Annotated in this window: 100 protein-coding genes, 7 tRNA genes, 1 other RNA gene and 1 pseudogene (2 of these 109 cut by a window edge); 76 read left to right on the top strand and 33 right to left on the bottom strand. The window is 71.5% G+C overall.

Annotated features, from left to right (window positions below):
• Positions 1 to 661 carry the 5' portion of an isochorismate synthase MenF gene (locus DEU32_RS05755; protein WP_114849872.1) on the bottom strand. 599 nt of this gene lie to the left of the window's left edge, so only the first 661 of its 1,260 coding nucleotides appear in the window; it begins with the start codon at positions 659 to 661; its stop codon lies beyond the left edge, outside the window.
• An 84-nt stretch (positions 662 to 745) separates the two neighbouring features.
• Between DEU32_RS05755 and DEU32_RS05750 the strand changes: the two genes are divergently transcribed.
• The 4 genes from DEU32_RS05750 to DEU32_RS05735 all read left to right on the top strand — a co-directional run bounded on the left by DEU32_RS05750 (position 746) and on the right by DEU32_RS05735 (position 5,251).
• Positions 746 to 1,558, top strand: coding sequence for a demethylmenaquinone methyltransferase (locus DEU32_RS05750; RefSeq protein ID WP_114849713.1), 813 nt, complete (start codon positions 746 to 748; stop codon positions 1,556 to 1,558).
• A gap of 30 nt (positions 1,559 to 1,588) precedes the next feature.
• Positions 1,589 to 2,665 carry a polyprenyl synthetase family protein gene (locus tag DEU32_RS05745; RefSeq protein WP_114849712.1) on the top strand — a complete coding sequence of 359 codons (1,077 nt, stop codon included), beginning with the start codon at positions 1,589 to 1,591 and terminating at the stop codon, positions 2,663 to 2,665.
• 62 nt (positions 2,666 to 2,727) lie between these two features.
• Positions 2,728 to 4,098: an FAD-dependent oxidoreductase gene (locus tag DEU32_RS05740; RefSeq protein ID WP_114849711.1), complete on the top strand. Its 1,371-nt coding sequence runs from the start codon at positions 2,728 to 2,730 to the stop codon at positions 4,096 to 4,098.
• A 34-nt stretch (positions 4,099 to 4,132) separates the two neighbouring features.
• On the top strand, positions 4,133 to 5,251 hold the full coding sequence (locus tag DEU32_RS05735; protein WP_114849710.1) for a heparan-alpha-glucosaminide N-acetyltransferase domain-containing protein: 1,119 nt from the start codon (positions 4,133 to 4,135) through the stop codon (positions 5,249 to 5,251).
• 75 nt (positions 5,252 to 5,326) lie between these two features.
• On the opposite strand, the gene cls is transcribed toward DEU32_RS05735, so the two are convergent.
• Entirely contained in the window at positions 5,327 to 6,787 is a 1,461-nt protein-coding gene (cls, locus tag DEU32_RS05730; RefSeq protein WP_114849709.1) for a cardiolipin synthase, read from the bottom strand.
• A gap of 11 nt (positions 6,788 to 6,798) precedes the next feature.
• A complete protein-coding gene (locus DEU32_RS05725) occupies positions 6,799 to 7,287 on the bottom strand; it encodes a YajQ family cyclic di-GMP-binding protein (RefSeq protein ID WP_114849708.1) in 489 nt (162 codons plus the stop codon).
• Between the two features lie 144 nt (positions 7,288 to 7,431).
• On the opposite strand from DEU32_RS05725, the gene DEU32_RS05720 reads away from it, so the two are divergent.
• The 5 genes from DEU32_RS05720 (at position 7,432) to DEU32_RS05700 (ending at position 9,953) form a co-directional block, all read left to right on the top strand.
• A tRNA-Tyr gene (locus tag DEU32_RS05720) sits at positions 7,432 to 7,513 on the top strand.
• 78 nt (positions 7,514 to 7,591) lie between these two features.
• Positions 7,592 to 8,413 (top strand): inositol monophosphatase family protein, encoded by an 822-nt coding sequence (locus tag DEU32_RS05715; protein ID WP_114849707.1) that lies wholly within the window; start codon positions 7,592 to 7,594, stop codon positions 8,411 to 8,413.
• Between the two features lie 183 nt (positions 8,414 to 8,596).
• On the top strand, positions 8,597 to 9,682 hold the full coding sequence (locus tag DEU32_RS05710) for a M23 family metallopeptidase (protein ID WP_181819205.1): 1,086 nt from the start codon (positions 8,597 to 8,599) through the stop codon (positions 9,680 to 9,682).
• A 92-nt stretch (positions 9,683 to 9,774) separates the two neighbouring features.
• Positions 9,775 to 9,846: transfer RNA gene (locus DEU32_RS05705), tRNA-Thr, on the top strand.
• Positions 9,847 to 9,876: 30 nt separating this feature from the next.
• Positions 9,877 to 9,953: transfer RNA gene (locus DEU32_RS05700), tRNA-Met, on the top strand.
• Positions 9,954 to 10,320: 367 nt separating this feature from the next.
• On the opposite strand, the gene DEU32_RS05695 is transcribed toward DEU32_RS05700, so the two are convergent.
• Positions 10,321 to 10,698 carry a hypothetical protein gene (locus DEU32_RS05695; protein WP_058741949.1) on the bottom strand — a complete coding sequence of 126 codons (378 nt, stop codon included), beginning with the start codon at positions 10,696 to 10,698 and terminating at the stop codon, positions 10,321 to 10,323.
• A gap of 127 nt (positions 10,699 to 10,825) precedes the next feature.
• Between DEU32_RS05695 and DEU32_RS05690 the strand changes: the two genes are divergently transcribed.
• From DEU32_RS05690 to DEU32_RS05680, 3 genes are read left to right on the top strand one after another with little or no spacing between them, the layout of a single operon-like run.
• The gene (locus tag DEU32_RS05690) at positions 10,826 to 11,275 is read left to right on the top strand and encodes a MaoC family dehydratase N-terminal domain-containing protein (RefSeq protein ID WP_114849705.1); all 450 of its coding nucleotides are present in this window, start codon (positions 10,826 to 10,828) and stop codon (positions 11,273 to 11,275) included.
• Entirely contained in the window at positions 11,272 to 11,697 is a 426-nt protein-coding gene (locus tag DEU32_RS05685) for a MaoC/PaaZ C-terminal domain-containing protein (RefSeq protein WP_114849704.1), read from the top strand. Before DEU32_RS05690 ends, DEU32_RS05685 begins: the two co-directional genes overlap by 4 nt.
• On the top strand, positions 11,694 to 12,725 hold the full coding sequence (locus tag DEU32_RS05680) for a UDP-N-acetylmuramate dehydrogenase (protein WP_114849871.1): 1,032 nt from the start codon (positions 11,694 to 11,696) through the stop codon (positions 12,723 to 12,725). Before DEU32_RS05685 ends, DEU32_RS05680 begins: the two co-directional genes overlap by 4 nt.
• A 109-nt stretch (positions 12,726 to 12,834) precedes the next feature.
• Here the strand turns inward: DEU32_RS05680 and DEU32_RS05675 are convergent, their stop codons facing one another.
• A complete protein-coding gene (locus DEU32_RS05675; RefSeq protein WP_395858322.1) occupies positions 12,835 to 14,097 on the bottom strand; it encodes a pyridoxal phosphate-dependent aminotransferase in 1,263 nt (420 codons plus the stop codon).
• A gap of 118 nt (positions 14,098 to 14,215) precedes the next feature.
• On the opposite strand from DEU32_RS05675, the gene DEU32_RS05670 reads away from it, so the two are divergent.
• From DEU32_RS05670 to DEU32_RS05645, 6 genes are all read left to right on the top strand, one after another.
• Positions 14,216 to 14,288: transfer RNA gene (locus tag DEU32_RS05670), tRNA-Trp, on the top strand.
• Positions 14,289 to 14,308: 20 nt separating this feature from the next.
• A complete protein-coding gene (gene secE / locus DEU32_RS05665) occupies positions 14,309 to 14,587 on the top strand; it encodes a preprotein translocase subunit SecE (RefSeq protein WP_058741959.1) in 279 nt (92 codons plus the stop codon).
• Positions 14,588 to 14,719: 132 nt separating this feature from the next.
• Positions 14,720 to 15,760, top strand: coding sequence for a transcription termination/antitermination protein NusG (gene nusG, locus DEU32_RS05660; protein ID WP_114849702.1), 1,041 nt, complete (start codon positions 14,720 to 14,722; stop codon positions 15,758 to 15,760).
• Positions 15,761 to 15,902: 142 nt separating this feature from the next.
• Positions 15,903 to 16,334, top strand: coding sequence for a 50S ribosomal protein L11 (gene rplK, locus DEU32_RS05655; RefSeq protein ID WP_017888638.1), 432 nt, complete (start codon positions 15,903 to 15,905; stop codon positions 16,332 to 16,334).
• Positions 16,335 to 16,416: 82 nt separating this feature from the next.
• On the top strand, positions 16,417 to 17,106 hold the full coding sequence (gene rplA / locus DEU32_RS05650; RefSeq protein ID WP_058741945.1) for a 50S ribosomal protein L1: 690 nt from the start codon (positions 16,417 to 16,419) through the stop codon (positions 17,104 to 17,106).
• Positions 17,107 to 17,297: 191 nt separating this feature from the next.
• A complete protein-coding gene (locus DEU32_RS05645; RefSeq protein ID WP_114849701.1) occupies positions 17,298 to 17,906 on the top strand; it encodes a Pr6Pr family membrane protein in 609 nt (202 codons plus the stop codon).
• 6 nt (positions 17,907 to 17,912) lie between these two features.
• Here the strand turns inward: DEU32_RS05645 and DEU32_RS05640 are convergent, their stop codons facing one another.
• Entirely contained in the window at positions 17,913 to 18,608 is a 696-nt protein-coding gene (locus DEU32_RS05640) for a YqaJ viral recombinase family protein (RefSeq protein WP_114849700.1), read from the bottom strand.
• 91 nt (positions 18,609 to 18,699) lie between these two features.
• A complete protein-coding gene (locus DEU32_RS05635; RefSeq protein WP_058741942.1) occupies positions 18,700 to 19,911 on the bottom strand; it encodes an ROK family transcriptional regulator in 1,212 nt (403 codons plus the stop codon).
• Between the two features lie 143 nt (positions 19,912 to 20,054).
• Here DEU32_RS05635 and DEU32_RS05630 point away from each other — a divergent pair, with 143 nt between their 5' ends.
• From DEU32_RS05630 to DEU32_RS05605, 6 genes are all read left to right on the top strand, one after another.
• The gene (locus DEU32_RS05630; RefSeq protein WP_114849699.1) at positions 20,055 to 20,801 is read left to right on the top strand and encodes a sugar phosphate isomerase/epimerase; all 747 of its coding nucleotides are present in this window, start codon (positions 20,055 to 20,057) and stop codon (positions 20,799 to 20,801) included.
• Positions 20,798 to 21,949 (top strand): Gfo/Idh/MocA family protein, encoded by a 1,152-nt coding sequence (locus tag DEU32_RS05625; protein ID WP_114849698.1) that lies wholly within the window; start codon positions 20,798 to 20,800, stop codon positions 21,947 to 21,949. Before DEU32_RS05630 ends, DEU32_RS05625 begins: the two co-directional genes overlap by 4 nt.
• A 118-nt stretch (positions 21,950 to 22,067) precedes the next feature.
• Entirely contained in the window at positions 22,068 to 23,369 is a 1,302-nt protein-coding gene (locus tag DEU32_RS05620) for an ABC transporter substrate-binding protein (RefSeq protein WP_114849697.1), read from the top strand.
• 189 nt (positions 23,370 to 23,558) lie between these two features.
• On the top strand, positions 23,559 to 24,551 hold the full coding sequence (locus tag DEU32_RS05615) for a carbohydrate ABC transporter permease (protein WP_174777935.1): 993 nt from the start codon (positions 23,559 to 23,561) through the stop codon (positions 24,549 to 24,551).
• Positions 24,544 to 25,383, top strand: coding sequence for a carbohydrate ABC transporter permease (locus DEU32_RS05610; RefSeq protein WP_114849696.1), 840 nt, complete (start codon positions 24,544 to 24,546; stop codon positions 25,381 to 25,383). The genes DEU32_RS05615 and DEU32_RS05610 overlap by 8 nt, the downstream gene beginning before the upstream one ends.
• Positions 25,384 to 25,497: 114 nt before the next feature.
• Complete coding sequence (locus tag DEU32_RS05605) at positions 25,498 to 26,442, top strand: biopolymer transporter Tol (protein ID WP_114849695.1); 945 nt, start codon at positions 25,498 to 25,500, stop codon at positions 26,440 to 26,442.
• Between the two features lie 19 nt (positions 26,443 to 26,461).
• Here DEU32_RS05605 and DEU32_RS05600 read toward each other — a convergent pair whose 3' ends face one another.
• The 3 genes from DEU32_RS05600 to DEU32_RS17090 are packed head-to-tail and all read right to left on the bottom strand — an operon-like array spanning position 26,462 to position 29,612.
• On the bottom strand, positions 26,462 to 27,196 hold the full coding sequence (locus DEU32_RS05600) for a glycosyltransferase family 2 protein (protein WP_181819204.1): 735 nt from the start codon (positions 27,194 to 27,196) through the stop codon (positions 26,462 to 26,464).
• Positions 27,193 to 28,590 (bottom strand): bifunctional PIG-L family deacetylase/class I SAM-dependent methyltransferase, encoded by a 1,398-nt coding sequence (locus DEU32_RS05595; RefSeq protein ID WP_258554790.1) that lies wholly within the window; start codon positions 28,588 to 28,590, stop codon positions 27,193 to 27,195. The genes DEU32_RS05600 and DEU32_RS05595 overlap by 4 nt, the downstream gene beginning before the upstream one ends.
• Positions 28,587 to 29,612, bottom strand: coding sequence for an acyl-CoA dehydrogenase (locus DEU32_RS17090; protein ID WP_181819203.1), 1,026 nt, complete (start codon positions 29,610 to 29,612; stop codon positions 28,587 to 28,589). The genes DEU32_RS05595 and DEU32_RS17090 overlap by 4 nt, the downstream gene beginning before the upstream one ends.
• A 106-nt stretch (positions 29,613 to 29,718) precedes the next feature.
• On the opposite strand from DEU32_RS17090, the gene DEU32_RS05585 reads away from it, so the two are divergent.
• The 4 genes from DEU32_RS05585 to rplL all read left to right on the top strand — a co-directional run bounded on the left by DEU32_RS05585 (position 29,719) and on the right by rplL (position 33,123).
• Positions 29,719 to 30,459 (top strand): response regulator transcription factor, encoded by a 741-nt coding sequence (locus tag DEU32_RS05585; protein ID WP_114849692.1) that lies wholly within the window; start codon positions 29,719 to 29,721, stop codon positions 30,457 to 30,459.
• A complete protein-coding gene (locus tag DEU32_RS05580; RefSeq protein WP_114849691.1) occupies positions 30,456 to 31,904 on the top strand; it encodes a cell wall metabolism sensor histidine kinase WalK in 1,449 nt (482 codons plus the stop codon). Before DEU32_RS05585 ends, DEU32_RS05580 begins: the two co-directional genes overlap by 4 nt.
• A 268-nt stretch (positions 31,905 to 32,172) precedes the next feature.
• Positions 32,173 to 32,688 carry a 50S ribosomal protein L10 gene (gene rplJ / locus DEU32_RS05575; protein WP_058741931.1) on the top strand — a complete coding sequence of 172 codons (516 nt, stop codon included), beginning with the start codon at positions 32,173 to 32,175 and terminating at the stop codon, positions 32,686 to 32,688.
• Between the two features lie 51 nt (positions 32,689 to 32,739).
• Positions 32,740 to 33,123, top strand: coding sequence for a 50S ribosomal protein L7/L12 (gene rplL / locus DEU32_RS05570; RefSeq protein ID WP_114849690.1), 384 nt, complete (start codon positions 32,740 to 32,742; stop codon positions 33,121 to 33,123).
• A gap of 171 nt (positions 33,124 to 33,294) precedes the next feature.
• Here rplL and DEU32_RS05565 read toward each other — a convergent pair whose 3' ends face one another.
• On the bottom strand, positions 33,295 to 34,221 hold the full coding sequence (locus DEU32_RS05565) for a hypothetical protein (protein ID WP_114849689.1): 927 nt from the start codon (positions 34,219 to 34,221) through the stop codon (positions 33,295 to 33,297).
• A 184-nt stretch (positions 34,222 to 34,405) separates the two neighbouring features.
• The gene (locus DEU32_RS05560; protein ID WP_114849688.1) at positions 34,406 to 35,830 is read right to left on the bottom strand and encodes an APC family permease; all 1,425 of its coding nucleotides are present in this window, start codon (positions 35,828 to 35,830) and stop codon (positions 34,406 to 34,408) included.
• A gap of 110 nt (positions 35,831 to 35,940) precedes the next feature.
• Here DEU32_RS05560 and DEU32_RS05555 point away from each other — a divergent pair, with 110 nt between their 5' ends.
• From DEU32_RS05555 to DEU32_RS05525, 7 genes are all read left to right on the top strand, one after another.
• Positions 35,941 to 37,827 carry an ABC transporter ATP-binding protein gene (locus tag DEU32_RS05555; RefSeq protein ID WP_258554789.1) on the top strand — a complete coding sequence of 629 codons (1,887 nt, stop codon included), beginning with the start codon at positions 35,941 to 35,943 and terminating at the stop codon, positions 37,825 to 37,827.
• A 365-nt stretch (positions 37,828 to 38,192) separates the two neighbouring features.
• Positions 38,193 to 40,412 (top strand): adenylate/guanylate cyclase domain-containing protein, encoded by a 2,220-nt coding sequence (locus tag DEU32_RS05550; protein WP_181819202.1) that lies wholly within the window; start codon positions 38,193 to 38,195, stop codon positions 40,410 to 40,412.
• Entirely contained in the window at positions 40,409 to 41,866 is a 1,458-nt protein-coding gene (locus DEU32_RS05545) for a mechanosensitive ion channel domain-containing protein (protein WP_114849686.1), read from the top strand. The genes DEU32_RS05550 and DEU32_RS05545 overlap by 4 nt, the downstream gene beginning before the upstream one ends.
• 10 nt (positions 41,867 to 41,876) lie before the next feature.
• Complete coding sequence (locus DEU32_RS05540; protein ID WP_114849685.1) at positions 41,877 to 43,241, top strand: cystathionine beta-synthase; 1,365 nt, start codon at positions 41,877 to 41,879, stop codon at positions 43,239 to 43,241.
• A gap of 61 nt (positions 43,242 to 43,302) precedes the next feature.
• Positions 43,303 to 44,448, top strand: a complete 1,146-nt coding sequence (locus DEU32_RS05535) for a cystathionine gamma-synthase (RefSeq protein ID WP_114849684.1) — start codon at positions 43,303 to 43,305, stop codon at positions 44,446 to 44,448.
• Between the two features lie 100 nt (positions 44,449 to 44,548).
• On the top strand, positions 44,549 to 45,937 hold the full coding sequence (locus tag DEU32_RS05530) for an MFS transporter (RefSeq protein ID WP_181819201.1): 1,389 nt from the start codon (positions 44,549 to 44,551) through the stop codon (positions 45,935 to 45,937).
• A gap of 11 nt (positions 45,938 to 45,948) precedes the next feature.
• Complete coding sequence (locus tag DEU32_RS05525) at positions 45,949 to 46,497, top strand: substrate-binding domain-containing protein (protein WP_258554803.1); 549 nt, start codon at positions 45,949 to 45,951, stop codon at positions 46,495 to 46,497.
• Between the two features lie 86 nt (positions 46,498 to 46,583).
• Here the strand turns inward: DEU32_RS05525 and DEU32_RS05520 are convergent, their stop codons facing one another.
• On the bottom strand, positions 46,584 to 47,162 hold the full coding sequence (locus tag DEU32_RS05520) for a TetR/AcrR family transcriptional regulator (protein WP_114849681.1): 579 nt from the start codon (positions 47,160 to 47,162) through the stop codon (positions 46,584 to 46,586).
• Between the two features lie 299 nt (positions 47,163 to 47,461).
• On the opposite strand from DEU32_RS05520, the gene DEU32_RS05515 reads away from it, so the two are divergent.
• Both DEU32_RS05515 and DEU32_RS05510 read left to right on the top strand, forming a co-directional pair.
• Positions 47,462 to 48,718 carry a multidrug effflux MFS transporter gene (locus DEU32_RS05515; protein ID WP_114849680.1) on the top strand — a complete coding sequence of 419 codons (1,257 nt, stop codon included), beginning with the start codon at positions 47,462 to 47,464 and terminating at the stop codon, positions 48,716 to 48,718.
• Between the two features lie 58 nt (positions 48,719 to 48,776).
• Positions 48,777 to 50,795: a helicase HerA-like domain-containing protein gene (locus DEU32_RS05510; RefSeq protein WP_114849679.1), complete on the top strand. Its 2,019-nt coding sequence runs from the start codon at positions 48,777 to 48,779 to the stop codon at positions 50,793 to 50,795.
• Between the two features lie 95 nt (positions 50,796 to 50,890).
• Here DEU32_RS05510 and DEU32_RS05505 read toward each other — a convergent pair whose 3' ends face one another.
• Both DEU32_RS05505 and DEU32_RS05500 read right to left on the bottom strand, forming a co-directional pair.
• Positions 50,891 to 51,535, bottom strand: coding sequence for a hypothetical protein (locus DEU32_RS05505; protein WP_147281414.1), 645 nt, complete (start codon positions 51,533 to 51,535; stop codon positions 50,891 to 50,893).
• A 332-nt stretch (positions 51,536 to 51,867) separates the two neighbouring features.
• A tRNA-Ser gene (locus tag DEU32_RS05500) sits at positions 51,868 to 51,955 on the bottom strand.
• A 122-nt stretch (positions 51,956 to 52,077) separates the two neighbouring features.
• On the opposite strand from DEU32_RS05500, the gene pta reads away from it, so the two are divergent.
• Positions 52,078 to 54,186 (top strand): phosphate acetyltransferase, encoded by a 2,109-nt coding sequence (gene pta / locus DEU32_RS05495; protein WP_114849677.1) that lies wholly within the window; start codon positions 52,078 to 52,080, stop codon positions 54,184 to 54,186.
• Between the two features lie 52 nt (positions 54,187 to 54,238).
• Positions 54,239 to 55,435: an acetate/propionate family kinase gene (locus DEU32_RS05490; RefSeq protein WP_114849676.1), complete on the top strand. Its 1,197-nt coding sequence runs from the start codon at positions 54,239 to 54,241 to the stop codon at positions 55,433 to 55,435.
• Between the two features lie 120 nt (positions 55,436 to 55,555).
• Here DEU32_RS05490 and DEU32_RS05485 read toward each other — a convergent pair whose 3' ends face one another.
• Positions 55,556 to 56,230 (bottom strand): NAD(P)H-binding protein, encoded by a 675-nt coding sequence (locus tag DEU32_RS05485; protein WP_058743336.1) that lies wholly within the window; start codon positions 56,228 to 56,230, stop codon positions 55,556 to 55,558.
• A 36-nt stretch (positions 56,231 to 56,266) separates the two neighbouring features.
• Between DEU32_RS05485 and ffs the strand changes: the two genes are divergently transcribed.
• The 12 genes from ffs to DEU32_RS05425 all read left to right on the top strand — a co-directional run bounded on the left by ffs (position 56,267) and on the right by DEU32_RS05425 (position 70,144).
• Positions 56,267 to 56,363: signal recognition particle sRNA small type (gene ffs / locus DEU32_RS05480), an RNA gene on the top strand.
• 85 nt (positions 56,364 to 56,448) lie between these two features.
• A complete protein-coding gene (locus DEU32_RS05475; RefSeq protein WP_114849675.1) occupies positions 56,449 to 59,205 on the top strand; it encodes a DNA polymerase III subunit gamma and tau in 2,757 nt (918 codons plus the stop codon).
• Positions 59,205 to 59,804, top strand: coding sequence for a recombination mediator RecR (gene recR, locus DEU32_RS05470; RefSeq protein WP_058743291.1), 600 nt, complete (start codon positions 59,205 to 59,207; stop codon positions 59,802 to 59,804). Before DEU32_RS05475 ends, recR begins: the two co-directional genes overlap by 1 nt.
• 166 nt (positions 59,805 to 59,970) lie before the next feature.
• Positions 59,971 to 61,236: an aspartate kinase gene (locus tag DEU32_RS05465; RefSeq protein WP_058743290.1), complete on the top strand. Its 1,266-nt coding sequence runs from the start codon at positions 59,971 to 59,973 to the stop codon at positions 61,234 to 61,236.
• A gap of 31 nt (positions 61,237 to 61,267) precedes the next feature.
• Positions 61,268 to 62,317, top strand: coding sequence for an aspartate-semialdehyde dehydrogenase (locus tag DEU32_RS05460; protein ID WP_114849674.1), 1,050 nt, complete (start codon positions 61,268 to 61,270; stop codon positions 62,315 to 62,317).
• Positions 62,318 to 62,430: 113 nt separating this feature from the next.
• The gene (locus DEU32_RS05455) at positions 62,431 to 63,918 is read left to right on the top strand and encodes a malate:quinone oxidoreductase (RefSeq protein WP_083520149.1); all 1,488 of its coding nucleotides are present in this window, start codon (positions 62,431 to 62,433) and stop codon (positions 63,916 to 63,918) included.
• A 51-nt stretch (positions 63,919 to 63,969) separates the two neighbouring features.
• Positions 63,970 to 65,118, top strand: coding sequence for an Rv2578c family radical SAM protein (locus DEU32_RS05450; protein ID WP_058743294.1), 1,149 nt, complete (start codon positions 63,970 to 63,972; stop codon positions 65,116 to 65,118).
• A 106-nt stretch (positions 65,119 to 65,224) separates the two neighbouring features.
• Positions 65,225 to 66,499, top strand: a complete 1,275-nt coding sequence (locus DEU32_RS05445; protein ID WP_114849673.1) for a sensor histidine kinase — start codon at positions 65,225 to 65,227, stop codon at positions 66,497 to 66,499.
• A complete protein-coding gene (locus tag DEU32_RS05440) occupies positions 66,496 to 67,695 on the top strand; it encodes a hypothetical protein (protein ID WP_144804316.1) in 1,200 nt (399 codons plus the stop codon). Before DEU32_RS05445 ends, DEU32_RS05440 begins: the two co-directional genes overlap by 4 nt.
• On the top strand, positions 67,682 to 68,383 hold the full coding sequence (locus DEU32_RS05435) for a response regulator transcription factor (RefSeq protein WP_229666641.1): 702 nt from the start codon (positions 67,682 to 67,684) through the stop codon (positions 68,381 to 68,383). The genes DEU32_RS05440 and DEU32_RS05435 overlap by 14 nt, the downstream gene beginning before the upstream one ends.
• Complete coding sequence (locus DEU32_RS05430; protein ID WP_114849671.1) at positions 68,383 to 69,009, top strand: thymidine kinase; 627 nt, start codon at positions 68,383 to 68,385, stop codon at positions 69,007 to 69,009. Before DEU32_RS05435 ends, DEU32_RS05430 begins: the two co-directional genes overlap by 1 nt.
• 91 nt (positions 69,010 to 69,100) lie before the next feature.
• On the top strand, positions 69,101 to 70,144 hold the full coding sequence (locus tag DEU32_RS05425; RefSeq protein WP_114849670.1) for an LLM class flavin-dependent oxidoreductase: 1,044 nt from the start codon (positions 69,101 to 69,103) through the stop codon (positions 70,142 to 70,144).
• Positions 70,145 to 70,215: 71 nt separating this feature from the next.
• On the opposite strand, the gene DEU32_RS05420 is transcribed toward DEU32_RS05425, so the two are convergent.
• Together DEU32_RS05420 and DEU32_RS05415 are read right to left on the bottom strand one after the other, a co-directional pair.
• Complete coding sequence (locus DEU32_RS05420) at positions 70,216 to 70,839, bottom strand: response regulator transcription factor (RefSeq protein ID WP_114849669.1); 624 nt, start codon at positions 70,837 to 70,839, stop codon at positions 70,216 to 70,218.
• A complete protein-coding gene (locus tag DEU32_RS05415; protein ID WP_114849668.1) occupies positions 70,836 to 71,861 on the bottom strand; it encodes a sensor histidine kinase in 1,026 nt (341 codons plus the stop codon). Before DEU32_RS05415 ends, DEU32_RS05420 begins: the two co-directional genes overlap by 4 nt.
• 566 nt (positions 71,862 to 72,427) lie before the next feature.
• Here DEU32_RS05415 and DEU32_RS16885 point away from each other — a divergent pair.
• Positions 72,428 to 72,877, top strand: coding sequence for a hypothetical protein (locus DEU32_RS16885; protein WP_147281413.1), 450 nt, complete (start codon positions 72,428 to 72,430; stop codon positions 72,875 to 72,877).
• On the opposite strand, the gene DEU32_RS05400 is transcribed toward DEU32_RS16885, so the two are convergent.
• The 3 genes from DEU32_RS05400 to DEU32_RS05390 all read right to left on the bottom strand — a co-directional run bounded on the left by DEU32_RS05400 (position 72,858) and on the right by DEU32_RS05390 (position 76,712).
• Positions 72,858 to 75,176, bottom strand: a complete 2,319-nt coding sequence (locus tag DEU32_RS05400; RefSeq protein ID WP_114849665.1) for a glycoside hydrolase domain-containing protein — start codon at positions 75,174 to 75,176, stop codon at positions 72,858 to 72,860. The two genes, DEU32_RS16885 and DEU32_RS05400, sit on opposite strands and share 20 nt — an antisense overlap.
• Positions 75,176 to 76,270, bottom strand: a complete 1,095-nt coding sequence (locus DEU32_RS05395) for a hypothetical protein (protein ID WP_147281412.1) — start codon at positions 76,268 to 76,270, stop codon at positions 75,176 to 75,178. Before DEU32_RS05395 ends, DEU32_RS05400 begins: the two co-directional genes overlap by 1 nt.
• A gap of 368 nt (positions 76,271 to 76,638) precedes the next feature.
• Positions 76,639 to 76,712: transfer RNA gene (locus DEU32_RS05390), tRNA-Pro, on the bottom strand.
• A gap of 333 nt (positions 76,713 to 77,045) precedes the next feature.
• Here DEU32_RS05390 and DEU32_RS05385 point away from each other — a divergent pair.
• On the top strand, positions 77,046 to 77,414 hold the full coding sequence (locus tag DEU32_RS05385) for a peptidoglycan-binding protein (RefSeq protein ID WP_083519790.1): 369 nt from the start codon (positions 77,046 to 77,048) through the stop codon (positions 77,412 to 77,414).
• 72 nt (positions 77,415 to 77,486) lie between these two features.
• Here the strand turns inward: DEU32_RS05385 and DEU32_RS05380 are convergent, their stop codons facing one another.
• Both DEU32_RS05380 and DEU32_RS05375 read right to left on the bottom strand, forming a co-directional pair.
• Positions 77,487 to 78,443 carry a metallophosphoesterase gene (locus tag DEU32_RS05380; RefSeq protein WP_114849663.1) on the bottom strand — a complete coding sequence of 319 codons (957 nt, stop codon included), beginning with the start codon at positions 78,441 to 78,443 and terminating at the stop codon, positions 77,487 to 77,489.
• On the bottom strand, positions 78,440 to 80,995 hold the full coding sequence (locus tag DEU32_RS05375; RefSeq protein WP_114849662.1) for a transglycosylase domain-containing protein: 2,556 nt from the start codon (positions 80,993 to 80,995) through the stop codon (positions 78,440 to 78,442). The genes DEU32_RS05380 and DEU32_RS05375 overlap by 4 nt, the downstream gene beginning before the upstream one ends.
• A 50-nt stretch (positions 80,996 to 81,045) precedes the next feature.
• Between DEU32_RS05375 and DEU32_RS05370 the strand changes: the two genes are divergently transcribed.
• Positions 81,046 to 81,204, top strand: coding sequence for a DUF4177 domain-containing protein (locus tag DEU32_RS05370; RefSeq protein WP_111227112.1), 159 nt, complete (start codon positions 81,046 to 81,048; stop codon positions 81,202 to 81,204).
• Positions 81,201 to 81,662, top strand: coding sequence for a RidA family protein (locus DEU32_RS05365; protein ID WP_114849661.1), 462 nt, complete (start codon positions 81,201 to 81,203; stop codon positions 81,660 to 81,662). Before DEU32_RS05370 ends, DEU32_RS05365 begins: the two co-directional genes overlap by 4 nt.
• A gap of 85 nt (positions 81,663 to 81,747) precedes the next feature.
• On the opposite strand, the gene acs is transcribed toward DEU32_RS05365, so the two are convergent.
• The gene (gene acs / locus DEU32_RS05360) at positions 81,748 to 83,700 is read right to left on the bottom strand and encodes an acetate--CoA ligase (RefSeq protein WP_114849660.1); all 1,953 of its coding nucleotides are present in this window, start codon (positions 83,698 to 83,700) and stop codon (positions 81,748 to 81,750) included.
• Positions 83,701 to 84,358: 658 nt separating this feature from the next.
• Here acs and DEU32_RS05355 point away from each other — a divergent pair.
• From DEU32_RS05355 to DEU32_RS05295, 13 genes are all read left to right on the top strand, one after another.
• Entirely contained in the window at positions 84,359 to 85,372 is a 1,014-nt protein-coding gene (locus DEU32_RS05355) for a TadA family conjugal transfer-associated ATPase (RefSeq protein ID WP_114849659.1), read from the top strand.
• Complete coding sequence (locus tag DEU32_RS05350) at positions 85,369 to 86,328, top strand: type II secretion system F family protein (protein WP_114849658.1); 960 nt, start codon at positions 85,369 to 85,371, stop codon at positions 86,326 to 86,328. Before DEU32_RS05355 ends, DEU32_RS05350 begins: the two co-directional genes overlap by 4 nt.
• Positions 86,329 to 86,427: 99 nt before the next feature.
• On the top strand, positions 86,428 to 86,634 hold the full coding sequence (locus DEU32_RS05345) for a DUF4244 domain-containing protein (protein ID WP_058741674.1): 207 nt from the start codon (positions 86,428 to 86,430) through the stop codon (positions 86,632 to 86,634).
• Positions 86,635 to 86,644: 10 nt separating this feature from the next.
• Entirely contained in the window at positions 86,645 to 86,950 is a 306-nt protein-coding gene (locus DEU32_RS05340) for a hypothetical protein (protein WP_114849657.1), read from the top strand.
• Positions 86,951 to 86,969: 19 nt separating this feature from the next.
• Entirely contained in the window at positions 86,970 to 90,209 is a 3,240-nt protein-coding gene (gene topA / locus DEU32_RS05335; protein WP_114849656.1) for a type I DNA topoisomerase, read from the top strand.
• Positions 90,206 to 90,880, top strand: coding sequence for a dTMP kinase (tmk, locus tag DEU32_RS05330; RefSeq protein WP_114849655.1), 675 nt, complete (start codon positions 90,206 to 90,208; stop codon positions 90,878 to 90,880). Before topA ends, tmk begins: the two co-directional genes overlap by 4 nt.
• A gap of 25 nt (positions 90,881 to 90,905) precedes the next feature.
• Positions 90,906 to 92,048 (top strand): DNA polymerase III subunit delta', encoded by a 1,143-nt coding sequence (locus tag DEU32_RS05325; RefSeq protein WP_114849654.1) that lies wholly within the window; start codon positions 90,906 to 90,908, stop codon positions 92,046 to 92,048.
• Between the two features lie 144 nt (positions 92,049 to 92,192).
• Positions 92,193 to 92,834: a TetR family transcriptional regulator gene (locus DEU32_RS05320; protein ID WP_114849653.1), complete on the top strand. Its 642-nt coding sequence runs from the start codon at positions 92,193 to 92,195 to the stop codon at positions 92,832 to 92,834.
• 44 nt (positions 92,835 to 92,878) lie between these two features.
• A tRNA-Thr gene (locus DEU32_RS05315) sits at positions 92,879 to 92,954 on the top strand.
• Between the two features lie 284 nt (positions 92,955 to 93,238).
• On the top strand, positions 93,239 to 94,309 hold the full coding sequence (locus tag DEU32_RS05310; protein ID WP_114849652.1) for a Gfo/Idh/MocA family protein: 1,071 nt from the start codon (positions 93,239 to 93,241) through the stop codon (positions 94,307 to 94,309).
• Positions 94,310 to 94,320: 11 nt separating this feature from the next.
• Complete coding sequence (gene dacB, locus DEU32_RS05305; protein ID WP_114849651.1) at positions 94,321 to 95,808, top strand: D-alanyl-D-alanine carboxypeptidase/D-alanyl-D-alanine-endopeptidase; 1,488 nt, start codon at positions 94,321 to 94,323, stop codon at positions 95,806 to 95,808.
• A 100-nt stretch (positions 95,809 to 95,908) separates the two neighbouring features.
• Positions 95,909 to 96,529 carry an isochorismatase family protein gene (locus DEU32_RS05300; RefSeq protein WP_114849868.1) on the top strand — a complete coding sequence of 207 codons (621 nt, stop codon included), beginning with the start codon at positions 95,909 to 95,911 and terminating at the stop codon, positions 96,527 to 96,529.
• A 62-nt stretch (positions 96,530 to 96,591) separates the two neighbouring features.
• Entirely contained in the window at positions 96,592 to 98,061 is a 1,470-nt protein-coding gene (locus DEU32_RS05295) for an NAD-dependent succinate-semialdehyde dehydrogenase (RefSeq protein WP_114849867.1), read from the top strand.
• Positions 98,062 to 98,065: 4 nt separating this feature from the next.
• Here DEU32_RS05295 and DEU32_RS05290 read toward each other — a convergent pair whose 3' ends face one another.
• The 9 genes and pseudogenes from DEU32_RS05290 to DEU32_RS05250 form a co-directional block, all read right to left on the bottom strand.
• Entirely contained in the window at positions 98,066 to 99,892 is a 1,827-nt protein-coding gene (locus DEU32_RS05290; RefSeq protein ID WP_114849650.1) for an ABC transporter ATP-binding protein, read from the bottom strand.
• 205 nt (positions 99,893 to 100,097) lie between these two features.
• Entirely contained in the window at positions 100,098 to 101,495 is a 1,398-nt protein-coding gene (locus tag DEU32_RS05285) for an MFS transporter (RefSeq protein ID WP_114849649.1), read from the bottom strand.
• A gap of 254 nt (positions 101,496 to 101,749) precedes the next feature.
• Positions 101,750 to 102,373 (bottom strand): annotated as a pseudogene (ribA, locus tag DEU32_RS05280) (GTP cyclohydrolase II); the annotation flags it as partial.
• 29 nt (positions 102,374 to 102,402) lie between these two features.
• Positions 102,403 to 103,470, bottom strand: a complete 1,068-nt coding sequence (ribD, locus tag DEU32_RS05275) for a bifunctional diaminohydroxyphosphoribosylaminopyrimidine deaminase/5-amino-6-(5-phosphoribosylamino)uracil reductase RibD (protein WP_114849866.1) — start codon at positions 103,468 to 103,470, stop codon at positions 102,403 to 102,405.
• Between the two features lie 100 nt (positions 103,471 to 103,570).
• Positions 103,571 to 104,152, bottom strand: a complete 582-nt coding sequence (locus tag DEU32_RS05270; RefSeq protein ID WP_114849648.1) for a GNAT family N-acetyltransferase — start codon at positions 104,150 to 104,152, stop codon at positions 103,571 to 103,573.
• A 2-nt stretch (positions 104,153 to 104,154) separates the two neighbouring features.
• Entirely contained in the window at positions 104,155 to 105,165 is a 1,011-nt protein-coding gene (gene trpS, locus DEU32_RS05265; RefSeq protein WP_114849647.1) for a tryptophan--tRNA ligase, read from the bottom strand.
• A 34-nt stretch (positions 105,166 to 105,199) separates the two neighbouring features.
• Positions 105,200 to 106,042, bottom strand: a complete 843-nt coding sequence (locus DEU32_RS05260) for an exodeoxyribonuclease III (RefSeq protein WP_114849865.1) — start codon at positions 106,040 to 106,042, stop codon at positions 105,200 to 105,202.
• Between the two features lie 208 nt (positions 106,043 to 106,250).
• Positions 106,251 to 106,523: an HPr family phosphocarrier protein gene (locus DEU32_RS05255; protein ID WP_114849646.1), complete on the bottom strand. Its 273-nt coding sequence runs from the start codon at positions 106,521 to 106,523 to the stop codon at positions 106,251 to 106,253.
• Between the two features lie 75 nt (positions 106,524 to 106,598).
• Positions 106,599 to 107,369 carry a DeoR/GlpR family DNA-binding transcription regulator gene (locus DEU32_RS05250; RefSeq protein ID WP_058742742.1) on the bottom strand — a complete coding sequence of 257 codons (771 nt, stop codon included), beginning with the start codon at positions 107,367 to 107,369 and terminating at the stop codon, positions 106,599 to 106,601.
• Between the two features lie 249 nt (positions 107,370 to 107,618).
• Here DEU32_RS05250 and ptsP point away from each other — a divergent pair, with 249 nt between their 5' ends.
• From ptsP to DEU32_RS05210, 8 genes are all read left to right on the top strand, one after another.
• Positions 107,619 to 109,274 (top strand): phosphoenolpyruvate--protein phosphotransferase, encoded by a 1,656-nt coding sequence (gene ptsP, locus DEU32_RS05245; RefSeq protein ID WP_114849645.1) that lies wholly within the window; start codon positions 107,619 to 107,621, stop codon positions 109,272 to 109,274.
• A 74-nt stretch (positions 109,275 to 109,348) separates the two neighbouring features.
• A complete protein-coding gene (locus DEU32_RS05240; RefSeq protein ID WP_114849644.1) occupies positions 109,349 to 110,902 on the top strand; it encodes a PTS mannitol transporter subunit IICB in 1,554 nt (517 codons plus the stop codon).
• Positions 110,903 to 110,976: 74 nt separating this feature from the next.
• A complete protein-coding gene (locus DEU32_RS05235) occupies positions 110,977 to 111,414 on the top strand; it encodes a PTS sugar transporter subunit IIA (protein ID WP_022907882.1) in 438 nt (145 codons plus the stop codon).
• Positions 111,411 to 112,574 carry a mannitol-1-phosphate 5-dehydrogenase gene (locus DEU32_RS05230; protein ID WP_114849643.1) on the top strand — a complete coding sequence of 388 codons (1,164 nt, stop codon included), beginning with the start codon at positions 111,411 to 111,413 and terminating at the stop codon, positions 112,572 to 112,574. The genes DEU32_RS05235 and DEU32_RS05230 overlap by 4 nt, the downstream gene beginning before the upstream one ends.
• Positions 112,575 to 112,781: 207 nt before the next feature.
• A complete protein-coding gene (locus DEU32_RS05225) occupies positions 112,782 to 113,714 on the top strand; it encodes an NADP-dependent oxidoreductase (protein WP_114849642.1) in 933 nt (310 codons plus the stop codon).
• 94 nt (positions 113,715 to 113,808) lie between these two features.
• On the top strand, positions 113,809 to 114,423 hold the full coding sequence (locus tag DEU32_RS05220; protein WP_114849641.1) for a DUF805 domain-containing protein: 615 nt from the start codon (positions 113,809 to 113,811) through the stop codon (positions 114,421 to 114,423).
• A 141-nt stretch (positions 114,424 to 114,564) separates the two neighbouring features.
• Positions 114,565 to 115,017: a DUF805 domain-containing protein gene (locus DEU32_RS05215; RefSeq protein ID WP_114849640.1), complete on the top strand. Its 453-nt coding sequence runs from the start codon at positions 114,565 to 114,567 to the stop codon at positions 115,015 to 115,017.
• Positions 115,014 to 115,343, top strand: partial view of a DUF805 domain-containing protein gene (locus DEU32_RS05210; RefSeq protein ID WP_114849639.1) — the 5' end (the start) only. It continues 369 nt past the right edge of the window; the window shows 330 of its 699 coding nt (coding positions 1–330); it begins with the start codon at positions 115,014 to 115,016; its stop codon lies off the right edge, out of view. The genes DEU32_RS05215 and DEU32_RS05210 overlap by 4 nt, the downstream gene beginning before the upstream one ends.

Below are 115,343 nucleotides of genomic sequence, written 5' to 3'. Positions count from 1 at the left end.
CGAGCCCGTCCACGGCGAACGTGACGCACTGCGGGTAGGCGGCGGCGAGGTCGAGCAGGATCGCCCGGCGGTCGGCGCCGTCCGGCAGGGTGCCGACGAGGTCGCGCGCGAGCACGACCTTGTCGGCGCGGCCCGCGGTGATCCGGCGGACGGCCTCGGCGACGTTCGCGGCGTAGGTGTCCTCGTCGACCCGGCCGGGGCCGAAGGCGACCGAGACGTGCCCACCCACCGCGGGCACCGGGACCGAGGTCCGGGTGAACGCGAGCGGAGCCGGGTCCGGGGTCGTGTCGACGGCGGTGAGCCATGCCTTGCCGCGGCGCTTGCCGATGACCACCCGGGGAACGACCAGCACGCTGCGCTCGGTGGAGTCGTCCGCGAAGGTGAAGGAGCCGAACGCCACGAGCCCGGTCCCGCGGAGCTGCACCGGGTCGTCGACCACGGCGCTGCCGACGACGTCCCGCCAGACCGCGGCGGCGTCGCGCATCCGGTCCGCGCCGGAGAACTCGAAGCGCAGGGCCTCGCCGATCCCGACGATGCCGTCGCCGCCCCGCACGAACGCGAGCGGAGCGTCCCGCAGGGTGTGCCGCAGCACGTCGCCGGGATCGTCGAGGATGCGGGTCGAGACCGTGAGCGTGGGAGCCGCCGTGGTGGTTCGGGTCACGCACCGATCGTACGCGCGGACGGGGTGCACGGGCCCCGGCCCGGCGTCGGGGACACCCTCGGGCGCGACCTCTAGGATGGTGCGGTGAGCAGAGCGGACCTGAGCAAGCAGCCGGCTGAAGTGGCGGCCATGTTCGACGACGTCGCCGCGAAGTACGACCTCACGAACGACATCCTGTCCGCGGGCAACGCCCCGCTGTGGCGCGTCGCGACGGTCCGTGCGGTCGACCCGCAGCCGGGGGAGCGCGTCCTCGACATCGCCGCGGGCACGGGCACGAGCGCTGCTGCCCTCGCCAAGAAGGGTGCCGAGGTCACCGCGCTCGACCTGTCCGCGGGCATGATCGCCGTCGGGCGTGAGCGCCACCCCGAGATCACCTTCGTCGAGGGCGACGCCGAGCACCTGCCCTTCGACGACGACTCGTTCGACGCCGTGACGATCTCGTTCGGCCTCCGCAACGTGAACGACCCGATGCAGGCCATCACCGAGATGCTCCGGGTGCTCAAGCCCGGCGGACGCGTCGTGATCTGCGAGTTCTCCACCCCGCCGATGGCGCTGCTGCGCTTCGGCTACGGCGCCTACCTCAAGCGCGTGCTCCCGGGCATCGCGCGGCTGTCGAGCAGCAACCCGGCCGCCTACCGCTACCTCGCCGAGTCCATCGAGGCCTGGCCCGACCAGCAGGTCCTCAGCCAGTGGCTGCGCGGCGTCGGCTTCACGATGGTCGCGCACCGCAACCTGACCGCCGGCATCGTCGCGCTGCACCGCGGCCGGAAGCCCGTCGCCGGCACCGTCCGCGAGTCGGTGGCCCGCCGTGCCAAGGCCCGTCGGGAGCACCAGCACACGGGCGAGCAGCCCAGCGTGGTCGACCCCGGCGCCGAGCAGCCCGGCACGGACGCCTGACGGCCCCCACCCCCGAACACGGAGCAGCACTTGAACCCGAGCGTCCCGGTCGCACGTCGCGCACCGAGTCTCCGCGCGTCGTTGGGCATCGGCGAGCGACTCTTCGCCACGCCGTCGGAGCGCCGCTTCATCACCGCCGTCGACGACGGTCTCGAGCTCGTCGAGGAGCAGCTCGAGGTCGCGATGCGGTCCACCGACACCCTCGCCGACACGACGAGTCGCTACCTGCTGTCGGCCGGTGGCAAGCGGATCCGCCCGACGCTGACGCTCCTCATCGCGCAGCTCGGCCAGGGCGTGACGGACGCCGTGGTCAAGGCCGCGGTGAGCATCGAGACCACGCACCTCGCGTCGCTCTACCACGACGACGTCATGGACGAGGCCCCGGTGCGCCGCGGCGTCCCCGCGGCACACGTGACCTACGGCAACAACGTCGCCATCCTGACGGGCGACCTGCTGTTCGCCCGCGCGAGCCTCATCACCGCGGACCTCGGCACCGAGGGCATCCGGATGCAGGCCGAGACCTTCCAGCGCCTCTGCATGGGGCAGCTCCACGAGACCACCGGCCCGCAGCCCGAGGACGACCCCGTCGAGCACTACATCCAGGTGCTCAGCGACAAGACCGGCTCGCTCATCGCCACCGCGGCCCGAGCCGGTGTGATGTTCTCGGGCGCCGACCGGGCGTACCTCGACGCCGTCGGCACCTTCGGCGAGAAGGTCGGCGTCGCGTTCCAGCTCGTCGACGACGTGATCGACCTCGCGCCCGCGACGGACAAGACGGGCAAGATCGCCGGCAACGACCTCCGCGCCGGCGTCGACACCCTGCCGCTGCTCCAGCTCCGTCGACTCGCGGGCGACGACCCTGAGGCCGCCGCGCTGCTCGGCCGCATCGAACGCGACGTCAAGGACGCCCCGGACGACGCCGTCGACTCCACGCCGTACCAGTCAGCGGTCGCCGCGCTCCGGGCGCACCAGGCGACCACCGCCACGCGCGCCGTCGCCGTGCGCTGGGCAGAGGAAGCCGTCGAGGCCCTCGCCCCGCTGCCCGACGGCACCGTGAAGCGCGCACTCACCCGCTTCGCCGAGTCGGTCGTCGAGCGGAGCCGATGACCTCGCCGGCACACCAGCCGACACCCCCGGCAGCACCCCGCACGAACGAACTGGAGACACCAGTGACCACCCTCCGACTCGCCATCGTCGGCGCCGGTCCCGCCGGCATCTACGCCGCGGACATCCTGCTGCGGGAGGCCCGCGGCTTCGACGTCTCGATCGACCTGTTCGAGCAGCTGCCGGCGCCGTACGGCCTGGTCCGCTACGGCGTCGCACCGGACCACCCCCGCATCAAGGGCATCGTGAACGCGCTGCGAGACGTGCTCGACCGCGGTGTCGTCCGGCTGTTCGGCAACGTGCGGTTCGGCGAGGACATCACGCTCGACGACCTGCAGCAGCACTACCACGCGGTGCTCTTCTCGACGGGTGCCATCAAGGACGCCGACCTGGACATCCCCGGCGTCGAGCTCGAGGGCTCCTACGGCGCGGCGGACTTCGTCAGCTGGTTCGACGGGCACCCGGACGTCCCGCGCACCTGGCCGCTGACGGCCGAGAGCGTCGCGGTGATCGGCAACGGCAACGTCGCCCTCGACGTCTCCCGCATCCTCGCGAAGCACGCCGACGACCTGCTGCCGACCGAGATCCCCGCGAACGTCTACGACGGCCTCAAGGCCAGCCCCGTCACCGACGTGCACGTCTTCGGCCGCCGCGGTCCGGCGCAGGTGAAGTTCACGCCGCTCGAGCTCCGCGAGCTCGGTGAGCTCCGCGACGTCGACATGGTCGTGTACGACGAGGACTTCGACCATGACGAGGCCTCGAAGACCGCCATCGCCACGAACAAGCAGGTCATGGTGATGAACCGCGTGCTCGAGCAGTGGCGCCAGCGCGAGACCGGCACCGCCAGCCGCCGCCTGCACCTGCACTTCTACGCGAAGCCCCTCGAGCTCGTCGGCGAGGACGGCCACGTCACGGCGATCCGATACGAGCGCACCCGCCCCGACGGTCTCGGCGGGGTCGAGGGCACCGGCGAGGTCCGCGAGCTCCCGGTGCAGGCCGTGTACCGCGCGGTCGGATACTTCGGGTCCCCGCTGCCGGGCGTGCCGTTCGACGAGCGCACCGGTGTCATCCCGAACCACGAGGGCCAGGTCCTCGATGCCGACGGCCACCAGCTCCCCGGCATCTACGCCACCGGCTGGATCAAGCGCGGACCCGTCGGGCTCATCGGACACACCAAGTCCGACGCGATGGAGACCGTCCAGCACATCGTCACCGACCAGGCGTCGTGGTGGAGCCCGGCCGACCCGTCGCCCGAGGCTGTCCCGGCGCTGCTCCGCGAGCGCGGCGTGGAGTTCACGGACCTCGACGGCTGGCACGCGCTCGACGAGCACGAGCAGGCACTCGGCGGCGCCGAGGGTCGCGAGCGCATCAAGGTCGTCCCGCGCGACGAGATGGTCGACGTGTCGCTCCGTCGCGTCGACCAGCCGACGAGCTGACCGCCCCGACGACCACCGCGCGCCCCGCACCGCGATGACCACCGCCCGCCCCGCACCGCCCGCCGCGATGCGGGGCGTGCTCGTCGCGCCCGGACGGCTGCAGGGCGTCGACGTGGCGCGCGCCCTCGCGCTGCTCGGCATGATGGCCGCGCACGTCGGCGGCGTCGCGGACGCGTTCGACTGGGCCGACGGCGCGACGTGGTCCGCCGTCGCGAACGGCCGGCCGTCGACGCTGTTCGCGGTCCTCGCCGGGGTGTCGATCGGGTTGACCAGCGGCCGCACCACTCCGCCCGGAGCGCCGGCGATCGGCCGGGTCCGCGCACGGCTCGCGGTCCGCGCGGTCGTCGTGGTCGCGATCGGGCTGCTGCTCATGGCGCTCGACACGCCCGTCTACGTCATCCTGCCGACCTACGGGGCGCTCTTCTTGCTCGTCGTGCCGGTCCTGCGGCTGCGCGCACGGTGGCTGTTCGTCCTCGCCGCGGTGTGTGCGCTCGCGTCGCCGGTGGCTGCCCTCGCGGTCGTCCCGCTCTACGCGGATGCCGGCATGTTCGGGGTGCAGCTCGGGCTGGTCTACCCCGTGGTCACGTTCCTGGCGTACGTCCTGGTCGGACTCGCGGTCGCCAGGAGCGGTCTGGAGGATCGTGTCCGGCAGGTCCTGCTCCTCGCGTCCGGCGCGCTGGTCGCCGCCACCGCCTACGTGGTCGGGAACCTGGTCGCCCCGGTCCCGGCGGACGCCGAGTACGCGTTCCCGGGGCTGCCGTACGCTCCGGACGACAGCACACCGGGGCAGGTGCTCGCGCAGTACTTCGCGTCGCCCCGGGACCACTCGTCCTCGGTCGTGGACGTCGTGGCGACGGCCGGGATCGCCGTCGCGGTCGTCGCCCTGTGCACGCTCGTGTTCGACGGACGTGGTCGGACGGTCGCCCGGGTCGCGTTCCCGCTCGCGGCGGTCGGGTCGATGCCGCTGACCGTGTACGCCGGCCACCTCGTCGTCATCGCGGCGCTGCCCGAGTACCCGGAGTCCGCGACCGCGTGGGGCTGGTTCGCCGTCGGCTCGGTGCTGTTCGCGATGACGTGGCGGGCGGTCCTGGGACGCGGCCCGCTCGAGCGGCTCGTGGCGCGGCTCACCCGACTGGTGGCGGAAGCACGCTGACCCCGCGGTGCCGGGCCGGCACCGACGTCCGACGGGTCGGGCGGGGCGGACCCGCACCGTGCCTCCCGGCTGGCCCTACTGCAGGGCTGCCGTCAGCCGCGCGACGTTGTCGAGCACCTGGGACCGACGCGGACGTTCGAGCCACGCGTCCAGCGTGAGCTCGAACGAGGCCTCCTTGTAGGCGGCCTGCACTCCGCGCAGCGCGTCCACGAACCGGCGCCCGCGGACCATCACCGAGACCTCGAGGTTCAGGCTGAACGACCGCATGTCCATGTTGCTCGACCCGATGACGGACACGTCGTCGTCGATCGTGAAGTGCTTCGCGTGCAGGATCGTCGGGGCGCGGTACAGCCAGATCTTCACGCCGGCACGCAGGAGCTCCTCGTAGTAGGAGCGCTGCGCGTGCCAGGTCATCGCGTGGTCGCCCATCTCGCCGACGAACAGCTCGACCTCGACCCCGCGCTGCGCCGTCGTCGTGATCGCGTAGAGCATCGAGTCGTCCGGCACGAAGTACGGCGACGTGATCGACACCTTCTCCTGGGCGGAGTAGAGCAGCGCGTTGAACAGGCGCAGGTTGTTCTCGCCGTCGAACCCGGGGCCGGAGGGGACCACCTGGCAGTCGAGGGCGTCCCCGCGGTCGGCGCGCTGCACCGGGTCGCTCTCGCGGAGCAGGAGCTCATCCGTCTCGCTGTACCAGTCGGTGACGAACAGGGCGTTGAGGCCGGCGACGACCGGACCCTCGAAGCGGGCGAACAGGTCCTTGTAGACCATGCCCTTCTCGATGTGCGACGGCAGGTCGTAGGACGGGTCGATGAGGTTCTGCGACCCGGTGAACGCGACCGAGCCGTCGATCACCATGATCTTCCGGTGGTTGCGGAGGTCCGGGCGCTGGAACTTCCCCTGCAGCGGCTGCAGGGGGAGCATGAGGTGCCACTCGATGCCGGCCTGGTCGAGGAACGCGAGCGTGTCCTTGTAGCCCGGGTAGCCGCGGCTCGCCCAGTGGTCGAGGAGGAACCGCACCGTCACACCGCGGGCCTGCGCACGGGCGAGGGCCTCGAAGTACGGCCGCGTCGTGTCGTCGATCGTCGCGATGTAGAACTCGACGTGGACGAACCGGCGCGACTGGTCGATCGCGCGGGTCATCTCCTGCACCGACTCGTACGAGTCCGGGTAGAGCTCCGCCGAGTTGCCGCCGACCAGGGGCATCGCGCCGAGCTCGCGGTTGAGCTTCGTGATGCTCTCGAGCCACGGCGGCCACGGGTGGTCCCGTCGCACGCGCTCGATGCCCTCGGTCTGCTCGAGGATGTACGCGTTGATCTCCGTCTGCTTCTCGCGCCGGGCCTTCGGCAGCTTCGTCGACCCGATCACCAGGAAGACGATGAACCCGATGTAGGGGATCAGGAAGATCGCGAGGAGCCAGGCGGTCGCGGTCTGCGGCTTCCGGTTGTACGGGACGTAGATGATCGAGAAGACACGGATCGCCAGGTCCAGCAGGACCAGGAGGACGGCGATCGCGACGCTGAGCCAGTGCTCCACGGGGTGCGGCGCTACCGGAAGTTGATGAACTGCAGCGGCACGTCGAACTCTTCACCCTTGAGGAGCTGGATCGTGTTCTGCAGGTCGTCACGGCTCTTCGAGGAGACGCGCAGCTCGTCGCCCTGGATCTGGTTCTTCACGCTCTTCGGGGCGTTCGCGCGGAGGAACGCGCCGATCTTCTTCGCGACGTCCTGCTCGATGCCGTTCTTGAACTTCACCTCGATGCGGTACTCCTTGCCCGAGGGGAAGGGGTCGCCGGCGTCCAGGCTCTTCAGGCTGATGTTGCGCTTGATCGCCTTGGTCTGCAGGACGTCGAGGACGGCCTTCGCGCGCTCCTCGGAGTTCGCCTTGATGAGGACGTCCTCGCCGCTGAACGCGATCGAGGCCGCGGCGCCCTTGAAGTCGTAGCGCTGCTCGATCTCCTTGGCTGCCTGGTTGACGGCGTTCTCCGCCTCCATCTTGTCGACCTTGCTCACCACGTCGAAGGAACTGTCTGCCATGCCGGACAGCCTAACGGCGGACGGGAGGCACGGTTCGGGTCCGGCACGTCGGCTGCGGTGGGCGGTGGTCACGACCACCCCTGGTGATCCGCTATGCTCTTGGAGCGCCTTCGGTTGGTGATCACACGAGCCGGGTGCGCACATGGCGAGTTACCCAAGCGGCCAAAGGGATCTGACTGTAAATCAGCCGGCGTAGCCTTCGGGGGTTCGAATCCCTCACTCGCCACTCGATGAACCGGCCCCGTCCTCCTCGGACGGGGCCGTTCGCGTTCCGGCATGCATCGCGTTCCGGCATGCTGGGGTCGTGTCCGACGCGCTCACCCCAGTCCAGTTCGCCGACCTCGCCGAGTCGATCGCACGCGAAGGAGCCGCCCTCGCCGCGCGTCGTCGTGCCGAGGGGGTCGAGGTCGCCGACCGCAAGTCGAGCATCGTCGACGTCGTCACCGCGGCCGACCGCGAGGTCGAGGAGCTGATCCGTCGCCGGATCGCCGAGGCCCGTCCCGACGACGGCTTCCACGGCGAGGAGTCCGGCTCGGGCACGGGAACGTCCGGCTACACGTGGGTCGTCGACCCGATCGACGGGACCGTCAACTACCTCTACGGCAGCGATGCGTACGGCGTCAGCATCGGCGTCGTCCGCGGGGAGCCGGACCCGACGACGTGGGAGCCGGTCGCCGGCATCGTGGTGCAGCCCGCGACCGGCACCGTCTTCCGCGGCGCGGTCGGCGCCGGGGCGACCCGCGACGGGGTGCCGCTCCGCGTGGCGGCACCGGCGTCGCTCGCCGAGACGCTCGTCGCCACCGGCTTCGGGTACACGGCGGACCGTCGTCGGGAGCAGGTCGCCGTGCTCGCCGGGCTCATCGGCGAGGTGCGGGACGTCCGACGCGGGGGAGCAGCGTCGCTCGACTGCTGCGCGGTGGGCGCCGGCACCGTCGACGCGTACTACGAGCGGGGTATCAACCCGTGGGACATGGCCGGCGGCGCGGTCGTCGCGGCCGAGGCGGGCGCCACGGTCCGCATCTGGGACGCGGGCGGAACCCGGTCCTTCCTCTTCGCCGCACCAGCGGTGGCCGACGGACTCGAGGCCCTGGTGCGACGGCTCGAGCAGGACGTGCTCGGCGGCTGAGCGCTCCGGGCGACCTGCACGGACGTGCACGCGACGACTGGCGAGGAGCTGTACGTCCTGCTAGCGTGCTCCAGTCCCGTTACCTGCTCGTTACCAACGGGAGCCCTGCCCCACGCTCGTGCTCCCGACCCACGAGCGCTCCGTGCCCCGAACTCCCGCCGAACCAGGATCAGCCCCGAACGCATGCCCCACGCTCCCGTGACGCCCACCCGCACCGCCGACGTCGACACCGCTCCCGAGCCGATCGTCCACCTCACCCGACGCGAGCGCATCGCCGCCGAGCGACGAGCGGCAGCAGCAGGCGGTCCGGTCGCAGCACCGGTCCGTGCCGAGGTCGCCGCGCCCGTGACCCCGCCCGCGCCGGCGTCGCCGATCGACCTGGCACCCGCGTCGCCCGTGCGTCCCGAGCCCTCCGCCGGTGCGGTCACCCCGCCGGCTCCGAGCTCGCCGGTCGTCGCTCCGGCCGCCGTCCGCCGAGCCGGTCGTGCCGCGCGTCCCGTCGTCACCACGGCCGACCGGGCGACCCGGCACATCCCCGCGGTCCCGGCTGCCCCGGCTGCGGCCACCGCGTCCACCGGCTCGTCCTTCCGCCGGACCGCCTCGCGCATCACCGCGGTCGGTGCCCTGCTCTTCGCCGCCGGACTCGTCGTGTCGACGTCGCTCCCGGCGCAGGCGCTCTGGGTCCCGACGAGCACGACGGCCGAGCGCACCGGCAGCGGCGCCGCCCAGACCCTCGCGGTCGGCGACGGCGCGACCGACGCGGAGACCACGCGCGACCAGTACTCGGTGTCGAGCGCTGCGCAGTACAAGAACGTCGACGCGTCCTCGTTCACCAACGACGCGAACGGCACGATCCAGTGGCCGTTCCTCACCGGCGTCCCGATCACCTCCGGGTTCGGCGGCCGCCAGGTGGAGGGCTGCTCCTTCTGCTCGACGAACCACATGGGCGTCGACTTCGCCCCGGGCGAGGGCACCCCGATCCGTTCGGTCGCCGCCGGCACGGTGATCAAGGTGCAGGCGCACGACGGCGGCTTCGGCAACGACGTCTGGGTGCAGCACGACGTCGACGGCAAGCAGTTCATCAGCGTCTACGGCCACATGAAGGACAACACGTTCGAGGTCGTCCGCGGCCAGCAGATCGAGGTCGGTCAGGTCCTCGGTCAGGTCGGCTCGACGGGCAACTCGACCGGGCCGCACCTGCACCTCGAGATCCACGTCGACGGAGTCCCCGTGGACCCGCTGGCATGGCTCCGCGCGAACGCGAACTAGCGGGTCAGCTGCGGCACGCCCGGGCGTCACGTCCGGTTCCCGACCACCGTCGCGGGTCTGCTACTCTCGTCTGGTGCCGCCGAGCGGCACTCGCCCCGATAGCTCAGTGGTAGAGCACTTCCATGGTAAGGAAGGGGTCGTCAGTTCAATCCTGACTCGGGGCTCCGACCCGGAGCTGTGCGCTCCGGATCTCTGGCGGGGTAGCTCAGTTGGTTAGAGCACACGACTCATAATCGTGGGGTCACGGGTTCAAGTCCCGTCCTCGCTACCACAAGCCCGGCGATCTGCTCGCCGGGCTTTCGTCGTTCCCGGGCTGGACTCGTCTCGGGCTCTGCTGGTCTCGGGCTGTACCTGTCTCGGGCTGTACCTGTCTCGGGCCGTGCTGGTGTCGGGCTGTGCTCGTCCCGCTGCGTGTGCTGCGGCGCCGCCCACCCCGCGCGCCTGATCGTTCCGGGCATCCCTGGTCGTCCCGGAGCACCAGGGACGCCCGATGTTGCCGGGTACGGGTGCGCGTTCCTGCCCATCACGCTCGACATGAGATGCCGATCCGCTCGTAGGGCGCTGGAAAGGACGACCTGCCTTGCGCGGAACGGCCTCCTACGCGCGGATCGGCCTCCTACACGCGGATCGGCCTCGGGTCAGCGTGGGGGAGCGGTGAGCAGGCCGGCCGCGCGCAGGGAGCGCTCGAGCGTCGCGTTCACCTGCTGCCACGCCGAGCGGCGTCGTCCGGCGCCGATGCTCCCGCCGGACACCGCGGTGCCGTGCACGGCGTGCCGCAGGGTGATCGTGGTCGAGGTCCCCGTGACGGTGGAGGACAGCTCGTAGCGGCGGAACTGCCGCGACGGGTGCACCAGGGCCCCGAGCAGGATCGTCAGCGCGCGGCTGCCCGACGTCGCGGTGAGCGTGCCGCCGGTGGACTCCACGCGGTGGCCGGCCTGGCGCAGTGCGGCGCCCGCGACCTCCATGGCCGTGCAGCGGTCACCCGTGTGCACCGCGAACTCGGTCGTCGTCTCCATCGTTCCTCCCCACCCCCGGGGTCGGCACAGCGACCCGACGACTTCCCCCGAAGCCGTTCGCGGCAGCATAGCCGAAACCGTCTCAGTTCCGGGCAGTGTGTCGCGGGGCGTCGGTAGACTCCCGGACGTGTCAGTGAACCCCGAGCTCGTCGGCAGGACATTCCCGCCGGCCCAGCCCTACCTGGTCGGTCGCGAGAAGGTGCGCGAGTTCTCGCGTGCCGTCTTCGCGACGAACCCGATCCACCACGACCCCGACGCCGCCCGGAACGCCGGGTACGCCGACGTCGTCGCACCGCCGACCTTCGCCGTCGTCGTGCAGGAAGCCACGCTCGCGCAGCTCCTCGCCGAGCCCGACGCCGGGATCGACTTCTCGCGCGTCGTGCACGGCGAGCAGTCCTTCACGTACGAGCGGCCGATCGTCGCGGGCGACGAGCTCACCGCGACGCTGACCGTCACGAGCGTGAAGTCCCTCGGCGGCAACGCCATGGTCACCGCCGAGAGCACGATGCAGGACGCCACCGGGGAGCACGTCGTCACGGCGACCTCCACCCTCGTGGTCCGAGGAGACGACGCATGACCGCCGCACCGCTCACCGCCGTCGAGGTCGGCACCGTCGTCGCCGAGCGCACGGTCCACCTCACCCGCGACTCGCTCGTCCGCTACGCCGGGGCCTCCGGGGACTTCAACCCGATCCACTACCGCGACGACGTCGCCGCCTCGGTCGGCCTCCCCGGTGTCCTCGCGCACGGCATGCTGACGATGGGCCTCGCGGTCCAGCCGGTGTCCGAGTGGCTCGGCGACCGCGGGACCGTCCAGCGCTACGGCGTGCGGTTCACCCGCCCCGTCGTCGTCGATCCGCAACAGGGTGCCGACGTCACCGTCATCGCGAAGGTCGGCACGGTCGACGCGGACGGTCGCCCCCAGCGCATCGACCTCACCGTGACCGCCGGCGGGCCGACCGTGCTCGGCAAGGCGCAGGTGACGGTGGTGCTCCGCTGACCGGGTCGACGCGTCTCGCCGACCTGACGACGTTCCGTGTCGGGGGTCCCGCCAGGACGCTCCTGACCGCCGAGACAACCGACGAGCTCGTCGCGCACGCGCACACGGCCTGGGCGGACGACGAGTGGCTGGTCGTCGGCGGCGGCAGCAACCTGCTGGTCGCCGACGACGGCTTCGACGGCACCGTCGTGCTGGTCCGCACCCGCGGCGTCACCGCCGAGCCCGACGCGGACGGCGTCACCGTCCGCGTCGCGGCCGGTGAGCCGTGGGACGCGTTCGTCGCCACCACGGTTGCGAACGGGTGGACCGGACTGGAGGCACTGAGCGGCATCCCGGGCACGGTCGGCGCCGCCCCCGTGCAGAACATCGGCGCCTACGGGCTCGAGCTGTCCGACGTGCTCACCGCGATCGACTTCCTCGACGCGTCGACGGGGGAGCGCGCGTGGGTCCCGGCCGCCGAGCTGGCGCTCGGCTACCGCACGTCGACGCTCAAGCACGGCCGGCGCGGGGTCGTCCTCGCCGTCGAGTTCCGTCTCGGCTCGGCTCCCGAGGCCGGGGTGCCGGTCCGGTACGCCCAGCTCGCTGGCTCGCTGGAGGTCGACCTCGGCGCGCCGGTCGACCCGGCGACGATCCGCGAGACCGTGCTCCGGCTCCGTGCGTCGAAGGGCATGGTCCTCGACGACGCCGATCCGGACACGTGGAGCGCCGGGTCGTTCTTCACGAACCCGGTCGTCTCCGCCGCCTTCGCCGAGACGCTCCCGCCGGAGGCGCCGCGCTGGCCCGCCGGGGACGACGTCAAGCTCAGTGCGGCCTGGCTCATCGAGCACGCTGGGGTGCACCGCGGGTACGCGGTCCCGGGGTCCCGTGCGGGGATCTCGTCGAAGCACACCCTCGCGCTGACGAACCGGGGCGACGCGACCGCGGCGCAGGTCGCGGAGCTCGCGCGCTACGTGCAGGCGACCGTCCTGAACCGCTTCGGGGTCGCGCTCGTGCCCGAGCCGGTCGTGGTCGGTGACCTGACCGCCTGATCGCCACGATCCTCCCGGCCGTCCCGCAGCCGGTCTGACGGACCGCACCCTCGGAACGACGTCGCGCCCCGCTGCTGCGGGGCGCGACGTCGTCGACGGGGTGCGACGATCAGGCGGAGAAGAACGCCGCCAGGCGACGGACGCCCTCGGCGATGTCGTCGTCTCCCAGGGCGTAGGACAGTCGCAGGTAGCCGGAGGGGCCGAAGGCCTCGCCGGGGACGACCGCGACCTCGGCGTGCTCGAGGATCAGGTCGGCGAGCTCGAGCGTCGTCGTGGGGGTGGAACCGGCCCACTCGCGACCGAGCAGCGCCGTCACGTCGGGGTAGACGTAGAACGCGCCCTGCGGGGTCGGCGTGACGAAGCCGGGGATCGCGTTGAGGCCGTCGACGATCGAGCGGCGACGGCGGTCGAACGCATCGCGCATCGCGGCGACGGGCTCCTGCGGGCCGGTCAGTGCGGCGATCGCGGCGCGCTGGGACACGTTCGACACGTTCGAGGACAGGTGCGACTGCAGGTTCGACGCGGCCTTGACGGCGTCGGCCGGGCCGATGAACCACCCGACGCGCCAGCCGGTCATGGCGTAGGTCTTCGCGACGCCGTTCACCAGGATCGTGGTGTCGGCGAGGGCCGGGACCGCCTCGAGGATGCCGGTGAAGCGCACGCCGTCGTACACGAGGTCCTGGTAGATCTCGTCGCTGATCACCCAGATGCCGTGCTCGAGGGCCCACTCACCGATGGCCTTCGTCTGCTCGGCGGTGTGGACCGAGCCGGTCGGGTTCGACGGCGAGCAGAACAGCAGCGCCTTCGTCGCGGGGGTCCTGGCGGCCTCGAGCTGCTCGACGGTGACGAGGTAGTCCTGGTCGCTACCGGCGAAGACCTCGACCGGGACGCCGCCGGCGAGCCGGATGGCCTCGGGGTAGGTGGTCCAGTACGGGGCCGGCAGCAGGACCTCGTCGCCGGCGTCGACGATCGTCTGGAACGCCTGGTACACGGCCTGCTTGCCGCCGTTCGTGACGATCACCTGCGCGGGGTCGACGGTCACGCCGGACTCGCGCGCGGTCTTGTCGGCGATGGCCTGCTTGAGCTCGGGGAGTCCGGTCGCCGGCGTGTACCGGTGGTTCCTCGGGTCCTGCGCGGCCTGGACGGCGGCGTCGACGACGTGCTGTGGCGTCGCGAAGTCGGGCTCGCCCGCGGCGAAGGACACGACCGGTCGGCCGGCGGCCTTGAGCGCCTTGGCCTTCGCGTCGACCTTGAGCGTGGCGGACTCGGCGATCGCCGCGATGCGCGACGCGATGCGCGGTCGGTCCGCCTGTGCGGCGGGCTCGGGGGTGGTGGACTCGGGGCCGGGGGCTGCGGTGCTCACGGCTCCCAGCCTACCGACGCGGCGCGCCGGAGCATCCGTCAAGTGGACAGCGTGTGACGGACTCCCGTACACTCGACCACCGGCGCACGGAACGCTCTGCGGAACGTGGCCACGGGGCATTCCCCCTAGGGCGGTGGCTCAATTGGTAGAGCAGCGGTCTCCAAAACCGCAGGTTGCAGGTTCGAGTCCTGTCCGCCCTGCAAGTCTGGAAGGTGTGAAGTTGGCGAGCAAGGACATGGAGACGACGACGGACGACGTCGTCGCGAAGGCCAAGGCCGATCGCGCCCAGCGCGGCGGTCCGTTCGCCGCCATCGCCCTCTTCATCCGCCAGGTCATCGGCGAGCTCCGCAAGGTCGTCACACCGACCCGCAAGGAGCTCTTCAGCTACACCGGCGTCGTGCTGGTCTTCGTCATCGTGATGATGATCCTCGTGTCGATCCTCGACTTCGTGTTCGGTCTCGGCGTCGGTTACGTCTTCGGCAACGGTCCGACGGTCTGATCCGACGGGCCCCTGCGGGCGTCCGGCTGGTCTGGGCGTCGTCCGACAGGAGTACGGTCGCCCGAGACGGAACCGGACGCGCACCGCTCCGACCGCACACCCGATCCGCACCACCGAACGGAAAGAACCGCAGTGTCTGACAACTCCCGCGACGACATCGACCTCGCCACGGCTGCCGAGCAGTCCTCGGAGGTCGAGGAGAACCAGGAAGGCGACGTCGAGACGAGCGAGGGCCGCTCGGTCGAGTCCGCCGAGGAGCGTGCGATCTCCGTCGAGGACGAGGACGACGAGTCCCTCGGTCTGAGCGACGAGCCCGACGACGGCACGGTCGACGCCTCCATCGACGAGGCGCTCACGGCGCTGCAGGAGTCCCGCGACCCCGAGGCGGACGCTGTCGTGGACGACGCACTCGACGTCGACACTCTGGACGAGGCCGAGGCCGCCGTCGAGGCCGTCGAGGACGAGGAAGAGACCGAGCTCGAGGCGGAGACCGCCGCCGAGGCGAACGAGACGATCGCCGCGGACGAGGCCCTCGACGCTGACGACGACACCGAGGTCGACCCGTACGAGGCGTTCAAGGCCGAGCTGCGGATGAAGCCGGGCAAGTGGTACGTCATCCACTCCTACGCGGGTTTCGAGCGCCGCGTGAAGTCGAACATCGAGAACCGCATGGTCTCGATGTCGATGGAGGACTCGATCTACCAGGTCGAGGTCCCCATGGAGGACGTCGTCGAGATCAAGAACGGACAGCGCAAGCTGGTCACCCGCGTCCGGATCCCCTCGTACGTGCTCGTCCGCATGGACCTCAACGAGGACTCGTGGTCGGTCGTCCGCCACACCCCGGGCGTCACCGGCTTCGTCGGCAACGCGCACAACCCCACGCCGCTCCGCTTCGACGAGGCGTTCGGCATGCTGAAGTCCCTCGTGCAGGTCGCCGAGGCGGCCCCCACCAAGGGTGGCGCCAAGGGCAGCGGCTTCGCGCAGGCCCAGCCGCAGGCCGAGGTCGACTTCGAGATCGGCGAGACGATCACCATCAAGGAGGGCTCGTTCGCGGGTCTGCCCGGTTCGATCTCCGAGATCAAGCCCGAGAGCGGCAAGCTCACCGTCCTCGTCTCGCTGTTCGAGCGCGAGACGCCGGTCGAGCTCAGCTTCGACCAGGTCACCAAGCTCTAGTCCGATCCGCGAGATCGGGTAGACTACTGAGGTTTGGCCCCGTGCGCTGACGCGTGCGGGGCTTCACCGCGGTCCGGATCCGCCGGACCAGCGGGAGAGTGCACGGGTCCCCGTGCGTTCGATTCCAGGAGGAAAGCGAAGAATGGCACCGAAGAAGAAGGTCACGGGCCTGATCAAGCTGCAGATCAACGCGGGCGCCGCCAACCCGGCCCCGCCGATCGGTCCGGCGCTCGGTCAGCACGGCGTGAACATCATGGAGTTCTGCAAGGCGTACAACGCCGCGACCGAGTCGCAGCGCGGAAACGTCGTGCCGGTCGAGATCACCGTCTACGAGGACCGTTCGTTCACGTTCGTCCTCAAGACCCCGCCGGCCGCGGAGCTCATCAAGAAGGCTGCGGGTGTGCAGAAGGGGTCCTCGACCCCGCACACGGTCAAGGTCGCGAAGATCTCGATGGACCAGGTCCGTCAGATCGCCGAGACGAAGCAGGCCGACCTGAACGCCAACGACATCGAGCAGGCCGCGAAGATCATCGCCGGCACCGCTCGTTCGATGGGCATCACGGTCGAGGCCTGAGCCTCAGCGCCACACACACCCCAACCTTTCCGTGGGAGAGCCTCGCCGGCTCGTCAACCACGTAGCTCCTGAGGAGAACACCATGGCGAAGAAGTCCAAGGCCTACCAGGCCGCGGCCGCGAAGATCGAGGCCGACAAGTTCTACACCCCGACCGAGGCCGTCGCCCTCGCGAAGGAGACCGGGTCGGCCAAGACCGACTCGACCATCGAGGTCGCGCTCAAGCTCGGCGTCGACCCGCGCAAGGCGGACCAGATGGTCCGCGGCACGGTCATCCTGCCGCACGGCACGGGCAAGACCGCCCGCGTCATCGTCTTCGCCGTGGGCGCTGCGGCCGAGGCCGCCATCGCCGCCGGTGCCGACGAGGTCGGTGGCGACGAGCTCATCGCGAAGGTCGCCGAGGGCTACACCGCCTTCGACTCGGCCGTCGCGACCCCGGACCTCATGGGCAAGGTCGGTCGACTCGGCAAGGTGCTCGGCCCGCGTGGCCTCATGCCGAACCCCAAGACCGGCACCGTGACGCCGAACGTGGCCCAGGCCGTGAACGACATCAAGGGCGGCAAGATCGAGTTCCGCGTCGACAAGCACGCCAACGTGCACTTCGTCGTCGGCAAGGCCTCGTTCACGCCGGAGCAGCTCGACGAGAACATCTCGACCGCGCTCGAGGAGATCGTCCGTCTCAAGCCGTCCGCCTCCAAGGGCCGTTACATCACGAAGGGCGCCGTCTCGACGACCTTCGGCCCCGGCATCCCGCTGGACGTCAACGCGATCTGACGACCTTCGGCACAGGGCTGGTTCAGGCCATCCCGCTGGACGTCAACGCGATCTGACGACCTTCGGCACAGGGCTGGTTCAGGCCATCCCGCTGGACGTCGACGCGATCTGAATCTGATCGACCAGGAGACCCGCACCGCTTCCGGTGCGGGTCTCCTGCGTTCCGGCCCGGGTCCGGATAGCGTGGTGTCGTGCGGACCATCGTCAACTCGCTCCGGCTGATCGCCGTGATCGCCATCGTGGCGGCAGTGCTGGCCCAGTGGCTCGTCAGCTCGAAGTCCCACGACTACCTGTTCTGGAACTTCTTCGGGTACTTCACGATCCAGTCGAACATCCTCATCGCGGTGGCCCTCGCGCTGACGCTCGTCGCCGCTGCTCGCCGGAAGCGCGGCGACGTCCTCGTCAGCGGGGTCCGCGGTGCGGCGACGGTCTACATCGCCACGACCGGCGTCGTCTACAACACGCTGCTCGTCGGGGCAGCTGTCGAGAACACGGTGCCGTGGTCCAACGACCTGCTGCACAAGTGGATCCCGCTGTACGCGGTGCTCGACTGGCTGCTCTTCTCGGACCGGGCGCGCCTGCTGCTACGGCACGTCTGGTGGTTCCTGGTCTACCCGGCCGTGTGGCTCGCGGTCGTCCTGATCCGTGGCGCGACCGACGGGTGGGTGCCGTACCCGTTCCTGAACCCGGAACAGGGCTACGGGGTGGTGAGCCTGTACTGCCTCGGGGTCGCCGTCTTCATCGGGCTGATGGGCATCCTGGTGGTGGGGATGAGCAGGTTGCGGATCGTGAAGGTCTGACGCCGGTCAGGTGCGGAACGCCCGCAGCTTGTCCAGCACTAGGTCGGCGAGCTGTACGAGGCCGCGGATCTGGTCGTCGTCGCGGTCGATCCACCGGCACTCCGGCTCGTCGGCGACGGGGACGAACCCGTCGTGGCGCTCCCAGACGAACAGCGTGCGGTCGGCGCCGAGCACGTACTGCTGCCACCAGACCTGCCGCAGGTAGTGCCGCGGGATGCTCCGCCACGCCTTGCCCGTGGTCTTGATCTCGGCGAGGACGAGTCGCTCCGACGCATCGAACCCGACACCGTCCGGGGTGGCCAGGTGTGCGCGGTTCGTGCTCGCGTGGAACAGGTGTGCCGAGGGCTCGATGCCGTGCGTGGCGGCGACCCAGGCGGCGATCACGGGTTCGCGGTCCTTGCCGTGCTCGGTGAAGGCGTTGCCGGAGAACCGGGAGCCGTAGCGCTTGTCGGTGACGACCGCCTCGACCGCGCGGAGTGACGCGAGCCGCGCGACGTCGGTCGCGGTGATGCCCATCGCGCGCGCCCGCAACCAGGCGACCCGGTCGGAGGAGTGCGCGACGATCCGCTCGGTGTGCCCTCGCAGCGCGGTGAAGGCGTCGTGTCGTGCCGCCGCGGCCGGGGCGACCGGCGTGGCGGACGCGGGGCGATCCTCCAGGCCGGGGTCCAGGTCGCCCCACAGGGTGGGCTGCACGATCGTCACCTGACGATTCTCACCCCGCGCGCCGACAGCGCGGTAACCGACGCGCGCGGCGCCCGGCGACAGCGCGGTGATCGACGCGCGCAGCGCGCGGTCAGGAGACGAGAGCCCGGCGCTCCGCGAAGACGACGAGTTCGTCGACCCCGGCGGGGGAGAGGGCGTAGTCGATCGCCAGGGCCGCGGCGCCGTGGAGTGCCGCGAGCGATCCGGCGTGCGACTGGGCGATGACGAGGTGCTCGGTGGCGAGGGGCATCGAGCGGGAGTAGACGACCTCGCGGACGCCGGCGAGCAGGTGCTCCCCAGCGCGGGTGATCGACCCGCCGAGCACGATCACCGACGGGTTCATCAGGGAGACGCAGGTCGCGAGCACCTCGCCGATGTCGCGCCCAGCCTGGCGCACGGCGCCGATCGCGTCGAGCTCCGCGCGGTTCACCAGGTCGATGACGTCGCCGCTCGTGTGCACGTCGTGCCCCTTCGCCCGGAGGGCACGGGCGATCGCGGGACCGGAGGCGACGGCCTCGAGGCACCCGGTGTTGCCGCAGTGGCACGGCACGTCCCCCGCGCGGGACACCCGCACGTGGCCGATGTCGCCCGCGGTGCCCTGCGCGCCGCGCTGCAGTGCGCCGTCGGAGACGATGCCGGAGCCGATGCCGGTCGCGACCTTGACGAAGAGCAGGTGGTCGACGCCGGACCAGCCGTGTCCGCGTTCGCCGAGCGCGGCGATGTTCACGTCGTTGTCGACCAGGACGTGGGCGGGCACGTGCGCGCGGAGCCACGCGGGGACGTCGAAGCCGTCCCACCCGGGCATGATCGGCGGGTTGGCTGGACGCCCCGTGGAGAACTCGACGGGACCGGGGACGCCGATGCCGATCGCGATGACGTCCTCGCGGGCGCGGCCGACCTCGTCGAGGAGCGCATCGATGGTCTCGACGAGCCAGGTCAGGGTCGGTACGGGGCCGGCGGCGATGTCGATCGCGGCCTCGCGCGTGGCGAGCGGAGTGGCGACGAGGTCGGTCACCGCGACCCGGCCGTGCGAGGCACCGAGGTCGGCGGCGACGACGAGTCGGGCGCGGGGGACGAGTGCGACCTGCGCGGGTGGGCGGCCGCCCGTGGAGGCGGCGGTCTCGACGGGGCCGACGAGTCCGACCTCGATGAGGGCGTCCAGGCGCACGGCGATGGTCGAGCGTGCGAGTCCCGTCAGAGCGGCGAGCTCCCCGCGGGTCCGCGGCACTCCGTCGCGGAGGATCTGGAACAGCTCGCTCGTCCCGACCGGAGGCGACGCTGCCGTCCGTGTCGTGTCGACCATGTCGGGAGTGAACCACACATCGATCGCGCCACGCAACGAAGATCGTCGACGAAGTCCCAACTTTTGCTTGACCGCCGACAGAAGCGGTCATAGTGTGACGCTCGGTCAGTGACGATCCACCATCTCGACGAGGAGAACCCCTGGTGACGCAACCCCTCTCGGTCCAGCTCTACACGGTGCGCGACGCGCTCTCGGCGGACCTGCTCGGCACGCTGCAGCGCATCGCGGGCATCGGCTACACGGACGTCGAGGCCTTCGGCTTCGTGGACCGCGCCGAAGCCCTGCGCGACGCACTCGGCGAGGCCGGCCTCCGTTCCCCGAGCGGCCACGCCCGACTGCTGGACGCCGGTGAGCAGGACCTCGAGCGCATCTTCCACGCCAGCACCACGATCGGCCTCGGGACGCTCATCGACCCGCACATCGACGAGGCCCGCTGGACGACCCGCGAGGACGTCGAGTCGATCGCCCGCGAGCTCAGCGCCCTCGCCCCGCGTGCGGCCGACCACGGTCTGACGCTCGGCTACCACAACCACGCGTTCGAGTTCTCGAACCGCATCGACGGCGTCTCGGCCTACGAGGTCTTCGCCGACGCGCTCTCCGACGACGTCGTGCTCGAGCTCGACACCTACTGGGTGACCGTCGGTGGCGACGACCCCGTCGCGGTGCTCGGCAAGTACGGCGACAAGGTGCAGTTCCTGCACGTCAAGGACGGCGACGGCTCGCACGACGACAAGCAGCAGGTCGCGGTCGGCAACGGCATCATGCCGATCCGTGACATCGTCGCCGCCGCTCCCGACGCCCAGCACGTCGTCGAGCTCGACGACCACGAGGGCGACGTGTTCCAGGCCGTCGCCGACTCCTACACGTTCCTCCAGGGGGCCCGAGCATGACCGACACCACCACGACCGCAGCCGCGTCGACCGACAGCGCCCGCCGCACCGGTCCCGTCGGCGTCGGCGTCATCGGCGCCGGGGTCATCTCCGACCAGTACCTGTCGAACCTCACCGCGTTCCCCGACCTGCAGGTCCGGTTCGTCGCGGACATCGACGAGCCGCGCGCCGCCGCACAGGCCGAGAAGTGGGGCGTGCCCGGCTCCGGCTCGGTCGCCGAGCTCCTGGCGGACGACGACGTCGAGATCGTCGTGAACCTGACGATCCCGGCCGCGCACGTCGAGGTCGCCCTGCAGGCCCTCGCCGCCGGCAAGCACGTCTGGGGCGAGAAGCCCTACGCGCTCGACCGGGAGAGCGCCGCGCAGCTCCGTGACGCCGCGGCCGCCGCGGGCAAGACCGTGAGCGTCGCCCCGGACACGTTCCTCGGCGCCGGGCTGCAGACCGCCCTCCGCACGATCCGCGAGGGCCGCATCGGCACGCCGCTCAACGGCCTGACGCTCTTCCAGAGCCCCGGACCGGAGTCGTGGCACCCGAGCCCCGAGTTCCTGTTCGCGTACGGTGCCGGTCCGCTGTTCGACATCGGCCCGTACTACATCACGACGCTCGTGCAGGCGTTCGGCCCGGTCGCCAAGGTCACCGCGACGGCGTCGAAGTCCCGCGCCACCCGGACGATCGGCTCCGGCCCGAAGGCCGGCACGGACTTCCCGGTCGAGGTGCCGACGAACCACTCCGCGCTCATCCAGTTCGAGGACGGCGGGAGCGCGCAGAGCGTCTTCTCGTTCGAGTCGGACCGTGGTCGCACCGGCTTCGTCGAGATCGCGGGGGAGACCGGCACGGTCGTGTTCCCGGACCCGAACAACTTCGACGGCGACACCGAGCTGTACGCGCACGGTGCCGACGGCCCCGAGACGATCCCCGCGGTCGGCTCGACCTACTCGCGCGGCACGGGCGTGGTCGACCTCGCCCGCTCGCTCCGCGCCGGGGAGGGCAACCGGGTCCCCGGTGCCCTCGCCTTCCACGTCCTCGACGTGATGGTCTCCATCGCCGAGGCGGCCGAACGTGGTGAGACCGTGCTCGTGGAGAGCACGGTCGAGCCCTCCCCGACCCTCCCCGAGGGTTGGGACCCCGCGGAGCAGACCCTGTCCTGACTCCAGGACGGGCCCGCTCCGGCCAGCGGGTCGACCATCTGGCCGGCCCGCACCCACACAGCAGCACTCGACACGCACCACCCTCAGCACCATCTCAACGACGAGAAAGTAGAGAGTCATGCGCACTGCCATCCGCGCACTGGCCATCACCGCGGCCGCGGCACTCACCGTGACCGGCCTGGCGGCCTGCTCATCCGGGTCGTCCGGTTCCTCCGGCGACGGGAAGACGCTCACGTACTGGGCGTCGAACCAGGGCACGTCGCTCCAGAACGACAAGGAGGTGCTCACCCCCGTCCTCGAGAAGTTCACCAAGGAGACCGGGATCAAGGTGAACCTCCAGGTCATCGGCTGGAACGACCTGCAGAACAAGATCCAGACCGCCGTCACCTCGGGCCAGGGCCCGGACGTCGTCAACATCGGCAACACCTGGGCCACCTCGCTCCAGGCCACCGGCGCCTTCCAGGAGTTCGGTGACTCGGAGATGCAGGCCATCGGCGGTGCCGACAAGTTCGGCAAGGTCGCACTCTCCACCGGTGGTGCGCCCGGCAAGACCGTCACGAGCGTCCCGCTCTACGGCCTCGCCTACGGCCTGTACTACAACAAGCAGATGTTCAAGGACGCCGGCCTCGAGGCGCCGACGACGTGGGAGGACCTCACGTCGGACGCGAAGAAGCTCACGTCGGGCGACAAGTACGGCTTCACCATCGCCGGTGGTTCGTACACCGAGAACTCGCACTTCGCGTTCATCACCTCGGCGCAGAACGGCGGCGAGTGGTTCGACAAGAGCGGCAAGCCGACCTTCACCGAGAAGGCGAACGTCGACGGCATCAAGCGCTACCTCGACCTGATGCAGTCGGACAAGGTCGTCAACCCGTCGAACGCGCAGTACGACAACGGCACGCAGGCGGTCTCGGACTTCGCGAACAAGAAGGCCGCGATGATGCTGACGCAGAACAACGCGAACGCCACCATCACGTCGCAGGGCATGACCACCGACGAGTTCGGTGTCGTCCCCTTCCCGACGACCGCTGACGGCAAGGACATCGCGTCCTTCCCGGCCGGCATCAACCTGTCCATCTTCAAGAACACGAAGAACAAGGACGGCGCCCTGAAGTTCGTCAAGTACATGACGAGCGAGGAGACCCAGACCACGCTGGACAAGCCGTACGCGGCGCTGCCGGTGCTGGCCTCGGCTGCGGACTCGGTCACCGACGAGCAGACGAAGACCTTCCTCGACATCTACAACAACAAGGCGAAGCCCCTCCCGCTGGTGCCCGCCGAGGACCAGTTCGAGTCGACGGTCGGCAAGGCGATGAACGACATGTTCGCCAAGATCGCCACCGGCTCGACGGTGTCGGACAGCGACATCAAGTCGGCGCTGCAGACCGCGCAGGACCAGGTCTCGCAGGCGGCCGGTTAGTCGGCCTGGAGGCCCGGGGCGCGTCCGCAGGACGCGTCCCGGGCCTCGCCCCTCCACACCCGGCCGCGTGCCGGGGGTGAGCCGATCGGCTCACGCATGCCGCGCCTCCAGGCCGCTGCCACGGCCCGACCGCCACCGGTCACGAGACGCGAAGCACCCGATCCCATCCTCGCCGGAAGGCCACCACCCATGACCACCTCGGTCCTGCCCGAATCCGAGCGCATCGACCTGACGCACACGAAGGCACCGACCCTGTCGGGGCCGCAGCCCGGTCGCAAGCCCAAGCGACACTGGCTGCCGTACGCGCTCGTCGCACCGGCGATCCTGTTCGAGCTGCTCATCCACATCGTGCCGATGCTCGTCGGCATCTGGATCTCCTTCATCCAGCTCACCAAGTACTTCATCGCGAACTGGGGCGCCGCACCGTTCGCGGGCTTCCGGAACTACTCGGTCGTCGTCGACTTCGACCAGGCGATCGGCAAGGGCGTCCTCAACTCGTTCCTGATCACGTGCGGGTTCACCGTCCTGGTGGTCGGGCTCTCGTGGACGTTCGGCATGGCCGCCGCGGTCGCGCTGCAGAAGCCCTTCAAGGGTCGCGGCCTGTTCCGCACGCTGTTCCTGGTGCCCTACGCGCTGCCGATGTACGCCGGCATCATCACGTGGAAGTTCATGTTCCAGCGTGACTCCGGCGCGATCAACCACATCCTGGTCGACCAGCTGCACCTGATGGGGCAGGGGCCGTTCTGGCTGATCGGGTCGAACGCCTTCGTCTCGGTCGTCGTCGTGGCGATCTGGAAGACCTGGCCGTTCGCGTTCCTCATGCTCATGGCCGGCCTGCAGTCGGTGCCGAACGATGTCTACGAGGCCGCCTCGGTCGACGGCGCGAAGCCGTTCCGGCAGTGGCGCTCGATCACGCTGCCGATGGTCCGCCCGGTCAACGTGACGCTCGTGCTCGTGATGTTCCTCTGGACGTTCAACGACTTCAACACGCCGTTCGTGCTGTTCGGCTCGACCGCGCAGCCGCCGGCCGCCGACCTGCTCAGCTTCCACATCTACAACGCGTCGTTCATCACCTGGAACTTCGGCTCCGGTGCCGCGATGAGCGTCCTGCTCCTCATCTTCCTGCTCATCGTCACGGGCATCTACCTCGCCGTGACCAACCGGAGGTCCGTCCGTGCGTGAGACATTCGGCGCCAAGTCCTTCAAGGTCGTCACCCTCGTCCTGCTGACCCTGTTCACGGTCGTCCCGCTCTACGTGATGATCACGACGGCGATCAAGCCGCTCGGCGACGTCCAGAACGACTTCACGTGGATCCCGACGAACATCACCCTGCAGCCGTTCATCGACATGTGGACGACGGTTCCGCTCGGGCAGTACTTCATCAACTCGCTCGTGGTCTGCACGGTCGCGACGGTGTTCTCGCTCATCATCGCGACGTTCGCCGCGTACGGGGTGTCCCGGTGGAACTTCACGGGCAAGAGCACCTTCACCACCGCGGTGCTCTCCACCCAGATGTTCCCCGGCGTGCTGTTCCTGCTCCCGCTGTTCCTGATCTTCACGAACCTCGGGAACGCGCTCGGCATCCAGCTCGTCGGGTCGTGGACCGGCCTGATCATCACGTACCTGACCTTCACGCTGCCGTTCTCGATCTGGATGCTCGCGGGGTACTTCGAGACCATCCCGCGGGAGCTCGACGAGGCCGCGATGGTCGACGGCTCCGGTCCGATGGGTGCCCTGTTCCGGGTGATCCTGCCCTCGGCCCGTCCGGGTCTGGTCGCGGTCGGCATCTACTCGTTCATGACGGCGTGGGGTGAGGTGCTGTTCGCCTCGGTCATGACGAACGGCAACGGGTCCACCCTGGCGGTCGGTCTGCAGCAGTACTCGACGCAGACGAACGTGTACTGGAACCAGATCATGGCGGCGTCGCTCGTCGTCTCGATCCCGGTCGTGGTGGCGTTCCTCATCGTGCAGCGCCAGTTCGTAGCCGGCCTGACCGCGGGTGCGGTGAAGTAGGGGGCGGCTGCCTGCCTGCCCGAGACTCGGCTCGGCGGACGGTCTCGTGGTCAGTGGACCGCGGAACCGACCGCCGGGCCGAGTCTCGTTCCACGACGACGACAGGATGGACGCATGACCGACACCACCCGCGGGCGGCAACTGCTGCCCGGACAGACGAGCCGTGTGCACGTGTACGACCTCGCGACGCGGACGAGCCGACCCGTGTTCGCGTCGCGGGCCGTCCTCGTCGAGGCGCCGAACGTGCTCGACGAGCGCACCCTCGTGCTGAACGGCGACGGTGACCTCTGGCTGCTGCGCCTGCCCGAGCCCGGCAGCGACGTCGTGCTCGACGAGTCCGCGCTCGTCCGTGTGGCGATGCCCGGTGTCACGGAGATCAACAACGACCACGTGCTCGACCCCTCCGGGACCTCCGTCGTGGTGAGCGCCCGCGACGGGGAGCTGTACCGGGTGCCCCTGCCGGACGGCGGCTCGGCGGAGCGCCTGACCGACACCGCTGCCGTGCTGCCGGTCGTCCGGAAGTACTACCTGCACGGCATCGCCCCGGACGGCAGCGCCCTCGCCGCGATCGTGGGGGAGCGCGCGGTCGACGGCGTCTGGACGACGGACGTCGCGCTCGTCGACCCGGCCTCCGGCGCCACGACGTTCCTGACCCGTGACGCGCACCCGGACGACGGCTGCGCGATCACCCCGGACGGCCGTACCGTCCTGTTCAACACCGAGCGCTTCACCCCGGGGACCGCGCAGCTCGCGGCGCTCCGACTCGACGGCGGCGGCCCGGTCCGCCTGACCGCGGACGAGCGGGTGGACTGGTTCCCGCACCTGTCGCCGGACGGGCAGCACCTGCTCTACCTGTCCTACGGACCGGGTGTGCAGGGCCACCCCGCCGACCACCCCGTCGAGCTCCGGCTGCTCCCGGGTGTGCTGACCCGCGGCGCGCGGGTGGCCGTCGTGCCGGAGACCCTCGTCGCGCTCCACGGTGGCCAGGGCACGGTCAACGTGCCGCCGTGGTCGCCCGACTCGACGTGGTTCGCGTACTGCGACTACCCGGTGGCGTGACCGCCGAGCCCGGCTCCGCTCAGCCGGCGTCGCCGTAGGTGCGGCGCAGGTGCTCCGCGTACCCGCCGGGCGTCCGACCGTCGAAGCGGCCGCTCGTGACGACGGGCAGCGCGGTCGTCGCGCGGACGTCGAAGCCGAGTGCTCGGGCCCGCTCGACGAGTCGGACGTCCTCGTGCTCCGGTACGGGATCGAACCCGCCGACCGCTCGGTCGACGTCCGCCCGGACCCCGAGGTTCGAGCCGTGCACGTGGCCGAGCGTCGACCCGGGCGGGTGGGCCGCACGCCAGCGCCGGAGCACCTCGGGTTCCAGGTCGTCGGGGTCGGGCACGACCGCGCCGACGAGCAGGTGGCCGCCGTCGACCAGCACGTCGGCCTGCTGCACGAGCCAGTCCCGGTGCACCCGCGAGTCGGCGTCGGTGTGGGCGAACCAGTGTCCGGACGGCGGCACGTCCGCGGCCACCGGGCGTCGGGCGAGCAGCACGCCGAGCGCCCGGGCCCGACCGACCCCGACCCGGTCCGAGGTGTGCACCGCGAGGGTGCCGTCCGCCCAGGTCCGATCCGTGCGGACCGCGGCGTCGACCGCAGCGGCCGTGCCGTCCGTGCAGCCGTCGAGCACGAGGGTCACGCCGACCGCGGTGCCCGGGTGGGCCCGTCGAACGGTCCGGACGGCGACGGCCAGCGCCGCGAGCGACCGGCCGATCGTGGTCTCCTCGTCGTGCGCGGGGACCACGACGTCGATGCGGTGACCGCTCACCCGACGAGCCCCTCCGCACGCGCGACCGAGGGCACCGCGGCACCGGGGAACACCGTGAGCACGAAGTCCGGCTCGACGTGCTGCACGAGCGCCGGTCTCGGCCACCGCCGGGCGATCGCGGTGTGCACCGTGTCGCCGTCCGACACGGCGTGGTCGTCCGCGTGCCGCCAGTGGCAGGCGACGAGCACCCCGTCGTCGTCGAGCGTGTCGAGCACCCGGTCCACGGTCCGGTCGAGGTCGTCCGGGGACAGGTAGTAGCCGACCTCGCTGAGGACGACGAGGTCCCGGCGTCCCTCCGGCCACTCCCCGGGGAACGCCGCGAGGGCGAACCGGGCCGACGGCGCGCGGCGTCGGGCGCGCTCGAGCGCCGCCGCCGCGAGGTCCGTGCCGAGGACGTAGTCCGCCCGTTCGGTGAGCGCGGCGGTCAGGACGCCGGTGGCGCACCCGAGCTCGAGCGCCGACCGGAAGCGTTCGCGGGGGAGCGCCGCGAGCGTCACCGCGCGCTTCCGCCGCTCGTACCAGGAGCCCTCGAAGTCCCAGCCCTCGGGCTTCCGGGCGTAGTGCGCGTCGAACGACTCGCGCGACCTCGACTGCACGGGCGCGAAGTACCACTCCTCGGCGCGCAGGTGGTGGGCGGCATGGCGGGCGTCCACCACCGCCTCGTCGCCGGGCGCCGGGGAGAGCGGTCGGGTCTGCGACCGGTGGGCATCGAGGGCCCGCGCCTTGCGGTCTCGCACGGCGGCGGCGAGGTGCAGCGCGCGCGCCCGCGACCACGGCATCGCAGCGGCAGCGGCAGCGGCATCAGCGGCATCAGCGCCACGAGCGTCGGCATCGGTGGGGGGCGCGTCCCAGTGCCACGCCCAGATCGGGTACGCCAGGAGCGTCGCCCCGGGGGTGGCGGCCACGACCTGCTCGGCGACCTCGCCCGCGACGCGGTGGTCCCGGTGCCCGTCGCCCCGCCAGGGTGCGACCACGAGCGTCGGGCGCACGGCCCCGGCCAGCCGCCGGACGAGCGCCTCGCGGAGGACCTCGGCGTGCTCGCGGACCCCGCCGTCCGGCACGTCGAGCTCGGTGGCGGTCGCGGTCGGGTGCAGCACCCGGAGCGCCGCACGGAACTCGGCGCCACGACGCTCGGCCAGCGCCGCGGGCGTCGTCGTGGGGGAGTCGGGGTGGGAGCGCTCGCCGCGGGTGCCGAGGAGCACGTGCACCGGGATCCCGGCGTCGGCCGCGGTCGCGACGAGTCCGCCGGCGCCCAGGGTCTCGTCGTCCGGGTGCGGTGCGACCACGACGACCGACCCGGTCCCACGCAGGTCGACCCTGTCCGGGTCGAGACCCGCGAGGAAGGTCGTCCAGACGGCGGGATCGGTGCCGGGGTCCCGGTGGTCGAAGCTCACCACGCGACACCGCCGTGCTCGAGGACCTTGCGGCCGATCCGGGCGAGGTCCCGGTCCCCGTGGTCCTGCAGCACGTACAGCTCGAGGTCGGCGACCCGCGCGGCGACGGCGCGGTCCGCGGTCAGCGGCGCCGGACCGACCGTGCGGACCACACGCTCGCGGACGGCGTCGACGGCCCGGCGCACCCGCGACCGGGTCACCTGAGCGAGGAAGGACCAGTCGGTGTCGTCGTCGGCGCCGTCGATGCGGGCGGCGGCCGCGGCCAGGGCGTCCTCGGCGTCGGCGAGGTCGATGACCGTCGCGCCGAGCGCCGCCTGCAGCAACTCCGAGTCCGGCCGCGTCGCCGCGAGGGACCGGAGGACCCGGGCCAGCCCGAGCGCACCACCCCACCAGCAGGCCGCGACACCGATGCCGCCCCAGGCGAACCCCGGTCGGGTCAGGTACCACCCGGGCCCACCGACCGGGACGGCCCGGACGTCCACGAGGTCGACCGGCCCGCTCGGGACGTCCGGCATGCCCCTGGCCACCCAGGCCTCGTCGTGCACCGTCACCCCAGGCTGACGGAGGTCGACGGCGAAGAGCTGCCGGTCGTCGCCGACGTGCGCGGTGACCAGGGCGTGCGAGAGCGTCGACGCCAGGGAGCACCACGGCTTCGTCCCGTCGAGCCGGAAGACCCCCGCACCGCCCTCGGTCGCGTCGACGCGGAGCCCCGGGGCCTCGGCGGCGAAGACGCCGAACGTGGCGTCTGCCGGAGCCGGCACACCCGCCTGCGCGAGGATCGCCAGCGCGTCGAGGTGCGGCTCGACCGTCCGAGCGGTGGCGACGTCCGCGGCGGCGACCGCGGCGAGCGTCGCGAACACGGCGCCCGACGTGCCGGCGGTGATGACCGGGGTGGTGGACGCGAGGGTCCGCGCGACCGCGAGCCGATCGACCGGGGTGGCACCGTGCCTCCCGGCCGTGGCCTCGACGTCCGCGGTGGCGACGTCCCGCGCAGAAGCGGGCCATGCGGGGGACTGGAGCATGTCGCCGACGCTACGGAGCGGACCCTTCGGACCCTGCCCGGCGATCCACAGAGCGCGGAGGGGTGCTGCACAGACGGCTCATAGGAATTGCTCGATACTCGAAGACGTGACCATCTCCCAGCCCGCAGCAGCCCCGCGTCTCTCCCGTGCCGACGGATCCCCGTTGCGCATCCTCGTCGTCGACGACGAGGCCAGCCTCACCGACCTGCTGTCGATGGCGCTCCGCTACGAGGGCTGGGACGTCAAGAGCGCGAACGGCGGGCAGGAGGCCCTCGCCACGGCCCGCGAGTGGAAGCCCGATGCGATGGTGCTCGACGTGATGATGCCGGACCTCGACGGGCTGCAGGTGCTCGGTCGGCTCCGGCAGAACAACGACGACACCCCGGTGCTGTTCCTCACCGCGAAGGACTCCGTCGAGGACCGGGTGACCGGGCTCACGGCCGGCGGCGACGACTACGTCACGAAGCCGTTCTCGCTGGAGGAGGTCGTGGCGCGGCTCCGCGGGCTCATCCGTCGGTCGCAGATCTCGATCTCCGAGGCCGGGGACTCCCGCATCGTCGTCGGCGACCTCGTGCTCGACGAGGAGTCCTACGAGGTCTCCCGCGCCGGGCGCCCGATCGAGCTGACCGCCACCGAGTTCGAGCTGCTCCGCTTCCTCATGCGCAACCCGCGCCGCGTGCTCTCGAAGGCGCAGATCCTGGACCGCGTCTGGTCCTACGACTTCGGCGGCAAGTCCTCGGTCGTCGAGATCTACATCTCGTACCTGCGCAAGAAGATCGACGCCGGCGAGACCCCGATGATCCACACCGTCCGGGGCGTCGGGTACGTCATCAAGCCGACGTCGTGACGCTCCGCCGCCGGCTCGTCCTGAGCATCGTCGCGCTCGTGGTCGCCGTGAGCGCGGTGATCGGTGCCGGCAGCATCCTCGCGCTCGCGTCCATCCAGCGCTCGGCGATCGACCAGCAGCTGCAGTACGCGACGAGCCGCGCGCAGCGGTCCGTCGAGCAGCAGGGCGGTGGCAGCCCCGGGATCGACATCGGCCGTCCGAGCGGGCAGGCCGCCGGCACGCTCACCGTCTACTTCCTGAACGGCGACGTGGCGGTCGGGACCGTGCTCGACAACGACGGGGCGGTCGACCGCATCGGCACGGACGTCGTCCGGCCGCTCGGCGGCGTGACCGTCGACGGACTCCCGCACACCGTCGACCTCGGCGGTGACCTCGGGCGCTACCGCGTCACCGCGGTGTCGCTCGGGACCGCGGTCCTGGTCGTCGGCCTGCCGATGGCCCCGGTGTACGAGAGCGTGTGGAAGCTCCTCGGCGTCGTCCTCGTCGTCACCGTGGTCGCGCTCCTCGTCGCGTCGTTCGTCGCGGCCGTCGTCGTCCGCCGGTCGCTCCGGCCGCTCGAGCGCGTCGCGGAGACCGCCTCGGCCGTGGCACGGATGCCCCTCGAGCGGAGCGACGCGCTCGACGGGGTCCGCGTCCCCGACACCGACCCCCGGACCGAGGTCGGCCGGGTCGGCACCGCGTTCAACCGGATGCTCGGGCACATCGGGAACGCCATGCAGGCCCGCGAGCGCTCGGAGCAGAAGGTCCGCCAGTTCGTCGCGGACGCCTCGCACGAGCTCCGCACGCCGCTCGCGTCGGTGCGCGGGTACGCCGAGCTCACCCGACGGATGGGCGGCGACCTGCCGCCGGACGTCGTCTACGCCATGGGCCGGATCGAGTCCGAGTCGCTCCGGATGACGAGCATGGTCGAGGACCTGCTCCTGCTCGCCCGGCTCGACGAGGGCCGCGAGGTCCAGTTCGCCGAGGTCGACCTGACCGGCCTGGTGTTCGACGCCGTCAACGACGCGCACGCCGCCTCGCCGGCGCACGAGATCGCCGTCGAGGTCCCGGACGAGCCCGTGGTCGTCCCCGGTGACGCGGCTCGGCTGCACCAGGTCATCGTCAACCTCGTCACGAACGCGCGGACGCACACCCCGGACGGCACCCGGATCACGGTCGGGTTGGCCCCGGCGGCCGGCGGTGTGGACCTGACCGTGCGGGACGACGGGCAGGGCATCGACCCGGAGTTCCTGCCGAAGCTGTTCGAGCGGTTCGCGCGGGCGGACAGCTCGCGGTCGCGGAGTGCGGGGTCGACCGGGCTCGGGCTCGCGATCGTCGACGCGGTCGTGCAGGCGCACGGCGGGACGGTGTCGGTCGCGAGCGTGCCGGGGGACACCGTGTTCACGGTGCACCTGCCGAGCACGCGTCCGGTCGTGCCCGCCGACGTGGTGGCGGCGACCGCCTGACGGGCTGGAGGCGCGGAGGGGGCCCGCCACGTGCCTCCCGTCCGTGGGTTGGTCGCCACCCTCGTCCTGTGGTACCGTTCTCGAAGCCAAAGACCGCCGGTCGTCTGTGCGCTCGCGCACAGACCGAAGGTCCTCACTCGTGGGGCAGCCAGCGCAGGTGTTCAGACCCTCTCCTCTTCACGGGGGAGCAGCTCCGAGCCTCTGCGCCGGAGCTTTTTCCATGTACGGGGTCCTGGGGCTAGCCGGCAAGAAACCCCCAAGGAGAACCATGGCGAACAAGGAAGCTGCGGTCGCCGAGCTCACGGATGCATTCCAGAGCTCGAACGCCGTTCTGCTCACCGAGTACCGCGGTCTCACGGTCGCGCAGCTCAAGGAGCTCCGCAACTCGATCCGTGAGCACGCCACGTACGCCGTGGTGAAGAACACGCTGACCAAGATCGCGGCGAACAACGCCGGCATCACGTCGTTCGACGACGAGCTCGCCGGTCCGTCCGCTCTCGCCTTCGTCCACGGTGACACCGTCGCCGTCGCGAAGTCGCTGCGTGCATTCGCCAAGGCGAACCCCCAGCTCGTGGTGAAGGGCGGTTACTTCGACGGTAACCCGCTCACCGCGACCGAGGTGGACAAGCTCGCCGATCTCGAGTCCCGTGAAGTCCTGCTCGGCAAGCTCGCCGGCGCCTTCAAGGCCTCGCTGTTCGGTGCTGCGTACCTGTTCCAGGCACCCCTCTCGCAGGCCGTCCGCACCGTGGACGCCCTCCGCGAGAAGCAGGAGTCCGCGGCCTGACCAGGCACGCGTTCATCAACCACACGTACTAGCTAGTAGTAGGAGAAAATCATGGCGAAGCTTTCGCAGGACGAGCTCATCGAGGCCTTCAAGGAGCTCACGCTCATCGAGCTCTCGGACTTCGTGAAGAAGTTCGAGGAGGTCTTCGAGGTCACCGCTGCTGCCCCCGTCGCGGTCGCCGCGGCCGGTGGCGCCGCTGCCCCCGCCGAGGAGGTCGAGGAGAAGACCGAGTTCGACGTCGTCCTCAAGTCGGCCGGTGACAAGAAGATCCAGGTCATCAAGGAGGTCCGTGGCCTCACGTCGCTCGGCCTGGGCGAGGCCAAGGCGCTCGTCGAGACCGCCGACGCCAAGATCCTCGAGGGTGTCAACAAGGAGACGGCCGACAAGGCGAAGGAGGCCCTCGAGGCCGCCGGCGCCACGGTCGAGCTCGCGTAGTTCCGACCTTCTGGTCACGAAGGCCGCTGCCCGTCGGGGTGGCGGCCTTCGTCGTGTGCGGGGCGCGGGGTGCGCGCGGCGGCGCGGGTCGGGCGGGAGTTCACGCGCTGAGCGACACTTCACGGCGGCAGGCGCGCGTGAAGTGTCGCTGAGCGCGTGAGGTGCTCCGGTTCACACTGGGACGCCGTGTGCGCGGAAGAGCGCTCGGAGTCGGTCGAGCTCGACCAGGTGCCACCACGTCGCCCGGACGACCGTACGGACGGCGGGCAGCGCCCGGACCCGGTCCTCGCGACGCTTCTCCGCCCAGAGCACGTCGCCGGGGTCGCGTCCGTCCAGCATCGTCGGGTCGACGTACTTCTGTCGCCCGTCGAACTCGACGACCACCCCCAGGGACGGGAACCAGAAGTCGAGCCGGTCGATCGTGCCGTCGGCGTGCCGTACCAGCGCCTGGCTCACCCACGGCGGCATGCCCAGCTCGACGAACCGTGCGGCGGCGAAGGACTCCCCGGCGGACTCGTGGAGCGGGTCGAGCGCATCGAGCACGGCGGCGGCGCGGACGGACCCACGGGCTGGCCGTCGGGGGACGTGCTGTTGCAGCTCGTCGATCCGGACCTGCCTGCGGCGGACGGCGGCATCGACGGCGACCGCTGCGACGTGCAGCGCGCACGACGTCGCGAGCATCACGGCCGTGTCGAGGGCCGAGGAGGCGGGAACGCCATCGAACGCCGCGGGGTCGACGGCGGTCCGCGGAACGCCGGGGTGACGGATGACACCAGCTCGGTGCTGGATGACCGTTGCGTTCGGATCGAGCACGTGGAGCCGATCGTCGACGTCCCCGATCCAGGGCCAGCCGTGGATCATCGCGGCTGTCCCGTGCGAGAAGACGGAACCGGGACGCAGCAGCGGCGCGACGGCACGGGCGCGGGTGAGATGTCGTTCGTGGAGGGCGAGGCCGTCCCACACGTCGCGCTCGATGAACACCCCGGGCAGCAGCCGCACGAGACTGTCCGCCGCGTGCCGACGCTGCAGGGTCCGAGCGGTCGCCGGGTCGGCGGGGGACGTCCGGAGGATCGGTGCGCGCTTCCGGTGTTCGTGCATGCGCCGATCGTGGCCGTGCCCGGGCGGGTCCGGGGTGTGATCGGCGGGACCGGTGCACGACCTCCGCAGCGACCGGCTGTGTGGAGGACGGATGTCACGGGCTCAGCGACAGGTCACGGGCTGACCGGCGCGTGAGGTGTCGCTGAGCGCGTGAGGACGCAGCAGGGCGCGGCCGCCGCGCGCGTCAGCGCAGGGTGCTGTGGCGGCGGCCGTAGGCCAGGTAGAGCACCACACCGGCGAGCATCCACAGCCCGAAGGCGATCCACGTGCCGGCTCCGAGGAACACGGCGAGCAGGACGCAGCAGAGCGTGCCGAGCACCGGGACGACCGGGAACAGCGGGACGCGGTACGAGCGCTCGAGGTCCGGCCGGCTGCGACGCAGGACGAGCACCGACACGTTGACGAGGGCGAACGCGACGAGGGTGCCGATGCTCGTGGCGTCGGCGAGCTCCCCGAGCGGGACGAGCGCCGCGACGACGGTCACGACGACGCCGACCACGAGGGTGCCCATGAGGGGCGTGCCGGTGCGGTGGGAGACCCGGCCGAAGAGCTTCGGCACGAGTCCGTCCCGCGCCATGGTCAGCAGGATGCGGGTCTGGCCGTAGAGCACGGTGAGCACGACGCTCGCGATCGCGATCACAGCGCCGACGGAGAACACGAGCGCGACCCAGGGCTGGCCGGTGACGTCGACGACGATGCGGACGAGCGAGGCCTCGTCGGCGGAGAACGACGTCCACGAGCGCGCTCCGATCGCGGCGATCGCCACGAGGATGTACAGCGCGGTGATGAGCGCGATCGATCCGATGATCGCGCGGGGGAGGTCGCGGCGGGGGTCCTTCGCCTCTTCCCCGGCGGTCGACGCGGCGTCGAACCCGATGTACGAGAAGAACAGGCGCGAGGCCGCAGCGGTCACGCCGGCGGCCCCCATGGGGGCGAGCGGTTCGAAGTTCTGCGCGCGGAACGCGGTGAACGCGACGACGACGAAGAACACCAGCAGGGCGATCTTCACGACGACCATCAGCGTGTTGACCCAGGCGCTCTCGCGGGCCCCGGGCAACAGGACCGCCGTCGCGAGCAGGACCAGGAGCGCCGCGGGCAGGTTGACGACCCCGCCGTCGCCGGGGGGAGCCGCGAGGGCCGTCGGCAGGTGCAGACCGAAGACGCGGAGGGTCTCGTCGACGTACTCGCTCGCGCCCACGGCCACGGCGGCCACGGACACCGCGTACTCGAGGACGAGGCACCAGCCGCAGACCCAGGCGATGCCCTCGCCCATGGTCGCGTACGTGTACGAGTAGCTCGACCCCGACGTCGGCACCGCGCCGGCCATCTCCGCGTAGGACAGCGCGGAGAGCAGCGCGGCGACGCCGGCCACCACGAACGAGATCCACACGGCCGGCCCGGCGAGGGGCACCGCGGTCCCGAGCACGACGAGGATGCCGGTGCCGAGGGTCGCGCCGACGCTGATCATCGTCAGGTGCCACAAGCCGAGCGAGCGGCGGAGCGGCGCACCGTCCACGCCGCGCGCGGCCTCGGCCTGCAGCTGCTCGATGGGCTTGCGCCGAGCGAGCTGCTGGCGGAGCGACGTGGGGCGGGTGGGCGCGGACGTCATGGGACCTCTGTGGAGCCGGGGAAGGGGACTGCTGATGGTCGCACGGCCCCTGAACGGGGTCAAATACGGGCCGCCCCGCCACTGTCCCCGGGCGGGGATAGGTTTGCCCCATGAGCATGGGCCACGGGATGCGACCGGGTACCGCGGGTGGGCCCCGCGGCGGTGGGCGCATCTCGAGCGGCGACGTCCGGGCACAGAAGGCCGCCAACGCCGAGGCACCGCGCATCCCGCACCTCGTCCGGCGGATCGCGGAACTGTTCGTGCCGCACCGCCGCGCCATCGTCCTGACGGTCGTGCTCGTGCTCGTCGGGGCCGCCCTGTCGGTGATCCCGCCGCTGCTCACCCAGCAGGCCTTCGACCGCGGACTGTTCCCGCCGGGTGGTCGCCCGGACCTGCCGGTGCTGTTCGAGCTCGTCGGCGGCATGATCGCCCTCTGGATCGCAAGTGCCGGCGTCGGCATCTGGCAGACCTACCTGACGGCGACCGTCGGCAACAAGGTCATGGGCGCCATGCGCATGCGGCTCTTCGGGCACCTGCAGCGGATGGAACTGGCGTTCTTCACCCGCACGAAGACCGGCGTCATCCAGTCACGGCTGCAGAACGACGTCGGTGGCGTCGCGAGCGTCCTCAACAACACGATCTCGTCCGTCCTCGGCAACACCGTCACCGTCATCGCCGCGATCGTCGCGATGCTGCTGCTGAGCTGGCAGATGACGCTCGTCGCGGTCGTCCTGCTGCCGCTGCTGGTCGTCGCCCAGCGGCGGGTCGGCCAGGTCCGCGCGCGGATCGCCGCGCAGACGCAGGAGTCGCTGTCCGACATGACGGCGATCACCCAGGAGGCGCTGAGCGTCTCCGGCATCCTGCTCGCCAAGTCCTTCAACCAGCAGCGCAGCGAGACGCAGCGCTACGGGGACGAGAACCGCAACCAGATCCAGTTGCAGGTGCGGCAGCAGATGTCCGGCCAGTGGTTCTTCGCCATCGTCCAGGTCTTCCTGTCGATCATCCCCGCGGTCATCTACGTGGTGGCCGCGTACCTGATCATCGGGAACGTGCCGATCACCGCCGGCACCATCGTCGCGTTCACCACGGTGCAGTCGCGGCTGCTCTTCCCGACCGTGGGCCTGCTGCGCGTCGTCCTCGACCTGCAGACCTCGGGAGCGCTGTTCGCCCGGATCTTCGAGTACCTGGACCTGCGTCCCGCCATCACCGACGCGCCGACCGCCCAGAAGGTCGACGAGCGCCGCGTCGGGCACGTGGCGTTCGAGGACGTCACCTTCGCCTACCCGGACGCCCAGGCCGACGCACCCACGTTGCAGCAGGTCTCGTTCGAGCTCGAACCGGGGCAGTTCGCCGCCTTCGTCGGGCCGTCGGGCGCGGGCAAGACGACGATCTCCTACCTGGTCCCTCGGCTGTACGAAGCGTCCTCGGGCTCGGTGCGGTTCGCAGGCGTAGACGTACGCGACCTGGAGCACGAGGACCTGATGCGTCACGTCGGCATCGTCAGCCAGGAGACGTACCTGTTCCACGCCTCGATCGGCGACAACCTCCGGTACGCCAAGCCGGACGCGACCGACGCCGAGCTCGAGCGTGCGGCACGTGCGGCGAACATCCACGAGACGATCGCCTCGTTCCCCGACGGCTACGACACCGTCGTGGGGGAGCGCGGCTACCGGTTGTCCGGCGGTGAGAAGCAGCGCATCGCGATCGCGCGGGTGCTGCTCAAGGACCCGCCGGTGCTCGTGCTCGACGAGGCGACGAGCGCGCTCGACTCCATCTCCGAGCACGTCGTCCAGACCGCCCTCGACACGGCGGCGGCCGGGCGGACGACGATCTCGATCGCGCATCGTCTCTCGACGATCCGGGACGCCGACGTGATCTTCGTGCTCGACCACGGGCGGATCGTCGAGCGCGGGACGCACGACGAACTGCTCGACCGTGACGGCGTGTACGCGGCGCTCTTCCGGCAGCAGAACGCCCCGGTCGACGCGGACCGCTGACCGCCCGGAGCCCACCGGCCCGCCCGCCGAGGCCTCCCGAGGCGCCCGCCGAGGCGCCACCGCGCACCGTCGAGTGAGCGGACGACGTCGCGCGCCGGAGACGCAGGCGACGTCTTCTGCTCACCGGAGGAACCGGCGGGGCGCCCCACGCGCTGCGGGCACCTGCGCGCCGCACCGGACGCGCCGGACGCGACCCCGTGCCTCCAGTCCGGACCCCGGCCCGTCCACCCGACGGCCGCCCGCCCGCCCGCGCGATGCGGCTAGCGGACAGCCGCGCCGAGCAGACAGCCGATCCCGCACCCGAGCACCCCTCACCTGGTAACCGTGGTCTGACAGCCCGCGCCTCGATCCACCAGGAGAACGACGTGACCGCAGTCCCACCGCAGCCCGATCCGATCCCGCCCGCGGCCGACGCGGCACCCGACGCCCCGCGCGTCGTCGAGGAGGCGCCGCGGCGCCGACCCGCCCTGCGCGGCCTGTTCTCGCGGGGGTCGCTGGACATCCAGTCGAAGCTGCTCGTGATGCTGCTCGGGGTGAGCATCGTCGCGGCGCTGGTCGTCGGCGCGGTGGGCTACCTGAACGGCCGGTCTTCGTTGCAGACCGCTGCGACGAACCAGGTGACGTCCCTCCGTGAAACGCGGATCACCGAGCTGCAGCGTTCGTTCTCGCAATTCACGCAGACCGTGGTCGCGCAGACCCGGAACGCGAGCGTCGTGGGCGCGACGAAGGCCTTCACGGCCGGGTGGCAGGACCTCCGGCGTCAGCCGGTGACCGACGCGGACCGGGCGAAGGTCGACGGCTGGTACCGCGACACGTTCGTGCCGCAGCTCGACGCCCGCTCCGGCGAGACCGCGAACCCGGAGCAGTTCGCCCCGACGACGGACCCGCAGACCTACCTGCAGGCGCGGTACACGGCGCCGTTCACCGACTACGACGAGGCGATCAAGGAAGACGACGCGGGCGACGGCAGCGCGTGGTCGGCCGCGCACGCGGAGTACCAGGAGTACTTCCGGCAGGCCACCGAGACCGTCGGCTACGACGACCTGCTGCTGATGGACACCGACGGGAACGTCGTCTACTCGGCGTACGGCGGCGCGGACCTCGGGACGGACCTGGACGACGGGCCGTACCGGGATTCGAACCTGGCGTCCGGCTACCAGGACGCCCTCCGGCTGACGAGCGCCGACGACTTCGTGGTGACCGACTTCGCGCGGTACGTCCCGAGCCTGAACGTCCCGACGTTGTGGGTGATGTCCCCGGTCGGCGACCAGGGGAAGATCATCGGCGTGATGGCCGTGCAGGTGCCGGTCGAGCTCGTGAACAGCGTCATGACCGGCAACGAGGGTTGGAAGGGCGACGGGCTCGGGGACACCGGTGAGTCGTACCTGGTCGGCGCCGACCACCTCATGCGGTCGTACCCCCGCCAGCTGCTCCAGCACCCCCGGCAGTACGAGCAGGACGTCGTCGCCGCGGGGACGGCACCGTCCGTCGCGGAGCGGCAGCTGGCCGTGAAGGGGTCGGTGCTGCTCCAGGAGGTGGACTCGACCGCGGCGTCCCGGGCGCTGCAGGGGAAGACCGGGACGGTGATCGGCACCGACTACCGCGGCAAGGAGGTCCTCGCCGCGTACGCGCCGCTCGAGGTGGACGGCCTGCGGTGGGTGGTCGTCGCGCAGACCGACACTGCCGAGGCGTTCGGCCCGGTGAACGACTTCACCCGCAACCTCGGGCTGTCCCTCGTCGGGATCATCGTGCTCGTCAGCCTGCTCTCGCTGCTCCTCGCGCAGGTGTTCGTGCGCCCGGTCCGACGGCTGCAGACCGCCGTGAACCGGGTCAGCGCGGGCGAGCTCGGGGTCGAGGTGCGCACCCGTCCCGGAGACGAGATCGGCGACCTCGGGGTGGCCTTCAACGACATGAGCCGGAGCCTGCAGGTGAAGCAGGACCTGCTCGACGAGCAGCGGCGGCAGAACGACGCGCTGCTCCTCACGATGATGCCGGCCGACGTCGCCGAGCGGTACAAGCAGGGTGACGACACGATCGCGGCCGACCACCAGGACGTGGCCGTCGTCTACGCGGACCTGGTCGGGTTCGACGACTTCGCGCGTGGCCTGTCCGCCGAGGAGAGCCTGTCGCTCGTCAACGACCTGTGGCGGTCGCTGGACGAGGCGGCGAGTCGGTACGGCGTCGAGCGGGTGCGCACGACGCGGGCGGGCTACCTGGCGTCGTGCGGCCTGAGCGTTCCCCGGGTCGACAACGTCCGGCGGATGGTCGACTGGGCGGAGGAGTCCCAGCGCGTCGTCGACCGCTTCAACGCGCAACACGGCTCGCGCGTGGGCCTCCGCGCCGGCATCGACACCGGGCAGGTGACGAGCGGGCTCGTCGGCCGGTCGAAGCTCGTCTACGACATGTGGGGCGACGCGGTCAGCCTGGCGTACCGCGTGCAGGGCATCGCACCGGCCGCCGGCGTCTACGCGACGCAGCGCGTGGTCGACAAGCTCGGCGACCGCGACGGCCTGGTCGACGCCGGCGAGGTCCGCACCCAGAGCGGCACGCAGCGCATCTGGAAGCTCGAGCAGGTGGCGTCGTGACCGCGTTCTGGGAGCAGTCGTGGTTCTGGCCGTCGATCGCGGTGATCGTCGGCCTGCCGGTGCTGCTGCTCGTCCTCACCGAGCTGCAGTCCTCGCTGCAGCGCCGGCACAACCCGATGCACAAGGTCATCGGGCTGCTCCGGAACGCGGTCGTGCCGATCATCGCGATCCTGGTGCTGTCCGTGCAGGTCACCGATGCGGTGGACCCCGGCCAGCCGGTCGTGAACCAGGTCATCGCCTCGGTCCTCGGGTTCCTGGTGATCGTGTTCGTGCTGAACGGGTTGAACGTCCTGCTCTTCACGAACGCCCGCGCCGGGTCGTGGCGCGAGAAGGTCCCGTCGATATTCGTCGACATCGCCCGGATCGTGCTCATCGCGCTCGGGCTCGCGCTCGTCTTCAAGATCGTCTGGGGCGCCGACGTCGGCGGGATCTTCACCGCCCTGGGTGTCGGGTCGCTCGTCATCGGCCTCGCGCTGCAGTCCGCGGTCGGACCGGTCATCGCGGGACTCTTCCTGCTCTTCGAGCAGCCGTTCCGGCTCGGCGACTGGCTCGACGTGGGCGGCACCCGTGGCCGGGTCGTCGAGGTGAACTGGCGGTCCGTGCACATCGACACCGGGGGTGGGATCCTGGTCACCCCGAACTCGTCGCTCGCCGGTGCGTCGTTCACGAACCTCAGCCGGACAGGAGGCACGTTCCCGGTCACGACGTCCGTCACGTTCACGACGGACGACGCCCCGGCGGCCGTGGTCGCGCTGTTGCAGCGCACCGCAGCGGCCCTGCCGCAGCTCGCGCGGGACACCGCGCCGGCGGCTGAGCCGGCCGGCGGCGCGGCGTACACGGTGTCGTTCGAGGTCGGCGGCCCGTCCCAGGAGGGACCGGCGCTCGCGCAGTTCCGGACGTGGCTCTGGTACGCCGCCCGCCGTGAGGGCTTGGCACTCGACGGCGACGGGACGGACGACCACGCGAGCGAGGAACGGCGGGACGCGGCGCTCGCCGCGGTGGCGCCGATCCTGTACCTCGGTGACGAGGACCGCGCGGCGCTCGCCCCTGCCGTGCGGCTCGAGCGCTACGCGGCCGGCGAGGTGATCGCCCGCCCCGGCGTCGTGCCGACGGTGATCCGGTTCGTCCTCAGCGGCAGCATCGAGCTGCGGGTGCCGTTCGACGGGACGCAGCTCCTGGCGACGAAGGTGGAAGCCGGCGACTACGTCGGGCAGACGGCCCTGACCCGCGAGGTCGTGCAGGCGTTCCAGGTGGCGACCACCGAGGTGTCCGTGCTCGCGGTCCCGGCCCCGGTCCTCGACGCGATCGTGCAGCGGACCCCGCGCCTGGCGAAGGACATCAGCGCCGTCATCGACCGCCGTCACCAGGACGTCCAGGACGTCCTGCAGGCCCAGGAGCAGGTCCGCCTGCAGTCCCGCGTCGCATCCCAGCGGGTCGCCGGGGGAGCCGCCTAGACTCGGCCGCGTGCGTTACGCGAACTCGGTCGTCGACCTCGTCGGCGACACCCCGCTCGTCCGTCTGAACCGCGTCACCGAGGGCATCCGGCCGACCGTCCTGGTCAAGGTCGAGTACCTGAACCCGGGCGGCTCGTCGAAGGACCGCATCGCGACGCGGATCATCGACGCGGCCGAGGCCTCCGGCGACCTGCGCCCCGGCGGGACGATCGTCGAACCGACTTCCGGGAACACCGGGGTCGGGCTCGCGCTCGTGGCCCAGCAGCGCGGGTACCGGTGCGTGTTCGTCCTGCCGGACAAGGTCGGCGAGGACAAGCGGAACGTCCTCACCGCGTACGGCGCCGAGATCGTCGTCACCCCCACCGCGGTCCCGCCGGAGCACCCGGAGTCGTACTACTCGGTGTCGGACCGGCTCGTGCGGGAGATCCCCGGCGCCTACAAGCCGAACCAGTACGCGAACCCGAACGGCCCGCGGAGCCATTACGAGACCACCGGTCCCGAGATCTGGCGCGACACCGAGGGGCAGATCACGCACTTCGTCGCCGGCGTCGGCACCGGGGGCACCATCTCCGGCACCGGCCGGTACCTCAAGGAAGCGTCGGACGGACGCGTCCGGATCGTCGGCGCGGACCCGGAGGGCTCGGTCTACTCGGGCGGCACCGGGCGGCCGTACCTGGTGGAGGGCGTCGGCGAGGACTTCTGGCCAGCCGCGTACGACGCCGGGATCCCGGACGAGATCATCGCCGTGACGGACGCGGAGTCGTTCGCGATGACCCGCCGCCTGGCGCGCGAGGAGGGCCTGCTCGTGGGTGGGTCGAGCGGCATGGCCGTGGTCGCCGCGCTCCGGGCCGCGCAGGACCTGACCGAGGACGACGTCGTCGTGGTGCTCCTGCCGGACAGCGGCCGTGGCTACCTCGGCAAGATCTTCAACGACCGGTGGATGCGCTCGTACGGCTTCGCCGAGACCGACGACGCGCGGACGGTGGGGTCCGTCGTCGCGGGCAAGGACGGCCGTCTGCCGGACCTCGTGCACGCGCACCCGTCGGACACCGTGCGGGACGTCGTCGAGATCATGGCGACGTACGGCGTCTCGCAGATGCCGGTCCTGAGCGCCGAACCGCCCGTCGTGATCGGCGAGGTCGTCGGTGCCGTCGCCGAGAAGGACCTGCTCGAGCAGGTGTTCACCGGCGCGGCCGCGATGACCGACGCGGTGTCCGGCTTCGTCGGGGACCCGCTCCCGCTCATCGGCACGGGGGAGTCCCTGTCCGCGGCCCGGCGGGCGCTCGAGTCCGTCGACGCCCTGCTCGTCGTCGACGACGGCAAGCCGGTGACCGTGCTGACCCGGCACGACCTGCTGACCTCCCTGTCCGAGTGACCCGGGCCGCGCACCGACGCGCCCCCGACCACGACCCCGAGCTGCAAGGAACCCCGATCGCATGACCGAGTTCGACACCCGTGCCGTCCACGCCGGCCAGGACCCCGACGCCACGACCGGCGCGGTGATCCCGCCCATCCACGTCACGAGCACCTACGTGCAGGACGGCGTGGGGAACATGCGGAACGGCTACGAGTACTCGCGCGGCGGCAACCCGACGCGGGACGCCCTGCAGACGCTCCTCGCCGACCTGGACGGCGGCGTCGCGGCGTACTCGTTCGCGTCCGGGCTGGCCGCCGAGGACGCCCTGCTCCGCGCGTACCTGGAGCCCGGCGCCCGCGTGGTGATGGGCAACGACGTCTACGGCGGGACGCACCGCCTGGTGAACCGGCTGCACGTGCCGTGGGGCGTCGAGCTCGTCGTCGTCGACATGAGCGACGTCGACCGGGTCCGCGCCGCGCTCGAGGGTGCCCCCGCGAAGACCGTCCTGTGGGTCGAGACCCCGACGAACCCGCTCATGAAGATCGCCGACATCGCGCTGCTGTCCGAGGTCGGGCACGCCGCCGGTGCGCTCGTCGTCGTGGACAACACGTTCGCCTCGCCGTACCTGCAGCAGCCGCTCGGGCTCGGCGCCGACGCGGTGTCGTACTCCACGACGAAGTACCTCGGGGGCCACTCCGACGTCGTCGGCGGTGCGGTCGTGCTGCGGGACCAGGAGTTCGCGGAGCAGGTCGGCTTCCTGCAGTTCGGTGCGGGTGCGATCGCCTCGCCGTTCGACGCCTTCCTGACCACCCGCGGCATCAAGACGCTGCCGCTGCGGATGGAGCGGCACTCCGCGAACGCGCAGGCCGTGGCCGAGGCGCTCGTGTCCGCCCCGGGTGTCGAGCGCGTCTTCTACCCGGGCCTCGCCGACCACCCCGGGCACGACGTCGCCGCGAAGCAGATGCGTGGCTTCGGCGGCATGCTCTCGGTCGCGCTGACCGGCGGCCCCGCGGCAGCGAAGCGGTTCGTCGAGTCGACCGAGGTGTTCACGCTCGCCGAGTCGCTCGGCGGGGTCGAGTCGCTCATCGGCTACCCGAGCGAGATGACGCACGCGTCCGTCAAGGGCACGGAGCTCGCCGTGCCGGAGAACGTCGTCCGCCTGTCGGTGGGCATCGAGGACGCCGGCGACCTGGTCGCGGACGTCCTGCAGGCGCTGGCGCGCTGACGTCGCGGCGCGCTGACGCGCGCTGAGGGCGGACTGGAGGATCGTGGCGGCGCCGCCACGATCCTCCAGTCCGTCCGTGGTCACCGGTAGCGTGACCCGGGTGAGCAGCGTGGCGACGACGACCGGGATCCTCAGCGGGCGCTACGCGCTCGCGACGATCGGCATGGTCGCCATCGTGGGCGTCGCGGCGTTCCAGAACCTGGCGATGACCACGGTCATGCCGGAGATCAGCCGTGACCTCGACGGCGAGACGCTGTACGCGCTCGCCTTCGCGGCACCCCTCGCCGCGGGTGTCCCCGGGATGGTGCTCGCGGGGAACTGGACGGACCGGTCCGGCGGTCGTGTCGTCGCGTGGGTCTCGGCCGCGCTCTTCGCGCTCGGCACCGCGGTCGTGATGCTGGCGCCCACGATGGAGGTGTTCCTCGTCGGGCGGCTCGTCGAGGGCTTCGGTGCCGGGGCGATCGACGTCGTGCTCTACGTGCTCGTCGCACGGATCTTCCCAGCCGAGCTGCACGGTCCGGTGTTCGCCGGGTTCGCCGCGGCGTGGGTCGTCCCGGCGCTCGTCGGCCCGGCGGTCGCGGGGATCGTCACCGAGACGTGGGGCTGGCACTGGGTCTTCGCCGGGGCGCTCGTCATCGCGGTGGTGTCGTTCGCCCTGCTCGTGCCGACCCTCGGGAAGCTGCACGCCCCGGCCGCCGCGCTCCGACCGGTGTGGCAACGCACCAGGATCGGCTGGTCCGTCGGGGCGGCGATCGCGATCCTGCTCCTCAACGTCGCCCCGGACCTCGGCCCGTGGCCGCGCGTCGCGGCGGTCGTCGTCGGGGTCGTCGGCACGTGGGCGGCGCTCCGTCCGCTGCTGCCGACCGGGACGTTCCGTGCGGCGCCCGGGCTGCCGAGCGTGGTGCTCCTGCGGGGACTCGTCGCGGCGGCGTTCTTCGGGAGCGAGGCCTACGTGCCGTTCCTGCTGCAGTCGCGGCACGGTCTGTCGGCGTCGACGGCGGGCCTCGCGCTGACCGTCGCCGCCCTGAGCTGGGCCGGTGCCAGCTGGGTGCACGGACGGGTCGGCGAGGAACGCCTGACGGCCGCCAGGACGTTCGGTGTCGGGCTCGCCCTGGTGCTCGTCAGCCTGGTCACGGCGCTCGCGGTCGCCTGGTTCGACCTGCCGTGGTGGGTGCTCGTCGTCGGCTGGTTCGTCGGCGGCGCCGGCATGGGCGGGCTGTACCCGCGGGCGTCGATGCTGACGCTGCGCTTCTCGGGCGAGGGCGACGACGGGTTCGCGAGCTCGGCGCTGACGATCGCGGACGCCTCGGGCAGCGTCGTCGGGCTCGCGGTCACCGGGTTGCTGTTCGTCGGCAGCGGGGGAGCGGACGCCGCGTGGTCGTTCCCGCTCGTGTTCCTCGCGATGATCGTGATCGCGCTGCTCGCCACCGCGGCGGTCCGACGGCTCGGCCCGGTGCCGCCGCCGGCGGGTGCCCAGCGGGTAGCGTGACGCTCGTGCGCATGCGGGTCGGGGCCGTCGTGGCGGTCGTGGTGGGGGCGACCCTCGTCGCCCTGACCGGTTGCCAGGGACCCACGACCGCGGCGCCGACGCCCGTGCAGAGCTCGGACCTGACCAGCTCGGACGGCGGCTTCGACCGGCACGCCGTGGTCGGGGTGGTCCTGCCCGCCGCGGACGGCTCGCTCGGCACGGCTCTGGGCGACCGGCTCGACGCGGCGGGGTTCCGGTCGGACGTCCGGCTGGCGCCCGAGCAGGACGGCGCGGCGGCCCAGCGCGAGGCGGTCGACGCGCTCGTCCGGGGCGGCGCGAAGGCGGTGCTCGTCCGCGCGGTCGACGCCTCGGCCCTGGCCGGGGTGCTCCAGACCGCGCACGACGCCGGCGTGGTCGTGGTGTCCCTCGGCGGTTCCCTGCCCGCGAGCGGGACCGGGGGCGACGGGGTGTCCGCCGACTACCGGGTGCCCGGCGGCGACGACGAGGACGCGCTCGTCGACACCACGGTCGACGTGGTGCGGTCACTGCAGCGCGGCGAGAAGCCGACGGTCAGCGACTGACGGTCAGCGACCGACGATCAGCGACCGACGATCAGCGACCGACGATCAGCGACCGACGGTCGCTGCTGTCGCCGGTGCCGCGGCGCTCAGTGCCACCAGGACGGGAACGACAGCGTGATCGTCTCGACGAGCGACCTCCGCGACCGCCGGGGCCCGGCGAGCCAGGCCTCGATCGCACCGACGAACCCCTGCGCGACGAACCCGGCCGCGACGTCGTCGAGCATGGTCGGGCGCTCGGTGGGGAGCTCGCGGATGTGCTGCGCGCTCGAGACGGTGAAGTGCTCGACGAGGAGCCGGTGGAGCGAGGCGTCCTCGGTGTCCGGGAGCCCCTTCGCGTAGATGTCCCGGTGGGACACCACGTGCTCGACGACCGCGTCGATCCCGCGACGGGTGATCCCAGCGAGCTCGTCGGCACTCGCACCACGGGCGGCAGCCGTCCGGCGGGCCTCGGCGTCGTCCTCGCGGATGCGGTCGAGCTCGGGCGTGAGCACGTCGGCGAGCAGCGACCCCGGCGAGACCGCGTGCGAGTAGAAGGTCGCACGGTTGATCCCGGCCGCGCGCGTGACGTCCGCGACGGTGATCGTGGACACGGGGCGGTCGGCGGCCAGCCGCAGGATCGCCTCGCGCAGGGCTGCGGTGGTGTGCAGGATCCGTGCGTCGACCACGGTCCCACCCCCTTCTCGCCGAGTCCGTTGCCCGGTCCGACCAGGTGTCGACGAGCACGGTCGACGCTACCGTACGGCGACCGCCCGGACGGGACGGAGAGCGCGGTGTGACGCGACGGATGTGGTGCGGGAGGTTCCGGGAGCGCTCACGCAGCCCGTAGGATGGTTCCGTGGGCGAATCGATTCGATTCGACTCGGCCGGGTCCGCCCGGTGCGACCCCGCTCTCCCGGCGCCGGGCAACCGCGGCGCCCGTGATCACCTCCCTCTCCCGTCTCTCCTGTCGAAGGACCGCTCGCTCGTGACCGCGCCCGCCACCACTGGTCCACTCCGCGTCGTGCTCCACCCCGGTGACTCGCTCACCCGGGGTCAGCGCCTCGTCTACGTCTTCGTGCTCGGCGCGCTCACCGCGCTCGGGCCGTTCACCATCGACCTCTACCTGCCGGCGTTCCCGTCGCTCAAGGAGCAGTTCGGGGTCTCCGACGGCGCCGTGCAGCTCACGCTCACGGCGACGACGCTCGGGTTCGCGGTCGGCCAGCTGCTGGTCGGCCCGTGGAGCGACAAGGTCGGTCGTCGCCTGCCGCTCATCATCGCCACCACGGTGCACATCGCGGCGTCCATCGGAGCGGCCACCGCGCCGGACATCGAGCTGCTGGCCGTGTTCCGCGTCCTGCAGGGCATGGGTGCCGCGGCGGGTGGTGTCGTCGCGATGGCCACCGTCCGCGACCTGTTCGGCGGCAAGCCCCTCGTGCGCATGCTGTCGCGCCTGGCGATGGTGAACGGCCTCGCACCGATCCTCGCGCCGCTCATCGGCTCGCAGATGCTCCGCTTCACCAGCTGGCGCGGCATCTTCGTGTTCCTCGCCTGCTACGGCCTGGCCGTCGTGATCGCGTCGATCCTGCTCATCGTCGAGACGCTGCCGAAGGAGCGCCGGCACGAGGCCGGCCACTCCACCGTCGGCCAGCGGTACAAGGCGCTGTTCTCCGACCGGATCTTCGTCGGCGTCGCGCTCATCGGAGCGATGGTGTTCAGCGGCCTGTTCTCGTACCTGAGTTCGTCGCCGTTCCTGTTCCAGGGCGTCTACGGGCTCAACGCGCAGCAGTACGGACTGCTCTTCGCGGTGAACTCCATCGGCGTCGTCGTCGGCGTGCAGATCTCCTCGCGGATCGCGCAGCGTGTCGGCCCGCAGTGGATCCTCGCCTGCTCGACCGCGACCCTGTTCCTGGCGTCGGTCGCGATCATCGTGCTCGACGCGCTGGGTGCCGGACTGGTCGGCGTGCTCGTGCCGCTCTGGTTCTTCATCGCGGCGTGCGGCTTCTCGTTCCCGCTCGTCCAGGTGATCGGCCTCGCCGCGCACGGCAAGGAAGCCGGCACCGCCGCCTCGCTCCTCGGCGCCCTGAACTTCGGTGTCGCCGGGCTCATCTCGCCGATCGTCGGCTGGCTCGGCATCGAGACCGCGGCGCCGATGGCGGCCGTGATGGCGTGCACGGCGGCGGTGGCGATCGTCCTGCTCTGGGCCGTGGTCCGCCCCCGCACGGTCCCCGCCCTCACGCACTAGTCACTCCCCGTCGTCGTCCGGCCGGACCGGCGTCGGTCGGCGTCCGTACGCTGTGGCCATGAGCGACGACGCGGTGGAGCAGGCGAGAGCAGCGGCAGCGGCGGCGCAGGCCGCCGCCGAGGAGGCGCGTCGGCTCGCCGACGAGGCCGCACGGCGGGCCGAGGAGCTCGCCGCAGCGCTGAGCCGGACAGTGGCGGCAGCGCCCACCGAGCCGGCGGCGACGACAGCCGAGCCGGCAGCAGCGCCCACGGACCCGGCCACCCCGGCAGCCGAGTCGACGTCGTCCACAGGCACCGAGCCTCCCGTCCGGCCCGACACCCGACCCGGCGACCAGGCGACCCCGCCGCTCACCGCACCACCCGCCGGACCGCTCGGCGCCGACGCCGTGGCGGCCGTCCGTACCGGGTACGCCGTCGGCGGCACCGCCCTCGAACTCGGCGCGCTCGTCAACGGCGAGGCGCTGCCGGACGTCCAGGTCCGCATCCCGCTCGGCATGCTCAACCGGCACGGCCTCGTCGCGGGTGCCACCGGCACGGGCAAGACCCGCACCCTGCAGCTCCTCGCCGAGCAGATCGCCGCGGCCGGTGTGCCGGTGTTCGCGGCGGACGTCAAGGGCGACCTGTCCGGCTTGGCGACCCCCGGCCAGCCGAACGACAAGCTGCTCGCGCGCACGGCGGGCATCGGCCAGCAGTGGCAGGGCGTCGGCAGCCAGGCCGAGTTCTACGCCCTCGGCGGCGTCGGCACGGGTGTCCCGGTCCGGGCGACGGTGTCCGGGTTCGGGCCGCTGCTGCTCGCGAAGGTGCTCGGTCTCAACGAGACGCAGGAGTCGTCGCTCGGGCTCGTCTTCCACTACGCCGAGCAGGCCGGGCTGCCGCTCGTCGACCTGTCCGACCTGCGGAGCGTCCTGACCTACCTGACGAGCGACGCGGGCAAGGGCGAACTCGCGGACCTCGGCGGTCTGTCGAAGCAGACGGTCGGCGTGATCCTGCGCGAGCTCGTCACCTTCGCCGACCAGGGTGCCGACGCGTTCTTCGGGGAGCCGGAGATCGACACCGCCGAGTTCCTCCGGACGGCCCCGGACGGCCGCGGGATCGTGAGCCTGCTCGAGGTCCCCGGCGTGCAGGACCAGCCACAGCTGTTCTCGACGTTCCTGATGTGGATGCTCGCAGACCTGTTCAACGAGCTGCCCGAGGTCGGCGACCAGGACAAGCCGAAGCTCGTGTTCTTCCTCGACGAGGCGCACCTGCTGTTCACGGGTGCGTCGAAGGACTTCACCGAGCAGGTCGTCCGCACCGTCCGGCTGATCCGTTCGAAGGGCGTCGGCGTGTTCTTCGTCACGCAGACGCCGAAGGACGTCCCGAACGACGTGCTCGCGCAGCTGGGGTCGCGCATCCAGCACCAGCTCCGCGCCCACACGCCCGACGACGCGAAGGCTCTCCGTGCCACGGTGTCGACCTACCCGACGAGCGAGTACGACCTCGGCGAGGTCCTGACCTCGCTGGCGACGGGTGAGGCGATCGTCACCGTGATGAACGAGCGTGGTGCGCCCACGCCGGTCGCGTGGACGCGCCTGCGCGCGCCGCAGGGCTCCATGGAGCCCCTGCCGGGGGCCGACCTGGAGGCCCGGGTCACCTCGTCCCCGCTCCTCGCCCGGTACGGCACCCGCGTCGACCCCGACTCGGCGCACGAGATCCTCGCGCGCCGGATGGAGGCCGCGGCCGCCGAGGCCGCCGCCGCGGAGGCGGCGGAGCACGCCGCGTCCGCGCAGGCCGAGGCCGAGAAGCAGGCGGCGCGGGCCGCCGCGGCAGCCGCGAAGGAGGCGGCGGCACGGGCGAAGCAGGACGAGCGAGAGCGTCGGGCCGCGCAGCAGGAGTACGAGCGCACGCAGCGGGAGTTCGAGCGCGCGGAGCGGACGGCCGAGTCGCGGCGGAGCGATCGCTCGCCACGGTCGTCGCGGACGTCGACCTCGCGGCGGTCGGGGGACCCGCTGTCGGACCTGCTCGGTCCGGGGCTCGGCGGGACCATCGCCAAGGAGGTCGTGAAGGGGATCTTCTCGACCCTGCGACGCCGGCGCTGAGGGGCCGCGCTGACCATCGGCGAGCTCGGGTGGCGCGGTCGGTCAGCGTGCTCGTCGGGCGCTGATCGGTCAGCGTGCTCGGGCGGCGCGGACGGTCAGCGTGCGAGGAGTCCGATCGTCTCGACGGCGAGGACCCCGACGACGAGGGCGGCCGCAGCGCCACCCGCGACCGCGACGCCGGCACGACGCTCGTACCAGGCGCGGCTCGACGGCCAGCGGCGGGCGACCTCGCGTGCCGGCAGGACGCGGCCTTCGCGGTCCACCTGGACGTCGAGCACGTCGACCACGCGCTCGAGTGCCGCGTCGCCCCAGACGTCGCCGCGCATGCGGAACAGGTGCTCGTCGTCGGCGTCGAACGCCAGGAGCGTCCGGACCGGGCGGTCGGCCGTCCCGTGCTGCGTCGTCACGAGGACGAGGTGGTGCACCCGGGCCCGCGGGATGCGTCGGTTCGCGGTGACCACGCCGTGCAGCACGACGTCGTCCTCGTCGATCCCGAGGAACGTCGAGCCGAGCCGAACGAACAGCACACCGGCCAGGACGGCGAGGAGCACGACGAAGCCGGCCACGAGCGACCACCAGCGCATCGGGAGGGTGACCCAGACCAGCGCGACGACGAGTGGGACGGCGGAGCAGACGACGCTCAGGGCGGTGGAGCGGACCAGTGCGCGACGGGGCCGGAGCACCGTGTCGAACACCGGCGCGCGCAGTCGTCCCGTCGCCGGTACCGTCGCGTCCCCCACGTAGGTCTCCTCGCCCTCGGGTGCGCGGGCAGCGTCGACCGCACGCCCGTCGGGCGACGCCCCTGCCGCCCGGTTGCACCGTGTCCGACCCGTCCCGGGGTCGTCCGTGAGCACAGACTAGGGCCTCGGCGGGGCCGGAGGACAGTGCGTTCCACTGCGCAGCGGCGTGTTCCGGCCACCTCGTTGCGGACGGGGGGCACAGCCGTCGGCCTGACGGGGGACACGGGCGTCGACGGGCGCCACCGGAACGACGAAGGGCACCCGCTCGGCGGGTGCCCTTCGTCGTTCTTGACCGGTACGTTCCTGGCCGGAACGCTCCTGGTGGGAGTTGCTGGCGGAGAATGGGGGATTCGAACCCCCGAGGGCTTGCACCCAACACGCTTTCCAAGCGTGCGCCATAGGCCACTAGGCGAATTCTCCAGGCGACATCTCGCGATGACGACACCCCATGGTACAGGTTCCCGAGGGTGTGGATGACCACGAGCCTCCACAGCCCCGCCGGCTCCCAGAGGGCCCGTCGAGCGCGCGACTACCCTGGAGGTGTGTCGACCCGCATCTACATCACGTCAGCAGAGGGGCACACCGGCAAGAGCACCGTGGCCCTCGGTGTCCTCGAGACCCTCGCCCGATCCGTCGGTCGCGTCGGCGTGTTCCGACCCGTCGCCCGGTCGGTCGCCGAGCCCGACTACGTGCTCGAGCTGCTCCTGCAGCACACCGCCGTCGGGCTCTCGTACGACGAGGCCGTCGGCGTCACCTACGACGACGTCCACGCGGACCCCGACGCCGCGCTCGGCACGATCCTGTCCCGCTTCGCGCAGGTCGAGCGGCAGTGCGACGCGGTCGTGGTCCTCGGGTCCGACTACACCGACGTGGGCAGCCCGACGGAGCTGTCCTTCAACGCGAAGGTCGCGGCGAACCTCGGGGCGCCCGTGCTGCTCGTGCTCGGCGGCCGCGACTCCGCCGAGCGGGGGGCGCGCACGGCCGAGGCGATGGCGCAGGTCGCCGACGTCACGACGAGCGAGCTCCGGGCGGCGCACGCCCAGCTCCTCGGCGTGGTGGTGAACCGTGCCGACCCGGACGCGCTCGCGGCGATCGTCGCGAGCGTCGAGCACGCGGTGCGCGACGTCCACCCCGACACGCCCGTCTGGGCCATCCCCGAGGACCGCGTGCTCGTCGCACCGACCGTCCGTGCCCTGCTGCAGGCGACCGGCGCGACGCTCGTCCGTGGGGACGAGGCCCTGCTCGACCGCGAGGCCCTGGGCACCGTCGTCGCCGGCATGAGCATGGAGAACGTGCTGCCCCGGCTCATCGAGGGCGGGATCGTGGTCGTGCCGGGGGACCGCAGCGACGTGCTGCTCGCCACGGTGCTCGCGAACCAGTCCGAGACCTTCCCGAGCCTGGCCGGTGTCATCCTGAACGGCGGGTTCGAGACCTCGCCGCAGATCACCCGCCTGCTCGAGGGCCTGTCGAGCTCGCTGCCGATCGCCCGGAACGACCTCGGCACGTACGACACCGCGCTCCGGATCACCCACACCCGCGGGCGGCTCGCGGCGGACTCCCCGCGGAAGGCCGACCTCGCGCTCGCGCTCTTCGAGCAGCACGTCGACGCCGACGCCCTGCGCGACCGGCTGCAGCTCACGCCGTCCGGCGTCGTGACGCCGCTCATGTTCGAGCACGGCCTGCTCGACCGGGCCCGCGGCTACGGCAAGCGGATCGTCCTGCCCGAGGGCGACGACGACCGCATCCTGCACGCCGCGTCCACGCTGCTGCAGCGTCAGGTCTGCTCACTGACGATCCTCGGCGAACCCGCCGCGATCCGTGCCCGCGCGACCGAGCTCGGGCTCGACCTCGAGGGTGCGCAGCTCATCAGTCCGTTCGACCCCGAGCTCCGCGAGCGCTTCGCCGAGGAGTACACCCGGCTGCGGGCGCACAAGGGCATGTCGATCGAGCTCGCCCGCGACACCGTCACGGACGTCTCGTACTTCGGCACGCTCATGGTGCAGCTCGGGTTGGCCGACGGCATGGTGTCCGGCGCGAAGCACACCACGGCGCACACCATCCGGCCGTCCTTCGAGATCATCAAGACCCGGCCGGACACGTCGATCGTGTCGAGCGTCTTCCTCATGGCGCTGGCCGACCGCGTGCTCGTGTACGGCGACTGCGCGGTGATCCCGGACCCGACGAGCGAGCAGCTCGCCGACATCGCGATCTCGTCGGCCGAGACCGCGGCGCAGTTCGGCATCGACCCGCGCGTGGCGATGCTCAGCTACTCGACCGGGGACAGCGGCACCGGGGCGGACGTCGACAAGGTCCGCGCGGGCACCGCCTTCGTGCGGGAGCGTCGCCCGGACCTGCTCGTCGAGGGCCCCATCCAGTACGACGCCGCCGCCGACCCGACCGTCGCGAGCACGAAGATGCCGGACTCGCCGGTCGCCGGCCGGGCGACGGTGTTCGTCTTCCCGGACCTGAACACCGGCAACAACACCTACAAGGCCGTGCAGCGCTCGGCGGGTGCCGTGGCCATCGGTCCGGTGCTCCAGGGCCTGCGCAAGCCGATCAACGACCTGTCGCGGGGCGCCCTCGTCGGCGACATCGTGAACACCGTCGCGATCACCGCGATCCAGGCCGGCACCGCGACCGACGCGGCCTGACCGACCGACCCGCACCGCGCCTCCAGTCCGTCCCGAGAAAGGCACCACCCCAGTGACCGCAGCCCTCGTCGTGAACTCCGGTTCGAGTTCGTTCAAGTACCAGCTCATCGAGCTCGAGGGCGAGCGCACGCTCGCCTCCGGGCTGGTGGAGCGCATCGGCGAGTCCGCCGGCGCGTGGAAGCACACGAACGCGGTGACGGGGGAGTCGTCCTCGAACGACGCCGCCGACGTCCCGGACCACGCGGCGGGCTTCCAGGCCATGCTCGACGCCTTCGCGAAGGTCGGCCCGTCGTTCGACGAGCACCCGCCGGCGGTCGTCGGCCACCGCGTGGTGCACGGCGGGACCACGTTCGACCGGGCGACGGTCGTGACGGACGAGGTCGAGGAGCAGATCGAGGCGCTGAACAGCCTCGCGCCGCTGCACAACCCGGCGAACCTCGAGGGGATCCGGGCCGCGAAGCAGGTCTTCGCCGACGTCCCGCACGTCGCCGTGTTCGACACCGCGTTCCACCAGACGATGCCGCCGCACGCGTACACGTACGCCATCCCGGCCGACCTCGCCGAGAAGCACCAGATCCGGCGCTACGGCATGCACGGCACGAGCCACAAGTACGTCTCCGAGCAGGCCGCCGCGTTCCTCGACCGCCCGCTGTCCGAGTTGAAGACCATCGTGCTGCACCTCGGCAACGGGGCCTCGGCCGCGGCGATCGACGGCGGCCGCTCGATCGAGACCTCGATGGGCCTGACCCCGCTCGAGGGCCTGGTGATGGGGACCCGCTCCGGCGACCTCGACCCCGCCGTCCTGCTGCACCTGCACCGCGAGGCCGGACTCGACTTCGACGAGCTCGACACGATGCTCAACAAGCAGTCGGGCCTGCTCGGGCTCACCGGCAACGGGGACATGCGGGACGTGCAGGACGCGGCGTCGCGCGGCGACGAGACCGCCGAGGCGGCGCTCGCCGTGTACCGGCACCGGATCCGCCGGTACGTGGGGGCCTACACGGCGCAGCTCGGTGGGCTGGACGCCGTGGTCTTCACCGCGGGCGTCGGGGAGAACAACGCGCTGCTGCGCCGGCGCGTGCTCGCGGGGCTCGAGCACCTGGGCATCGAGGTCGACGCGGACCGGAACGAGTTGGCCTCACGAGAGGCACGGCGCATCTCCACGGACGCGTCGCGTGTCGCGGTGCTCGTCATCCCGACGAACGAGGAGCTCGAGATCGCCCGGCAGTCGGCTGCGGTCGCGCTGTAGCTCGCGGCGGTCGCGCGCGAGACGCCCCCGAGTGCGCGAGACGCCCCCGGATCCGGGGGCGTCTCGACGGTTCGGGGGCGTCTCGGCAGCGCGGGGGGCGTCTCGTTCGTGCGGATCGGGTCAGCCGAGGGCGTGCAGGGCGGCGGGGATCGGTGTGTTGCCGCTCGTCACCTCGAACTGCACGCCGACCGCGGAGTCGTCGAGGAGCGCGTGCAGCACGACCGCGGCGACGTCCGCACGGGGGATCGACCCGCGCGGCACCGTGCGCCCGACGGCGACCGTGCCCTGCGGCGGTGTGTCGAGGAGCGCACCCGGACGGACGATCGTCCAGCGCAGGTTCCGCGCGCGGATGTTCGCGTCCGCCTCGGACTTCGCGCGCAGGTACACCTGGAAGACGTCGTCCTCGGAGCGGGCGGGCACGACGGCCCGCTCCGGGTCGTACGAGTCGGCCGCCATCGCCGAGATCATCACGTAGCGGTCGATGCCCATCCGCTCGGCGGCGTCGGCGAGGAGCAGTGCGGCGTCCCGGTCGACGGTCTCCTTCCGCTCCGCACCGCTGTTCGGGCCGGCACCGGCCGCGAACACCACCGCGTCGACCCCGCGCAGGCGCAGGGCGAGTTCGTCGTCGTCGACCTGCTCCAGGTCCACGACCAGCGCGGTCGCGCCCTGCTGCTCCACGTCGGCGCGGTGCGCGGGGTTCCTGATGACGGCGACGGCGTCGTGGCCGGCGTCGGTGACGAGGCGGGCGAGGAGCAGGGCGATCTGTCCGTGTCCTCCGGCGATGGCGATCTTCATGTGTCCGATACTGCCCGTCGCGTCCGGTAGACTTCCGGAGGCTCCTCACGTGACGCCATCCAGGCCAACTCCCCCAGGGCGGAAACGCAGCAAGGGTAACCGGGCTCTGGCGGGTGCGTGAGGAGTCTTCTTCGTTCCCGGAAGGGGTGTGACCCGACGCCGTCCACAGGCTCGGAGTGACGGCTGGTGGTGTCGGCCGTCCCGGCTACCCTTGGTCCGTGGTCACCGCCCTGTATCGCCGTTACCGGCCCGAGAACTTCGCCGAGCTGATCGGGCAGTCGCAGGTCACCGACCCGCTGCGGACCGCGCTCCGGACGAACCGTGTCAACCACGCGTACCTGTTCAGCGGGCCGCGCGGCTGCGGCAAGACGACCTCGGCCCGCATCCTCGCGCGCTGCCTCAACTGCGCCGAGGGGCCGACGGACACCCCGTGCGGTGTCTGCCCGAGCTGCGTCGAGCTCGCCCGAGGGGGCAGCGGTTCCCTCGACGTGATCGAGATCGACGCGGCGAGCCACAACGGTGTCGACGACGCTCGCGACCTGCGCGACCGCGCCGTGTTCGCCCCGGCACGCGACCGCTTCAAGATCTTCATCCTGGACGAGGCGCACATGGTGACGCCGCAGGGCTTCAACGCGCTGCTCAAGCTGGTCGAGGAGCCCCCTGAGCACGTCAAGTTCATCTTCGCGACGACCGAGCCCGAGAAGGTCATCGGCACCATCCGGTCGCGGACCCACCACTACCCGTTCCGTCTCGTGCCGCCGGCCACGATGCTCGAGTACGTCGAGCAGCTCTGCGCGCAGGAGTCCGTGTCGGTCGCGCCGGGCGTCCTGCCCCTCGTGGTCCGGGCCGGTGGCGGATCGGTCCGTGACACCCTGTCGCTGCTGGACCAGCTCATGGCGGGGAGCGAGGACGGCGCCATCGCGTACGAGCGTGCCGTCGCTCTGCTCGGGTACACCGACGCGGCACTGCTCGACGACGTGGTCGACGCGCTCGCCGTCGCGGACCCGGCATCGGCGTTCGCGGCCATCGACCGCGTGGTGCAGACCGGTCAGGACCCGCGGCGCTTCGTCGAGGACCTGCTCGAGCGGCTCCGTGACCTGATCGTCGTCGCCGCGACGAACGAGAGCGCGGCGGCGGTCCTGCGCGGCATCTCGCCCGAGGAACTCGACACCATGACGCGCCAGGCCGGGGTGTTCGGGGCGACGGCGCTGTCCCGGGCGGCGGACATCGCGAACCGCGCCCTGACGGACATGACCGGTGCGACCTCACCGCGGCTGCACCTCGAGCTGATGACGGCGCGCATGCTCGTGCCCGAGGCCGACGACACCCAGCGCGGGGCCCTCGCCCGTGTGGAGCGGCTCGAGCGCCGTGTCGGTGTCGGCGACGCGGGCGGACACCAGGGCGGCTCCACGGCGGACGCGGCTCCTGCCGCTCCGACCCGGACGGCGCCGCCCGCCGCTCCGCAGCGCACCGCTGCTCCGGCGCCTGCGTCGACCGGTTCTCCTGCGTCGACCGCCGCGCCTGCGTCGACCGCCGCGTCCGCGCAGTCGGCGGCTCCTGCTGCGAGCGCGCGCTCGACCACCGAGTCGTCGTCCGCCAGCGGATCGGCGGCCCCCGGGGCCGCCGTGCGTGACGCCGCCGCAGCGTGGGGAGCGGTCGCCCCGAACACCCCGCAGCCCGCGCAGCAGCCGCACGCCGAGCGCCCGTCGACGGATGCCCCGGCCGCCCCGTCCGGCACGGCCAACGCCTCGTCGACCGGGCAGGGCACGGCCGTCGGCGACGAGCCCGTGGTCCGTCCCATCGCGGCCGTGGGCTTCCAGCAGCTCCGCGACTCCTGGCCGCAGGTCGTCGAGCACGTGCAGAAGGCCCGTCGGTCGGCGTGGTCCGTGGTCGTCACGGCGCAGGTCACGGCCCTGCGCGAGGACGTGCTCACCCTGACGTTCCCTAGCCAGCAGGACGTGGCGTCCTTCAAGGAGATGTCCGACCCCGCGACGAGCGTCAGTGAGCTCCTCCGCTCGGCGATCATCGACGTCCTCGGACTCCGGGTGAAGTTCGTCGCACGTGGGCCCGGGCAGCAACAGCAGCAGCCGAACGGTCAGCAGCGGGCGCCGCAGCAGCAGACCCCGCAGCAGCAGGCCCCGCAGCAGCAGGCCCCGCTGCAGGCGGGGGCGCCGGAGCGTCGTGCCCCCGAGCCGAAGCCCGAGCCCGAGGTCGCGGCGCCGCGGGCCCAGGCGCCGCAGGCTCCGGTGCAGCAGCAGGCGCCCCAGGCTCCCGCGGCACCGACTCCCGCGCCGCAGCCCGCGGCGACACCGGCACCGGCGTCCAGCAGCCCGGTCACCGACTGGGCCGTCGCCACCATCCCGGCGACGGACCCGACGCCCGCACCCGCCGCCCCGGCCGGACGAGCGGAACCGAGCTGGTCGGCGCCCTTCGGCACGACGGACACCGGCGAGCCCGTCACCCCCGTCCCGGTCGTCGGCGACCCCGCCGCCGACGCAGCGCTCGCCGCACAGCTGCGTCCGGCCTCGGCACTCGGCGGAGGCGCCTCCGCGACGCCGCGCCCGCGTGCCGAGTCCACCTCGGCCGCCGCACCGGCGGCAGCCGAGACGTCGGGGTCCGCACCCGCTGCGCCCGACACCTCGGCGACCCGGTCCGACGTGCCCGTCGACGACTACCCCCTCGACGACGAGCCGCACGACGACGGCGCCCCGTTCCCCGACCCGGGCACCGGAGCGCCGGCTGCGGCGCCGACACCGCCCGCAGCGGCGTCCGGCCTGCAGCAGGGCGCTGCCCGACAGCAGGGCGCCCCCCAGCAGCAGGCCGCACCCCGACAGCAGGCCGCCCGCCCGCAGCCGACCACCACACCCCCGGCCCGTCGCGCCCCCGTCGCGGGACGCTACGGCGAGGCCGTCGTCCGTGAGATCCTCGGTGCCCAGTTCATCGAGGAGACCGCCCTGCACGAGGAAGGCGCCTGATGTACGACGGCATCGTCCAGGACCTGATCGACGAGTTCGGTCGCCTGCCCGGCATCGGCCCGAAGTCCGCGCAGCGGATCGCGTTCCACATCCTGCAGACCGAGTCGTTCGACCCGAGCCGCCTGGCGGAGCTCCTGGCCGACGTCAAGGAGAAGGTCCGCTTCTGCGAGGTCTGCGGCAACGTGACCGAGTCCGAGCGCTGCAGCATCTGCCGCGACCCCCGTCGTTCGCCGACCGTGATCTGTGTGGTGGAAGAGGCGAAGGACGTCGCCGCGATCGAACGGACGCGCGAGTTCCGCGGGCTCTACCACGTGCTCGGCGGTGCGATCAGCCCGATCGACGGTGTCGGTCCGGACGACCTGCGCATCCAGCAGCTCATGACGCGCCTGGCCGACGGCACGGTGGACGAGGTCATCATCGCGACCGACCCGAACCTCGAGGGCGAGGCGACGGCGACCTACCTCAGCCGTCTGCTCGTCCCGATGGGCATCCGGACGACCCGACTCGCGTCCGGTCTGCCCGTGGGCGGCGACCTCGAGTACGCCGACGAGGTCACACTCGGACGGGCCTTCGAGGGTCGTCGCCTGGTCGGCGGCTGAGCACGACGCCACCGGCCGGCACGCACCCGCCGCGCGGCTCCTCACGCCCAGCAGCACGCAGGATCCTTGCGTCCCACCCCGTTCCGACGCAACATCCGCGGAACACCCTCTACCATTGTCGAACCGCGTCACATCGCGGCTCCGTCGTCCCCGGGAGTACCAAGCAGTGGCCTTGATCGTGCAGAAGTTCGGTGGATCGTCCGTCGCGGACGCCGAGAGCATCAAGCGCGTGGCGAAGCGGATCGTCCAGACGAAGAAGGCCGGCAACGACGTCGTCGTCGCGGTCTCGGCGATGGGCGACACCACCGACGAGCTCGTCGACCTCGCGCACTCGGTGACGCCCATCCCGGCTGGTCGTGAGCTCGACATGCTGCTCACGGCGGGGGAGCGCATCTCGATGGCCCTGCTCGCGATGGCGATCAAGAGCCTGGGCGTCGAAGCCTCGTCGTACACCGGTAGCCAGGCGGGCATGCTCACCGATGCCCAGCACGGCAAGGCCCGCATCGTCGACGTCACCCCGAAGCGCGTGCGCGAGGCGCTCGACGCCGGTCACGTCGCGATCGTCGCGGGCTTCCAGGGCTTCAACCGCACGACCGGCGAGATCACCACGCTCGGTCGCGGCGGCTCGGACACCACGGCCGTCGCCCTCGCCGCCGCGCTCGACGCCGACGTCTGCGAGATCTACACCGACGTCGACGGCATCTTCACCGCCGACCCGCGCGTGGTGCCGAAGGCCAAGAAGGTCGACCGGATCACGAGCGAGGAGATGCTCGAGCTCGCGGCCTCCGGCGCCAAGGTCCTGTACATCCGTGCCGTCGAGTACGCCCGTCGGCACGGCGTCACCCTGCACGTCCGCTCCTCCTTCAGCAACGCCGAGGGAACCATCGTCTACAACCCTGCAGAGGGGGAAACCGTGGAAGAACCGATCATCACCGGGATCGCCGGAGACCTCTCCGAGGGCAAGATCACCGTCGTCGGCGTGCCCGACACCCCGGGCAAGGCCGCCGAGATCTTCACGATCGTCGCCCGTGCCGGCGCGAACATCGACATGATCGTGCAGAACGTGTCCGAGGCCGTCACCGGCCGCACGGACATCTCCTTCACGCTGCCGAAGGACCAGGGCCAGGGCGTGCTCACGGCGCTCGAGGTCGCGAAGGCCGACATCGGCTACGAGGGCATCCAGTACGACGACCAGATCGGCAAGCTCGCCCTCGTCGGTGCGGGCATGCGCACGAACGCCGGCGTCTCCGCCGCGCTCTTCCGCGCCCTGCACGAGGCGTCGATCAACATCGAGATGATCTCGACCTCGGAGATCCGCATCTCGGTCGTCACCCGTGCCGACACCCTGAACGAGGCGATGCGCGTCGTGCACGCGGCGTTCGGCCTCGACGCCGACCAGGAAGCCGTCGTCTACGCCGGCACGGGCCGCTGACCGCGGTCCCGCGAACGAGCAGGAGCACCACATGAGCACCACCGTCGCCGTCGTCGGCGCCACCGGTCAGGTCGGCGCCGTGATGCGTCGCCTCCTCGAGGAGCGCGCGTTCCCGGCCGACCGCGTCCGGTTCTTCGCGAGCGCCCGGTCCGCCGGCACCACGCTGCCGTTCCGCGGCGAGGAGATCGTCGTCGAGGACTCCGAGACCGCCGACCCGTCCGGCATCGACATCGCGCTGTTCTCGGCGGGTGCCACCGCCTCGCGCGCCCTCGCGCCGAAGTTCGCCGCCGCGGGAGCCGTCGTCGTCGACAACTCCAGCGCCTGGCGGATGGACCCGGACGTCCCGCTCGTGGTGAGCGAGGTGAACCCGCACGCCGTCGACCAGGCGCCGAAGGGCATCATCGCGAACCCGAACTGCACGACGATGGCGATCATGCCCGTGCTCAAGGTCCTGGACACCGAGTCCGGTCTCCGCCGACTCGTGGCCACGACGTACCAGGCCGTGTCCGGGTCCGGGCTCGCCGGGGTCGAGGAACTGCTCGGCCAGGCCAAGGCCGCCCTCGAGCAGGACGCCGCGGCGCTGACCCACGACGGCTCGGCCGTGACCTTCCCGGAGCCGGTCAAGTACGCGCGTCCCATCGCGTTCGACGTCGTGCCGCTCGCCGGCTCGATCGTCGAGGACGGCGAGGGCGAGACCGACGAGGAGAAGAAGCTCCGCAACGAGAGCCGGAAGATCCTCGAGCTGCCCGACCTGCTCGTCGCCGGCACCTGCGTGCGCGTCCCGGTCTTCACCGGGCACTCGATCTCGGTGCACGCCGAGTTCGACCGTCCGCTCTCGCCCGAGCGCGCGACCGCGATCCTCGCCGAGGCGCCCGGCGTCGAGCTCGCCGACGTGCCGACGCCGCTGCAGGCCGCCGGGCAGGACCCGTCGTTCGTCGGCCGGATCCGGGCCGACCAGTCCGCGCCCGCCGGTCACGGCCTCGCGCTCTTCGTGAGCAACGACAACCTGCGGAAGGGCGCCGCGCTCAACGCGGTGCAGATCGCCGAGACGATCGTCGCCAGCCGCACCGTCGCCGCATAGCGGCCGGGGTAGGGACCAGAAGACGGACGGGAGGCACGTGGCGGGTCCGCCACGTGCCTCCCGTCCGTTTGTCGGTCGGCTCGCACCCGGCCGCACGCCGGTAGGATCGACGGGTGGCAGTGAAGCAGGTGGACCCCATCGACGTCGTCCTGGTCGGGGGAGGGATCATGAGCGCCACGCTCGGCGCGATCATCCACCGGCTCGAGCCCACGTGGCGCATCCGCGTGTACGAGCGCCTCGGATCGGTCGCGCAGGAGTCCTCGAACCCGTGGAACAACGCGGGCACCGGGCACTCGGCGCTCTGCGAGCTGAACTACACGCCCGAGCTGCCCGACGGACGGGTCGAGATCGCGAAGGCCGTCACGGTCAACGAGCAGTTCCAGGTGTCACGGCAGTTCTGGGCCCACCTCGTCGAGACCGGTGCGCTGCCGGAGCCCTCGAACTTCATCAACCCGACGCCGCACATCTCGTTCGTCTGGGGTGCTGACAACGTCGAGTACATGCGCAAGCGCTGGGAGGCGCTCAAGGACCACCCGCTCTTCGCGGGCATCGAGTTCTCGGACGACCCCGCGCAGATCCGGCAGTGGGCACCCGCGCTCATCCCGGGGCGCAAGAAGGACCAGCCGATCGCGGCGACGTACTCTGCCGCCGGCTCCGACGTCGACTTCGGATCGCTGACGCGCCAGCTCTTCGACGAGCTCGAGATCGCCGGCGTCGAGTTCGAGCCGTCGCACCAGGTCCGGAAGATCACCCGCTCGACGGTGTCCGAGGGCTGGGTCCTCGACGTCCGCAACGAGATCGGTCGCTCCACGCAGCGCATCGCGGCGAAGTTCGTCTTCGTCGGCGCGGGCGGCGGAGCACTCCACCTGCTGCAGAAGTCCGGCATCCCGGAGATCCGCGGGTACGGCGGGTTCCCGGTGTCCGGCGAGTTCCTCCGGACCGACGAGCCCGAGGTCGTGCAGAAGCACGCGGCGAAGGTGTACGGCAAGGCGAGCGTCGGTGCTCCGCCGATGTCCGTCCCGCACCTCGACACCCGCATCGTCGACGGCAAGGCGTCGCTCATGTTCGGCCCGTACGCCGGGTTCAGCCCGAAGTTCCTCAAGCAGGGCTCCGTGCTCGACCTGTTCCGCTCGATCCGACCGCACAACCTGCGTCCGATGCTCAGCGTCGCGTTCTCCAACTTCGACCTCGTCCGCTACCTCGTCGGGCAGCTGCTCGCGTCGAAGCAGACGAAGTTCGACGCCCTCCGCGAGTTCATGCCGACGGCCGAGCCGGACAACTGGCACCGGATCACCGCCGGGCAGCGTGTCCAGGTGATCAAGCCCGACCGCGAGAAGGGTGGGGTGCTGCAGTTCGGGACCGAGGTCATCACGTCGGCCGACGGGTCGATCGCGGGTCTGCTCGGTGCGAGCCCCGGGGCGTCCACCGCGGTGCCGATCATGCTGTCCATGCTGCAGCGGTGCTTCCCGGACCGCTGGGCAGGCTGGGAGCCGACGGTGCGCGAGATGGTGCCGACGTACGGCACGGACCTCGGCTCCGACCCGGCGCTCGCGGACGAGACCCTCGCGCGGACCGCGAAGGTGCTCGGGCTGCACCACTGAACCGGGCTCGCCCGGCTTGACCTCTGTTCGAACGTGTGTTCGAATGGCGGCATGCGGTGGAGTGGGCAGGCGATCGACGCGGAGCGGACCGACGCGCTCCCGGGACTCGCGTCGAACAGCGGACTCGTGCGGAGCGTCACGACGCCGGAGTTCGCGGGCGTCACCTTCCACGAGGTCCTGGCGAAGAGTGCCCTGAACCGTGTGCCCAGTGCCGACGGTGCCGGTACCTACGGCTGGACGATCAACCCGTACCGCGGGTGCAGCCACGCGTGCGTGTACTGCTTCGCCCGGCCGACGCACACCTACCTGGAGTTCGACGGCGGCGCGGACTTCGACCAGCAGATCGTCGTGAAGACCAACGTCGCCGACGTGCTCCGCCGCGAACTCCGCCGACCGAGCTGGCAGGGGCACCCGGTCGCCCTCGGCACGAACACCGACCCGTACCAGCGCGCCGAGGGCAAGTACCGGCTGATGCCGGGCGTGATCCGTGCCCTCGCCGAGTCCGGGACGCCGTTCAGCATCCTGACGAAGGGCACGCTGCTCCGACGCGACCTGCCCCTGCTGGCCGAGGCGGCACGGCAGGTACCGATCGACCTGGCGATGTCGATCGCGGTGTACGACGACGCGCTGCAGCAGCAGGTCGAGCCGGGCACCCCGACGACGGCGGCACGGTTGGCGACCGTCCGGGCGATCCGGGACGCGGGCCTCGACTGCTCGGTGTTCCTGATGCCCGTGCTGCCGTTCATCACCGACACCCGGGCACACCTCGACGACGCGATCGGGCGGGCGGCCGCGGCCGGTGCGACGAGCGTCATGTACTCGGCGTTGCACCTGCGGCCCGGGGTCAAGCCGTGGTGGTTCGCGTGGCTGCAGCAGACCCGGCCCGACCTGGTCGCGCGGTACCGGTCGATGTACCTCGACAACACGTACGCCCCGAAGGACTACCGCCGGTGGCTCGCGGAGCGGGTCCGTCCCATCCTGCGCGCCCACGGGGTCGCGGTCGGTCGGGTCGACCCGGCGACCGGCTCGATGGGGTTCCGCGACCGCGAGGAACGGCTGCGCACGATCCCGACGGGACCCACGGCCTCGCCGCTCGACGAGCAGTCGCGTCCGTCGGTGTCGCCGCTGCAGCGCGCGGACCCCGGCTGGGGGCATCGGACGGCCAGCGTCGGTGCGGCGTCCGGGCCGACCCTGTTCTGACGCGAGTGCGCTTCCGCGTTCGGGGGACACCGAGTGTCGGTGATCGGCGGTAACATCGGGCGGGTCGCCGAACGGTGCTCGTTTCGGGGTACACGACAGCCTCCCGATGGCCGTCGTCGGCGACACGACGACCCTCCGGAAGGACCCTCGACCCGTGCTCGGCATCCCCACGCACCTCGCGCCCCGCGTGAATGCCTGGTCGACCGTGCGCGCCTTCCATGCCGCCGCCGTCGGGTCCGTGGTGGCCGCGGCGGTCGTGCTGCTGCTCTACCGGCTGGCCGACCCGGACGTCCGGATCGTCGGCGCCGTGCTCGCCCTCGTGCCGATGGCCCTGATGATCGGCGTGCACGTGCAGTTCGGCACGTGGCGGTCGGCCGTGGCCTTCCTGCTCGTCGGCGGGGTGTCCGCGTGGTGGTTCGCGCTCGTCGTGCAGCGCGAGGTCCCGGCGGGCTGGGTGACGAGCTACCTGCTGTCGCTCGTGGTCATCCCGCTCGTCCTCGTCGGTGGTGCCGGCGCGGTGGCCGGACGGGTCGTGCTGTGGTCGGTCGGCGGGTTCCTGGTCGGACGCCTCGCGACCTCGATCGCCGTCGCGCAGGTGGACGGGCCGCCACGGCCGTTCCTGCTCGCCTGGGTGACCCTCGGCTTCGTCGTCGCGCTCGTGCTCTTCACCAGCCGGAACACCGCACGGTCCGAGCGGGTCCAGCCCGAGCTGCTCCGCTCCGCGCGCGAGGAGCACGTCTCGGCGTACCGCGCCGGGGTCGAGGCCGAGGCCGCGGCGATCCTCCACGACACCGTGCTCAACCACCTCGGCGCCATCGCCCTGGCACCGGACGGCCCGATGGACCCGCAACTCGCACGCACGGTGGAGTCCGACGTCGCGATGCTGACCGGCAAGGAGTGGCTCGCGCCGTCCGGGTCCACCGTGGACCGGCCGTCCGCCGTCGCCGTCGAGGCGTTCGAGGCGATGGTCGACGAGCACCGCGCCGAGGGCCTGCAGGTCGACGTGACGGGTGACACCGCCGTGCTCGGCGCCCTCGACCACACCGCCTCGACCGCGCTGTTCCGCGCGGTCGGCCAGTGCCTCGCCAACGTCCGGAAGCACGCCGGCACCGACCGAGCCGAGGTCAGCGTCTTCGACGACGGTGCATCGTGCACGGTCATGGTCGTCGACGACGGCCGTGGCTTCGACGAGCAGGAGACCAGCCCGGACCGGATGGGCCTGCGCGGCTCCGTCCGCGAGCGCATCGCGCGCGTCGGTGGCGACGTGCAGGTCTGGTCGTCGCCCGGGTCCGGCACCAGCGTGATGATGACGGTGCCGCACGCCGCCGCCGCGGTCCCGGTCGCTGCCACGCTCGACGACGAGTGGGGGACCGGCCGGTGAGCCGCGTCGACGACGTCCGGGCCCGCACCCGTGGCAGCCGCACGGCGCAGCAGTACGACCCGCTCGGCGCGATGGGGTCGCGTCCGCTCGCGATCGTCCTCGGCGCCGGTGGGGTCGCCTGGGCGCTGCTCGTGTCCGTGTTCGACCGGGACGTGCCCGGGAGCCCGACGCTCAGCGCGTTGACCGTCCTGCTCCTCGCCGCGTCCGGCGCGGTCGTGTTCGTCGCGTCGTCGCCGTTCCGTGCCCCGTTCCCGCGGTGGGCGTTCGTGCTCCACGTCGTCCTGCTCGCCGCGGCGACCGTCGCGAGCGTCGCGGCGCAGTGGGGCCCGGACCGCAGCGCCCTGAACGACTTCATGAGCCTGCTCACCGCGACCGGCATCGTGATGGCCGCGCCGTACCGACCGTGGCGGGACCTCGCCGTGGGCGGTGTGGTGCTGGCCGTCGTCGACGCCGGAGCGTGGGGCGCGGCCGCGACCGTGTTCCCGTACGGCGTGCCGGCGTCGGTCGCGGCGTTCCTCGCCGCCGCCCCGACGCTCGTGCTCACCACGGCGTCCGTGGTGTTCGCCGCGACCTTCGCAGGGCTCGCCGAGCGCGTCCAGATCCGGGCCGGGTCCTACTCCGTCGCCCGTGCGGAGCGGGACGGCATCGCCGCGAGCGTGCAGCACGACCGCTCGGTGGTCCTCGCCCGTGACGTCGCTCCGTTCTTCGCCGAGCTCCGCACGAGAGCGGCCATCACGGACGCCGACCGTGCGCGGGCCCGTGCGATCGCCGACGGCATCCGGCGGGCCATGGTCGCCGACGCCGACCGGACGTGGTTCGAGCATGCCGTGGTCGTGGACGGCGGGACGGCCAGCGCGATCGACGACCCGGACGGGCTGATCGCGACGCTCGACGCCGACCAGCGCACCGTCGTCCGGACGTTCCTGCGCGCGGCCCTCCGCGCGGCGACGGTCGACCCGGCCGGGTTCCGCGCCCGGGTCCGGCGGTCGTCGGACGACGACCCTCCGACGACCCCGAGCGCCACCGGAGCCGGGACTGTCTCCGTCGCGCTCGACCTGGCCGTGGACGACTCCGACGTGGGCATCCACCGCACCTTCGACCCCTACCTCGCGGTCCTCCGCGTGACCTTCCCCGACCTCGACGTCGCCGTCCGGCCGTCGTCCCTCGCACTAAGGTTCTCCTATGACCAGCACTGACCCGAACCGGACCACGGAGGGCGTGCCCCCGCTCCCGCAGCCCGGCACCCGACGCGTGCGGCTGGCGATCCTCGACGACCACGAGGTGCTGCTCGACAGCCTCTCGAGCTGGATCGCCGTGAACGCCTTCGACTTCGACCTCGCGCTGACGGCCCACACCTGGCTCGAGATGGTGCACAGCGAGAACTTCCCGACCGACCTGGTCTTCCTCGACTTCCAGCTCAAGGAGCCGGTGTCGATCGAGGCACGCGTCCGCACCTGCCGCGCGGCCGGGGCGAAGGTCATCGTGCTGTCCAGCGTCGACAGCCGCGAGTCCCGCGACCGCGCCCTCGCCGCCGGTGCCGCGGCGTTCCTGTCGAAGTCGCTGCCGATGCGCGAGGTCATGGACGTGGCGCGCGAGGTCATGGGCGTCTCGCGCGAGACCCCGCCGCAGCGTGACTGGCGTCCGCTGCCCACGGGCGCGAACGCGCACCAGCGGCCGAAGCTCAGCCACGGCGAGGAAGAGGCGCTGCGCCTGTACGTGTCGGGCTACTCGACGAACGAGGTCGCCGCGCAGATGAACGTGCAGTACGAGACGGCCAAGACCTACCTGCGCCGCGTGCGCGAGAAGTACAGCAAGGTCGGTCGTCCGGCGTCGAAGAAGTCCGACCTGATCCGTCGTGCGGCAGAGGACGGGTTCCTCGCGTAGTGGCGAAGCTCTACTTCCGCTACGGCGCGATGAACAGCGGCAAGAGCACCGGACTCCTGCAGGCCGCCTACAACTACGAGGAGCGCGGGCAGCGCGTGCTGCTCGCGAAGCCGTCGGTCGACACCAAGGGTGACCGCGAGATCGTGTCGCGCCTCGGCGTCACCCGGTCCGTCGACGTCGTCTTCGCGCCGGACGACGACGTCCGCGCGTCCGTCGCAACTGCCGGTGCGGTGGACCCGGAGTCCGACCGGCTCGACGGCATGGTCCGGCCGCTCAGCTGCGTCCTCGTCGACGAGGCGCAGTTCCTGACGCCCCGCCAGGTCGACGACCTGCTCCGCATCGCCGTCCTCGACGACGTCCCGGTGCTCGCCTACGGCATCCGCACCGACTTCCGCACCGAGGCGTTCCCCGGCAGCGCGCGGCTGCTCGAGATCGCGCACTCCCTCGAGGAGCTCAAGACCATCTGCCGCTGCGGTCGCAAGGCGGTGTTCAACCCCCGCAAGGTCGACGGACGCTTCGTCTTCGACGGCTCGCAGGTCGCCATCGACGGCGCCGGCGTCACCTACGAGGCGCTGTGCGCCAACTGCTACCTCACCGAGTCGGGCGGTCGCCTGGACGGCGACTGACGGACTGGAGGCTCGTGGCGGGCCCCGCCACGCGCCTCCAGCCCGTCCCGTGGCCCGGAATGCACGCGAGCCGGCGACCGTTGGTGCCCACATGAGCGACGCCACCGTGCACCTGTCCGTCCTGGACCTGGCCACCCGCGAGTACGGCCAGACGAACACCGAAGCCCTGCAGGGCACCATCGACACGGCGGTGCACGCCGAACGGCTGGGCTACGAGCGGATCTGGGTCGCCGAGCACCACGGCATGCCGGGCATCACCTCGTCGGCACCCGCGGTGCTGCTGAGCGCCGTCGGCGCCGCCACCTCGCGGATCCGGATCGGCTCCGGTGGCGTGATGCTGCCGAACCACGCGCCGCTCGTCGTCGCCGAGCAGTTCGGCACGCTGCGTGCGCTGTACGGCGACCGGGTGGACCTCGGCATCGGCCGGGCGCCGGGGACCGACGGTGCGACCGCGATGGCGCTGCGCCGCACGGACCGTCTCGACGTGGACGACTTCCCGCAGCAGCTCGCCGACCTGATCGGCTTCTTCACGGGGATGGACGCCGAGAACCCGCTGTCGCACATCCGCGCGGTTCCCGGGTACGGGGACGTGCCGGAGTTCTGGCTGCTCGGATCCTCCGGCTACAGCGCCCAGGTGGCGGGGGCGCTCGGCGTCTCGTTCGCCTTCGCGCACCACTTCGCGTCGGACAACACCGAGGCGGCGCTCGCGCTGTACCGCGACTCGTTCCGACCCTCGCGCTTCCGGCAGACGCCGAACGCGCTGATCGGCGTGCAGGTCGTCACCGACGAGGACCCCGCGGTCGTCGAGGAGCAGAGCGCGCCGGGGATGATCTCGTTCATCCGGATGCGGCAGGGCGCCAAGCCCGAGCCGGTCTCGATGGACGAGGCCCGCGCGTACGAGTTCTCCGACCTCGAGCGGCGGTTCATCGCGGCCCGCACGGAGCGTCAGGCGTACGGGTCGCGTGAGCATGTCGCGGCGAAGCTCAACGAGCTCGTGGCGTCCACGGGGGCGGACGGCGTGATCGTGGCGCCGGGGGCCGCCCAGGCGCGGTACCGGCACCAGGCACTCGAGGTCGTCGCGTCGCTGCAGGCCGAGGGACGGCTCGTGCCCGCCGGGGTGGCTGCGGCGCGGTAGCCCGGGCTGCTGCTGCTGCTGCTGCTGCTTTGCGGCGGATGCGGCTGCGCGGCGACGGCGGCCGCGCCCGCTCAGGCCAGCAGGCCGAGGCGGTGCGCGGCGGCGATCGCACCGACGCGGGTGCCGACGTCGAGCTTCCGGAACACGTTGTAGACGTGGCGCTTCACCGTGCCGACCGCCAGACCGAGCTCCGACGCGATCTCGGCGTTCGACCGAGCGGCGGCGACGAGCCGCAGGACCTCGAGTTCACGGTCGCTCAGGGGCGTGCCCGCGCGCGCCTCGGTGACGAGGTCGATCGGGAACGTCACCGGCGCGGCGTCGGTGCTCGTCGCCCGGACGATGCGGTCGACGAGCTCGCGGCTCGGGGTGTCCTTGGTGACGAAGTCCACGGCACCGGCGTCGAGGAGCGCCCGGCGCAGCACCGCGTCCCGGTGCATGGTCAGCACGACCACCCGGACGTGCGGGTGCCGGCGCCGCACCGTCGCGATGGTCGTCCGCGCCGGTGGCCCGTCGAGCTCCACGTCGAGGAGCAGCACGTCGATCGCCGCGACCTCGGGGGAGTCCAGCACGTCGGACGGCCGTTCGCCGTGTGCGACGACGCGGATGGTCGGGACGGCGGACAGGATGGTCGCGAGTCCCTCGCGGAACAGCCTGTGGTCGTCGACGATCGCGACGTGCGTGATGCCGGGGTTCACAGAGTTCCCTTCGGCACCACCAGGATGACCCCCGTCCCGGTGCCTGATGCGCTCTTCACTCGCAACTGAGCACCGATGAGCGCAGCCCGCTCCCGCATCGTGGATTGCCCGAGGCGGCCGTCGACGCTGCCGTCAGAGTCGAAGCCGGGACCGTCGTCCTGCACGCTCACTGTGAGTGCATCCGTGCCCCAGTCGAACTGTACGTGGACAACGCTGCCTCGAGCGTGTTTCCACCAGTTCGTGAGGGCCTCCAGGAGGATCGTGAGCGACTCCTCCGCGCGCCAGTTTGCGAGGCGCGCCGGTGCGCCGCGTGATTCGATCGTCAGTCGCTCGTTGTCAGGGAAGAGATCCTTGACGTGTCGGGTCAGCGCGCAATGGAGGAGGTCGTCGCCCACGCGGGCGTGGAGGGCGACGGCGAGGTTCTGGACGTCGCCAAGCGCTCTCCGCAGCTGAGTCGCGGCGGCTTCGAGCTGTGCGACGCGCTCCACATCCGTCGGATCGGTCAGCAGGGCGAGCTCGATGCGCTGGAGCCCGGCGAGGATCCCATGAGCGACTCGGTCGTGTAGGTCCCTCGCGATGTGTGCCCGAGAGTCGAGATTGGCCGAGGTGACCCGCTGTCGAAGCGCTTCGGTGTAAGCGACAGCGCCCGCGGGGAAACGGCCCCAGATGCCCGCGTGCAGAGCTCGGGACGCCCGGAGGAGATCCTCGGGCGAGGACGCACCCACGTCGCGGACGAAGACCGGCAGGTACTCGTCGAAGAGCACCTCGGCCGCGAGCATGGCGCCCGCCGGGTGTTGCAGGTGTTCAGCATGCAGTGCGCCGGTCGCCAGATGTTCGTCCGCGAGCAGCAGATCGCTCGTGATACCGCGTTCGTCGCCGTGCGTGTAGCGATCATGCGCATCCGCCAGCATCGACTTGACGTTCTCGAAGAGACTGGCCGCCATGACAGGGTCGTGGTTGAGCTCAGGAAGCATCGCGCTGATGCGGGCGACCGTGGGGGACAGTTGTTCCGGGACATCCATGGCGTCAACATCGTAGCCGCGCTCTCGTGTCTGGCCGCTCGATCAGGAACAGCGGTGGCCACGCGACGGCGGAGCGAACAAGGATGGAGCAGTCGATGTTCACCGCGAGATCGAGTCGAGGAGAGCTCGAAGACTGGTCGTCGTCGGGTGGGGATGATCAACAGCGGGCGACATTTGGACGACGAGCGTCGATGAGAGTGGGCCGTAGTGCGGAGCGGAATGACGAGCGCACGGACTGGCGAACCCGTCGGCCATCCAACGTCCGCACATCGCTGCGGAGGGAAGCGAGGCGGGCGCACTCGAAATCGTCCGATCGCGAGCGACGAAGGTCGGCCGTGGTCGCTGACGTGTCATCGAGGTGATCGGGAAGAACGATCGGCCGGCTCGAAGCCGCTTTCCGAGTCGGGAGGACGAGAAAAAACGGTTGGGCAACCACGACGGCCACGTGTGAGAGGAGGCCGCCCCGACGCTCGAATCCGCCGATTCACGAGTCGCGCTCGTCGCGGGCTCCGGAACCAGGTCACGTGACGACGCGGAGCCACACGAGGAGTAGCGGGAGCAGGCTGATGGCCGACGCGACGGGGAGTCTGAGCCTGATCGGCGCGGATGCGCTCACGGTGAGCGCGGACGCAGCCGCCCAGGAGCCGATCGCTCCAGCACCGAGGAAGAGCGCTGGGAGCACGACACCGGACGACTCATCCGTGAAGGCGAGACCAAGAGCGACGATGACCACTGATGGTACGGACACAGCGATCGCCGCAATTCTCGAGGCTCTGGCGACGGCCCCGGCACTCCTTCGCGGACGCAGACGAGCGACTGATGCGCTGGTCAGGATGCTGAGGATCGTGCAGATCAGGACAGGGGTACCGGCCCTAGAGGGGAGGCTCCCCGAGCCGGCGAACGCGGTCATCGAGAAGTACGACACCGCGCAGCCGATCGTCAATGCCACGCCCCATGCGATCCCTGCCGTGGTGGCGAACTTGGATTCGACCGATCTCATGGCCAAGCCTTCTTGAAGATGATTTCTGAGACGGTCGAAGCGAATGTTGTCAATTCTTCTGGTGTGGGCCATTTTGCGGTCAGTGTGAACGTGCGCACCGATATGCCGTTGGCAGTGAGCGAGGAATTGAACATATCCCGGATGGTACTCTCGAGATTCTGGCGCGAGCCGAAGCGGCCGACGAGGAAAGCGCGAAGGCGGGCCTGTTCGGTCGGCAAGTCGCGGTACACGCGCCGGTAAGCCGCGTCAACTGAGACTCCCTCGCGCGCGAGCCTCCCGAGTAGCCATCCGTCCGCGTCTGCGTACAAATCCTCTTGCGGAAACTTGTTGGGATCAGATGGTTGCACGAGATGTTCCCGCGCGAATTCGCTGATCGAAGGTGATCCGCTTTCACGAAACTTGCGCCAAAAAGTGGCGAGATCGAGAGTCCATCCTCCGAGATCGCCGAAGCCGATCTGACTCGAACCCGCATGGTCGCCCCAGTACAGGACCCCTTGGGCCGTAGCGGCCATGTGGGCGCCGTCCCCGACAAGATTGTGCAGGACGGCGTGGCGGTCTGGGAAGGCAACGTCGATCGCCTGCCGGACTGAGAGGTGCGCAGGAGCGGTGAGACTGTTCGCATCCTGGGGTCGAGGAAGGTACGCGTGGAACGCTACGGCAGTCGGGTCGGCAGCAATGTCGTAGTACCCGTCCATCAAGTACGACAGAACGTGGTAGCTCGGGAACTCCTCTCCGACCAGCGCAGTCCAGGCTTGCCGCTCGCGCTCGGCAAGGACTTGCATCCGAGTGATGTCGAATTGAGAGTCGTAGAGCGCTGGTGACTGCGACGGCGGAAGGTCCACCTGATCCGCCGATACTGGCCGAGCGGCACTGGACACTGCGTTCCGGTCGATGTTCTTCGCGTGTACCTCCTGAATTTGGTTGTACGACCAGTTCTGAGGCATCGGGTAGCCGAGGTTGCCGGAGTAGCCCGTCGACATTCCGCTCACCCAGATCGCCTCGGCCCAACCGTTGCGGAACACCTGGTCGGCGACGTACCTCGTTGCGTACACACCGATCTTGTACGGAACGGTCACCGATAGTCCCAGGCCGGCGGCGACACCTGAGAAGTATGCCTTGAGGATGCCGCCGACTTCCGCCGCAAAAGCGTCGTAGTCCACCGGGAAGAAGATGACTGTGTTGGCGGCGAAGCCGAGCTGACGAGCGCGCATGGCGGCCTGGTAACCCTGCGTGTAACCGATGTCGTAGGTGAAGTACTCGGCAGCATTGTTGTAGTTCTGCATGATCGGGATCACCGAGAAGCCGACTGCGAAGAGACGGTCGAGTTCGCCGGGTTCGATCCCCTTACCGGCAACCGTGAGGTACCGCCCGATGACGGAGTAACCACTGGCCCGAAGGTCTTGTGCGCGTTCTTGAGAGACCGGTGTGGAGGTGTCGGCGCCGGTCACTGCGCGATCGGGATTGCCGGTGCTGACCAGGAGCGCGGCCCACGTGTCGAAGTCGCCGCGTCCGGTGGATGAGATGAGCAGGAAGGCCTGAAATGTTCGGGTGGTCGACACGGTCTTGGTGTCGAACGTGCCGCTACGCGCAACGTCGTAGCCGTTGAACACGAGGGCGATCTGGAACAGGGAGACCCATTTTTTCGTCCCATCGGCCGAGCCAGCACCGATGTCAGCCTTCGACTTGAGGCCGGATTGCGTTCCTGGCCCAAAGTTTCCGTTGGCGACCCCATCTGCCATGTCCATCTCGAATTGGATACCGAGCATGAAACCGAACTGAACGTCTCGGCTGTAGATTCCGTCACAGGGGACGAGACGGAACGACGAGTGCGAGGAGTACCGCCCGTTCAACCACTGCTGAGCACTCCTGACGGACTCACGTCCTCCGGCGACTCGTGTGTATGCGTCCATCGTCAGTAGGGAGCGCATGAGCTTCACATCGACGGAAGCACCTGAAGCGAGACCGAGGCGCTCACGGACGGTGGATATCGATCCAGTGAGGACTGAGTTCCAGGTGCCGAAGTCGGGGCCTGCCAACTGGCCTTTGCACCACATCGCGCACTGAAGAATCCCGACGAGCCTCTTGTTGGTTGTCTTCGCCGTGAGCTGGCCGATCTTGGATGTGAACGCGGCCGCGGTGCCGTCCCCGAAGTTGTTCGACAGGCTCGTGATCCCGAGTTCGTGTTGAAGGGCTCTGGTGAGTCCGTACATCGTCCCCCAGCCAGAGATGCCGTCCTCGGCGACCGTCTGATAGCCCGAGACTGATCGGTAGTTCGCGTTCATCCATTGCTGGGCCCTGAGTACCTGCTCGTCCATCAGATCGACCCCATCATCATCTTCGTCGAAAGCGGAAGACCGCCCGGGGCGAGAGATGTGACGGTCTCAGCCCCGGTGACGCGTTGCATCGCGAGGGCTGACGCCGGCGGTTGCAGGCTCACCCGAGCGAAGGTCACGGACTTCACGCGGACTTGTGACGTTGCATCACCTGTCTGCAGTGCTGTGGTGTACGTCAGACCCGGTCCCAAGGCGTTCGCGAGCGTGATGTCCGTCGATCGCGCGCCATCTCCTTCCGCGTTTGTGATTGCCGTCTCAGGCGCGGCAGCTGACGGATCTTGCTCCAGATCGGGCACGTCTGATCGCCCGGTACCCTCGGCCGACGGCGACTCAGCGGTGTCATCGGCGGTTGTGGGAAGGGGGACGGGCCGCGATGCCCCAGTCAAGACGGAATCGGTGTGGACACGGATACGGGTCCCAGCAGGCACCGGACCTGGACCAACACTCGTGAGGGTGACAAGCCCCGGAGCGAGGTATTCGGTGTCGCTCCTGAGAGCCAAGGGGCGCCACGCCACGTCAATCTCGCCGCCCCAAGCGATCCCATCAGCCGTCGGCTGCGCAAGGGAAAAAGGCGCGTCAGCAACTTGCCCGCCGACCGTGACGCGTGCGGTCGGCGCGATGGAAGCCCCGACATTCTCAGCTGGGTACTGGATGGTAGTGAAGAACGGCAGGGCCACCACGGCGCGCGTCGCGCGGACACGATCGGGGATGGAAACGGTGACGGTTCCGCCGTTGACCGACAATGGCGTCGAGAAGACGTCGCCGTCGGCGACCCATTGGGCGACGCCGTCCGAGAGCGCGAGCATGCGTGGATCAAAGCCGACGCGCACCGATCCGCCGCCGATCGCGACCGGTGCCCGCAGCTCCACCGCGCTCGGCAGAGCATTCGCGAACCGCTGGGTGAAGTCTTCGGAGAAAGTGGCGAACGTGCTCGCGAACCCGGCGACGCTCAGCTGAGGCGGGGTATCGGCGCGGCTGGGAGCAGGTCTTCCAGCGCCGATCGCTAGACCGAGTGTTCCTGTACCGCTCAATACCAGGACGGAGCGACGGGTCACTGGGAGTGCAAGTGCGGGCATGAAATGTGACACTACGGCTGCAGTGCGCGCAGGCATGCATCGACGAGCGGCAATGTGTCTCTGGTTGTACCGGAAGGGTCCCCGGGAAAGTAGTGGCGGGCGGGATTTCGCCGCGCTCATCTCGACGAGGAGAGTCGGCGGACGGGCTTCGAAGGGCATCGCCGTCTCCGGCAAGAGCCTGCATGCACAATACAATTGGGCCTTGGTTGCGGCATTCTCAAGTCCGTGGCAATCGCGGGGTCCGTCACCGAGAGTGCTGCGAGGAGCGATGAGACGCCATCGGACAGCCGCAGGGCAGGACATGATGAACAAGAGGCCCTGGATCCATAGGAGCCAGGGCCTCTTGTGATTACTGTCTCAACACAGTGTCGGGGTGACAGGATTTGAACCTGCGACCTCCTCGTCCCGAACGAGGCGCGCTACCAAGCTGCGCCACACCCCGCGGTGTGGTCGCTCCGTTCCCGGAGCAACCCCAGAAGTCTATCCGATGTTCGGGGGTGCTCACGACCATCTGCGAGACACCCGGGCGCGTCGCCGTCGACGTCAACGGCCCCGTGCGGGCATCGGAGTGCCCGCGACCGGGTAGGGCGGCATGTGCAGCGGGCGCGCGAGTGAGGAACTTCTTCCCGAGGTTCCGCGTGACCGAGCCCGTTCGATTCGAGTTGGGGCGGGTTGTGTCGGCGGACACATCTTGGCAGCGCAGCTCGCAAATGATGTGAGCAGGCGCTGAGGTGGTTGACGCCCGAGACCGGGCAACAACAAGATCGGAGCCTCCATGAAGTATCTCGTGCGCGCAGCGACAGCTGTTGCTGTCGCCGGCGCCGCCGTCCTCGGACCCGTTGCCCTTGCTGCGCCTGCCCAGGCTGCAGCATCCTGCAAATCGCAGGTGTTCCGGGACGGCAGCCGCGGGACGTGCGTCAAGTACATCCAGCAGATCCTGAACACGAAGGGGCTTGGCGGGGGCACCGACCATGGTCAGATCGCTACCGACGGTATCTTCGGCGGGGATACCAAGACCAAGGTGATCGACCTGCAGGGTCGGAATGCGCTTGTCAAGGACGGCGTCGTGGGGAGCGCGACGTGGAGCGTTCTCTGCCAGGCGCCAGGTGGCAAGTCCTCGGCTCAGCGGGCTGCGGGCTGCTGACGCGGCTTCAACGAGGCGAAGGGCACGCATCCTCGAGGATGCGTGCCCTTCTTTGTGTTCGGGACACAGGGGTCAGTCGGTGCGTGCCGTGAGGGTCACGACGACGGCCTCGGGGCGGCAGGAGAAGCGGACCGGCGCGTAGATCGACGTCCCGATGCCCGCGGAGACCTCGAGCCACGACCAGTGCGCGCGGTGCTGCCACTTGTGCAGGCCGCTGACGTACCGCCGCGGCAGGTCGGAGTTCGTGACGAGGGCGCCGATGCCGGGGACCTGCACCTGCCCGCCGTGGGTGTGCCCGGCGAAGACGATGTCCGCACCCTGGTCGACGAAGGCGTCGAGCACGCGGCGGTACGGCGCGTGCGTGATCCCGATCGCGACGGGGGAGGGACCGTCCTCGTCCTCGGTCCAGGGGACGTCGCTGCGCATCTCGTCGACGTTCGTCGGCAGCAGGTCGAGCCGGTCCCAGCCGCGGTGCGCGTCCGATGTGCCGAACAGCTCGAAGCGCGACCCGCGGAGCTCGATCGCGTGTGCCTGGTCGTCGACGTCGAGCCAGCCGAGCGACTCGAAGAAGGCCGTCTGCCGGTCGATGTCGAGCGACACCGGCCGGCGGTCGGCGTGCATGCGGCTCGGACCGCCGAAGTACTTCAGCGGGTTGCGGGGCGACGGTCCGTAGAAGTCGTTCGACCCGTGCGCGAAGGCACCCGGGACGCCGCGGAACGGCTCGAGCGCGTACTCCACCGCGCTGTTCGCCGTGGCGTGCCCGAGGTTGTCGCCGGTGTTCACGACGAAGTCCGGCTCGACGAGCGACAGGTCGCGCAGCCACTGCTGCTTGTCGGCCTGCCACGGTGCCATGTGGATGTCGGACAGGTGCAGCACCGTCACGTCGCGGGAGCCGGGTGCGAGCACCGGCACGGTCTCCCACCGGATGCCGAAGCGGCGACGCTCGACGAGGGAACCCCACGCCGCCGTCGCCGCTCCGATGGTCGCACCCGCGGCGATGACGCCCAGCGCAGCGCGACCGCGACTCACTTGCAGTCCTTCGGCGCCTTGCCGTCCTTGTCCCCGAAGAGCTGGAGCGTCAGCGCCGTGCTCTTCGCGGTGGCGGTCCCGGCACCCGGGTCGACCGCGGCCACGGTGCACTCCTTGCCGCCCTTGGCGTACTGGTCGGAGACGTTCACCGAGCCGAACCCGGCGTCACCGAGCGTGCTCCGGGCGTCCTGCAGGCTCTTGCCCGCGACCTCCGGCACGGTCGACTGCGAGCCGTCCGTCGTGTACACGGTCACCGAGGAGCCGGTGGAGAGCAGGGAACCGGCGCCGGGCGACGTCGAGGAGACCGTGCCCGCGGTGCCGGCGCCCGGCTGCGCACCGCCGTCGACGTACGTGAAGCCGGCGGACGACAGGATCGAACGGGCCTCGTCGGCGGTCTTACCCGACACGTCCGGGACGGCGACGCTGTTGCCGCGGAGGGCGGTCTGCGACGGGGTCGGGAACGGGTCGGCCGGGTGCTTGGCGTTGATCGGGATCATCGCCTGCTGCCACACGTGTGCACGCTGCGAAGCGTAGGAGCCCCACCCGGCGCCGGGCAGGTAGTGGCGGAGGTTGTTCTTGCCACCGTCCGTGTTGCCCTGCCAGTACGCCGTCGCGACCTTCGAGCTCGCACCGACGAGCCAGATCTGGTCGGCGTCGTCCGTGGTGCCCGTCTTCGCGAACAGCTGCGTGCCGTCCGGGGTCTGGGCGCCGACGGCCGTACCCGAGGCGATCGTGCCGCGCATGGCGAAGGCCGCGGTCGCGGCGACGCTCGGGTCGAGCACCTGCTTGCACTGCTTCGGCTGGCCGCCGAGCGACTTGCCCTCGGCGTTCGTGATGTTGTCGATCGCGATCGGGGAGCAGTAGGTGCCGTTGTTCGCGACCGTCGCGTACGCGGACGCCATGGTGAGCGGTGCGATGGTGTTCGTGCCGAGGATTGACGACGGGTACGCGTTCAGCTCGGTCTTCTCGTCGGCCGAGTGAACGCCGAGGTCCTGCGCGGTCTGGCGGATGTCGCACAGGTCGAGCTTCGCGGCCATCGAGGCGAACGCTGCGTTCACCGACAGCGCGGTGGCGCGTGCGACGGTGAAGTTGCCGTTCTCGCCCGCGGAGTCGTTCTTCGGCGCCCAGTTCGACGTGATGGTCGACCCACACTGCTTCCACCGCGCGGTGTTGTGCGGTGTGCCGTTGACGCTCTCGTTCAGCCCGTGCCCGGCCTTCAGCCAGTCGAGCAGCGTGAAGAGCTTGTACGTCGAACCGACCTGGAAGCCCATCGAGCCGCCGAACTCCTTGTCGACCGAGTAGTTGATCGATGTCGCGGTCGGGGCTGATTGGAGGGACTGGTCGTAGTCCTTGTTCTGCGCCATCGTCAGGATGCGCCCGGTCGACGCCTCGACGGAGTTTATCGCGCCGCCGAGGCTGAAGCGGCTCTCGGTGTTCGGGTCGTACGTGTTGAGCAGGTCCTTCTGCTGACCGTTCAGGTCGAGGTCGAGGGTGGTCTGCACGGTGTAGCCGCCGTTGCGCCAGGCGGTCGCGCGCTCCTTCTCGGTCGCACCGAGCTGGGACATCTGCTTGACGACCTTGACCGCGTAGTCGCAGAAGAACTGCGAGCCGTTGCCGGCCGCCGACTGGCAGCCCTGGTTCGGCTCCGTCAGGTGCACGTAGTCCGCGGGCTTCGAGGCGATGGCCGCGTCGAACTGCTCCTTGGTCAGGTGCTTCTGCGCGTACATCGACTTGAGGATGACGTCGCGACGGGCGACGTTCGCGTCGTAGTACTTGGGGTCGGACAGGTTCCGCGAGTTCGGCGACTGCACGATCGCGAGGATCGAGGCGGCCTCCTGCGGGGTCAGGTCCGTGGCGTTCTTGTTGAAGTAGTGCTGCGCGGCGGCCTGAACGCCGTACGTCTGGTCGCCGAAGTAGGCGATGTTGAGGTACCCGGTCAGGATCTCCTTGTGCGAGTACTTCTTCGCCAGACCGATCGCGAGCTTCATCTCCTCGAGCTTGCGGGGGATGGTCTGCTCGACGGCGTCGTTGTAGGCCTTCTCGCGCTCCTCCGGGGTGGGGAGCTCGAGCGCCTGCTGCATCTTGATGTTGCGCACCAGCTGCATGGTCAGCGTCGACCCACCGCCGGACTCGCCGAGGCCCCCGGCCAGGGACCCGACGCCCGCACGCACCAGGGACGTCATGTCGACACCGCCGTGGTCGTAGAAGCGCTTGTCCTCGCCGTCGATCGCCGCGTTCTTCAGCTGGTCGCTGATCTGGTCGAACTGCAGCTCCTGGCGGTTCTGGTCGTAGACCGTCGCGAGGTGCACCGGCTGCCCGTTCGAGTACGCCAGGACCTCGTTGCGCTGCGGCAGGTCACCGATCTCGATGTACTCCGGCAGCGACTCGAAGACGCCGATCGTCGAGGTCGTCGTGACGCCGGCGACCGCGATCGCCGGGGTGACGCCGATCGTGACCAGCAGGCCGGCGAGCGCGCTGAAGCCGACGAAACCGACGAAGGCGCCGATCGCGGAGACGGGCTTGGTCCGCGAGGCAGACTTCTGGGCAGACATAGGATGCAGCCTAAACGACGCCCACGACTGAAAGGCTGGCAAGGAACCGCATGACTCGCTGGGAGTACTTCACCACGCCGTTGATGATCCACAACACCGCCGCCATCCTGAACGCCCACGGCGACGAGGGCTGGGAGCTGGTCCAGGTCGTCACCGGACCCGAGGGCGGACTGGTCGCCTACCTGAAGCGCCCGAAGGCGGACGCGTGAGCCTCGCGGACCGCCTCGCCGAGCTCGGGCTGACGATCCCCGCGGTCGCCGCGCCCGTCGCCGCCTACGTGCCCGCGGTCGTCACCGGCCGGTACGTCTACACCGCGGGACAGCTGCCCTTCGTCGACGGCGCGCTGCCCGTCACGGGCAAGGTCGGGACGTCGGTCGACGCCGAGACCGCCACGGCGCAGGCGCGCGTGGCCGCGCTGAACGCGCTCGCGGCCGTCCAGTCGGTCGCCGGTTCCCTCGAGCGGGTCGCCCGGGTCGTCAAGGTGACGGTCTTCGTCGCCTCGGACCCGTCCTTCACCGGCCAGCCCGCCGTCGCCAACGGCGCGTCGACCCTGGTCGGCGAGGTCTTCGGCGACGCCGGCGTCCACGCGCGGAGCGCCGTGGGCGTCGCGGTGCTGCCGCTGGACGCGCCGGTCGAGGTCGAGCTGGTCGTCGAGCTGACGGACTGAACCACCTGCGCACCGCAGCCGGTGCGCCCACGTGAGCGGGGCCTCCAGTCAGGACGGACTGGAGGCCCCGCTCACGTTCCGTGCGCTACATCAGTTCCGCGATGGTCGCCATGACCGTCGGGTCGGCGAGCGTCGTCGTGTCGCCGATGCGGCGGCCCTCGGCCGCGTCGCGGAGGAGGCGGCGCATGATCTTGCCGGAGCGGGTCTTCGGGAGCTCCGGGACCACGACCACCTGGCGCGGCTTCGCGATCGCCCCGATGCGCTTGCCGACCCAGTCACGGAGTTCCTTCGCGACCGCGTCGCGGTCGACGCCCTCGGCCGCCTCGGCGGTGAGGATCACGAACGCGACCACGGCCTGACCGGTCGTCTCGTCGGCGGCGCCAACGACCGCGGCCTCGGCGACGCCCTCGTGCCCGACGAGTGCCGACTCGATCTCCGCGGTGGACAGGCGGTGACCGGAGACGTTCATGACGTCGTCGACCCGCCCCTGCACCCAGATGTCGCCCTGGCCGTCGAGCCGCGCCCCGTCGCCCGCGAAGTAGCGGCCGGGGAAGCGCGACCAGTAGGTCTCGACGAAGCGGTCCGGGTCGCCCCAGATGCCGCGGGCCATCGACGGCCACGGGTCGGTGATCGTGAGGTAGCCGCTGCCGCCGGGGGCGACACGCTGGCCGTCCTCGTCCACGATCTCCGCGGTGATGCCGGGGAGCGGGGTCTGGGCGGCGCCGGGCTTGAGCTTCGTGACCCCCGGGAGCGCGGAGATCATGATCGCGCCGGTCTCGGTCTGCCACCACGTGTCGACGATGGGCGTGCGGTCGTGTCCGATGACCTGGCGGTACCACTGCCACGCCTCGGGGTTGATCGGCTCGCCGACGCTCCCGAGCAGGCGGAGGGACGCCAGGCTGCGTGCCTCGGGGATCTGGCGGCCGGCCTTCATGGCGGCGCGGACCGCGGTGGGGGCGGTGTACAGGACCGTCACGCCGTACGAGTCGACGATGTCCCACCAGCGGCCGGGCTTCGGCTCGTCCGGGGTGCCCTCGTACAGGACCTGCGTGACGCCGTTCGCCAGGGGGCCGTAGACGACGTAGGAGTGCCCGGTGATCCAGCCGATGTCGGCCGTGCACCAGTAGACGTCCTTCTCCGGGTGCATGTCGAACACGTTGCGGTGCGTGTACGCCGCCTGCGTCAGGTAGCCACCTGACGTGTGCACGATGCCCTTCGGCTTCCCGGTCGTCCCGGACGTGTAGAGGATGAACAGGGGCGTCTCGGCGGGGAACGCCTGCGGCTCGTGCTCGGCTGCGGCTTTCGCGATCTCGTCGTGCCACCACAGGTCGCGATCGGTCCAGCCGACCTCGTTTCCCCCGCGCTTCACGACCAGCACGTGCTCGACGGTGTCCGTGCCGTCGCCGGCCAGGGCCTCGTCGACCGCGGGCTTGAGCGGCGACACCGCTCCGCGCCGCCAGCCGCCGTCCGCGGTGACGACGAGCTTCGCGCCGGCGTCCTCGATGCGGGCGCGGAGGCTCTCGGCGCTGAACCCGCCGAACACCACCGAGTGCACGGCACCGATGCGCGCGACGGCGAGCATCGTGACCACGGCCTCGGGGATGAGGGGCATGTAGACGACGACGCGGTCGCCCTGCTCGACGCCCAGGTCGGTGAGCATGTTCGCGGCGCGCTGCACGTCGGCGGTGAGCTCGGCGTAGGTGATCCGGCGGGTGTCGCCGGGGGCGCCCTCGAAGTGGATCGCCACGCGGTCGCCGTTGCCCGCGCGGACGTGACGGTCCAGGCAGTTCTCCGCGACGTTGAGCGTGCCGTCGTCGAACCACTTGGCGAAGGGCGCGCCCGACCAGTCGAGCGTCCGGGTGAACGGCGTCCGCCAGTCGAGCAGGTTCCGCGCCTGGTCCGCCCAGAACGCCTCGCGGTCGGCGGCGGCGGCCTCGTGCAGGTCCTCGTGCGCGACGGCGTCGGCGACGAAGTCGGCGGGAGGAGCGAAGGTCGGGCCGTCCTCGTGGCGTTCGTCGGCCTGGGTCGGAGTGGACATCGGTGTCCTTTCGCGTCGTTGCGGCAGGGGTGCTCGGTCGTCGGTTGCTGGTGCGGTCGGCGCCGGGTGGCGGTCGTCGGTTGCTGGTGCGGTCGGCGCCGGGTGGCGGTCGTCGGTTGCTGGTGCGGTCGGCGGTCTAGTGGGTGCAGACGGAGACTACCGCCGGGCGCGGACCGGAGGGTCGTCGTGACACGAGCCGGATCACGACCGGGGGTTGCCGAGCAGGCTCGTTCATGGGGTACAGTGGTTCCTACCGGGCTTGTTCCCGGTGGCACCGGTTCGGATTCCCCCCAATCCACCGATGTCCGGCGGCACCAGTTCCCCCCAACCGGTGCCGCCTCTTCTTTTTCCCCGACGGGTGTCGCGCATCCGTCCGGCGGCCCGTCGGATGATCCCCGATCTGGTGCCGAACCGTGGACAGACCTGTCCATAGCGGCGCGACGCGCGTTCGATCGGTGTCGAGGCCCCGGGACCTCTCGTGAGACGGGTCAGGGCGGCTCGGTGCGGTGTTGCGCCACCCCTGGACTCGCGGCACTGAACGGGGTACGGCTTTGTAGTTCGGGGTACAAAAGAGTCCGCTGGCCGGGATCGGCTCTGTTGTCCACAGGGCCGTTCGTCCGCGCGGCGAACCACGGATGGTCGCCCTACCGTCCCCGTCATGCACCGACACCGAGCCGCGACCGATCCCTTCCTGCCGCACGTCGACCGGCCGGCGCACCGGCGTCGGGTGGACGCCGGTGTCTTCGAGGAGCTCGCCGCCCTCGTGGTCGACGCGGACACGACCGACGTCCTGGTCGTCGGCGGACGTGGCACGTGGGTCGACCGGGGGCGCGGACTCGAACGGGTCCCGCCGGCCCTGCCCGAGCGGCGCGTGCGGGCGCTGGCGACCGAGCTCGTCGCACTCGGCGACCGGCACGTCGACGAGAGCACACCGTGTGCGGACGTCCGGATCGGGGACGGCATCCGGGTGCACGTCGTGCTCGCGCCGGTCGCGGTCGACGGGACCGCGCTGTCCGTCCGCCTGCCGCGGCCCGGTCGTCCGACCCTCGCCGACCTCGAGGGCCTCGGCGCGTTCCGGACGGTGCCACGGTCGGTGATCGAGGACGCCGTCGCCGCGCGGCGGAACGTCCTGGTGACCGGCGCGACCGGCAGCGGCAAGACGACGATGCTCTCCGCGATGCTCGCCGCCGTCCCGCACACCGAGCGGATCGTGACCGTCGAGGACGTCGCCGAACTCCGCGTGGACCATCCCCACGTCGTCGCGCTCGAGGCACGTCAGGCGAACGCCGAGGGGGCCGGAGCGCTCGGCCTCGAACGGCTCGTCCGCGAGGCCCTGCGGATGCGTCCGGACCGCCTCGTGGTGGGGGAGTGCCGGGGCGCCGAGGTGCGCGAGCTCCTCGCCGCGCTGAACACGGGGCACGACGGTGGCGCCGGGACCCTGCACGCGAACGGTCTGGCGGACGTCGCAGCCCGGCTCGAGGCCCTCGGAGCGCTCGCCGGGCTCGGGGCCACCGCCGTCGCCCGGCAGGTCGTCAGCGCGCTGGACCTCGTCGTGCACCTCGAGCGGCGGGCCGGGAAACGCATCGTCGCAGCGGTCGGCACGCTCGTCGTGGACGAGGGCGGTCGGCTCGCGACGCGACCGCTCCAGGGCACGGCACGCCGGCGACGATGACCGGTGACGGCTCGGACGGGTGGCAGGCCGGCGGCGGCGCGGCTGCGCGTCGGGTCGGAGGCGGCGCGGCCGGGCACAGGGTCGACGGCGCTGCGATCGCGCGTCGGATCGACCAGGTCGCGGTCCTGGTGGCTGCCGGCGTCCCACCGCCGCGCGCATGGACGCTGGTCGGCGGACTCCCCGACGGGGACGACCCGGCCTGGCAGGACGTGCGCACCGTCCTCGCGGTCGCCGAGCGCACCGGGGCGCCCGTGGCCGACGCGCTCCGGGCGCTCGCCGCGGCGATGCGTCGGACGGCAGCCTCGGACCGGGCGGTCCGGGTGGCGCTCGCGGGGCCGCGGACGAGTGCCCGGGTGGTGCTGACGCTGCCGGTGTTCGGCCTCGCGCTCGCGTCGGCGTGGGGAGCCGGAGCGGTCGAGGTGCTCGTGACCGGTCCGGTCGGCTGGTGCTGCACGGTGTCGGCCGCGATCCTCGTCCTGGCCGGTCGACGGTGGAGTGCCGGCCTCGTCCGCCGAGCGACGCCGGACGGCCGGGTCGCGGGGGTCCTGCTCGACGCCTGGGCGGTCGCGGTGTCCGGCGGAGGGTCGTGGGCGGCGGCCGCCACGACGGTGCGGGAGGTCCTCGCCGAGCAGGGCGGTGGTGTCCTGGCTCCGGCTCCGGCTCCGGCTCCGGCTTCGGCTCCGGCTCCGTCTCCGGCGGAGGCGGCGACCGAGCGCCGGCTCCGGGAGGTCCTGTCCCTCAGCCGTCGTGCCGGTGTGCCCGCGGCGGGGCTCCTCCGTGCCGCGGCCGAGGACGTGCGCGACGACGCGGCTGCCGCCGCGCTCGCCGAGGCCGAACGGCTCGGCGTGCGACTCGTCCTGCCCCTGGGGGTGTGCGTGCTCCCGGCGTTCGTGCTGGTCGCCGTCGTGCCGGTGGTCGTCGGTGTCCTCTCCTCCACCGTCGGGGGTCCGGGCTGACGCATCCACAGACCGCACGGTTCGCCCGTCCCGCGGCCGCCGCGGTCGCGAGGCTGGTCCCACGACGAGCGAGATGCCTCACAGAGAAAGGGGAACGACATGACCGACACCACGAGGGGCCACCGCGGCCACCGCCGCACGAGGCGCCGGCTGCGGCTCCGCGCCGACGACGGGTCCGCCACGGCCGAGTACGCGGTCGTCATCCTGGCCGCGGTGGCCTTCGCCGGCGTGCTCGTGGCCGTGATGCGGTCGGGCGAGGTCCAGCAGATCCTGACCGACCTCGTCCGCGGTGCGCTCACCTCGTGACGGCGGGAGCGTGACCGTGGAGTTCGCCGTGGCACTGCCCGCCGTGGTCCTCGTGCTCGTGACGCTGGCGGCCGGGGTCGTCCTGGTCGACCGCGTCGGGAGCATGCAGGCCGCGGCGGGCGCCGCCGCACGGGCGCTCGGGCGGGGCGACCAGGCCGCGGCCGACCGGCTGGTGCGCGAGGGGGCGCCGGGCACGGTCGCGACCGTCCGGCACGCCGACGGCACGGTGTGCGTCGACCTGGTGGGGCGGACGGGCGGCCCGCTGTCCGCCGTCCCGCTGACCGCGACGGGGTGCGCGGCGGAGGCGGGTCGGTGAGCGGCACCGGGGAGGTCCGGTGCTCCGGTCGGACCGCGGTTCAGCGACGATCCTGCTGGTCGGGGTCGTCGCCCTCGTCCTGCTCGTCGGCTCGGTGGCGCTCGGCGCCGCGCGCGACCGGGTCCTGTCGACTCGTGCGGCGGCCACGGCGGACTCGGCGGCGATCGCCGCTGCCGCGGCCGCCGTCGGGCTCGTGGCCGGTGCGCCGTGCGCCGCTGCCGGTCGGGTCGCCAGCGCGAACGACGCGCGGCTCACCGACTGTCGGACGGCGGGCTCCGTCGCCCGGGTCGGCGTCACGGTCGGTTCCGGAGCGTTCGCCGTGGGCGCGCTCGCGGTGGCCGGTCCGCCCACCGGGACGTGCCGACAGTGTGTGTATGGTGTGCACGTCGGCCCCCGGTCACCGTCGTCCCGGTCGTCCATGGTCCCCGTGCGGGACGGAGCCGGCGTGCACCATCGATCAAGGAGTCACGTGCCAGGCACGAAGAAGCTCGTGATCGTCGAGAGCCCCGCGAAGGCGAAGACGATCGCGCAATACCTCGGTGACGGATACGAAGTCCAGGCGTCAGTCGGACACATCCGCGACCTCGTCGAGCCCAAGAACCTGCCGGCCGAGCTGAAGAAGGGGTCGCTCGGCAAGTTCTCCGTCGACGTCGACAACGGCTTCGAGCCCTACTACGTGGTCTCCGACGCGAAGAAGAAGACGGTGACCGAGCTCAAGCGGGCGCTCAAGGACGCCGACGAGCTCTACCTCGCAACTGATGAGGACCGCGAGGGCGAGGCCATCGCGTGGCACCTCCTGCAGGTGCTCAAGCCCAAGGTGCCCGTGAAGCGCATGGTGTTCCACGAGATCACGAAGGAGGCCATCCAGCGCGCGCAGGAGGCCACCCGCGAACTCGACACCGCGCTCGTCGACGCCCAGGAGACCCGTCGCATCCTCGACCGGCTCTACGGGTACGAGGTCTCGCCGGTGCTCTGGCGCAAGGTCGGACCCGGGCTGTCCGCCGGGCGCGTGCAGTCCGCCGCGACCCGTCTCGTCGTGGACCGGGAGCGCGAGCGCCTGGCGTTCGTCTCGGCGAACTACTGGGACCTGACGGCGCGCTTCGAGAAGGTCGGCGACACCGCCTTCACCGCCCGGCTCGCTCGTCTCCAGGGCGCCCGCGTGGCCTCCGGTCGCGACTTCGACGACCGCGGTGCGCTCAAGGGCGAGGCCGTCCGGCTGGACGAGGCGTCCGCCGCTGCCCTGACCCGTGTGCTCGAGCAGGCCGGCGACGCCGTCGTCCGCAGCGTCGACTCGAAGCCGTACACGCGCCGTCCGGCTGCGCCGTTCACCACCTCGACGCTCCAGCAGGAGGCCGCGCGGAAGCTCCGCTTCTCGGCCCGGCAGACGATGAGCGTCGCGCAGGGGCTGTACGAGAACGGCCACATCACCTACATGCGAACGGACTCGTCGTCCCTGTCGCAGCAGGCGATCACGGCCGCCCGCAAGCAGGCGTCGTCACTGTACGGTCCGGAGACCGTCCCGGACAAGCCGCGCAGCTACGCCGGCAAGAGCAAGAACGCGCAAGAGGCGCACGAGGCCATCCGGCCTGCGGGCGACACCTTCAAGACCCCGTCCGAGATGGAGGGGGTGCTGCGCGGCAACGACTGGAAGCTCTACGACCTCATCTGGAAGCGCACGGTCGCGTCGCAGATGGCGGACGCCAAGGGCTCGACCGCGTCGGTCGTCCTCGGGATCACGTCGACCGAGCCCGTCACGGGCCTGGCGTCGACGGCGAACGGCACGGACGCGGAGTTCACCGCGTCCGGCACCGTGATCACCTTCCGCGGCTTCCTCAACGCGTACGAGGAAGGTCGCGACGAGGAGCGCCACGGCGGTGCCGACGGCGCGGACGCGAAGCTCCCGCAGATGGCCGAGGGGGACCACCTCGGCGTCAGCGAGGTCGACGCCAAGGGCCACGACACCTCGGCCCCGCCGCGGTACACCGAGGCGAGCCTGGTGAAGACGCTCGAGGAGCTCGGCATCGGTCGACCCTCGACGTACGCCGCGATCATCTCGACGATCATGGACCGCGGCTACGTGACCCAGCGCGGCAGCGCACTCGTGCCGAACTGGATCGCGTTCAGCGTGGTCCGGCTGCTCGAGGACCACTTCGCCGACCTGGTGCAGTACGACTTCACCGCCGGGATGGAAGAGGACCTCGACCGCATCGCCAGCGGCGACGAGGACCGGGTCGACTGGCTCAAGGAGTTCTACTTCGGCGGCGGCGACCAGCGTGGTCTGCGCACGGTCATCGACAACCTCGGCGAGATCGACGCGCGGGACATCAACTCGGTCGAGCTCGCGCCGGGGCTCACGCTCCGCATCGGTCGGTACGGCCCCTACATCGAGGTGCCGGGCGAGGACCCCGAGAAGCCTCGACGCGTGAACGTCCCCGAGGACCTGGCGCCGGACGAGCTCACCGCCGAGAAGGCACAGGAGCTCGTCGACGCCCCGGTCGTCGGCGACCGCGTCGTGGGCATCAACCCGGAGTCCGGGAAGGAGGTCCTGGCGAAGGACGGTCGGTTCGGCCCCTACGTCACCGAGCGGACCCCCGAGCCCGAGCCCACCGTGGACCCCGCGACCGGCGAGGTGACGGAGCCTGCCCCGGCCGAGGCCGCAGCAGCGACGACGACCGCAGCGGCGACGACCGCGACGAAGGCGCCGGCGAAGAAGACCACGAAGAAGGCCGCCGCGCCGAAGGAGCGCACCGCGTCGCTCTTCAAGTCGATGGACCCGCAGACCGTCGACCTGGAGACCGCGCTGAAGCTCCTCGACCTGCCCCGCGTCGTCGGGAAGGACCCGGAGTCCGGCGAGGACATCACGGCGCAGAACGGCCGCTACGGTCCGTACATCAAGAAGGGCACGGACACCCGGACCCTGCCGAGCGAGGACGCGATCTTCGAGGTCGACCTGCCCGGCGCGCTCGAGCTGTTCGCCCAGCCGAAGTACGGCGGCCGTCGGACCGCGAGCGCCGCGCTCAAGGAGTTCGAGGCGGACCCGGTGTCCGGCAAGCCGATCAAGGTGAAGGACGGTCGCTTCGGTCCGTACGTCACCGACGGTGAGACGAACGCCACGATCCCGCGCGGCGAGGACGTCGAGTCCGTCGACCACGCCCGCGCCGTCCAGCTCCTGGCCGACAAGCGTGCCAAGGGTCCGGTCAAGAAGAAGGCCCCGGCGCGGAAGGCCGCTCCGAAGAAGGCCGCCCCGAAGAAGCAGTGACCGACGGAACAGCGCCGCTCGCAGCAGCGGACGGATCGCCGGCGCGCGGGTGGTTCATCACGCTCGAAGGAGGGGACGGTGTCGGCAAGACGACACAGGCCGCCCTGCTGACGGCGTGGCTCGAGGCGCGCGGCCGCACGGTCGTCCGGACCCGTGAGCCCGGGGGCACCGACCTCGGGCAGCGGATCCGCGAGATCGTCCTGCACGAACGCGGCCACGTCGCCCCGCGCGCCGAGGCCCTGCTCTACGCGGCCGACCGGGCGCACCACGTCGAGACCGTGGTGCGCCCCGCCGTCGCGCGCGGCGACGTCGTGCTGCAGGACCGCTACATCGACTCGTCGGTGGCGTACCAGGGCGTCGCGCGCGGCCTCGGCGCCGACCACATCCGGTCGGTGTCGGACTGGGCCGCCGACGGGCTCGTCCCGGACCTGACCGTCCTGCTCGACCTCGACGTCACGGTCGGCCGTTCGCGGGTGGCAGCGGCCCGGGGCGACACGTTCGACCGGCTCGAGTCCGAGGCCGAGGCGTTCCACGAGTCGGTCCGGCAGGCGTTCCTCGCCATGGCGACGGCCGAGCCGGACCGGTTCCTGGTCGTCGACGCCGCCGAGGACCCCGTTGCGGTGCAGCAGCGCATCCGTGCGGCCGTCGCTGCCCTGGTGCCCGCGGCGTGACGGTGGCTGCTGACAGGATGACCACGTGAGCGTGTGGGACGGCCTGACCGGTCAGGACGAGGCGGTGGCTGCGCTGCGGTCCGCTGCCGAGGGGCCGGAGGACACCGGTGGCATGACGCATTCGTGGCTCATCACCGGCCCGCCCGGGTCCGGTCGGTCGAACGTCGCCGCGGCCTTCGCCGCCGCGCTGGTCGGTGCAGGCTCCGACGACGACCACGCGCTCCGGCAGATCGCAGCGCGCACCCACCCGGACGTGTCCGTCCTGACCACCCAGCGGGTGATCATCACGATCGACGAGATCCGGCAGCTCGTGACGTCGTCGTACTACTCGCCGTCGGTGGGCCGGTACCGCGTCGTCATCATCGAGGACGCCGACCGCATGACCGAGCGGACCTCGAACCTGCTGCTCAAGGCGCTCGAGGAGCCCCCGGAGCGGACGGTGTGGATCCTGTGCGCCCCGAGCGAGGCCGACCTGCTGCCGACCATCCGGTCCCGCGTCCGGTCCGTGCGTCTCCGGGTGCCCGACGTCGCCTCGGTCGCCGAGCTCATCGTCGCGCGCACCGGTGTCGACCGTGCCCTCGCGACGGATGCCGCGCGCCAGGCGCAGAGCCACATCGGGATGGCCCAGCGGCTCGCCACGAGCGAGGAGGCCCGCGGTCGCCGACGGCGCACCCTGACCACCGTGCTCGGCGTGCGCTCCGTGGGTGACGCCGTGATGGCTGCGACGGACCTGCTCGCGGTCGCGGACGAGGACGCGAAGGCGATCACCCAGCAGCGCGACGCCGAGGAACGAGACGCCGCCCTGCGGTCCCTCGGCATCGAGCCCGGCGGGACGGTCCCGCCCGCGCTCCGCTCGCAGCTCCGTGCCCTCGAGGAAGACCAGAAGCGCCGGGCGACGCGGAGCCTGCGGGACGGTCTCGACCGCATCCTGGTCGACGTCTCCTCGCTGTACCGCGACCTGCTCCTGCTCGGGCTCGGTGCTCCGGCGGAACCGGTGAACGAGGCCATGCGGGACGAACTCGACCGGGCCCTCGGAGCGGTACCCCCGGCGGCCGCGCTCGAGGTCCTCGACGCGATCGCCCTCGCACGGCAGCGGATCGCCGCCAACGTCGCCGCGCTCCTGGCACTCGAGGCCCTCCTGGTCACGATCGCCCGCGCGACCCGCTGACCAGCGTCGCCCGCACGGCGGGCCCCGCAACGATCGCCCGCGCGACCCGCTGACCACCGCCCCCCGCTCGGCGGGCCGCGCCACGATCCTCCCGTCCGTCCCCGCCCCCACCTGCGGGCCCGGCGCCCGTGAGAAGATCACCGCATGCCCGACGCCGCTCCCGGCCTGCGCGAGCGCAAGCGCCGCGCCACCCGCTTCGCGATCCAGCAGGCCGCCCTCCGGATCGCGATCGAGTCCGGCCTCGCCGCCGTGACGGTCGACGAGGTCTCGCGACGCGCCGACGTGTCGCCGCGCACGTTCTTCAACTACTTCCCGAGCAAGGAGCAGGCGCTCCTCGGCGACGACCCGACGCTGCCGGACGACGACGCCCTGGCGACGTTCCGCGCCGGCGGGCCGAGCGGGGACCTGCTCGGCGACCTGGGGACCCTGCTGGTGCACGCGACCGAGGAGCTCATCGAGGAGCGCGGCCTGCTCGAGGAGCGGCAGCAGGTGCTGCGCGCCGCGCCCGAGCTGTTCAGTCGGCGGATGGCGTCGATGAAGGAGTTCCAGGCGCAGATCGAGGACGCCGTCGCCGCCCGACTCCGGACGACGGACCCCGCGTTGGCGGACGCCGCGGACCCGGATGCGCTGCGGCGCCGGGCGAGACTGGCCTCGATCGTGGCGCTCGCGGCCCTGCGGCACGCCTGGTGGGAGTGGTCGGACAGCACGACCGAGACGCACCTGGTGGACGAGCTGGAGCGGTCCTTCGCCGAGCTCGGGGCGCTCGTTTCGCGTTCGCTCGTCTGAACCTGTATAGTCCTTACCCGTGCCACTCCGGCAACGGAGTGCCCGCCGCCTTAGCTCAGTCGGCAGAGCGATTCACTCGTAATGAATAGGTCGTCGGTTCGATTCCGACAGGCGGCTCCACCGAGAACCCCCGTCCTCCAGCAGGAGGCGGGGGTTCTCGCCGTTCCGGGCCGCAACGCCGGGTACGCCCGGGACCCGCCCGCCGGACGCGCCGGGCACGCGCCGGCGCGTCCGCCGGACGCGCCGGGCACGCCCGGGACCCGCCCGCCGGACGCGCCGAGCCCGTGCGCGACACGACCCGTCCGCCGGACGCGCCGAGCCCGTGCGCGACACGACGCGTCCGCCGGGCGCACCCACCCCGTCACACGACCGGCCGTCCCGGAGCCGACTGGTAGACAGGACGCATGACGGTTCGCTGGGGAGTCATCGGCACGGGCGGCATCGCCCACTCGTTCGTGCGGGACTGCACCGCCGCCGGGATCGCGTTCGTCGCGGTCGGCAGCCGCACGCCGGAGCGCGCCGAGGCGTTCGCCGCCGAGCACGGCATCCCGCGGGCGTACGGCTCGTACGAGGACCTCGTCGCCGCGGACGACGTCGACGCGGTGTACGTCGCGACCCCGCACTCCCGGCATGCCGAGGACGCCCTCCTCGCCGTCGCCGCCGGCAAGCACGTCCTCGTCGAGAAGGCCTTCACGATCACCGCGGCAGAGGCCCGCCGCGTCGTCGATGCCGCCCGCCGCGCCGACGTCGCCGTGATGGAGGCGATGTGGACGCGCTTCCTGCCGCAGTCCGCGATGATCCGCCAGGTCATCGCCGAGGGGCGCATCGGTCGCCCCCGGGTGGTCGAGGCCACGCACCACCAGGCGCTGCCGTCCGACCCGACGCACCGCCTCAACGACCCCGCGCTCGGCGGGGGCGCGATCCTGGACCTCGGCGTCTACCCGATCTCGTTCGCGGTCGACGTGCTCGGGGTCCCGACGGCGGTCACCGCGGCGGGCACGCTGAGCGACCAGGGCGTCGACACGCAGATGGGCGTCGTGCTCACCCACGGGGGCGGCGCGCACTCGATGCTCCACTTCGGCCTGGACCTGCGGAGCCCGAACACCGCGTCGATCATCGGCGAGGACGGCCGCATCGACCTCGACGCGACCTGGTACACCCCGACGACCTGGCGGATCCGGGACCGGGACGGCGTCGTGGTCGAGGAGTTCGACGGGCGCGAGGAACTCACCGGCTACGGGCACGAGGCCCGCGCCTTCGAGGCGATGATCTCCTCCGGCATGCACGAGGGCGGTCCGATGGACCCCGAGGAGACCGTCGCGATCATGGCCGTGATGGACGAGGCCCGTCGCCAGGTCGGCGTCCGCTACGCGGCCGACGGCGACGGCGACACCGCTGCTCCCTCGAGTGCACCGGCCGACGGTGGACGGTCGGTTCCGGGATCCGGCCTGGAGGCTCCTCCCGCAGTTCCGTAGGATCGGTCGGGATGTCCGACCAGCAGCCCTCGTCGCAGTCCGTCGCCGACCGCCTCCGTCACGCGGTCGCCGCCGTCCGCGGGGCCGTCACCCGCCGCCCGGTGCCGTGGATCGCGGGTGCCCTGGCCGGCGTCCTCGTGCTCGGGTCCGGGGGAGCCGTCGCGATCGCCGCTGCGACCGCTCCGACCACTCGGTCGACGAGCGCCGCCGCGGCGCCGTCCGCGACGACGTCCCGGACCCCGAGCCCGACCTCCACCCCGACGCCCACGCCGGCCGGCCGGTCGGTGCCGCAGGACGTCGCCGGCCCGTCCGCCCTGCGGACGTGCACGATCGACGCCGCGGCCTCGGCGCCCGGCCTCGGCGACTTCGAGGGGTACGTGATGAACGCGGCGACCGGCGAGGTCCTGTTCTCCCGCAAGGGCGACCAGCCCGCGCAGACCGGCAGCGTGATGAAGACCCTCACGACGGCGACGGCCCTCGCGGTCCTCAGCGGCGACCACCGGATCCCGACGACGGTGACGAAGGAGTCGGACGGCACGATCGCGATCGTCGGTCACGGCGACCCGACGCTCTCGGTCGGCGGCGGCACGGTCTACCCCGGGGCGCCGACCCTGGCGCAGCTCGCCCAGCAGGTGAAGGCGTCGCTCGGTGACGCCCCCGTCACGACGATCGTCACCGACGACACCTACTGGAACGACACCGACGCGTGGGACCCCACGTGGCCGGTGAGCGAGCGGACGATCGGGTACCAGCCCGAGGTCACGGCGCTCATGGTGGACGGCGACCGGGCGAACCCCGCGGCCGCGACCTCGCCGCGCTCCACCGATCCGGTCGGTCGCGCGGGTGCGGCGTTCCGGACGGCACTGGCGAACGCGGGCGTGGTCGGAGCGGGGAACGCCCAGATCGTCAAGCGGGCCACGACGAGCACGGACACGATCGCGACGGTCTCCTCGCAGCCCGTCTCGACGCTGATCGGGCAGATGATCCCGAACTCGGACAACACCCTGGCCGAGATGCTCGCGCGGATCTCCTCGAAGGAGTCCGGCGCCGACGGCTCCGCAGCTTCGCTCACCGGGGTCTACCAGAAGGCACTCTCGTCGTACGGGGTCGACCCGGCGGGCATCGTGATCAAGGACGGCTCGGGGGAGAGCGCGTCGAACGCGGTGTCGCCCGACTTCGTCGCCCACCTCATGGTCCAGGTCGCGGCCGGCGCGAAGGGCCTCGGGACCCTCGCGGAGTCGCTGCCGGTGGCCGGGCAGTCGGGGACGCTCGCGAGCCGCTTCACCGGGGCGAACGCCGTGGCGCGCGGCAAGGTGCACGCCAAGACCGGGTGGATCGACAGCGCGAACACCCTCGGCGGCTACATCGACGCGGCGGACGGCACCCGGCTGACGTTCGCCTTCTACGCGATCGGCTCGTCGCGGGCGGCGGCGCTCCCCGCGCTCGACGCCGTGACCGCGGCCACCTACTCGTGCGGCGGGCAGCTCACCGGGTCCTGACCCCGCGACGGACGCCGCCCTGTTCGCGCTCCGCTGAGTCCTGCGCGCGTCGCCTTTGCGGCCGACCGAGCTCGGAGCCGCCGGGTGCAGGATGGACGGCATGGCCAGGGCACTGCTCGTCGTCGACGTCCAGAACGACTTCACGGAGGGCGGTGCGCTCGGCGTCGCCGGCGGGGCCGCCCTCGCGGAGCGCATCACCGCGTTCCTCGGTCGGCACGCCGACGAGTACGACCTGATCGTCGGGTCCCGCGACTGGCACCACGGCGACGACGACAACGGCGGTCACTTCGCCGGCGCGGCGGGCCCGGACTTCGTCGACACCTGGCCCGTGCACTGCGTCGGCGGTACCGCCGGCGCCGAGTACCACCCGGCCCTCGACACCTCGGTCCTGGACGTCCACGTGTTCAAGGGGCAGGGTCGTCCCGACTACTCGGCGTTCCAGGCCGTGACCGAGGACGGCACCGCCCTGCCGGACCTGCTGGCGGAGCGCCGCGTGACCACGGTCGACCTCGTCGGCATCGCGACGGACCACTGCGTCCGTGCCTCGGCGCTCGACGCCCGCGAAGCCGGCCTCGACGTCGCCGTGTACGAGGACCTGGTGGCGGGCGTCGACCCGGACCGGAGCGCTGCGGCGCTCGACGACATCCGAGCGGTCGGCGGACACGTCGACCGCAGCGACATGGACGAGGGGCTCGCGAACCCCGGAGGAGCAGTACTGTGACCGACACCACCAGCACCACCGACACCACCGGCACCGAGCACGACGGCGGCCCGACCACGACCGTGGCGGACGAGCACGTCCGCGTGACGGGTGTGCCGACGGGCCTGTTCATCGGCGGGCAGTGGCGGGCCGCGAGCGGTGGCGCGACGTTCGCCGTCCGGGACCCCTCGACGGGGGAGGTCCTCGCCGAGGTCGCCGACGCCACACCGGAGGACGGCATGGCCGCCCTCGACGCCGCTGCCGCCGCGCAGGAGTCGTGGGCGGCGACACCGCCCCGCACGCGGTCGGACATCCTACGCCGGGCCTTCGACCTGGCGCTCGAGCACGAGGACGACCTCGCCGCGCTCATGACCCTCGAGATGGGCAAGCCCCTCGCCGAGTCGCGGGGCGAGGTGACCTACGGTGCCGAGTTCCTCCGCTGGTTCTCGGAGGAGGCCGTCCGGATCCACGGCGACTACCGCACGAACCCGGAGGGCACCGGCCGCGGGATCGTCCTGCGCCGGCCGGTCGGCCCGGTGTACGCGATCACCCCGTGGAACTTCCCGCTCGCGATGGCGACCCGGAAGATCGGGCCCGCCCTGGCCGCCGGCTGCACCGTGGTGCTCAAGCCCGCCGAGCTCACCCCGCTCACGACGCTGTTCCTGGTCGAGCTGTTCCGCCGTGCGGGGCTGCCGGACGGCGTGCTCAACGTCGTGTCGTCCCTCGACGCGAAGGGCCTGTCCGCGCCGATCCTCGCCGACCGACGCCTCCGGAAGCTCACCTTCACGGGGTCGACCCCGGTCGGCTCGGCGCTCCTCAAGCAGGCCGCGGACACCGTCCTCAAGACGAGCATGGAGCTCGGCGGCAACGCTCCGCTCCTGGTCTTCGACGACGCCGACCTGGACCAGGCCGTCGAGGCCGCGATGCAGGCGAAGTTCCGGAACGTCGGCGAGGCCTGCACCGCCGCGAACCGCTTCTTCGTGCAGGAGGGCATCGCGGACGCCTTCACCGCGGCGCTCACCGCGAAGGTGGACGCGTTCCGCATCGGTCGCGGGACCGAGGACGGCACGACGATGGGGCCGCTCATCGACGACCGGGCGGTGGACAAGGCCGCGGCCCTGGTCGACGACGCCGTGCAGCGCGGGGCGCGGCTGATCACCGGCGGGGAGCGGGTCGACCGGCCGGGGACGTTCTACGCGCCCACCGTCCTGGACGACGTGCAGCCGGGGTCCGACATCCTGACGACCGAGATCTTCGGCCCGGTCGTCTCGATCACCCGGTTCGCCACCGAGGACGAGGGCATCCGGCTCGCGAACGACACCGAGTACGGCCTGGTCGCCTACGCGTTCACCGGTGACTTCCGTCGCGGGCAGCGGCTGGCGGAGCGCCTGGAGACGGGGATGCTCGGGTTGAACACGGGCGTCGTGTCGAACGCCGCGTTCCCGTTCGGCGGGGTGAAGTCCTCCGGACTCGGGCGCGAGGGGTCGCACGAGGGCATCGAGGAGTACCTGGAGTCGGTGTACGTCCTGACGCCGGACCCCTTCGCCGCCTGACGGCTCAGACCAGGAGCTGGTGCTTCGCCAGGTCCCGGTACAGCGGGGTGGACTGCACGAGCTCGGAGTGCGTGCCCGTGCCCACCACGCGGCCGTGCTCGAGCACCACGATGACGTCGGAGTCCACGACGGTCGACAGCCGGTGTGCGATGACGAGCAGGGTGCGGTCCTCGGCCACGGCGTCGATCGCGAGCCGCATCTTCTGCTCGTTCACCCCGTCGAGCGACGAGGTCGACTCGTCGAGCAGCAGGATCGGCGGCGCCGCCAGGAGCGCCCGGGCGATGGCGAGCCGCTGCCGCTCACCGCCGGAGAGCATCACGCCGTCCTCACCGACCTGCGCGTCGAGGCCCCGAGGGTCGCGGTGCAGCACGTCGCCGAGGTTCACGGCCTCGAGCACGCGGACGCACTCGGCCTCGGACGCGTCGGGCGAGCCGAGCAGCAGGTTCGCCCGGATCGTTCCCGCGAGCACGGGGGCGTCCTGCTCGACGTAGCCGATCTGGGCGCGGAGCTCCGCGCGGTTGAGCCCGCGCACGTCGACCCCGCCGAGCCGGATGACGCCGGCGGTCGGGTCGTAGAACCGCTCGATGAGCGCGAGCGTCGTCGACTTGCCCGCGCCCGAGGGCCCGACGAGCGCGATCCGGGCACCGCGCGGCACCCGGAAGGACACGTCGTCCAGCACGACGTCGTCCGAACCAGGAGCACCGTCACCAACGGCACCCGCACCCGCAGCCCCGTCCGCGCCAGACGCATCGGCGCCCCGCGCGTACCGGAACGTGACGTGCTCGAACGCGATCGCGTCGTCCGTCTCCGTCGCGGCGGCCACCCGCACGGCGCCGTCGTCCTGGTCCTCGGTCGGCAGGTGCAGGATCTCCTCGATGCGGCCGAGCGCGCCGAGCGCCTGCGCGACGGCCACCGCCGCGCCCAGGGCCTGCCCGAGCGGCATCACCATCATGAAGAGCAGCAGGATGAACGTGATGAGCGTCGCGATGGTGATCTGCCCGGCGGCGACCTGTGCCCCGCCGACACCGAGGACGGCGATGAACGCGACCTGCATGACGATGCTCGCGACCGGCACGACGAACGCCGACATCTTCGCGATGTCGAGACCGCGGCGGTAGGCCTCGGTCGCGTGGTCGTCGACCTCGCGGACCTCGCGGTCGGTGGCACCGGCGGCGCGGATGGTCCGCACGGCCCCGATGCCGCGCTCGATCGCGGCCGTGAGGTCGCCGACCTTCTCCTGCGCCCGCTTCGACGCGATGCGGATGCGCCGGCTGAGCCCGCCGACGACGACGATCGCGACGAGGACGATGACGACCGTGATGCCGAGGAGGAGCGGGTCGATCACGGCCATCGCGATGATCGCGCCGATGAACGTGAGCGCGCCGCCGATCGACTCGATGAGCCCCTGCGTGAGCACCGCGCGCAGCAGCGTCGTGTCGCTCCCCACGCGGGAGACGAGGTCACCCGTGCGCCGCGTGTCGAACTCCGAGATCGGCAGGTTGAGGATCCGCGCGATGAGCTTGCGGCGCGTCGAGAGCACCACGCCCTCGCCCGCGCGTTGGAGCAGGAAGTGCTGGACGCCGTTCAGGAGTCCGGACACGAGCACGAGCGCCACGAGCACCCAGACGAGGACCGACAGGGTGTCGCCCTGCTGCACGGCCGTCACGACCTGGTTCACCAGGAGCGGCTGCGCGAGCGATGCGGCAGCTCCGAGGACGCTCAGCACGATGATCACGGCCATCGCGGGCTTGTTCTCGAACAGGTAGGTCAGCAGCCGTCCGAAGCTGGCGCGGGGCCCGTCGGACTTCTTGGCACGTGCGAAGAGACTCATCGTTCCTGGTTCCTGCCGCCCGTGCGGGAGGTGCTGGCGGCCGTCGTCCAGTCTCGCACCGACCGGTGGGTGCGCGCTGCGCACGCACGGACGGGAGGCACGGTGCCAGCTGGCACACCTCCCTCGCAGGCTCGGTCGGCGCGCCCCGCGTGACGCTGGCGCGTCACCGCTGAGCGGGGCGCGCTCCAGTCCGATCGGGGTCGCGTCAGCGACGCGTGGCGATCGCGTCCCCGTCCGCGAGGCCGGCCTGCTTGGTCTCGCGGACGAGCAGGAGGGCGACGAGCGTCACGACGGCTGCCCCGGTCAGGTACAGCCCGACGAAGAAGATGTTCCCGTCCGGCTGCCAGAGCTGCAGCGCGATCGTCGGCGCGAGTGAGGCCCCGATGATCGACGCGATGTTGTACGCCAGCGCGGAGCCCGTGTAGCGGACGTTCGTCGGGAAGAGCTCCGGCAGGAGCGCCCCCATCGGCCCGAACGTCAGGCCCATGAGCGACAGCCCGACGATCAGGAACGTCACGACGGTGATCGGCCCGGTGGCGGCGGCGAACCAGAGCTGGAACGTCAGGCCGAACAGGGCGATGCCGACCGTGGTCGGGATCAGGGTGCGGCGGCGACCGTACTTGTCCGCGAGCCAGCCGGCGATCGGGGTGAAGATGCCGAAGAACACCACGCCGATCATGAGCAGGGTGAGGAACTCACCGCGGCTGTAGCCGAGCCCGAGCTTCTGCAGCGGTGCCGGCTCGGACGGGTTCGTGCCGTAGTTCAGCGTGAACGTCGTCATGAAGTAGAAGAGGACGTACGTGGCGACCATGCCGAACGTGCCGACGACGACGGCCTTCCACGACGTGCGGAACACCCGGCTGAGCGGGAGCTTCGCGACCGTGCCGCTCTCCTGGACGCCGCGGAACACGGTCGACTCGACCAGCTTGAAGCGGACGTAGAGGCCCACCATGACGAGCACCGCGGACAGCAGGAACGGGATGCGCCAGCCCCACGCCTGGAAGTCGGTGTTCGGGGTGCCGTCGGCGGCGGCGGGCATGGCGGCGTTGATCGCGATGAACAGACCGTTCGCGAGCAGGAAGCCGATCGGGGCGCCGAGCTGCGGCATCGAGCCGAAGACCCCGCGCTTGCCCTTCGGGGCGTTCTCGGTCGCGAGCAGGGCCGCGCCGGACCACTCGCCGCCGAGGCCGACGCCCTGGGCGAAGCGCAGCACGGCGAGGAGCACCGGCGCCCAGATCCCGACGCTCGCGAAGGTCGGCAGGCAGCCGATCAGGAACGTCGCGGCGCCCATCACGAGCAGGGACGCGACGAGCGTCGCCTTGCGGCCGATGCGGTCACCGAAGTGCCCGAACAGGATCGACCCGACGGGCCGGGCGAAGAAGGCGAGGGCGAACGTGACGAACGACGACAGCTGCGATGCCGTCGGGTCCTCGTTCGGGAAGAAGAGCGTCGGGAAGACCAGGACGGCGGCGGTCGCGTAGACGTAGAAGTCGTAGAACTCGATCGACGTGCCGACGAGGCTCGCGATGACGACGCGGGAGCGCGGGTTCTCGGCGGCCGGGGCCGGTGTGGTCGTGGACGTGGGTGCCGGTGCGGCGAACATGGTGCGGGGGACTCCGAGGGGAGCGCTCGGACGAGCGCGGCGGTGTGCCGAAGCTGCGGACACCGGCTGGTCCGCGCGGGGTGGCGCGGGGCGTTGCCGGGTGCGTTCGGTGGGTTGGACCGCTCGTGACGGAGCACCCAGCGTACGACAGAGGTCGCCCAGCTGCGAATCCACCGAGGATCGGTTGGCGCGGCGCTGGGCGGTCGCCCGCTCCGAGCAGGGCTTCGCGGTCGCCCGCGCAGCCCTGCTCGTGGTCAGCTCGCGGCGCCGGCCTGCAGGTGCGCGGGGAGCTGGTGCCCCATCCGGTCGCGCTTGGTGTCGAGGTACCCGGCGTTCTGCGCGGAGACCCCGACCACGAGCGGCACGAGGGACTCGACGGTGATGCCGTGCTCCTCGAGCTGTCGCCGCTTCTCCGGGTTGTTCGAGAGCAGGCGGACGCTCGTGATCCCGAGGTCGGCGAGGATGCCGGCCGCGCCGCCGTACTCCCGCGAGTCGGCGGGGAGCCCGAGCGCCAGGTTCGCGTCGAGCGTGTCGAGACCGTCCTCCTGCAGGCGGTAGGCCTTGAGCTTGTTGATGAGGCCGATGCCCCGGCCCTCCTGCCCGCGCAGGTAGACGACCACACCGCCCTCGGCGGCGATCGTGTCCAGCGCAGCGTCGAGCTGCGGTCCGCACTCGCACTTCAGCGAGCCGAACGCCTCGCCGGTCAGGCACTCGGAGTGCACGCGCACGAGCGCGCCGGGGCCGGGCAGCGAACCGTCGTCGTCCGTCGCGATGATCGCGACGTGCTCCGCGCCTGTGACGAGGTCGCGGTATGCGCGCATCTGGAAGGTGCCGTGGGTGGTCGGGACGTTCGTCGCGACCTCGAACTGGACCGGGCTGCCCGGGGTGGGGGAGGTGAGTGCGTCGGTCATGGGGTGCTCCGGTCGTCGTGAGCCCCGTCGTCTCCGCGCTCGTCGGCCGTCGTCGTCGGTCCGGTACCGGGCCGGGAACGGTGGGGTCGTGCGCGGACCAGCAGGTCGGGGCCGAGGCTGGTGGTCGATGTTACGTCCAACTGGTGACGCTCGCCGATGCTTCCCACCCCGACGTCGCCGAGGGCGGTCCGGGGACCTCCGAGCAGCACCGGGGCGAGGTAGACGAGCACCTCGTCGACGAGACCCGCGGCGATCAGCGCGGACGCGATCGTCGGACCCCCCTCGACGAAGACGGAGTGGACACCGTGGTCGCGCAGGCTGCGCAGGGCGGTGTCGAGTTCGTGCCCGGGGAGGGTCACGAGGCCGCGGGGGTGCCGACGGACGGCGGCGTCCTCGGGCACGGGGCGGTCGCCCAGGACGACCGGGAGCGGCTGGTCGGCGAGGAGCTCGCCGCCGTCGCCGCGGGCGGTCAGGCTCGGGTCGTCGGTGAGCACGGTGCCCGTGCCGACGAGGATGGCGTCGTGCGCGGCACGCTGCTCGTGCACGTGCTGGCGGGCGGCCGCGCCGGTGATCCACTTGCTCGTGCCGTCGGCGGCCGCGGCACGACCGTCCAGGCTCGACGCCCACTTCACGGTGACCCACGGCCGCCCGGCGCGGACCGACAGCAGCCAGCGCTCGAGGAAGGCCTCGGCCTCGTCCGCGAGGACACCGGAGACCACCTCGATCCCGGCGGCGCGCAGGCGGTCGGCGCCCCCGCGCGCCTGGACGCCCGGGTCGTCGACGGCGTACACGACCCGGGCGACGCCGGCCTCGATGAGTGCGACGGCGCAGGGGCCGGTGCGTCCGGTGTGGTTGCACGGCTCGAGGGTCACGACGGCCGTGGCCCCGCGGAGCTGCTCCGGCGACAGCTTGGCCATCGCGTCGACCTCGGCGTGCGGGGTCCCCGCGCCCTTGTGCCAGCCCTCGGCGAGGACGTCCCCGGCGGCGGAGAGCACCACGGCGCCGACGCGGGCATGGTCGCCGACGACGGGTCCGCGGGCCGCGAGGTCGAGCGCTCGCTGCATCGCACGGACCTCGGCCGGACGGGCCGGCGGGAGGGGGGACGTGGTCACGCTCCGACACTACCGACGGGAGCGTGGTGACGCGTCACCGACTTGTCCCCTGTCAGCGAACGACACCGCCGTCGCGGAACGATGCGTCCGGCCAGGGCAGGGCCGACGCCGGGACGCCGTCCGCGCGACGGAGCCCGGTCCAGGCCGTCGTGGGCGCGCCGTCCCGGGCGGGGATGCGCGCCGGACCGGTACCGGTGAACGAGAACCCGGCCGAGCGGGCGACGGACGCCGACGCGGTGTTGCCCTCGTAGCACTCCCAGTACACGTCCGCGGCGCCCTGGGAGAACGCCCACCGGATGACCAGGCCGACGGCCTCGTGCATGAGCCCGGCGCCCCGCGCGGACGGCGCGAGCCAGAAGCCGAGGTCGCGGTGCTCGGTGCGGAAGGACACGACGCCCTCGAGCCAGGTCGACTCGGTGCGGCGGATCGCCCAGGTGTACTCGCGGTCGGATGCCCACCCGGGGCCGACGAGGGCGTCCAGGAAGGTCCGTGCGTGCTGCTCGGTGTACGGCGTCGGCACGGTGGTCCACCGCACGACGTCGGGGTCCTGGCACGCCGCGGTGATCGCCGCCGTGTCGGACCGGGTCGGAAGGTCGAGCCGGACCCGGTCCGACGACAGCGTGACGGGCAGCATCGTCAGCCGCGGGTGCGGGGCACGAAGCCGATGCGGTCGTACACCCGGGCGAGCGTCGCCTGCGCGATGGACTCCGCGCGGTCGGCACCGACCGCGAGCAGGCGGTCGAGCTCGGCGGGGTCGTCGAGCAGCTCGAGCGTGCGCGCCCGCACCGGCTCGAGCTCGGCGACGACGGCGTCGGCCACCGCGCCCTTGAGGTCGCCGTAGCCCTTGCCGACGAACTGCTCCTCGAGCGTCGCGACCGGCGTGCGCGTGAACGCGGACAGGATTGCGAGGAGGTTCGTGACGCCGGGCTTCGCCTGCCGGTCCGCCCGGATCTCGCGCTCGGTGTCGGTGACCGCCGACCGGATCTTCTTCGCGGTGCGCTTCGGGTCGTCGAGCAGGCGGATGAGGCCGTTGTCGGACGCGGCCGACTTGCTCATCTTGCTCGTCGGGTCCTGCAGGTCGTAGATCCGCGCGGTCTCGGTGCCGATCTTGGCCTCCGGCACGACGAACGTGTCCCCGAACCGGGAGTTGAAGCGGTTCGCCAGGTCGCGGGTCAGCTCGACGTGCTGGCGCTGATCGTCCCCGACCGGGACGACGGCGGTGTCGTAGAGCAGGATGTCCGCGGCCATCAGGATCGGGTAGGTGAAGAGTCCGACGGACGCGGCCTCGGCACCCTGACGTGCCGACTTGTCCTTGAACTGGGTCATCCGGCTGGCCTCGCCGAAGCCGGTGAGGGTGTTGAGGACCCAGGCCAGCTCGGTGTGCGCGGGGACGTGCGACTGCACGAAGAGCGTCGACTTCGTCGGGTCGATGCCCGAGGCGATGTACTGCGCCGCGGTCGCCCGGGTGCTCGCGCGGAGCTCGGCCGGGTCCTGCGGCGAGGTGATCGCGTGCATGTCGACCACGCAGTAGATCGCGTCGTGGTCGTCCTGCAGGTCGCGCCACTGCATGAGCGCCCCGACGTAGTTGCCGAGGTGGAGGGACCCGGCGGAGGGCTGGATCCCGGAGAAGATGCGCGTCGTGGTCATGGGGTGTCCTGGTGGTGCGGGGGTGGGAGGAGGATCAGAGCTCGTAGTCGACGACCACGGGGGCGTGGTCGGACCATCGCTGGTCGTACGCCGCGGCGCGGTCCACCGTGTACTGCGCGACCTTCGCCGCGAGTTCGGGAGTCGCCACCTGGTAGTCGATGCGCCAGCCGCTGTCGTTGTCGAACGCCTGGCCACGCCAGGACCACCACGTGTAGGGGCCGTCGACGTCGCCGGCCTGCTCGCGACCGACGTCGACCCAGCCGAGTCCCGGTCCGGTCGAGCCGTCCGCGCCCTCGACCTGCTCGCCGTCGGCGCCGAAGAACCGGGAGAAGTAAGCACGCTCGCGCGGGAGGAACCCGGCACGCTTGACGTTGCCCTTCCAGTTCTTGATGTCGCGCTGGTCGTGGCCGACGTTGAGGTCGCCGACGACGACCGCGAGCGGGTTGTGTGCGCGGAGCGCCGGGAGCCGCTCGGTCATCGCGTCCAGGAACTTCCACTTCTCGTCCTGCTTGGGGGTGTCGACCTCGCCCGAGTGCACGTACGCCGACACGACCGTGACCGTGGCGTCGCCGACCTCGTAGTCGGCCTCGATCCAGCGGCCGGCCGAGTCGAAGTCGGCCGGGCCGAGCTCGACGCGGTGCAGGTGCGCGCGCTTCCGCGACGCGATCGCGACGCCCGCCCGGCCCTTCGCCGTCGCCGGGTCGTGCACGACGTCCCACTCGTCGCCGAGCAGACCGGTCAGGTCGTCGGTGGACGCACGGACCTCTTGGAGGGCGAGCACGTCGACGTCGCGGGTGGCGAGCCAGTCGCCCATGCCCTTCCGGAACGCGGCGCGGACGCCGTTCACGTTGACGGATGCGAGGCGCAGGCGTGTCATGCCGACCACCTTATCGGCGGGCGCGGACGCGGCCGGTCCCGCCGCCGTCCCTGCATCGGTGGAGCAGCAACTGTCGGGTGCGGACGGGCGACGCGACGTCATCTGCTCCATGACGGCCGTGCGAGCGCGCACGGACGGACGGGAGGCACGGCGCCAGCTGGCACCGTGCCTCCCGTCCGTCGTCTGGTCGCGACCGCGACCTGCGCGCTCAGGCCGCGTCGTGGTCCGTCTGCAGGAACTCGACCAGGCTGTCGGCGGTCGCGTCGGCGTCGTCGCCGGACACCGTCAGGGTGACCTCGTCGCCGTTCTCGATGCCCAGGCCGAGGAGGGCCAGGATGCTGCCGGCGTTGCCGGACTTGTCTCCCTTGGCGATCGTCACCTGGTGGCCGGACGCGGTGACGGTCTGGACGAACAGCGAGGCGGGGCGGGCGTGCAGGCCGGACGCGCTGGCGACGGTGACGGTGCGGGTGGCTTCGGACATCGATGAACTCCTGTCGACGGGGTGGTGGCGCTCATGGTAGCGAGCGCCGGGTGGGACGGTCCTGGCGGCCGGACGTCAGTCGCGGCCGGGCCAGAAGACCTCGGTGCCGGCCGCCTCGACCTCGCGGACGAGGTCGGCGTTGACGGCGGGATCGGTGATGATCGTGTCGATCGCGGCGAGCGGGGCGACGCGGCCGAACTCCTCGCGTCCGAACTTCGTGTGGTCGGCGAGCAGGATGCTCCGGCGCGCGGACTTGATCATCGCGCTCTTCACGGCGGCCTCGGCCATGTTGTGCGTGGTGAGGCCGCGCTCGGGCGTGATGCCGTTGATGCTGATGAAGGCGACGTCGACGCTCACCATGCCGATGAGCTGGTGCGTCCACGTCCCGACGCCGGCGAGCGAGTCGCTGCGGATGTTGCCGCCCAGCAGGTGCAGGTCGATGCCGGGGCGGTTCGCGACGGCCATCGCGACGGGGAGCGAGTGCGTGACGACGGTCAGCCCCCGGTCGGTCGGGAGCATCTCGGCGAGGCAGATCGTCGAGGTCCCGGCGTCGATCATCACCGAGCCGTTCTCGGGCAGCTCGCCGAGGGCCGCCTCGGCGATGACCATCTTCTCGGCCTGGTTGATGCCGCCGCGGTCGCCGACCCCCGGGTGCAGGGTGATCCGCTCGACGGGGATGGCGCCACCGTGCGCGCGGCGGACGAGGCCACGCCGCTCGAGGCTCGTGAGGTCGCGCCGGATGGTCTCCGGCGTGACCGCGAGGAGCTCGGCGAGGTCCTTCACGTCGACCCGGCCGTGCGCCCGCGCCTGCTCGACGATGCGCTGGTGGCGCTCTGGTGCGTACATGGACCTCGTCGTCTCGGTCGATCGGCGTGCTCGGAACAGAACGGACACGACCGGGCACGATCTCGACGGATCAGCGCGGATCGGTTCGTCCGTCAGACGCAAACGGGCATCTGTTTCTGCATTTTTATCCCCGGATGTGTTTGTTTGTCAACGTGGATCGGGGTAGTGTGACGTCACGCCGCCGCGGTCGAGCCCTCGTTCATCGCGCGGCAGCCCCAAGCACCTCCGCGTGAGATGAAGGAGTCTCGAATGACCGAACTGCTCGGCACCGGCGTCGGCCGTGGCGTCGCCCACGGCCCCGTGCTCCGAATGGCGGACCCGCTCGGCGAACCGTCGACCGCCCCGCTCGAGGGTTCCGCGGACGACGCGAAGCAGGCCGTGCACGACGCGCTCGCCGTGGTCGCGGAGGACCTCAACACGCGCGGGCAGCTCGCCGGCGGCGACGCCCAGGCCGTGCTCGAGGCGCAGGCGCTCATGGCGCAGGACCCCACGCTCCTCGACGACGTGCACGCCCGCATCGACGGCGGCACCAACGCCGAGCGCGCCGTGTTCGAGGCGTTCGGCCAGTTCCGCGACCTGCTCGTCGGCATGGGCGGCTACATGGGGGAGCGTGCCGCCGACCTCGACGACGTGGCGCAGCGCATCGTCGCGAAGCTCCGCGGCGTCCCCGCTCCCGGCGTCCCCGAGTCGGACACCCCCTTCGTGCTCGTCGCCCGCGACCTCGCGCCGGCCGACACCGCACTCCTCGACCTCGACAAGGTGCAGGCGCTCGTCACCCGTGACGGCGGCCCGACCTCGCACACCGCGATCCTCGCCCGCGCCAAGGGCATCACGGCCATCGTCGGCGTCACCGGGGCGGACGCCCTGGCCGACGGCACCGAGGTCGTCGTCGACGCCGCGGCCGGCACGGTCGTCACCGACCCGTCGGACGAGCTCGTCGCCGACGTCGAGCGCCGCATCGCCGAGCGTGCCGCCGCCGCGTCCGCGCCGCTCACTGCCGGTGCGCTCGCCGACGGCCACACCGTCCCGCTCCTGGCGAACCTCGGCAGCCCCGCCGACGCCGCCGGTGCCGTTGCTCTCGGTGCGGAGGGCGTGGGGCTCTTCCGCACCGAGTTCCTCTTCCTCGACGCGCCGACGGCCCCGACCGTCGAGCAGCAGACGGCGTCCTACCGCCAGCTGCTCGAGGCGTTCCCGGGCAAGAAGGTCGTCGTCCGCGCGCTCGACGCCGGCGCCGACAAGCCCCTGCCGTTCCTCACCGACAAGGACGAGGAGAACCCGGCGCTCGGCCGTCGCGGCCTCCGCGCCCTCCGGAACCACGAGGAGGTGCTGCGCGACCAGCTCACCGCCCTCGCGCAGGCCGACGCGGCGACCGAGGCCAACCTCTGGGTGATGGCCCCGATGGTCGCCGACGCCGAGGAGACCGAGTACTTCGTCGACCTCGCCCGCGACCTCGGGATCCGCACCGCCGGGGTGATGGCCGAGGTGCCGTCGCTCGCCCTGATGGCGGAGCAGGTCCTGACGCACGCCGACTTCGTGTCGATCGGCACGAACGACCTGACCCAGTACACGATGGCCGCCGACCGCATGCTCGGCACCGTCGCGTCCTACCAGGACCCGTGGCACCCCGCCGTCCTGCGCCTCGTCGCGCAGCTCGGCCAGGCCGGGCAGGCCGCCGGCAAGGCGGTCGGCATCTGCGGCGAGGCGGCGGCCGACCCGCTGCTCGCCGTCGTGCTCGTCGGCCTCGGCGCCACCACCCTCTCGATGACCCCCGCGGCCCTTGCCGACGTGCGCGCCGAACTCGGCAAGCACACGCTCGACCAGGCCCGCGAGATGGCGAAGGCGGCGCTCGCCGCGAGCACCGCGGCGGCTGCCAAGTCCGCCGCGGCCGCAGCGCACGCCGTCTAGCCGCAGCACCACCGCAGCACAGCATCACCCCACACCCTCCACCACTGCAGCACCCATCACAGAAAGCCAGGCACATGACAACGTCGTCCGTTGCAGCGCCCGACGCTCCCGCGAAGTCGCGGGGCGGCGCACGCGTCGCCGTGCAGAAGTTCGGCACCTTCCTCTCCGGCATGGTCATGCCCAACATCGCGATCTTCATCGCGTGGGGCCTCATCACCGCGTTCTTCATCGAGACCGGCTGGACGCCCGTCGGCGTCCTCGGCGGCTTCGGCGAGACGAACGGGGTCGCGAACATCGGTCTCGTCAGCCCGATCCTGACCTACCTGATCCCGCTCGCGATCGCCTTCCAGGGCGGCCGGATGATCTACGAGACCCGCGGCGCGGTCGTCGGCTCGATCATGGCGATGGGCGTCATCATCGGCGCCAACGGCACGATCATGATCCTCGGCGCGATGATCTGCGGCCCGCTCGGCGCGTACCTCATCAAGCAGGTCGACAAGATCTGGGACGGCAAGATCAAGCCGGGCTTCGAGATGCTCGTGAACAACTACGCGGCCGGCATCCTCGGCTTCGCGCTCGCGCTCATCGGCTTCTTCTGGCTCGCCCCGCTGTTCAAGCTGATCGCCGAGGGCCTCGGCGCCGCGGTGAAGTTCCTCGTCGACAGCTCGCTCCTGCCGCTCGCCAGCGTCATCATCGAGCCCGCCAAGGTGTTCTTCCTCAACAACGCCATCAACCACGGTGTGCTCGACCAGCTCGGCGCGCAGCAGGTCCAGCAGTCCGGCAAGAGCATCCTGTTCCTGCTCGAGGCGAACCCCGGCCCCGGTCTCGGCATCCTGCTCGCCTTCACCTTCTTCGGTGTCGGCATCGCCCGCTCGACCGCTCCCGGCGCCATCCTGATCCAGTTCTTCGGTGGCATCCACGAGATCTACTTCCCGTACGTGCTGCAGAAGCCGGTCCTGTTCCTCGCGGTCATCCTCGGCGGCGCCACCGGTGTCGCGACGAACGTGGCCTTCCAGTCCGGCCTCGTCGCCCCGGCGTCGCCCGGTTCGATCATCGCGGTGCTCACGGCGACGGCGAAGGACAGCTACGTCGGCGTCATCCTGTCGGTCGTCCTCTCCGCGGCGGTGTCGTTCGCGGTGGCCTCGTTCTTCCTGCTCGCGAGCCGGAAGCGTGACCTCGCCAACGGCGGTGGCGACATGACCGCCGCGATGGCGAAGCTCCAGGCCAACAAGGGCCGCGACGTCAACGCCGCGACCTCGGGCCTGCTCGGCAACAACGCCCCGCGCTCCGAGGAGGAGACCGAGGCCGCCTTCGGTGGTGTCGGTTCCGGCACCGCGACGGCGACCCGCGTCGAGAGCGTCGTGTTCGCCTGCGACGCCGGCATGGGCTCGAGCGCGATGGGCGCCAGCGTCCTGCGGAACAAGGTGAAGAAGGCAGGCATCGAGGGCGTCACGGTCGTCAACAAGGCGATCGCGAACCTCGACGGCACCGAGGACCTCATCATCACGCAGGAGGAGCTGACGGACCGCGCCCGGCAGAAGAACCCGAACGCACAGCACGTGTCGGTCGGCAACTTCATGAACGCGCCGCAGTACGACCAGGTCGTCGACCAGCTCAAGAACCAGTAACAGCGTGCAGTATCGGAGGGGGTGGGCCGAGGCCCGCCCCCTCCACCACGTCCTCGAACAGCAAGGAGAACCCCATGCCCGTCCTGCAGGAGAGCCAGATCCGCATCCACACGGAGGACACCGCTCCGACCAAGTCGGAGGCGATGAAGGAGGCCGCCGAGATCCTCGAGGCTGCAGGCGCGGTCACGGCGGACTACTACCCGGCGATGCTCGAACGTGAGAAGAGCGTCTCGACGTACATGGGCAACTTCCTCGCGATCCCGCACGGCACCAACGACGCGAAGGACGCGATCAAGTCGTCCGCGCTGTCGTTCATCCGTTACGCCACCCCGATCGACTGGGACGGCAACCCCGTGCGCTTCGTGGTCGGCATCGCGGGCGTGAACAACGAGCACCTCGACATCCTGTCCAAGATCGCGATCGTGTTCTCGGACGAGGACGAGGTCCAGAAGCTCACCGACGCCCCGGACACCGCGGCGATCCTGTCGATCCTCGGCGAGGTCAACGAGTGACCTCCGGCACGCGCACCGCGGTCCACTTCGGCGCCGGCAACATCGGTCGTGGCTTCGTCGGGCTGCTGCTCCACGAGGCCGGCTACGAGGTCGTGTTCGCCGACGTCGCCGCCCCGCTGATCGACGCCCTCGCCGCGGCGGACTCCTACACCGTGCACGAGGTCGGCCAGGGCGCCCAGGACCACGAGGTCACCGGGTTCCGGGCCGTCAACAGCGCCCAGGACGAGGCCGGCGTCATAGCCGAGGTCGCCGCGGCCGACGTGGTCACCTGCGCCGTGGGCCCGACGGTCCTGAAGTTCATCGCCCCCGTGATCGCCGCGGCACTCCGGCGGCGCGACGCCGACGCGGCGCCCCTGGCCGTGATGGCGTGCGAGAACGCGATCAACGCCACCGACCGGCTCCGCGACTCCATCGTCGAGGCACTGCCGACCGACGAGCGCGACGCCGCCCTCGCCAAGGCCGTCTTCGCGAACACCGCCGTCGACCGCATCGTCCCGGCCCAGCCCGAGGGCGCCGGCCTCGACGTCACGGTGGAGACCTACTACGAGTGGGCCATCGACCGCACCCCGTTCGGCGGCTCCGAGCCCGAGATCCCGGGCGCGCACTACGTCGACGGACTCGCGGCGTCGATCGAGCGGAAGCTCTTCACGGTCAACACCGGGCACGCCACCGTCGCGTACCACGGCTTCCTCGCCGGGGCGGACAAGATCTCCGACGCGATCGCGATCCCCGCCGTGCGCTCCGAGCTCGAGTCGGTCCTCGCCGAGACGAGCGACCTGCTCGTGCGCCGCCACGAGCTCGACCCCGAGGTGCACCGCTCCTACGTCGAGGCGATCATCGGCCGCTTCGAGAACCCGCACCTGCCGGACACGGTCACCCGGGTCGGCCGGCAGCCGCTCCGCAAGCTGTCCCGCGACGAGCGCTTCGTCTCGCCGGCGGCCGCCCTGGCCGAGGACGGCACCGAGCCGACCGCGCTGCTCGACGCGATGGGTGCGGCCCTGCGCTTCGACGTCGCGGACGACGAGCAGAGCGTCGAGCTGCAGGAGCTGCTCCGGTCCGACCGCGCGGACGCGGACGTCGCGACCGAGATCACCGGGCTCGACGCGCAGCACCCGCTGCACGCCGCGTTCACGGAGCGGGTGCGCGCAGCGCGCGCCTGAGACGCGACCCCAGGACGGACGGGAGGCGCGGTGCCGGCTGGCACCGCGCCTCCCGTCCGTCCGGGAGCCGGCCCGTCACCCGGGACGAGCCGCTGCGCTCTCCCCGAGACGCCCCTTCGCCCGCGCGACGCCGCCGGATCCGGCTCCGTCTCGGCGACCCGGCGGTGTCTCGGTGGCGTCCGGGTGTCCCGGCGTAGCGTCGGCGCCATGACGAAGCACTGGGTCGCCCCGCGGTTCGGCGGCAGCGAGGTCCTCGAGTACGCCGACACCGACGTCCGTGCCCCCGGCCCGGGCGAGGTCACGATCGACGTCCGCGCCGCCGGCATGAACCCCGCCGACACGAAGCACACCCGGCAGGGCGACCCGTCCGACCTGCCGATCCCGATCGGGTACGAGGTCGCCGGGACCATCAGCGCCCTCGGCCCGGACACCACGATCGCCTCGGGTGGCGGAGCCGTCGGCGACGCGGTCCTGGCCTTCCGCGTCTCCGGCGGCTGGGCGGAGCGGATCACCGTGCCCGCCGCCGACGTCTTCGCCAAGCCCGCGTCCCTCGGGTTCCCCGAGGCGGCGAACCTGCTCCTCGCCGGCACGACCGCTGCCGACATGCTCCGCGTCACGCGCGCCGAAGGGTCGGACACCGTGGTCGTCCACGGCGCGTCCGGTGCCGTCGGCGTGAGCCTGCTCCAGCAGCTGCGGCTGCTCGGGGCACGGGTCATCGGCACGGCCTCCGAGCGCAACGCCGACACCGTCCGCCGCTTCGGTGGCGAGTGGGTCGCGTACGGCGACGGTCTGGAGGCACGCATCCGTTCCCTCGCACCGTCCGGTGTCGACGTGGCACTGGACTGCGTCGGGAGCGACGAGGCCGTGGACGTCTCGCTCGCGGTGGTCGCGGACCGGAGCCGGATCGTCACGATCGCCGCCTTCAGCCGCGCGGAGGCGGACGGCATCCAGGCCGTCGGTGGCGCGCAGCCCGAGAGCAAGGCGTTCCGGGACTCCGTGCGGCAGCGGCTCGTCGACCTGGCAGCGGAGGGTCGGTTGGTCGTGCCCGTGGCGCGGACGTTCCCGCTCGCCGACGCGCGGGAGGCCGCCCAGGTGCTCGAGTCGCAGCACCCCGGCGGCAAGCTGGCGCTGGTGCCCTGACACCGGTCGGTCGGCGCGGATCCGCCTGCAGGGGGACGTGGGGCGGTCCGGTGGGCTGCCAGACTCGGAGGGCACCGCGATCCGGGAGGACCCCATGAGCAACCAGGACCCCTACGGTCAGCAGCAGCCGCAGTACGGCCAGCAGCCCCCGTACACGCAGCAGCCCGCGTACGGGCAGCAGCCCCCGTACGGGCAGCAGCCCCCGTACGGGGAGCAGCCCCCGTACACGCAGCAGCAGTACGGCCAGCCGCAGTACGGCCAGGCGCAGTACGGCCAGCGGCCGCCCGCGCCCGGTCGGGGGCAGGTCCCGCCGCTGTGGGCGCCGTGGTACGGCATCCCGTTCCACGAGGCGTTCACCCGCTTCTGGAAGAAGTACGTCCGGTTCGACGGCCGCGCGAGCCGCAGCGAGTTCTGGTTCTGGGCGCTCTGGTACGCGATCGGATCGGTGGTGGCAGGCATCCTCGGCGGCCTGCTCGACGGGCTGCCCTTCGTCTCGAACGCGGACGACGGCATCACGACGCTCTGGTCGCTGGCGTGCGCGATCGGCTTCGTCGCGCTGACCATGCGGCGCCTGCACGACGTGAACCTGTCCGGGTACTTCGCCCTCTTCTTCATCATCCCGCCGATCGGCGTGCTCTTCGCGCTGATCGTCGGACTGATCGGGACCGATCCCCAGGGGCAGCGGTTCGACCGACCCGATCAGGTGTGACATGTGGGCCGGTCGTTCTGGTTGGATCGTGGGGAACGCAGCACCGACCACGAGGGGGACACCGTGACACAGCATCAACCAGGAGCGCCGTACCGTACCGCGACCGAGCCGGCGTCCGGCGGCCCAGCGGGTGAGCCGCCCATGTGGGCGCCCCGGTACGGCGCGTCGTTCGGGCAGGCGGTCGGACGCTTCTTCCGCAAGTACGCGACCTTCAGCGGTCGTGCGAGTCGCAGCGAGTTCTGGTGGGCGTACCTGGTGGTCGCCGGGCTGTCCTTCATCCTGGTGACGGTCGCGATCGCCTACCGTGTGGCGACGGTCGAGTACCGGACCTACGACCTCGGCGGCGGCCAGGTCTACCAGGCCACGACCCCGCCGGGGCCGGTGTTCTGGCTCCTCCTGGCCCTGCCCGCGCTGTGGTGGCTCGCGACCATCGTGCCGACCCTCGCCCTCGGATGGCGGCGTCTGCACGACGCGAACCTGCCCGGTGCGCTGTACCTGATCGCGGTGTTCGTCGGGATCGTGGGGATCGTCTTCGGTCTCCTGCCGTCGAACCCCGAGGGAGCCCGACACGACCGACCGGAGGCAGGACGATGACGAACGACCAGACCCCGCAGTGGGGGAAGCCGGACCAGCCCGGCGACCAGCAGCCGTCCGGGCAGCCGCAGCAGTACGGGCAGCCGCAGCAGTACGGGCAGCCGCAGCTGCCGTACGGTCAGCAGCCCCAGTACGGACAGCCGCAGCAGCCGTACGGCCAGCAGCCCCAGCCGGGCCAGCCCTACCCGCAGTACGTCCCCGCCGGCCCGATCCCGCGGGACGCGAGCGGCGCCCCGCCCCTCTGGGCACCCTGGTACGGCATCGGGTTCCTCGACGCCTTCACCCGGTTCTGGAAGAAGTACGCGCGGTTCGACGGTCGCGCCAGC

It is taken from the genome of Curtobacterium sp. AG1037 (genome assembly GCF_003349855.1).
Taxonomy (GTDB): Bacteria; Actinomycetota; Actinomycetes; order Actinomycetales; family Microbacteriaceae; genus Curtobacterium; species Curtobacterium citreum.
The sequence above is the reverse complement of the archived record's forward strand: the minus strand, read 5'-3'. Positions and strand labels throughout refer to the sequence as shown.

Coding starts and splice junctions, on each gene's coding strand:
- DEU32_RS05565 (WP_114849689.1), bottom strand. CDS start 34,221: ATGCACGAACACCGGAAGCGCGCACCGATCCTCCGGACGTCCCCCGCC.
- DEU32_RS05260 (WP_114849865.1), bottom strand. CDS start 106,042: ATGACACGCCTGCGCCTCGCATCCGTCAACGTGAACGGCGTCCGCGCC.
- DEU32_RS05510 (WP_114849679.1), top strand. CDS start 48,777: ATGAGCGACGACGCGGTGGAGCAGGCGAGAGCAGCGGCAGCGGCGGCG.
- trpS (WP_114849647.1), bottom strand. CDS start 105,165: ATGACCACGACGCGCATCTTCTCCGGGATCCAGCCCTCCGCCGGGTCC.
- DEU32_RS17090 (WP_181819203.1), bottom strand. CDS start 29,612: ATGCTCCAGTCCCCCGCATGGCCCGCTTCTGCGCGGGACGTCGCCACC.
- DEU32_RS05320 (WP_114849653.1), top strand. CDS start 92,193: ATGCCCGACGCCGCTCCCGGCCTGCGCGAGCGCAAGCGCCGCGCCACC.
- DEU32_RS05345 (WP_058741674.1), top strand. CDS start 86,428: ATGACCGACACCACGAGGGGCCACCGCGGCCACCGCCGCACGAGGCGC.
- DEU32_RS05710 (WP_181819205.1), top strand. CDS start 8,597: ATGCCCCACGCTCCCGTGACGCCCACCCGCACCGCCGACGTCGACACC.
- DEU32_RS05615 (WP_174777935.1), top strand. CDS start 23,559: ATGACCACCTCGGTCCTGCCCGAATCCGAGCGCATCGACCTGACGCAC.
- DEU32_RS05270 (WP_114849648.1), bottom strand. CDS start 104,152: ATGCTGCCCGTCACGCTGTCGTCGGACCGGGTCCGGCTCGACCTTCCG.
- DEU32_RS05560 (WP_114849688.1), bottom strand. CDS start 35,830: ATGACGTCCGCGCCCACCCGCCCCACGTCGCTCCGCCAGCAGCTCGCT.
- DEU32_RS05355 (WP_114849659.1), top strand. CDS start 84,359: ATGCACCGACACCGAGCCGCGACCGATCCCTTCCTGCCGCACGTCGAC.
- DEU32_RS05400 (WP_114849665.1), bottom strand. CDS start 75,176: ATGGACGAGCAGGTACTCAGGGCCCAGCAATGGATGAACGCGAACTAC.
- DEU32_RS05250 (WP_058742742.1), bottom strand. CDS start 107,369: ATGTACGCACCAGAGCGCCACCAGCGCATCGTCGAGCAGGCGCGGGCG.
- DEU32_RS05310 (WP_114849652.1), top strand. CDS start 93,239: ATGACGGTTCGCTGGGGAGTCATCGGCACGGGCGGCATCGCCCACTCG.
- DEU32_RS05385 (WP_083519790.1), top strand. CDS start 77,046: ATGAAGTATCTCGTGCGCGCAGCGACAGCTGTTGCTGTCGCCGGCGCC.
- DEU32_RS05450 (WP_058743294.1), top strand. CDS start 63,970: ATGCGGTGGAGTGGGCAGGCGATCGACGCGGAGCGGACCGACGCGCTC.
- DEU32_RS05240 (WP_114849644.1), top strand. CDS start 109,349: ATGACAACGTCGTCCGTTGCAGCGCCCGACGCTCCCGCGAAGTCGCGG.
- DEU32_RS05460 (WP_114849674.1), top strand. CDS start 61,268: ATGAGCACCACCGTCGCCGTCGTCGGCGCCACCGGTCAGGTCGGCGCC.
- DEU32_RS05255 (WP_114849646.1), bottom strand. CDS start 106,523: ATGTCCGAAGCCACCCGCACCGTCACCGTCGCCAGCGCGTCCGGCCTG.
- DEU32_RS05215 (WP_114849640.1), top strand. CDS start 114,565: ATGTGGGCGCCCCGGTACGGCGCGTCGTTCGGGCAGGCGGTCGGACGC.
- DEU32_RS05535 (WP_114849684.1), top strand. CDS start 43,303: ATGACCGAGTTCGACACCCGTGCCGTCCACGCCGGCCAGGACCCCGAC.
- DEU32_RS16885 (WP_147281413.1), top strand. CDS start 72,428: ATGGCCGACGCGACGGGGAGTCTGAGCCTGATCGGCGCGGATGCGCTC.
- DEU32_RS05725 (WP_114849708.1), bottom strand. CDS start 7,287: ATGGCAGACAGTTCCTTCGACGTGGTGAGCAAGGTCGACAAGATGGAG.
- DEU32_RS05290 (WP_114849650.1), bottom strand. CDS start 99,892: ATGAGTCTCTTCGCACGTGCCAAGAAGTCCGACGGGCCCCGCGCCAGC.
- rplA (WP_058741945.1), top strand. CDS start 16,417: ATGGCGAAGAAGTCCAAGGCCTACCAGGCCGCGGCCGCGAAGATCGAG.
- DEU32_RS05625 (WP_114849698.1), top strand. CDS start 20,798: ATGACCGACACCACCACGACCGCAGCCGCGTCGACCGACAGCGCCCGC.
- DEU32_RS05695 (WP_058741949.1), bottom strand. CDS start 10,698: ATGGAGACGACGACCGAGTTCGCGGTGCACACGGGTGACCGCTGCACG.
- DEU32_RS05605 (WP_114849695.1), top strand. CDS start 25,498: ATGACCGACACCACCCGCGGGCGGCAACTGCTGCCCGGACAGACGAGC.
- dacB (WP_114849651.1), top strand. CDS start 94,321: ATGTCCGACCAGCAGCCCTCGTCGCAGTCCGTCGCCGACCGCCTCCGT.
- rplJ (WP_058741931.1), top strand. CDS start 32,173: ATGGCGAACAAGGAAGCTGCGGTCGCCGAGCTCACGGATGCATTCCAG.
- DEU32_RS05370 (WP_111227112.1), top strand. CDS start 81,046: ATGACTCGCTGGGAGTACTTCACCACGCCGTTGATGATCCACAACACC.
- DEU32_RS05350 (WP_114849658.1), top strand. CDS start 85,369: ATGACCGGTGACGGCTCGGACGGGTGGCAGGCCGGCGGCGGCGCGGCT.
- DEU32_RS05485 (WP_058743336.1), bottom strand. CDS start 56,230: ATGAAGATCGCCATCGCCGGAGGACACGGACAGATCGCCCTGCTCCTC.
- DEU32_RS05220 (WP_114849641.1), top strand. CDS start 113,809: ATGAGCAACCAGGACCCCTACGGTCAGCAGCAGCCGCAGTACGGCCAG.
- DEU32_RS05435 (WP_229666641.1), top strand. CDS start 67,682: ATGACCAGCACTGACCCGAACCGGACCACGGAGGGCGTGCCCCCGCTC.
- DEU32_RS05225 (WP_114849642.1), top strand. CDS start 112,782: ATGACGAAGCACTGGGTCGCCCCGCGGTTCGGCGGCAGCGAGGTCCTC.
- DEU32_RS05635 (WP_058741942.1), bottom strand. CDS start 19,911: ATGGTCGACACGACACGGACGGCAGCGTCGCCTCCGGTCGGGACGAGC.
- rplK (WP_017888638.1), top strand. CDS start 15,903: ATGGCACCGAAGAAGAAGGTCACGGGCCTGATCAAGCTGCAGATCAAC.
- DEU32_RS05300 (WP_114849868.1), top strand. CDS start 95,909: ATGGCCAGGGCACTGCTCGTCGTCGACGTCCAGAACGACTTCACGGAG.
- DEU32_RS05395 (WP_147281412.1), bottom strand. CDS start 76,270: ATGCCCGCACTTGCACTCCCAGTGACCCGTCGCTCCGTCCTGGTATTG.
- DEU32_RS05425 (WP_114849670.1), top strand. CDS start 69,101: ATGAGCGACGCCACCGTGCACCTGTCCGTCCTGGACCTGGCCACCCGC.
- ribD (WP_114849866.1), bottom strand. CDS start 103,470: ATGCAGCGAGCGCTCGACCTCGCGGCCCGCGGACCCGTCGTCGGCGAC.
- DEU32_RS05375 (WP_114849662.1), bottom strand. CDS start 80,995: ATGTCTGCCCAGAAGTCTGCCTCGCGGACCAAGCCCGTCTCCGCGATC.
- DEU32_RS05445 (WP_114849673.1), top strand. CDS start 65,225: ATGGCCGTCGTCGGCGACACGACGACCCTCCGGAAGGACCCTCGACCC.
- DEU32_RS05555 (WP_258554789.1), top strand. CDS start 35,941: ATGAGCATGGGCCACGGGATGCGACCGGGTACCGCGGGTGGGCCCCGC.
- DEU32_RS05525 (WP_258554803.1), top strand. CDS start 45,949: ATGCGGGTCGGGGCCGTCGTGGCGGTCGTGGTGGGGGCGACCCTCGTC.
- DEU32_RS05235 (WP_022907882.1), top strand. CDS start 110,977: ATGCCCGTCCTGCAGGAGAGCCAGATCCGCATCCACACGGAGGACACC.
- rplL (WP_114849690.1), top strand. CDS start 32,740: ATGGCGAAGCTTTCGCAGGACGAGCTCATCGAGGCCTTCAAGGAGCTC.
- DEU32_RS05415 (WP_114849668.1), bottom strand. CDS start 71,861: ATGGATGTCCCGGAACAACTGTCCCCCACGGTCGCCCGCATCAGCGCG.
- DEU32_RS05620 (WP_114849697.1), top strand. CDS start 22,068: ATGCGCACTGCCATCCGCGCACTGGCCATCACCGCGGCCGCGGCACTC.
- DEU32_RS05735 (WP_114849710.1), top strand. CDS start 4,133: ATGACCACCGCCCGCCCCGCACCGCCCGCCGCGATGCGGGGCGTGCTC.
- ptsP (WP_114849645.1), top strand. CDS start 107,619: ATGACCGAACTGCTCGGCACCGGCGTCGGCCGTGGCGTCGCCCACGGC.
- DEU32_RS05685 (WP_114849704.1), top strand. CDS start 11,272: ATGACCGCCGCACCGCTCACCGCCGTCGAGGTCGGCACCGTCGTCGCC.
- DEU32_RS05285 (WP_114849649.1), bottom strand. CDS start 101,495: ATGTTCGCCGCACCGGCACCCACGTCCACGACCACACCGGCCCCGGCC.
- acs (WP_114849660.1), bottom strand. CDS start 83,700: ATGTCCACTCCGACCCAGGCCGACGAACGCCACGAGGACGGCCCGACC.
- recR (WP_058743291.1), top strand. CDS start 59,205: ATGTACGACGGCATCGTCCAGGACCTGATCGACGAGTTCGGTCGCCTG.